Here is a 114462-nt window from a genome sequence, read left to right as displayed (position 1 = left end):
GGCGATCATACCCCTAGACATGACGGGGAGTCCGTGCGTCTACGATTACATCTACAGCGATGCTTTCGTAACCGGCATTATCGGGCCGCTGGGCTCTGGTAAGAGCTTTGGTTCCTGCGCCAAGGTAATGCGGCACGCCAGCGAGCAGCGAAAGTCCGATAACGGTTACAGGCGGTCGCGCGTCGGCGTCATCCGGAACACCTACGGCGAACTAAAATCAACCACGATCAAGACGTGGAACGAGTGCTTCAAGGGGAAAAAGCTACCGCCCGTTAAGATCGGTGCAGCTCCCATTCAGCAGCACATAATCATTCATCCGACCGACCACGCACCCGGCCTTGACTTAGAGGTTTTGTTTCTGGCGCTGGATAAAGAGGATGATATTGGCAAGCTCAAATCTCTTGATCTGTCTTTCGCTTGGTTGAACGAAGCCTCGGAGTTGCCAAGAGGCATCATTGATATGGTGACGGGCCGTGTCGGGCGGTTCCCCGGCAAAGATGAGGGCTGGGCCACCTGGGCGGGAGTGTTCTGGGATACGAATGCCGCCGACGAAAGGGCCTGGACAGAAGAGGCCGACGAAGGCGCGGCGCCGGAAATTAGGGTGACGCTGCCCGACGGTTCGGAGTTCGTGGCGGACTGGCAGGTTATCCGTCAACCGCCCGCCATGTTGGAAGTTGGCACCGATTTCCAGATCACTGAACCCGGCCACCACCGCATGGGTGAGCAGTTACAGCAGAATGAGTGCATTCAGGCCGCCGGACGCTATTGGGCACCGAACGACAAGCCGGACGTGCATGGCGAGGGAGCGGCGGAGAACCTGAACAACCTCCGGCCAGGGTACTATCACCAGCAGGTTTCAAAGAAGCTCCTACCCTGGCTGCGACGCTATGCCCAGGCGAAGCGGATCTACCTTGTGCCCGGTAAGCCGTGGGTCCCCGAGTTCAGCCAAACAACGATGGTCCGCCCGCTGTCGTATGATCCAAACCTTGACCTGCTGGTGGGCATTGATGCGGGCGGCGGTACGCTGAACCCAGCGGCGGTATGGGCGCAAGTCGGGATGTTGGGTGACTGGCGGATCTTGAAAGAGCTCGTTATTGCCGATATCGGCCTTGATGCTTTTTGCGATGCTGTCCTTCGGGAGCATGCCAAGGATTTTCAAAACGCACCAATCCGGGCGGTTTACGTCGATCCTGCTGCCCGTCAAAGAGATCAGATTTACAAGGTCGTTGTCGGCGATCACATGCGGTCCAAGGGCCTTCCTGTCCAGTATGCCCCGTCCAATGACCCGGACGTGCGCCGCAACGCTCTAGCCTCTCCTATGGGGCGTCTGGTGCCTCTTCCCAATGGCGAGTCGATCCCTGGATTTCTGGTGGACCCGTCTTGTAAGTGGCTGATTGGGGGGCTGGCGGGCCGGTGGTGCCGCCGAAAGCTGAAGACTTCGGGAGAGAACTACGCGGATAGGCCGGAAAAAAATGAATGGAGCCATCCGGGCGATGCCTGCAGCTACGTGACGTCGGGAGGCGGAGAATACCGGACCTTGAAACACGGCGCTGCCCCAGGTCAGAACCCCAACTCCATGACGGCCCGCGCTCGCCGTGGTGAGAGCCTTCAAATCCAATTCGATCATTCCGGGCTGTTTGATTGATGGTGGATACCTTAGAGGCACCCCGCCGCCCTGGCCGGCTTCCCAGCCGCCGTTGGTGGGTTTTCTTCCGGCCCAGCGATCAGCACCGCCGCTGGTGGTACAGGCTCATTCCGTCCTATCGCGGCGTCTTTGAGCACTGCTTTGCCGGCTGTGAGATTACAGACAACTGCATCCTGTTTATGGACCCGAAGAATACCGGGATGGTCAGGGAATCCATGATAGGGCGGCCCGCGAAATACATTCGTGTGGCTAAGCGCGCCGGCTGGAAGATCCTGTTTATAGAGCTGGATGAGAGTCATTATCTAACAAATCAGTTTAAGTCTCGCGGCTTAGTCCTTACTTGTGCTAGTATAATTGCGTATGAACTTGGCCTCTCATCATGGGCGGTAACGCCTCGGGGCCTTTATGACGTTCTAACGAAGCGCTACGGCGCAAGAGAGGTTTAAGGCGATGGGCAGTAGCGGTGGCGGCGGAGGCCAATCAGAGGAACAAAAACGCCTCGCTGAGTTGCAGGCTCAGGCATTAGAGGACGAGATCAGGCAGCGCGAGCAGCTAGAGGAAGCGAACGAGGCTAATAGGCGGGTTCGTGCCCTTGGTGGCTTTGCCGGCCAGTTGCAGTTTCTTGGGCCACAGGAGCGACAGAGAGGCCGGGAACAGAATGCCAGCGGCAGCCGCCGCGCGCCCTCGGGATCAAGGCCGGCTGCCAAGGCGGCGCCCAGGCCGACCAGTACCAGTAGCGGCGGCGGGCGTAGTGGCAGGGGCGGCGACAGAGGTGGTCGATCTGGCGGTAAGTCTCGAAGCGGTGGCGACCGGGGCGGCAGAGGGCAGTTCGATGGGCCCGGATTTGGCGGCCCTGGTGATCGCGGTTTTGGTGGGGGAGACAACCCAGATGCAGGTCCATAAGGACAGCGGGCGAGGTGCCAAGATGGAATTTAAGCCTTCAACCATCACGCGGTATGGTGGTAGACTCCGTTTTACTGGAGAGAGCTATGATCAAACCGTTTCACTTTCTGGTGCTGCTGGCTTGCCTTGGCCTCGGTGCCTGCGCCATGACCACAAGCGAGCCCTGGGACACTGCCGAGGGCGAGTTCGGCAACTGCGGCGACAATCCGGACTGCGGCAGCTAAGCAGCCGTGTAATCTGCTTGGCGGGCTTGGCCCATGCCTGAGCTGTCCGCCGAAAAGCTTATCAAACGACATGACCGGGCCTGGGGCGACCTTGCTCAGTGGCGCGGTCAATACCGCGATGCGTACCGCTATACACAGGCGGCGCGAGACACTGTAGACAACCCCACACCCGGACAGCCGCGCGCGAGCCACGTCTTTGATTCGCAGGCTGGGAAATCACTCAGCCGGTCCACAAATCGGCTGCAGGATCTTCTATTTCCAAGCGGAAAGAATTTTTTCGAGCTGCGCCCCGGTCCCGCTTTTGACAGCGTTCCAGAAGAAGAGAAGGAACAGGTAGCCGAGACCCTGCAGGACATCACCAAGAAGTTTCACGCGGCGATATGGGCGAGTAACTTCGAGACGGCGATCAACGAGGCCCTTGCCGATCTCATGGTGGGCACGGCGGCGCTACTTTTTAATGAGGGTGACGACGATCAGCCCTTTCACTTTAGCGCATGGCCACAATTCGCGCTGGGCTTTGGCGAGGGTCCAAACGGCACGATTGGCGATGTATCGCGCGAAGTATCGATGTTGCCGAGCATTGCGCAAAAGGAATGGCCGGACGCGGAGATTTCTGATGAGCAGACCAAAGAGGCGACCGACGGCAAGGAGCAAAAACGCGCGTACATCGAAATCACTTACCCGGACGATGATTCGTTTTCGGTTCTTCCCGGCGGCGACATAGGCCGGCCCACAAAGTGGTTTTATGCCGTTATCGACAAGAAAGACAAACGGCAAATACTGAAAGCGCAGCGGGCATTCGAAACGGCAAGCCCCTGGATCGTAACGCGCTACAAAAAGGCGACCAATGAGATTCGCGGGCGCGGTCCCGTCTTCGACGCCCTGCCTGATATTCGGACTCTGAACAAGGTTGTTGAGCTTGTCCTGATGAACGCCAGCATAGCAACTTCCGGCGTTTGGACGGGTATTGACGACAACGTTTTTAACACGAATATGAGCCTGTTTCAGCCAGGATCAGTGATTACGGTTGGCTCTAACTCCACTGAAAACCCAACGCTTCGACCCCTAGAATTTCCCGGTAGCTTTGATGTTTCTCAACTGCTGCTGAGCGACTATCGATCTCAGATCCGGCAAGCGCTTTTTGACGAAGACCTGCCGGACGTTAACGACGGCGTTCGGTCTGCGACCGAGATTATTGAACGGCGGCAGCGGCAAATTAAAGACTTCGGCCCGGCAGCCGGGCGCATCCAAAAGGAGTTGTTGGAGCCGCTTGTCTTGCGCGGGATTCATATCCTTCGGCGCAAAGGTCTGGTCAACATTCCGAAGGCGCTGCGGATTGATGGGCAGTTCATCAATATCCAGATCGTGTCGCCGCTGGCGCAGCTACAGAACTTGGATGATATCCAAAAAGTTTTGCAGGCGATTGAATTATCTCAGGCCGCTGTCGGCCCGGAGCTTACCCAACTCAATTTCAAGGTGGAAGAGGTTCCGAAGTTCATAGCCGAGCAAATGGGCGTCCCGCAGGATCTCGTGCGCAATAAAGACGAGAAGCAAAAGGGATTAGACACGGTAATGCGAATGATGGCGCAGCAGGCGCAGCCGACAGCAGAGGAAGGGGGTTAGCATGTCCGAGAATTTGGGCATACCGCATTTTTTGGGAGGTGATGAAGATCCGTGGCGGCGGTTCTCCCCGGAGGGTGAGGAAGATGTTAAGCGGCAAAATCAGGAGCAGCTTGAAGCGCGGCAGCAAGTGATCCTTTTGGTTGCGCGCGTCTTCGATACCCCGGAGGGCCGAGAGTTGCGCGAGATCATGGCCGACATGATGAGAAGTAACGCGCGGGTTAAGCCGGGGATGCGTTTGGACGCGATTACAGCCGTGCTGCTGTGGAATGACGCGCAGCGCTCCATGCTTGAATGGATCGATAGGCAGGTAGAAAAGGCGAGGGAGTTTTGATCATGAGTACCAGAATGTTTTTTGACAAAGATGCGGTTTCGGGTGCCGGTGCGTCGGAGGCTGAAGCCGAGGCAACATCTGACGATGGTGGAGCCAAGACGGCCAGCCTACTCGACCATGCAACGCCAGCGGAGAAAGACACAAGCGAAAGCGCGGCCTTGGACAAGGCACCCGCTGCGGAGGCGGAGGCGTCCCAGGTGCCGGGACTGAGGCTTGAAGAGCGCCCCGAATACCTGCCGGAGCAATTCCACGATCCGAAAACTGGTGAGCTTCGCCTCGATGGCTTGGTGAAGTCGTGGAAGGATCAGCAGGAAGAGATCAGGGCACTCAGGACCGAAGACAACACCAAGAAGGCGTCGGCGGTCGAAAACCCGGAGGACTATAGGCTAGAACTTCCGGACGATCTAAAGCCGACTGCGGACAGGATCTTTCTGTCTGATGAAGAGGGCAGCGAAGATCCGATTGTGAGCGCATTCCGAGATTTCGCCCATGAGCGCAGGATGAGCAATCAGGATTTCAACGACACAATCGCATGGTACGTCGAGCAATCGGGCGCTGCCCTACCGGACCCGATTGATCAAAAGGAAGAGTTGCGAAAGCTTGGCCCCAAGGCGCAGTCGATGATTGACGCCACGGCCAACTTTGGTGACGCCTTGGTTGCTAATGGCCTGTTCGATAAGGAGATGGAAAACGAGTATAGGCTAACCTGCACATCGGCGGCAGGAATCAGAATGATCAATGCAATGCGTGACCATTATGGCGAGCACTCAATTCCAACCCAGTTGCAGGCCGCCGCCGCCGCCCGTCCGGAGGCTGCTGAGCTTGATGAAAAGGTTGCGGAGATCATGCGGGACAAGAAGGCCGGCAAGATTACCGAAGCCCAGGCACAGCGGCGTTTTGAGGCGGTCCAAGTGGAGTTTGAGGCGGTTCATGGCAAAGAGCCGGCGGGCTCGTCGGTGCCTCGTCCCGTCTGACGACTTGTTTAATTTATAACATTAAGTAAAATCGATATGGCCTTGCTTTGAAACGAAAAGTGTCCTATATTCGAAGTAACCGGACTAACCGCCCAGCGGACCCGGTTTAGGCGCCACAGCGCCCCGCTGGCCCCGGATGAAGGGCAAGGCGGCGGACCCGGATAGCCGGCCTAACCGTCCACCGATTGATTTCACTCAACGGAGGACGGTTTCATGTCCAAGAGTCTAAATGCAGCCGCTATTGCCAGTTTTGACGCGGTTGTCAAACAAGCCTACCAGGATTCCGGCGTCTTGCGTCCGCATGTGCGGACCAAAGCCGGCATTACGGGTAGGAGCCATCGCTTTACGGTGATTGGCCAGGGTGTCGCTACCCCCCGCATTCCGCAAACTGACGTTGTGCCGATGAACGTCATTTATTCCAAGCCTGAGGCGGTTTTGGAAGACTGGAACGCGGCGGAATATACCGACGTTTTCGACGCTGCCAAGGTCAACTTTGATGAGCAATCGTTGCTCGCCACCACGATCTCGCAAGCAATCTCTCGGCGCGAAGATCAGCTCATCATCGATGCGCTGACCGCTTCGGGTTCCACCTTGCAGGTTCCGACCAACGAGGGCGGTGCCGGAACAAACCTCAACACTGCGAAATTCTTGCGAGCAAAACAGCTTCTCGATGCCGGCGGCGTTAACCCGGATATGCGGAAGATGGTTGTCCACAGCAACAACATTTTTGGGTTGCTGGGCGATCAACAGGCGACCAGTTCGGATTTCAACACAATCCGCGCCCTGGTGAACGGGGAAATCGACACATGGCTTTCGTTCAAGGTCTGCATGGTTTCGGACCGGCCCAACGAGGGCGGAATGCCGATTACCGGTGCGGTGCGTACCGGCTTTGCCTTCCACGGCGGGCCGATGGGTGCCGTTGGTCTTGCCATCGGCGTCGATCAGCGGACAGAGGTGAATTACGTCCCTGAGAAAACCGCTTGGCTCGCCAACGGTTTGTTTTCGGCAGGGTCGATTGCCATCGATCCGGTTGGCATTGTCGAAGTTCTGATGACGGAGGCTTGATCATGGCATTCGTACTAAAGCAGCTCGCTCCGGCGGGTAACAACTCTCGCTCCCGCAAGGGCGCCGGAGCGGAAGAAGCATCGGTTGCCATGTGGACTTACTTCCACGCGACGGATGCGCTCGCGGCGGTTAAGGCCGCCGGCTATTTCAATGCGGCGCGGGGCCTTCTTGGTCCGGGTGACTTCATCTTTTTTTCGCAGAACGGCGCCGCCTGCCAAATCATCACGGTCAGTGCGGTGCCGTCGGACGGTACCAACGTGACCATTCAAACGGCGGACATCAATTCCGCTTAAGAGTGGCGGCTATCGACTCCCTTGCCGCCTTGGGAGGGCTGGGGCCTGCCTTCGCTCTCGGGCGATGCCCAGCCCTCCACTTAGGAGCATAGGATAATGGCTGCGTCCGACATTGACGTTTGTTCTCAGGCATTGGGGCGGTTGGGTATACCGCCCATTTCATCTTTTGATGACAATCGCGTAGCGGCCACCTGCGAGAGCTTCTATGGCGACGTAATCAATACCCTTTTCTCTCGTTATCCCTGGCAGTTTGCGCGCCGCTACAAGCTCCTTGACCGGTTAACGGCTGCCCCCCCTGCCCGCTGGCGCTATCAGCATCAGTTGCCCCCAGAAATGGCACGGCCACAGCTTTACGGCGTCTTCCGCAGCAATAGGGAAAACGCGCCACCGCTCAAGGCCTTCGAGGTGGTTGGCAAGGTCTTGCTGAGTAATGATCCCGTCCTATGGGCGTCCTATGGCACGCGACCCGTTGAATCGGATTGGCCGGCCCCCTTTTACACGCTGGCGATTTATGCGCTTGCTGCGGCGCTTGCAGTGCCGGTGACCGAGGATGCTGGAAAGGCCGAATACTGGCAGAGTCAGGCGTTCGGCCCGCCAAGTGCAGCCGGCCTTGGTGGCTTTTTTCGCGTCGCCCGCATGGCCGATGCGCGCGAGGACGTGCCCCCACAAATGCAAGATTACTCTTTGATTGAGGCGCGCCTTGGCAGCGGCGGGTGGCGCTGACCTGTCATGCTTAAAGTAGACCTTCCCCAAACTTCTTATGTGAGCGGTGAACTTGATCCGCAATTGACGGCGCGCACGGATGTAACCGCCTACTATACGGGTGTCGAGCGGGCGCGAAACGTTCTGTTAATTCCTCAGGGTGGATTTACCCGTCGCCCCGGTCTCAAGTTCTGTGCGGAAGCGCCGCCGGTAATCGAGAAACTTGATCTGACGGGCAAGACCCTGACGGCACCAAACGGCGGCACTGCAGCGAATGCGGTTGATGATAATGAGGCCACGACAGTCCTCACCACAACGAACATCGGCACGCTTGATCCTTACATCATTTTTCATCTTGATCTTGGTACAGCGGAGCCAGTGTGGTTTGCCGATGTTCGGAATTTTTCCGTAAGTGGAACCGGGTTTTTAAACCTGACTGACGAACTCCGTATTCAGTATAGCGACGACAATGCGGCGTGGTCGGATTTCGGAGAGCCCTTTGACAACTTTACGAGAGAAGATAACCGCTGGAACTATCGGCGCGGTAACGAGCTTGGGAGGGTTACGCACCGCTACTGGCGGGTAGTACGGATTGGCGCGACCAATGGCGGTACATCGAAATTCGAACTTGGAGAATTCCGGCTTTGGAAGGCGGTGGAACCTGAATTTGTGTCAGCAACGCGGATCGTTGATTTCGAGTTTAAGGCGCTGGAAACCTACTCGCTCCTTGCCACAGATCAAAACCTCAGGGTTTTTCTGGATGGTGTTTATCAGGATGATATTGCCATCCCTCACACGGCGGCGCAGATCCAGCAAATGACCTGGGCGCAAGAAAGCGATACGCTACTTCTATTCCATGAGGATGTGCAGACACATCGGATCGAGCGCCAGGGCACCAGCCGCGAATGGATCGACAGGCCGCTTACCTTTACGTCAATACCGACACGCGATTTTAAGGATCTGGTGTCTGCTGGCGGGGGTGCGGAGCCGGTTTGGAGTGCGACGCGCGGTTGGCCCCGGACTGGCTCTTTCTTCAAGGGGCGTCTTTACGTCGGCGGGACGCGCGACCTGTCGTCAACCTACTGGGCGTCGGGCGCGAAGGGCGATGTTTACGCCTTTGTGCGCCCCGCCTCCGAGCCGCAAGCAGATGATGCTTTCGAGCTTACGATAGGCGAGACGGCGGCAAGCATCTATTACATGCTGCCTTCTGATTTCCTATTCATCATGACCGCCGCCGGCCCCTTTGTTCAAGAGCCGCGCGAAGACCCGCCCACAGGCGACAACGCAACGCCCCAGCGCCTTCGTGGCAACAAACGTGCGCGCGGCCCTGGGTTTCGCGCCTTCGGGTTGGACAAGGCGATTGTCTTCCTTGATGACTCTGGGGAACAAGTGAACGAGATCGTGGAAGAGGTTTTTCGCGGTTCCTTCGAAGTCAACAACCTAGCTTTTTTCGCCCCTCATTTGATTCGCGATCCTCAGGAAATGACGTTTCGCCGGGCGCTGTCGGCCAATCGCGGCGATCTTATTCTGTTGGTCAACAGTGATGGCTCTATGGCTGTGCTGCAAACGCTGCGCGACCGCGAGTTTACCGGCTGGACAAGCTGGCACGCTGGCAAGGGAGCGGCAGACGCGCTACAGGGGCGTTTTGTGGCGGTCGGCGTGCAGGTTGGTGGTATCGATGGGCGTTACTATGCGGTTGTTGAGCGGACCATTGACGGGCGAGTTAGGCGTTTCTTTGAAGAGTTTCGGGAGGACTACCTTCTTGATGCGTCGGTATTGATCGAGGCGATCAACGAAAGCTTTGTGTTGTCTTCTGATGGGCAGGCAACCGTTGTCTACAGTTTTGAATCTCCCGGCGATGCGGCGGACATTTGCGTTAGGCGAAACAAGATCCTGCTGGACCAGGGCGTTGATTACAGCGTCGATCTGGGAACAAAGACGATCACGTTCTTGACGCCTGCCGACAACAACGAGAACGACATAGTGCGCGTGGCTATTCGTATCAATGAAGTAGATGCGCCGCACTTGGAAGGCGAAACCCTCAGGGTTCGCGTTGACGGCGCCGTGGGTGCTGATGTGACGGTGACTGGTGGCAAGGCGTCCATCGCGGAGTTTTCGGACGAACAAGTAGAGGTCGGGCTTGCTTGGCCCGATGTGAAGGAGATCGAAGTAAACGAGTTAGTCACCCGGCAATTTCTTACCGAGGAAGAGGCAAGGTTTTCGGTTTTCTCGATTTCAGACGGACGGGGTGCGGGCGACGGCCTGTTGGTGCGTGACATGCCGGCGGACATTCCACCCGATCCATCCGGGCCAAGTTTGCGGGGGAAAAAGAAGCGCGTTCATACGGCGGTGATTTCCGTAACCAACACGCAAGGCCTCTATTTTGGCGCCAACGATGAGCCGCCGGAGCCGGTGGACTTTGCGGAATTCGGTGATTTCCTGTTAGACCGCCGCCCTCCGCTTCGCACTACGGAAATCAGAATTGATAATCTGCAGGGCTGGACGCTAAGCGGTCAGACCGAGATCACCCAGCGCGACCCTTTGCCCCTTACGGTGGTTGCGATGGTTCGTGAAATAGTGGTTGCAACGAGGTAGCTATGGGAGCGGCATTCGCAGCAGCGCCTATCCTGACGGCGCTGGCCATTGGGTCAACGGTTGTCTCTGCCGGAACGGCGATTTTCTCTGGGATTCAGCAGAGCAAGGCGCTTAAGGAGCAGCGCAAGGCTGAGAGCCTGAGGGAAAAGCAGAGCGCTATTGCCGGCTTGCAGCAGGGCAACGAGATTTTGCGCGATCAGTTGGCCGCAACAGCGCAGGTCAATGTTTCTGCCGGCGCCTCTGGCATCGATCCGTTTAGCGGTACGCCGGAAAACACGGTGCAGGCGATCAGGGATGTGGCGGAGCGACAGTTGCGCACCAGCCGGCTTAATACACAGTTCGATCTTGCGGCCTCTGCGTCCAGGCGCAAGCAGCTCAGTATTCAGGCTTCGACGGCGCGGACGCGCGGGTTCTTGGGAGCGGGCAGCAGCCTGCTTGATCTTTCAACAAGCCTGACGAAATTGGGCGGTACGGAGGCGCCGGCCAGTGGTTGAACGTTTGCCAGCTAGCGCATTACAGCGCCGAGGTGTTACTGCCAGGGGTGGTAATATCGATGCTTCTTCCGGGGCGCTGGCCTCTGCACAGCAGATCGGGACTTTAGGGACGGCTTTTTTCCAGAATGCGGCAAACAATCTCCTGAACGAGGTTAGCCGGCAGGTTGTCGAGAAGCAGACCGCGAAGGGCCGGAAGATCGGGCTAGAGGCGACCACAACCCTTTCGAATGGTCAGGAGGTGCCGCTAGCGATCCTCAGTGACGAAACCAGTATAGCGGCGCGTTCGCGGAATGCCGGCGTACTGGAAAGCTATACCAATCGCCTTAACACTACCCTGCTGCGGAACATGGAAGAGCTGGCGCGCAATAACAGCGCGGACCCGGTTGGGTATGAAGAACAGGCGCGGGACCTGTATGGCGAGATCCGAAAGACGCTACCCAATCCCGAAATTCAAACACTATTTGACAACAAATTCGAAGCGATCCTACAGCCGGAGATTACACGGCAGCATGTCGGCGCCGTTAAGCAGGAGCGCGCGGATACTCGCTTGACGGCACTCGAATCAGTGCAGGAGATCTCCCTCTCGGCTGAAAGAGAGGCGCAGGACGCGATGAGCTTCAACGCGGACCTTGCGGCGCAGTCGGTGACAAACATTGCGCAACGGCGTGGCGAATTGTTGGCGGCCCTGAATCAGACTGACGCTAATGGCGATTTCATCTTTAGCCCGGATCAGCAACAGGCCGAATTGCGGGCGTTCGATTTCACAGTTCAAAAATCAGCGGTGCTGGGTGGTTTTCGTCGTGCCACGGATAAGGAGTCTTTCATAGACCGTTGGGCAACGGCGGAGAGGGAAAATCGCAGTTCTGACGCTTTGACTGCTACACAAGACAAGACACAGGCGGGGCGCCGCATTTACAAAACCTCTGACGGCCAGAGCGTTTCTGAATTGAGTATAACCGTCACACACCCTGAGATTAACGCAGGCAAGCCGACAAATATTCCGACTGTTTATGACGGAAAGATTGTGACCGAGCAGCAGGCGGTTGCCATTGTTGCAAATGCCGGTGGTGTCGATCCAGACACAGGCCGCGAACTGGACGGCTTCGACACGATAGACGAGGCCGAAGAAGCGGCCCGCGCTCGCTCGCAATCTCTGCGTCCAGTGGGTGATGACGGCGACGCGCCGAACGCTGATTTCAAATCAGGCGTGGCGCCCATGCTTGCGCTGCAGGATGTTGACCGTATTGAAGCCACCATGCGATCAGAGCTTCGCCTTATTCGTGCGGAAAACGCAGAGGTACGGGCGCAGCTTCGGACGGAAGCGAGCGACGCGGCAACGATCCTTTCCAGGGGTGAACAGCCCGCCGGGCTTGCGGGGCTCCGGTCCAATATGGAAGCCGCTGGAATGTTTAAGGAGTTGGCCCGGCTTGATTTGAGCGAACGGCTAAGCGAGGAAGTCGTGGAGTTCTCCCGGCTGCCGCTGTCCGATCAACAGGGTTCTATCGCTACGCTTGATCAGTTGGACATTGTTGGGATTTTCGAATCCGAGAAGAAGGCCCAGTTTCGGAAAGTCCATGCAGCTCAAGTCGCCGCTGTAAGGCAGGGTCAGGGCCTTGGTGTGGCGGTAGAGGCAGGGGTGATTGCGCCCTTGGAAAGCATCGACTACAGCGATCCGGAAACGCTTAAGGGCCGTGCTGTGAAAGCGGGCTTGGCGAGCGCACACGTCGGCATAAGGCTTTCCCCCCTCACCCCGCAAGAGGCTGGCGGCTTGCGGCAGGCGCTTGATGAGGCGACGCCCGGTGAAGTCGCCGGTATCCTCGATTCACTTCATCGCGGACTTGGGGAAGAACAAGCCGGATATCTTGCCGGCCAAATTGCGCCGAATAATCCGGAGTTGTCGGCGGCCATCACGTTAGCGCCCGATAGTCCTTTGGTTGCGCGTGACATTGTTTTAGGTGGCCGGCTACTGGCGGAAAACCCCGATGTTAAGCCGGGTCAGACTGACAGAATAAACGGCGTTAAAGAGGTCTTCGGCAACATGTTTACGCCGGAGACTGCTGGGGCATTGGACGGCTTTGTGGATGCCGGCATGGCGCTTTATGCATCTCGACGTGTGGCAACCGGTGATCTCACATTTGATTCGGATACCTTCGAACAAGCCCTTAGGGAAGCTGCCGGAAATCCAGTGAAGATCAACAAACGGATGATCCTGCCACCCCGCCCCGGCATGACGGAAGATGAAGTTGAAGACCTGGTGCTTTCGACCACGGATGAAGACCTGGCGCTTTATGGCAATGGCCTGCCGATCTTCAGCGACGGCACGCCCTTCTCGGTGGCGCTATTCGACCGCTTCGGCAAGGACGCTCAGCTTGTGACCAGTGGCCCTGGTCGCTATCTGATTTTCTTTCCGGGCCTGGGCTATATCCAGTCGGATCGGGGCGGCGCCTATGAGATTGACCTTAGAGCAAAGGTTGATGAGTGATGTTTGATCAGCGATCCATTCTAGAGGGCGCAAGCCTGCAGCCGGCGCCGGGCCTTCCCGCCAGCGCCTCGGAGCGATTCCTCATCGACCTGGGGGTTTTCCAAGAGCAGCAGCAGTTCAACAGCGATCTGGCGGCGGTGGATCGTGCTTATTCGGCTTATGTCGATGAGCTGGAACAGGCGACAGGCGAGCGCCTTCCCTCCCCGACGGATCGTTATGGGCTCAAGGGCAATAAGCCCTTTGTCTCGATGCGCCGGGCAGAGGCCCTATTCGAAGAAGATGTTCGGTCACTGGGCGAGCGTTTCGAAGGTGTCACGGTCAAGACGCGCGGCGATATCTTGGCGGAGATCGGCCAGGATCGCGCCACGCAGCGCGAACAGCAAGCCGACATTACGCGGCGAACAGTGGATTTTCACGTAAGCGCTGCCGGGTTCGGGGGCACGGCAGCCGGGGCCGTCTCAGATCCGGTTGTCTTTGGCAGCCTCTTCCTGGGCGCCCCCTTCTCTGCCGGCATTCTGCGCACAGCATTGATTGAGGCCGGCATAGGCTTCGCCACTGAAATCCCTATTCAGGCGCAAGTACAGTTCGGGCGCCGCAAGTTTGGGGAAGAGGCAAGCGCCAGCGAGGCCCTGCAGGCAGTTATGGCAGCCGGTGCCGGCGGCTTCCTTCTGGGTGGGCTGGTCAAGGGGGCGGCAAAGGGTGTGAGCGCCACCCGCGCTTTACTGGCCCGATCTAAAGAACTGCCCGCTTCTGCCAGAACCTCGGAGTTCAGATCGGCGGAAAGCTACCTGGAACGGGTGGCGGAGGTCGAAGAGGCCAATCCCTTCCCAGAGACACCCCAGGGTAAGGCGGCCCATGCGGAGCGGCTGACGACTGCGGAGCTGGCCCTCAGAGAGGGGCGCGTGGCCGATCTGCCCCCCGCTGGGGAGCGTGTCCAAGATTCCCCGGTTACAGACGTGCCGGGTGACGATCCCCTGTCTCAGACCCTCGCCCAAGCCAAACAAGTGGCCAGGGACCGATTACAGGTCGATGAGCAGCAACGGGCTGTGGCGGAGGCCCTGGCGCCCCTGCTGGACGATGACGACGCCCTGGCGGCCCTGTATCGAGACCTGAAGGCCAAGCCGGAGCGTGCGGAGTCCCTGCTGGGGTTTTTGAAGCGATCTGGCGGGCTGCAAGACGAAGGCGGCGAGCTGGCTTCGCTCGGCGTGACAGTGCGCACGCTGCCCGGCCTTCTGAGGCGTGAGGGGCAAACCCTGGATGATGCGGCCCTGGCGGCGCAACAGGCGGGATTCTTTCCTGAGCGCGACCTGGAAGCCGGCGACCGCGTGACGGTGCGGGACTTTCTGGACGCGGTGGCGGAGGAAGTGAGCGGAAACCGAATTGTCCGGCTCGATGATCAGGCTCGGCAGTTGGACGAAGACGCGATGCGGGAAATCCGCGATGGGCTTTCGTCGGCTGGGCTAGACGTTGACCGACTGGGTGAAGCTGAGTTTCGCGGACGGCTGCAAGATACCGTCCGGGCCATCGTCGAGCGGGACCGGGGCGCGGAGGCGGCCAGGATGGGCCGGGCCGGTGCTGATGCCGCCGACATTGAAGAACGTTTGGCCCTGATGAACGAGGAAGACGCCTTTGACGAAGCCGATGTTCGCCTGCGCTATGAAGGCCGGGAGGAAGAATTGATCGCCGTTGAAACCGATGACGGCGTACAGCGCATGACGGTCAAGCAGATGCTCGATGAAATCGCACAGGACGAGGAAGACCTTGCCGCCTTGAAACTCTGCACCATGGGGGCTGGCCGTGGCTGATCTTCGCAAATGTATCGATGCCGCCAAGCTGGACCGCGCCCTATCGCAGGAAGCGGCGGAGGAATATCGACGGCGCCTTGATGAAATCCTGGGTGAAGATGCAAACGTTGACGGGCCGGACTGGCACGAAAAACAGCAGCGCGCGGCGGTACGGCTTCAGAAGGAGATAGAGCGCACGCTCCATCGCAAGCGCCGGATGCGGATTAAACAAGCGGCGACGACCGATGCGCTGCGGTCCCGGCTGGCAGCAGCCCCAGCCAAACAGCGAGACAAGGCGGCGGTGGCGGTTCTTGATTTCGATCCGACGGGGCGCCATACGGGCAGCAACGTGGCGATGCGGCATATGCAGGCCAGGGGCACGGCCTGGGGCCTGATGTCGGATTTCATCGACCGCTTTCGCTCCAAGCATGGCGGCCTGACCCGTAACACGTCAGGGATGCGCGATGTGGTGAAAGGCCTCTTCGGGGAGGCGACCACCCCGGAGGCTCGGGCGCTGGCCGAGGGTATTCAGGAGGCGCGGGGGTTTCTGACAAACCGGGCCAATGTAGCCGGCGCCGATATCCGACAGCGCAAGGCTTGGGGCTGGGTGCAGAAACACGATGCCGAAACGATCAAGCGGGCCGGCGTCGATCAGTGGGTGGAGTTCATCATTCCGCGCCTGGACCGGTCTAAGATGTACAACCCAGCCGGCCTGCCGATGTCGGACCGCGAATTTGTCATGGCGGTCCGGGGCAGTTTCGACACACTTACTAGTGACGATCTGGCGGGGATGGCGGAGATCCCGCCCGAAGCCGCTAAGTGGGGCTCCCCCGTCAACCGGCGCATCCACCACCGCGAACTCGTTTTTCGTGATGCCGATGCATGGCTGCAGTATCAGGAGAAATTTGGCGATCCTGACTTATTCGGGAGCATCGTGGGTGAGATTGACAGGCTGGCGCGTGATGTGGCGCAGATGGAGATTCTAGGCCCCTACCCCAAAGCCGCGCTCGAAATGATGCAAAGCCAGTTGCCGAAGCGCAGCAAGTTTCTGGATAACACCTTTGCCCAGGTGACGGGCCAGGCCAACAGTCCGGACTCGCGATGGTTCGCCAGCTTCAGCTCAACCAATCGGAGCCTTATCACGGCTGCCCGGCTGGGCTCGGCGATCTTCGTTTCGCTGGCAGACTTTGCCACCAACACCCTGACCGCCCGCATGAATGGCGTACCAACAACGCGACTGACGGCGGAGCTGCTGCGACAGCTCAATCCGGCCAATGGCGCGCACCGCAGGATGGCCGCGCGCATGGGCTATATCGCTGAAACTTGGGCGGGCTCCCAGGTGGGCGCTATGCGGCTGATTGGTGAAGTGACAGGGTTGCCGCCCGTTGCGCGGATCACAGATAGCGTCTTACGGCTCTCAGGGCTGAACGCCTGGACGGACGGCGGGCGGTCGGCTTTCAAGATGGAGCTGGTGGGGCACATGACCGAAGAGGCCACCAAGCCCTTCGATCAGGTTGAGCCTCTTCTTAGGGGCTCGATGCAGCGCCACGGCGTCACCGCTGAAATGTGGGATATGTACCGGCAAACGTCGATTTGGACAGACCCGGAAACCGGTGCCACGTTCATCCGGCCAGAGGATGTATGGCTGGAAATCCAGTCCATGCCCGAAGGGCTGCTCAAGGTGGGCGAGCGACGGGCTCGATTTGAGGCGGCGCAGCGGATCGGTGAAATGATCCAGACCGAAGGGCACTTTGCCGTTGTGAGCCCTACCGCTCGGAGTCGGGCCATTGCGACCGGCGGAACCACGCCTGGAACGTTCTGGGGTGAAATGGTTCGTAACGTTACGCTGTTCAAAAGCTTCGCCGTCTCGTTCAACTATTTGCATGTTAGCCGGATGCTTGCGCAACGCGGGCTGCGCGGGAAGGCCGAATATATGGCCTGGATCGCCATAGGCTCGACCGTGGCCGGCGCCATTGCCGAGCAAGCCTCCCAGGTTGCCCGAGGTAAAGACCCGCGCGACATGACCGAGGCGCGATTCTGGGTAGGTGCGGTTGCCCGTGGCGGTGGCCTGGGGCCGGTGGGCGATATCCTCTATGCCGGCGTCGGCGGCAAAAACCGCTTCGGTGACTCTATCGCCTCTTCGATTCTCGGGCCGGTGATGGGCGAGTTAGAAGCTTTTGCAAACCTTACTGGCGGCAATATCACAGAGCTAATCAACGATGGTGAAGCGAAGAACGTCGGCGCCGATCTGGTGAGGTTTGCTGAAGGTCTGACGCCAGGAAACAGCCTTTGGTACTCGCGGACGGCCTTCGACCGGATCATGAAAGATGAGCTTGTCGCCTGGATTGACGGCGAAGACGCAGAGCGGCGTTTCCGGCGTATTGAGCGATCTGCAAAGAGAGACTTCGATCAACGTTTCTGGTGGCGCCCTGGAACCCCCGTACCCTCTCGGGCGCCTGATGCGTCGGAAGCTTTTGGAAACTGAGGCAATCAATATGACTGACATCCCTATCCTATCAACGCTGCCGTCCGTGACGATCACGGCGACTGCCAACCAAACAAACTTCGGGTATCCTTTTGTGGTCCTGTCGTCCGATCAATTGAAGGTCAGTAGGCTTCCCGCAGGCCAAGCCAGTGCGGTTGATCTGGTGGAAACTACCGATTACACGGTAACCGGTGTAGGCAACGAAAACGGTGGCAGCATCGACCTTACACCAGGGAGTTTTCCAACCGGCGCAACAGAAGGCGACCGCCTTACACTATTTCGCCAGATTCCAATTGAACGACTGACGGACTTCCGGTTCCGTGGCCGATTTGATGCGCGGGTGGCCAATAAGGAATTTGACACGATCTATTTGGTTGCTCAGGAGTTGTCCCGCGATCTCGGCAGAACGATTGGTTTGCAGCCAGCCGACGCGCTGGACAGCATTAACTTACCGTTGGACACGGAACGCGCCGGGCGCTTCCTGGCTTTTGACGCTGGCGGCTTGGCAATAGCGGCGGCGGGCACGTCCGCTGATCTCACGCCGGTTTCGGCTTTCATCAACGATGAATTGTTCGATGATGTCGACGCGGCCACGGCGCGCGCCACCCTTGGCGCCCTGGCCGTTCTCTCGGGAATGACGGCAAACCGGTTGTTGCGCGTGAACCCCAGCGACACGTCACAGCCGCAGCAAGTGCCGGGAATCATCATCGAAGATGACGCCAATGACGCGGATATCGGCATTGCTTCCGGGCACGGTAACAAGGTCGAGGAAGTCGCTGCCACGACCTACACGATTATCGGCGCCGACGCCGGCAAGACAAAGGTTTTCACGGCTGCCACTGCTGTCACGATTACGCTGCCGGAAAACGCCACTGAGGATATTGCGCGGGGCTTCGGGTGTCTCTGCGTACAGGCCGGGGCTGGCGATTTGACTTTCCAGGCCCAGGGTGCGGAAACCATCTTGTCGCTGGATAGCTCCCTAACGAGCCTGGGCCAGGGCGCCGCGATTGGAGTGCAGCGCGTTGAAATCGCGTCCGGGCCGGAATGGCTGGCGACGGGCGGGTTACTGTAATGGCATTCAGTTATCCTTACCCGAAGTTGGCGATTCAAAAGCGGCACGATCTTTTGGAGCTTCCCGGCGTAACCGTGGTGGCAAACTATCGGGCTGACAACGTGACCGATGATGGGGGAGGCAATGCCAGTGCATGGCCGGACAGGACCGGCAACGGATATGATCTGTCTCAGGCCACTCCGGCGAACCGGGCAGCGATTATTGCTGACGGCGGGGCGGACTTCAAAAGCAGGCCTATTCTGAGATTTGATGGCGTGAATGACAGTGTGTTCCGCGCGACAACCCCTGTTCTAACTCAGCCATTTACGCAGATCGTGATTGCGAAGGCGACCTTGTTGAGCGGCGGAAACAAGATTGTCTTTACGGGTCGCAGTGCCCTGAATGCAGATATCTTCTGGAATTCATCAGAGGTGCTGGCATTTAATGCTGGCGGCAACTTAACGGGAACGACTGGCAATGATGTCTCTGTGGTTGTCGAGGCGTTCTACAACGGCGCTTCTTGTGTTCTCCGAGGCAATGGTTCTATTGAAGCATCAGGAGCGCTCGGCGCTGAAGGCATGAACGGCGTTACGGTCGGGACCTGGTACAACGGTACGGCTGTGTGGGGCGGAGACTTGGCCGAGGCGGCCATAGTCGACGGTGAGCTGACCGCCAAGGCCCGGACTTACCTAGCGCATTACGCAAGGCAACGATACGGGATAGCGTGATGAAGATCGGCAAGCTGGACTTTTGCGGAACGTTTTCATTCGGCAACCTGATAACGCTGGGAACCATCATCGTTGCCCTGGCGGTGGGCTGGACGCGCCTTGATGCCATGACGGAACAGAACAGCCAGCAGATTGCGGAGATCGATCAGCGCACGGTAAGGGAGCGTCACCAGATCACTACAATCCAGCGTGACGTTGCAGTGATCGAAGAGAAGGTGCGCCAACTGGAATACTCAACCCAGGCCAATGGCGCCAAGCTGGATCAGATCCTTATGGAGATCAGGGCGCCAAGCGGGCGCGACTGATTCAATCGGATTTGGCCGCGTCCCTCTTCAGCCAGTCGTTCACGATCTCTTCGGTTTCCTTCGTCCAGCTACGGCGGATGCGCAAGACGCCTCCGCAATGCGGACAGGACTCGACATCGCGATTGGAGCCTTTCCCTTCCAAAGCAAGTCCAATGGCTGCAAGTTCCCGTCGGCTCGGCGGCTTGTCCTGCGCCAGAAGTTCCTCGAAAAGCGACTCGGGTATCTCCGCCATCGCCTGCCAGCGATACACGGCCATCCGAGACACGCCCAAGAGCTTCGCCAGACGCCGCTCTGAGTAGGGTTCCAACCCATCCTGGACGTTCCTGATGTAGTCGTCAGCGGTTTCCGCTACCTGCCAATTGGGGCGGTTACTGTGGGGGTGGCTCCCCGGGGAGCCGGGCTTGTCGCTCATGGTCCTTCCTTTCAAGTGCCCCGCCGCCAGTGTACCAGCGGCGGGGCCTATGAGCTACGCGGTCGGCTGCTGCCTCCGGGGCTGCAGGGCCAGTATCGAGTCCTGAGCTTCGGACAGCTCGGCATAAGCACGGTTTAGAGCGTCCTGCAGCATTCCCAGGATGGCGCAGAGTTCATGCTCTTCCTCGTACTCTCCCAGCACGCTACCCAGGACGCCTACGCCCTGCTGCACCCGCACGATTGGCTTATTCAGGGCCTCGCTGCACTCCCACACCGGACAGGGCTCACGTGACGCCGCTGGCTCTTCGATATAGACGCCGCCGGGCACCCTAACTTTCTTCGGCTTCGCCTGTCTTTGTGCCTCGTACAAATGATCATAGACCGCGTCTATGGTGTTATCGACTATGGCCAACATGCCGTGGGTTTCCGGATGGGCACCCGAGTTGATGAAGTCCGCAAGCATGTCGCTGATGTTGGTCAGAGACAGTAGGGCGTCATCCATGTTTTTGATCGCAGTCATGATGCACCCCCTTCCGTCTCGGTCCGCCGGGCTTCATCCCTGCGTTCGTCCACCAACGCTTCGAGCTTCTTAAGTTCATCCTCCAATTTCTGGACTTGATCGTAAACGAGGCAGTACATCGTCTTGCTGTGTTCCTCGTCGCCTTCGCGCATATCGAGCGTTCCGCCAATCCGTGACCAGAGCTGCATCAGCCTACCGAGGTCACTAATGTCATAGCCGATCTGTTCGATATCCCCGGCATCTAGAGTCTTGATCATGACACACCCCCAAGCCGCTCGATGTCTTTGAGCAGGGCCAGGACTCCGGGATACTCCGGCATTTCTACGAGATCGTAGTTGATCCGCATGGCGTAGGCTTTAGCTGCCGCGTCTGCGGTCGTCACTGTCGGTTCATCGATGACCAGTATGAATGCCGCGTAGTGATTTTCCCAAGTTGCCTCTAAACGGGCATGGTCGGCTTCACAGTCCGTCTTACTGTCAATTGCGGCATACACGACTTTTTCGCAGTTCTGAAAGGCTGCCCATTTTTGCTGCCAATCGGTGAACAACTCCGCTAAGCGCGGTGACATTCCTTCCCCGGTATAGGCGATGACTGGCACGCTGGCCGAAACCGACACAGCAGCAGCCCCGGCAGCAAAGCCAAGGGCATAACGGCGGGTGATATCGGTTTTCATGACGCACCCCCGAACAACCTGCGCAGGTCAGAAACCAGCGGCTTAACTTCTTCGTTGGTATTGAGAGAAACGGCCCATTGGTCAGTGGTCCATTCGAGCGCATCCAACTTCAACAACACGTCGGCCCCATTTTCTGCGGGCCAGCGCATCAACGCGCCTGCAAGCTCGTTGGCTGTGCCGAGAAGGCCATCCTTCGCCTTATCTTCTTCCACGTTTTCAGGTGTGCATTCGGCAGCCTCGTAGCCATCAGCCGCCGCGCGCCAGTCCTTGAAGGCGTTTGCGATGGTCTGCGACGGCTCGGAGGCGTCACTGGTGGGCGTCCGCCCTTCCCTCGTTGCCTCCCATGCCCGGCTAAGCTTTTGCACGCCGCCGTCAACCAGTGTCCCTATGAAGGCGTCCACATGCTGCGAATACCCCGGCGACCCGCAACGCGCCCATACATCCGTGAGGTTTTCTAGGTAGTAGACGGCATCGGTGACAGCATCAACCTGCCCCAATGTCAGTTTTCGAAAGGTCATGTCATGCTCCTAGAGTTCGGCTTTTCAGGCCGGTCCCCGGTGCCGCCGGGTGTCGGGGGCTGAAAACACGCTCTAGGACGTGCCGGCTTCTTTCCCTCGCGGGTGTTGTATCCGCCGACCCCCGACATAATTCGGGCATAACAAACCCGCCAGTCGGGGCGGGTTCCGCCTAGAGACATGGTGTTTTCAGCACCGTTGGAAAGAGTACATTTGGTATAGTTAAAAGGCAATTAATGATTAGATGAACTGGGGAGAAGGCCGTGAACAAAGACCACTACGTTGGCGGCGCCGGCATTGCGATAGGCTTTATGCTGGGCTGGTGGGTGTGCAAGTGGGCCTATGGGATCGAGCCTATCTTCGGGGGCAACTGGTAACTCCAAACCCCTTGCGGACAAATCGGACAAGCCGTACAGTGGCGAAATTCAGGTTGGATGTCTGCGCTCGCAGCCCGTTGATGGTTCTCGTCGGCGGGTTTTCTGCTTTCCTGGCCTTGACATCCCAGAATAGTTTTGGTCTGATTCTGTTAATGAAGCGTTCTGCGCCCGCATCCGCCCCGGCCCCCGGAGGTGGTTTTTCATTTGACAGGCCGGGGACTAATTTGTATCCAGATCGTTAGGTGTTCCGGGCTGTGCCTGGGGTGCTGGTACCCGGTGGTGAAGGAAAATCGTTTCACCCGAATGGGGGACTATGAGAATTTTGCAGCCTGCCCCGGTGATCGGTGGCAGGTTTTTTCGTGCCGAAGAAAGATTTGCAGTTTTTGCAGGATTTCGGCATATTTCATGAAACGAAGGGCGTTTTCGCCCTGCCCCAGCAACCCGCCCCACCCTCCGGTGCCGGCGGGCTTTTTTGTGCCCGGATTTCGGGCTTCCCATCAACTTTGGTGACGATTCGCCCCGACCTTGCATTAGCGGCAGGGTTGCGGGATAATGACTTTCGCCCCCTTCTTCAAGGGGCGGCGCTGTGTAAGCCAGAAAGGGCACAGTAAGGGAGAAGTGAAGAGAGTCCTAGTGACCCCAAGAGAACGGGGTTGATTGGCTTTTAACGCGGAACCCTACTGATTTGAGCGCCACATCTGAATCGCACCACCTAAAGACCGACAACCGGTCCACCCCCACCGCAAAAGCGGTGCTGGGGCCGTTTGTGTTGCGAGGAACGATGGAGACTCCTATTATGATGGTCCTTAGGTCTGAACCAGGGCAGTCGAACTGCCCATGGACCAAGGCTTCAGCGGAAACGGCGCGCCCTCAGGGAGACAAGAGGATTGGGCGCGCATCGGGGCTTAAGGCCTCCGTTTTTCGGCGGCAGGGGAAATTGGGGCTTCGGCCCTTCAATAAAGCGTTGGTTGCCCGTGCGGTTAGGCACGGGTTGGCAAAGGCATTTGTTGAAGGGTTTTTGATGGCCACCAGTAGAAACGCGCACCAAGACAACGAGTTGATCGTCACGGCCCACGCCCTAGAGCGTTGGGAATGGTGATGTAAATGGCTCGCTTCGTCCCAGACTGGCCGGCACTGATGAACAAGCGCACGGTCGCTTCGTATCTGGACCTCGCCCGGGAAGACGGCAACCTCAAGCGCGAATTCAAAGAATGGCGCGATATGCCGGGCTTCCCCAAGCCGGACCCGGACACCGGCCTTTTCTACCGACCAGCAATAGACGCCTTCCTTGCCGTCCATTTCGGCTATGCTGACCCCCTTCAAGCCGATAAACAGGCGCTCGATAAGGAGTTTGCGGGGTCGTGACCAAAGACGAGCTGAGGCGGAAGAAGCCGCCCTACGTGATCGAAAAGAAGAGCGGCTTCTATTGGCAGCCGCGCGGCTCCATGGCCACGATGTCGATACCCTGTGAGTTGGGCACCGACCGCGTACAAGCCTACCTGAGGGGCTGGGAGCTGTATTACGGGGCCATGGAGAGCAAGGACCAGCCGTCGGCGGCCGTGAATCCCTATTCCGTCTCCTGGGCTGCTGGGTACTGGCGCAAGAGCGATGAATTCAATTTCAAGGCCAGCGGGGAGCCAAAGAGCCCCAAGACGCTGCAGTATCAGGAGGACTGGCTCAAGGTCATTGAGGCCCGGATCGGCCAGCGCGATCTCCGGGCGCTGGAAAAGAAGCACGTCAAGGGCTGGAAGCAGGAGTTGCAGAAGCAGGGCCACCCGGCCAAGACCGCAGCGATCATGAAGGTGCTGCGCATGTTCTACAATTTCTGCATCGGTGAAGGTTGGTACAAACAGGTCAACCCGGCATCAAAGATCAAGATCCATGTCCCCAAGAAGTCGGGGTATGTGCCCTGGACGTGGCCGCGCGTGAAGGAGTTTTACAAGGCCGCTTGCGACGCCGGCCGGCCGAACCTGGGCCTCGCAGTCGCGATGATCTACGACAGTGGGCAAAACCCGGTGGATGTCCTGAGAACAGAGCGGGACCGCTCAAGAGATAATCAGGTGGTCGCCCTGTATCACTCCGATGTGCCGATTTATCGCAGTGGCCGGCTGGACCTAAGCCGCAGCAAAACCGCCGTCGGTGCCGACATTCCGCTGCAGGCCTGGGTAACGAGGAAGATCGACAAGCTTCCTCACGATACGGCCACTCTGATCGTCAGCGAAGAAACCGGGAAACCCTACACCCTGAACAACTTCCGCAAGTGGGTTCGCCTCATTTGCCGCCGGGCGGGGCTGCCGGATGAATTGAAAGCCGGCAATCTGCGCCACGAAGCCGGGCAGGAAGCCGAGGACGGCGGAGCGTCGCCGGAGGAGATCCAAGGGCTCTTGGCCCACTCGGAGCCGGGTACTCAGCGATTCTATGTGAAGCGGACCAGGGCCGACGAAGCCCAGAAGGCCCGCGCTCGAACCCGGAGAAAACGGAGAACAAAATAGGTCGGGATTCTGAAAGAGGCCTGACTAGCGATTCTGAAAACCCACGATGGAGTTATGCTAAGTGTTTGAAAGTAATGGTGAGCCCGGCAGGGATCGAACCTGCGACAACCTGATTAAAAGTCAGGTGCTCTACCAACTGAGCTACGGGCCCCCGTGAAGGGAATCGGCCAAACCCGGACTCCGGCAAGGCCCTTGAGCCTCTGAAATCCCCGGCGCGGCGCGCACCTTAGTGCCGCCTTTCGGCCCGGTCAACCAATGTCGAACCGGAAAAGAGCGGCCGTATCCCGGTGGCCACTCTTTAGGCGACTACTCTTTGAAGGTCTGCAGCCGCCGCGCCGCAGCCTCCCCGTCCTCATGCTCCAGGTCGAAACGGTCGCGCAGGCGCGCCGCCACATCAGCCCCGACAAAGCTGGAGATATCGCCGCCAAGCCGGCCGATTTCCTTGACGAAGCGAGAGGAGATGAACTGCTGGCGCTCAGAAGCCGTCAGAAAGACGGTCTCGATCTCGGCATCCAAACGGGCGTTCATGCTGGCCATCTGGAATTCGTACTCGAAATCCGAGACCGCCCGCAGACCGCGGATCAGCACGTTGGCACCGACATCATGGCAGAAATGGATCAGCAGGTTGTCAAAGCTGCTGACCTGGACCTCGGCGTCGTGGCGGTCCATCTGGGCAACTTCGTCGCGCACCATTTCGACCCGCTCGTCGATGGTGAACAGCGGCCCCTTACCGGCATTGCGGGCCACGGCGATGACCAGACGGTCGACCACCTTGCAGGCGCGTCCGATGATGTCTTTATGACCATTGGTAATGGGATCGAAGGTGCCGGGGTAAACACCGACCAGCGGGTTTTTCATGATCCTTCGATCTCCAGCAGCCTATGAAACCTCGGGTCCGTCCTCACCGGCATCTTCCGGCCCGGCACTTTCCGTTACGCCATCTTCTGGTGCGCCGCCTTCCGGTGCAGCCTCATCATCATCCGTTTCTTCTTCAGCCAAGTGGGCCACGGAGACAATACGCTCACTCTCATCGATGCGAAACAGCATCACGCCGCGGGTGGTCCGCCCGGCAATACGAATGTCTGCAACCGGGCTGCGGATCAGCTTTCCACCGTCGGTCACCAGCATGATCTGATCGCTGGGCGCGACCGGAAAGGCCGCGATAACGCCCGATTCCCGGCCGCTATGGCGCGTCAGGTCCATGTTCCCGATACCGCGCCCGCCCCGACCCGTCAGGCGGTATTCATAGGCCGAGGTGCGCTTGCCGTAGCCGTCGTCGGCGACCGAGAGAATGAACTGCTCGCTCTCGGCCAGCTCGCCGAGCCGAGCCTGGGACAACTCGATGCCGCCCTCGCTGGAAGCCTCGCTGTCGCCATTCTCGCCGCGCCGGCGCGCCGCAGCGTAGCGCCTGTAGGCATCGCGCTCCTCGGTGCTTTCCGCTTCGCCGGAACGCAGGATGGTCATCGAGATAACCTTATCGCCCTTGCCCAGCTTGATGCCGCGCACACCCGTCGAGGTGCGGCCCGCAAAAACCCGCAGATCCGAAACACTGAAGCGGATACAACGGCCGCCGGCAGTCGCCAGAAGGATATCGTCGTCCTGGGCGCAAGGGCGCACGGCCACCAACTCGCTGTCGCCGCCCTCAAGCTTCATGGCGATCTTGCCGTTGGCCATGACCCGCACGAAATCGGAAAGCTTGTTGCGCCGGACACTGCCGTCGGAGGTGGCGAAGACGACGTACATCTGATCCCAGGTCGTCTCGTCCTCGGGCATCGGCATGAAGGTGGAGATCACCTCGCCCTCGGCCAGCGGCAGCAGATTGATCAGCGCCTTGCCACGGGCCTGCGGCGTGCCGACCGGCAGGCGATAGACCTTCAGCTTGTAGACCATGCCGCGTGAGGAAAAGAACAGCACCGGCGTATGGGTGTTGCAGACGAAGACCTGGCTGACGAAATCCTCGTCGCGCGTCGCCATGCCGGAACGGCCCTTGCCGCCGCGCCGCTGGGCGCGATAGGTCGACAGCGGCACCCGCTTGATGTAGCCGCCGTGGCTGACCGTCACCACCATGTCTTCGCGCTGGATGAGATCCTCATCCTCCTGGTCGAAGCCATGATCCGAGATCTCGGTGCGCCGCGGCGTCGCAAAGCGCGTCTTCATATCACTCAGCTCTTCGCGCAGGATCGACATCAACCTGTCGCGCGAAGAGAGGATCTCAAGGTAATCCTTTATTTCCCCTGCGATTTCTTCCAGCTCGGCGGCGATCTTTTCGCGCTCCAGGCCGGTCAGCCGCTGCAGCCGCAACTCAAGGATCGCCCGGGCCTGGGCCTCCGAAAGGCTGTAGGTGCCGTCTTCTTCGACCACCCGGCCCGGCTCGTCGATCAGGGCGATCAAGGGAGCGACGTCCAGGGCCGGCCAACGCCTGCCCATCAGGCCTTCGCGGGCGGCGACGGGGTCGGGGGCGGCGCGGATCAAGGCGATCACCGGATCGATATTGGCCACCGCAATGGCCAGACCGACCAAGAGGTGCGCCCGGTCCCGGGCCTTGCCGAGGCGGAAGGCCGTGCGCCGGGTCACCACCTCCTGGCGGAAATCGATGAAGGCGGCGATGATGGCTCTGAGGTCGAGCACCTCCGGCCGTCCGCCGTTCAGCGCCAGGATGTTGCAGCCGAACGAGCCCTGTAGCTGGGAATGGCGGAACAGCTGGTTCAGAACCACGTCCGCTTCGGCATCGCGGCGCAGCTCGATGACCACGCGCAGGCCCTGGCGGTCGCTTTCGTCGCGCAGGTCGGCAATGCCCTCGATGGTCTTGGCACGGACCAGGTCGGCAATCCGCTCCAGCATCCGGGCCTTGTTCACCTGATAGGGCACTTCGGTGACGACGATCGCCATGCGATCCTTGCGGATCTCCTCGACCTCCGTCTTGGCCCTGACGCGCAGGCTGCCGCGCCCGGTGTGATAGGCGTCGCGGATGCCGGAACGGCCGAGGATGATGCCGCCGGTCGGAAAATCGGGACCGGGAATGTGCTGCATCAGCCCATCGATGCTGATGTCCGGCTGGTCGATATAAGCCAGGCAGCCGTCGATCACCTCGCCCAGGTTGTGGGGCGGGATGTTGGTGGCCATGCCCACAGCGATACCGCCGGCGCCGTTGACCAGCAGATTGGGAAAGCGCGCCGGCAGAACCACCGGCTCCTTGGTCGACTCGTCGTAGTTGTCCTGGAAATCGACGGTATCCTCGTCGATATCGTCCAGCAGCGAGTCGCTGGCCGCCCGGGTCAGCCGCGCCTCGGTGTAACGCATGGCCGCCGGCGGATCGCCGTCCATCGAGCCGAAATTGCCCTGCCCGTCGATCAACTGCAGGCGCATGGAGAAATACTGCGCCATCCGCACCATGGTGTCGTAGATCGCAGAGTCGCCGTGCGGGTGATACTGACCCATGACGTCACCGACCACGCGGGCCGACTTACGGTAGGGCCGGTTCCAATCGTAGCCGGCTTCCTTCATGGCATAGAGAATGCGCCGGTGGACCGGTTTCAGCCCGTCGCGCACATCCGGCAGGGCGCGGGCCACAATGACGCTCATGGCGTAGTCGAGGTAGGAGCGTTTCATCTCCTCCTCAATAGTGACCGGCGTGATGTCGTGATCGGAAGTCGGCGGTGACGGGTCTGACAAGTGGTACGGCCTTAGAAAGAAACCTGGAGAGCCCGGGCCCAGCGCCCGAACTTGAATAAGAACGGCCCGCCGGGGCCGGCGGAACCTGGAAAAATCGGACGATACGGCAGAATTTTACCCGGATTCAAAGCGCCCTCTCTTCAACAAGATAAGCGCCCAAGAATCCTCCGCGAATCGTTCGATTTACTATAGCAATCCCACCCACGGACGACAACTCCCGCGCGCGCGAAAGCGTCCAGAATAAGTCTTTTATTTCAATGCGTTAGAAAACCGGCTTCGGCCTACCTTTCGATGCACTCCGTCACCGTCAAACAGGCTTCGAAAGGCCCAACTTAAGGCTGCAGTCAGCGCTCCGCGCTAACGTCATCTCGGTTGAGAGAATAGAACAGCCCTTCTACCCCTTGGCTTGTCCCACTGGCCTGCTCAGACAACCGGCGGGATAGAAGGGCTGCAAAAGGCTTCGCAAGGCCTGGAACAGGGCAGGCCTAGAACGGAATTTCGTCGTCCAGGTCGCCGGCCGGGCCAGAACCACCCGATCCGCCGGAGCCGCCACCGGAGGAGCCGCCGCCGAAGTCGCCACCGCCACTGCCGCTGTAGCCGCCCTGGTCGCCGCCGCCGAAGCCACCGCCACCACCGCCATCCTGGCGGCCGTCCAGCATGGTCAGCTCGCCACGGAAGCGCTGCAGTACCACCTCGGTGGAATAGCGGTCCTGGCCGTCCTTGTCGGTCCACTTGCGGGTCTGAAGCTGGCCTTCGATATAGATCTTGGAGCCCTTGCGCAGGTACTTCTCCGCGACTTCCGAGAGCTTCTCGTTGAAGATCACCACCCGGTGCCACTCCGTGCGCTCCCGGCGTTCCCCCGAATTGCGGTCGCGCCAGGTTTCCGAGGTTGCCAGCGACAGGTTCGCAATGCGGGTGCCGTCCTGGGTGCTGCGAATTTCAGGGTCGCGCCCCAGGTTGCCGACCAAAATGACTTTGTTGACGCTCCCCGCCATACTGACTTTCTCCAAATTCCAAGGTTGTTCTACTCAAGAGGGACCGGACTTTACCGCGCCTGGCAGGTCGATGTCAGCAATCCCTTATCCACAAGGCCGAAACGGCTATCTTGGGGTCGATTTTCCACCGGCCATCCGCCATATTGATCCTTGTCGGCCGTTATCGGCGGGCAATATCCAAACAAGAACCCCAAATCCAAACAAGAACCCCAACTTGGAAGGGCGCACCGATTTGATGCCAAACGGTCCGCAAGGTCCTGTGATCGCGATTCGCGGTGCTCGCGAGCACAATCTGAAGAACATCGACGTCACCCTGCCCCGCAACAAGCTGGTGGTGATCACCGGGCTTTCCGGCTCGGGCAAGTCCTCCCTCGCCTTCGACACGATCTATGCCGAGGGCCAGCGGCGCTATGTCGAATCCCTCTCCGCCTATGCGCGCCAGTTCCTGGAACTGATGCAGAAACCGGACGTGGATTCCATCGAAGGCCTGTCGCCGGCGATCTCCATCGAGCAGAAGACGACCTCGAAGAATCCGCGTTCAACCGTCGGCACGGTGACCGAGATCTACGATTACCTGCGTCTGCTCTATGCGCGGGTCGGGGTCCCCTACTCGCCGGCCACCGGCCTGCCCATCGAAAGCCAGACCGTCAGCCAGATGGTCGACCGGGTCATGGAGATGAAGGAGGGCACGCGCCTCTACCTGCTGGCCCCCATCGTGCGCGGCCGCAAGGGCGAGTACCGCAAGGAACTGGCCGACCTTCAGAAGCGCGGCTTCCAGCGCGTGAAAATCGACGGCGCGTTGCATGAGATCGACGAGGCCCCGGCGCTGGACAAGAAGCGCAAGCATGACATCGAAGTGGTGGTTGACCGCCTGATCGTGCGCGAAGGCATCGAATCGCGCCTGGCCGACAGTTTCGAGACCGCACTGAATCTGGCCGACGGCCTGGCCTTCGCCGAGGATGCAAAGTCCGGCAAACGCACCACCTTCTCCGCCCGCTTCGCCTGCCCGGTCTCCGGCTTCACCATCGACGAGATCGAACCGCGGCTGTTTTCCTTCAACAACCCCTTCGGCGCCTGTCCTTCCTGCGACGGCCTGGGCGTGACCTTGTTCTTCGATCCCCAACTGGCGGTACCCGACGACAAGCTGCCGCTCAGCGGCGGCGCCATCGCGCCCTGGTCGCGCTCCTCGACGCCCTCACCCTACTATCAGCAGACCCTCGACAGCATTGCCCGGCACTACAAGGTCTCGACCCGCACGCCCTGGAAGGAACTGAAGAAGTCGGTGCGCGACGTCGTCCTCTATGGCTCCGGCAAGACGCCGATCACCATGACCTATGAGGACGGGCTGAGGAGCTACAAGACCACCAAGCCCTTCGAGGGCGTGATCCCGAACATGGAGCGGCGCTGGCGTGAAACCGACAGCGACTGGGTGCGCGACGATCTCGGCAAATACCAGAGCAACCAGCCCTGCGAGGCCTGCAGCGGCTTCCGCCTGAAGCCGGAAGCGCTGGCCGTGAGGATCGACGACCATCATATCAGCCAGGTGGCAGAGTTCTCGGTCGCCAAGGCTGCCGACTGGTTCTCCAAACTGTCGAAGAAACTGCGGCCCAAGCAGCGCGAGATCGCCGCGCGCATCCTGAAGGAAATCAACGAGCGGCTGCGCTTCCTGGTCGACGTGGGCCTCGACTATCTGACACTCAGCCGCGGCTCGGCCAGCCTCTCCGGCGGCGAGAGCCAGCGTATCCGCCTCGCCTCGCAGATCGGCTCGGGCCTCACCGGCGTCCTCTATGTGCTGGATGAGCCCTCCATCGGCCTGCATCAGCGCGACAACGCCCGCCTGCTGGAAACCCTGCGGCGGCTGCGCGACCTGGGCAACAGCGTCATCGTGGTGGAACACGACGAAGACGCCATCCGCTCTGCCGACTTCCTGGTCGACATGGGCCCGCGCGCCGGGGTCAACGGCGGCCATGTCGTGGCGATCGGCAAGCCGGCGGACGTGATGCGCAATCAGGAAAGCCTGACGGGACAGTACCTCACCGGTTTCCGCCAGATCGCCATACCGGCCATCCGGCGCGAGGGGCATCCCGGTCAGGCGATCAAGATCCTGAAGGCCGAGGAGAACAATCTCCGCTCGGTCACGGCGGAGATCCCGTTGGGCACCTTCACCTGCGTCACCGGCGTGTCGGGCAGCGGCAAGTCCACCCTGATCATCGAAACGCTCTACAAGGCCCTGGCGCGGCGGCTGCACAAGGCGCGCGCCAATCCCGGCAAGCACGACGGGATCGAAGGGCTGGAATACCTCGACAAGATCATCGACATCGACCAGTCACCCATCGGCCGCACGCCGCGGTCCAACCCGGCGACCTACATCGGCGCCTTTACGCCGATCCGCGAGTGGTTTGCCGGTCTGCCGGAATCCAACGCGCGGGGCTACAAACCGGGCCGCTTCTCCTTCAACGTAAAGGGCGGACGCTGCGAGGCCTGCCAGGGCGACGGCGTCATCAAGATCGAGATGCACTTCCTGCCGGACGTCTATGTCCAGTGCGATGTCTGCAAGGGCAAGCGCTACAACCGGGAGACCCTGGAGATCGCCTTCAAGGGCAAGTCCATCGCCGAGATCCTGGACCTGACCGTCGACGAGGGCGTCGATTTCTTCAAGGCCGTCCCCTCGATCCGCACCAAGCTGGAAACGCTGCAGAAGGTCGGGTTGGGCTACATCCATATCGGCCAGCCGGCCACCACTCTTTCCGGCGGCGAAGCGCAGCGGGTGAAGCTCTCCAAGGAGCTGTCACGCCGCGCCACCGGCCGCACGCTCTATATCCTGGACGAACCGACCACCGGCCTGCACTTCGAGGATGTCAGGAAACTGCTGGAGGTGCTGCAGGCCCTGGTCGACCAGGGCAACACGGTGGTGGTCATCGAACACAATCTGGAGGTCATCAAGACCGCCGACTGGATTCTCGACCTCGGCCCCGACGGCGGTGACCGTGGCGGGCAGATCGTCGCCGCCGGTGTGCCCGAAGATGTCGCCCGGGTCGCCAAGAGCCACACCGGCCATTATCTGGCGCCCTACTTCAAAGCCGTCAGCAAACCCAGGAAAAAGCGGGCATGAGCGCAGGCATGGTCACCTGCCGAAGGGCGACCACAGCCGACCATGCAGCGGTCGCCGAGCTGTTCTACCGCTGCGACCTGCACTACTGGGGCGACAAGGCCCCGACCGCCGAAGATATGGCGGCGCATGTCCGCGAGCATGTGTTGGCCGAGACAGCCAAGGTAGAAATCCTGCTGGCGGAGATGGACGGCAAGACCGTCGGTTTCGCCAGCTTCGCGGTACTCTACCCGGCCCCCGACCTGGGCGGCGCGCTCTTCCTGAAGGACCTCTTCACCCTGGAAGCGGCGCGCGGCAAGGGCATCGGCCTCACCCTGATGCGCGAACTGGCAAGGATCGCCGTGGCGCGCGGCTGCGTACGCTTCGACTGGACCGCCGAGGACCATAACCCAAGGGCCACGGATTTCTATGACCGCATCGGCGCCCGGCGGGTGACAGAGAAGGTCTACTACCGCTTCGACGGTACGGCGCTGCGGGACTTTGCCGGCGAAGACTGACACCCTCCCTGGCGCTTGCCAGTTGGTGTCAGGCCTTCCACACTCCCCGCCATGACCATCACGGATGCTACGCAGGATGTGACAGCGGCCCCCGAGTTGCGGCGCCAGGCGCGCAGCCGGGCACAGCCGGTCATCGACTGGCTGACGGACATGGGCCTGCGCCGCAGCCGGATCACCACGCTGCACGACGGCTTTCTGCGCCAACTCACCAACATCGGCATTCCGGTCGACCGCTCCACCCTGCATCTGCCCCAGCTCCACCCCCAACTTCGCGCCGTCACCGTGCTGTGGGAGGCGGAGGCCGGCGGCGCCATGGAAATCCCCCGGGCCCATGGGATCGAACAGACCGACTTTTTCCTGGCCAGCCCGGTGCATCTGGTCCACCAGGGCGGACCGCTGATCCGCCGCCGCCTGGAACGGGCGGACTGCCCGCTCGATTTTCCGATCGTGAAGGACCTGAAAGAAGGCGGCTACAGCGACTACACCGCACGGCCGATGCCGTTCAGCAACAAGCAGATCAACACCGTCACCTTGGCCAGCAAACAAGACGGCGGTTTCAGCGACCTCGACATCGCGACGGTCGATGCCTGCCTGCCCGCCTTCTCCACCGTTCTGGAGTTGCGCAACGTCTACCGCACCGCGCGCAACCTGCTGCAGACCTATATCGGCCCGCGCAGCAGCGACCGGGTACTCAGCGGCACGGTTCAGCGTGGTGAGGTGGAGCGCATCAATGCCGTACTCTGGACCTGCGATCTCCGGGATTTCACCAGCCTCTCCGATACGCTGCCCATGGAAGAGGTCATCCTGCTGCTGGACGACTACTTCGAGATCATGGCGCAACCCATCGCCGCCAACGGCGGAGAGATCCTGAAGTTCATCGGCGACGCCATCCTGGCGATCTTTCCAATTGAGGAACAGCAGGAAGGCGATGCCTGCCGCGCCTGCGAGGCCGCCATGCAGGCCGCCCAAAGCGCCCTTAACGCGGCCATGGCGGTGCAGCCGCAGCGCCGCGCCGAAAGCAAGCCTGAATTCCGCTGCGGCGTCGCCCTGCATGTCGGCGACGTGATGTACGGCAATGTGGGCGCCGTCGACCGCCTCGACTTCACCGTGATCGGCCCGGCGGTGAACCTGGTCTGCCGGATCGAAGACCTGAACCGCGGCCTGGAGATGCCGCTGGTCTACTCCGCCGACTTCGCCCGCCTCTGGGCCGGGGAAAGCCGCAGCCTGGGCTTCCACGACCTGAAAGGTGTGCGTGAAGCAAAGGAGGTCTTTACCCTGGACACCTCCCGGCTTGCCGGGACCGGCCGCTAGGGCTATTTGCTGCTGTAACCCACGACACCCCTAGACTAGGGTCAGAAAATGACAGACGCCCAAATGAAACCCATCCACGTCATCGGCGGCGGGCTGGCCGGCAGCGAGGCCGCCTGGCAGATTACCCGCGCCGGCGTGCCGGTGGTCCTGCATGAGATGCGCCCGGTGCGCGAAACCGATGCCCACCTGACCGACGGCCTGGCGGAGCTGGTCTGCTCCAACTCCTTCCGCAGCGACGATGCGGAAAACAACGCCGTCGGCCTGCTGCATGAGGAAATGCGGCGTCTCGGTTCCCTCATCATGGCCTCCGGCGACGCCACCAAGCTGCCCGCCGGCGGGGCGCTGGCCGTCGACCGGGTGGCCTTTTCCGACCAGGTAACCGCCCGGCTTGAGGCCGAACCGCTGGTTACCGTGGAGCGCGGCGAGGTCGAAGGCCTGCCGCCGGAGGATTGGGACTCGGTCATCGTCGCCACCGGCCCCCTCACCTCGCCGGCCCTGGCGGAGGCTGTCGGCAAATTGAGCGGCGAGGCTTATCTCGCGTTTTTCGATGCCATCGCGCCGATCATCCACAAAGAATCCATCGACTTCTCCAAGGCCTGGTTCCAGTCGCGCTACGACAAACCGGGGCCCGGCGGCGGCACCGCGGACTACATCAACTGCCCGCTGGACGAGACCCAGTATCAGGCCTTCATCGCCGCGCTGATCGAGGGCGGGAAGACCGACTTCAAGGACTGGGAGAAATCGACGCCCTATTTTGAAGGCTGCCTGCCCATCGAGGTGATGGCCGAGCGCGGCCCGGAGACCCTGCGCTTCGGCCCGATGAAGCCGGTCGGCCTGCATAATCCGCACCGCGACGAGCGCCCCCATGCCGTCGTGCAGCTGCGCCAGGACAACAGCCTGGGCACGCTCTACAACATCGTCGGCTTCCAGACCAAGCTGAAGTACGGCGAGCAGGCCCGCATCTTCCGCAGCATACCGGGCCTGGAGAATGCCGACTTCGCGCGCCTCGGCGGCCTGCACCGCAACACCTTCATCAACTCGCCCCAGTTGCTCGACGGCAAGCTGCGTCTCAAGGCGATGCCCCGGCTGCGCTTCGCCGGCCAGATCACCGGCGTCGAGGGCTATGTGGAATCAGCCGCCATCGGGCTGATGGCCGGGCGTTTCGCCGCTGCCGAACGCTTGGGGCAAGACTTCACCCCACCGCCCGCGACGACGGCCCACGGCGCCCTTCTGGCCCACATCACCGGCGGCGCCGACGCCGCGACCTTCCAGCCGATGAACGTGAACTTCGGTCTCTTCCCGCCGCTGACCCCGCCGGAGGGCAAGCGCAAGGTAAGAAAAAAAGAACGCAAACCCGCCATGTCGGCCCGCGCCCTGGCTGACCTCGCGGCTTGGCTGGAGACCCCCGCCGAGGCGGCCGAATAGCGCCTCAGTAGCGCCCGCGCCAGGCCCACCAGGCAAGACGCCAGATCTGGCCCGGCGCTTCTTGTTGCAGGTCCGGGTGGAAGGGGTCGTGCCCGACCTTGGCCAGCCGCTTCAGATGGTGATCCGCCAAGGGCGCCAGCAGCAGAGCCGGTATCGCTTTGCGCGGGACCGAACCGGCTGCGACGCGCGCTTTCTCCAGATGGGCCGTGGCGGCTTGTGCAATTGCCCGCGACACCTCCGCCAAGGCATCGGAACTTTGCAGTTCGAAAATAGGCCCGGCATGGAGATCCGCCGCGTGGCAAAGATCCACCGGCAGATAGAGACGTTTCTGGCGGGCATGGAATGGCACTGCCCGCAACAGTCCGACGAGCGCCCAGGCGATACCGACCTGCTCAGCCGCCTCTTCGGCCCCGGCACTTTCCACCGCCAAGACCTTTAGGGCGAGTTGCTGAAGAACGCCCGAAGTCCCCCTTGCATAGTGCTCCAGCGCCGCAAGGTCCGCCGGCGGCTCCTCTTCCAGATCGAATTCGCGCGCCGTAACCAGGGCCTCCAAGTCCTCCTGCCGCAAGCCTGCCGCCGCCACGGCCCGTGCCAGGGGTTCGACCACCTCGTGCGACCGGGGCGTCCCGGCATAGATGCCCTCCAGGCTCTCGCGCCACCACTGCAGGCGGATGTGACCGAGCATGACCTCGCTGACCACCTCGGCGGTCTTGGCGATCTCATAGTTGAAGGCGTAGAGGGCGAAGAGGTGCTCGCGCGCCCGCGCCGGCGCAAAGAGGCAGGTCTGATAGCGGTCGCGGTCGTGCTGGCGCAGGCTCTCCACGTAACCCGGCAAGGCCGTCATGGCCGCGCCCTCCCGCCGTTTTCGGCAGCTTTGGCGCCCCCTTGGCAAGACTCGAAGCAGGCTCTACTATTTTTCACAGCGAATCCAAGTGGCTACTGGGAGCCTGTTGTAGTCATTTCAAGTAAAGAGAAGCGCTCGTCTCTGCCGGCCGGTAGATCCGACGCAGGAAATATAGGAGGGGAATCAATGGCTGGCATACTGACGTCTCTAAGGAACACGGTGATCTCCGGCTTTGTCTTGGCGGTCATACTGGCGCTGATTTACGCCAGCATGCAGGGCTACGACGGATATAGCTTCGGGGCATTCTTCTTCCGCTGGCTGCACGTTATCAGCGGTGTCATGTGGATCGGCCTGCTGTGGTATTTCAACTTCGTCCAGATCCCCAATATGCCGAAGATTCCTGACGAACAGAAGCCGGCGATCGGCAAGGTCATCGCACCGGCCGCGCTCTGGTGGTTCCGCTGGGGTGCCATGGCGACCATTGTCACCGGTATCATTCTGGCCGCACTCAACGGCTATCTGATCGAAGCCTTCACCCTGGGACTGACCGACGGCGTGCCCAAGCACACCATGATCGGGATCGGCATGTGGCTGGGCGTCATCATGTTCATCAACGTCTGGTTCGTCATCTGGCCGAATCAGAAGCGCGCCCTGGGCATGGTGGAAGCCGATGCCGACAGCAAGGCCAAGTCGGCCCGCACGGCCATGCTGTTCTCGCGCACCAACACCCTGCTGTCGATCCCCATGCTCTTTGCCATGGTGTCGGCCCAGAACCTCTTCTAACCCGAGGGGCAGTTCCAAAGCCCAGGACCGGGGCCCTTTGGGTCCCGGTCCTTTGCTTTCCGGGCCTTTCCTGGCAGGCTTTCCTTGCGGCGATAACAGCCGCGGCCGCATTTTTGCGAACCATTCGCATTGCATTTTCTCTCTGCGTGCCTATCTTGCCTCTGAGCCAATGAGAGCGAAGCTTAGGAACAACAAGACCCATGTCTGCTCACGATATCGCAGAGGATCCCCCCGGCACGGCTGACGGCCTGACCCGGGGCCGCATCGTCATCACCGAACAGCCGGCCATCGATGTGCTCCGCACCAGACGTTCGGTGGTCGCCAACATGATCGGTGCGCCCGGGCCGGACCAGGACCAGTTGGAACTGATCCTATCTGCCGGGATCCGTGTGCCGGACCACGGCAAGATCGGGCCCTGGCGTCTCCAGGTACTCGGCAAGACCGCCCAGGCGATGCTTGGCGAGATCCTGGTATCCGAATTCCTGGCGAAGTTTCCGGATGCCAACGAGAAGCAGGTCGCCTTTGAGCGTAACCGGCCGCAGCGCGCGCCCAGCCTGATCGTGGTGAGCAGCCGGCTGAACCGCCAACACAAGGTGCCGGAGGTGGAGCAGCTGCTTTCCTGCGGCGCGGTCTGCACCAATCTGTTGAACGCCAGTGCCTGCCTGGGTTTTGCCGCGCAATGGCTGACGGAGTGGCCGGCCTACAACGAGACCGTGAAAGCCGCCCTCGGCGTGCCCGCAGACCAGCACATCGTCGGCTTGATCTACATCGGCACGGCCGCGGAGGCGCCGGGTGAACGGGGCCGCCCCGATCTTGAGGCCGTGGTCGACTACCCCGATGTTCTGCCGGTCGTCGATGCCGGGCAGACCTGACGCGGGGCCGCCCCGAATGCGGCAGCGAGATTTCCCGAAACTGTAACCCGGTCTTGTTAGCGTGGCCGTCAACGCCCGGAAGCGTCTACGCGCGCGCGTGACCGGTCCGCTTGGCGGACCGGTGGAGCGATTATCCGTGGCGGCGGGACATATCCCCTGGAAATTCGGCGGTTGCTTCCTAATTCACGACATAGAGATCCGTTCGTAAGCGGAAGAGATCAATCAAACACGAACAAGAGAGAGACCGTATGGCCTTCGAGCTTCCTGCCCTGCCCTTTGCCCCAGACGCCCTAGAGCCGCACTACTCAGCCAACACCCTCAGCTTTCATCACGGCAAGCATCATCAGGCCTATGTGACCAAGCTGAACGAGCTGATCGCCGGCAGCGCCGATGAGGAAAAAACCCTCGAAGAGATCATCGCCTCCAGCACCGGCGGCCTGTTCAATCAGGCGGCCCAGGTGTGGAACCATACGTTCTTCTGGAACTCCATGACACCCGGCGGCGGCGGTTCGCCGAGCGGCGCTTTGGCTGATGCGATCAGTGCGGCCTTCGGCAGCCTCGAAGCCTTCAATGAGCAGTTCAAGGCCGCCGGCGTCGGCCAGTTCGGCAGCGGCTGGGTCTGGTTGGTAAAAGACGACGGCGCGCTGAAGATCGTCACCACGGCCAATGCCGAAACCCCGCTGACCAACGGCCAGGTGCCGGTCCTGACCTGCGATGTCTGGGAGCACGCCTACTATCTGGACTACCAGAACCGGCGCCCCGACTTCATCCAGTCGTTCCTCGACAACCTGGTGAACTGGGACTTCGCCGCCGCCAACTACGAAGAAGTCAGCAGCGCCGCGGCCGAGTAATCCGCAGCGACGGCCTGCCATGTTAAAGGGGGCCCTTCGGTCCCCTTTTTCTTTCCGGGAAGACCGGGACAGCCCGGCGCCGACTCAATGCCCGCCATGTTCGAGCTCGCGCATGATGTAGTCGCGCAAGCGGATCGCCGCAGCGCCGATCTGAGGAGCCTCGATCAGGGCCATCTCCGTATCTTCGAGATCCGGCAGGTTTGAGGTTTCGCTGCCCAGAATGGTCAGATCGGCGGGCGCCATTTCCTTCGGCAGCACCGTGACGCCGAGCCCTGCCCGAACAGCCGCATGCGCACCGGCAAGGGAACCGCAGGTATAGGCGATGCGCCAGCGGCGCGCACAGCCGTCGAGCGCCGCCGTCATGCGCTTGCGGTAGACGCAGGGCGACGGCGAGACCACCAGCGGCAGTGGCGCGTCGCCAAGGGCGATCTGCTTATCGGCGGCAATCCAGACCAGCGGCTCGCGCCAGACCCCAATCCCCTCGCTCACGGCGGCCGGCTCGCGCTTGACCAGCGCAATATCCAGGCCGCCGGCACGAAAGCGCTCCAGCACCTCAAGCGTCAGCTCGCAGGTGACCTCCAGCGCGACCTGCGGATGGCTGCGGGCAAAACGCGCCAGTACGTTGGGTAGATGGCTGGTCGCAAAATCCTCCGGCGCGCCGAGACGCACGAGCCCGGAAAGCGCCGGCTCGCGCACCCGTGCCGCCAGTTCGTCATTGAGGCTGAGGATACGTCTTGCATAGTCGAGGATGAGTTCCCCTTCGCTGGTCAGCGACAAATGGCGCGGGCTGCGGTCCAAAAGCCGGACGCCGAGATGGTCCTCCAGCCGTTTGATTTGAAGCGAGATGGCGGACTGTCCGCGCAGCAGCCGCTCCGCGGCGCGCGAGAAGCTGCCGCATTCCACCACGGTCACGAAGGCCCGCAGCAATTCTGGGTCTGTGGTTGGACTGATGTTCATCCGATGCTTCTACCATTGAGTTATGCAATGATAGAAGCAGTAAAAATCAATTTCAACAATCCGCAATCGATCCCCACTCTGAGAAGGGAACAACCGACCCGAAGGATGGAAGATGAGTACTTTGCTGAAGCAAAACGATGTGGCCGAACTTGAGAAAACAACCGGTCACAAAGGCGCGGTACCCGTGACCGTCGCCTTTGGTGACGGAATCGGCCCTGAAATCATGAAAGCCAGCCTCAAGGTGCTGATCGCCGCCGGCGCCAAGGTCGCGATCGAGCCGATTGAGATCGGTGAGAGCGCCTACCTCGCCGGCAACACGGCCGGCATAGAGCCGTCGGCCTGGAGCAGCCTGCGGCAGACCAAGGTTTTCTATAAAGCGCCGATCACCACACCGCAGGGCGGCGGGTTCAAAAGCCTGAACGTGACCGTGCGCAAATCCCTCGGCCTCTTCGCCAACGTTCGGCCCTGCACCGCCTACGCGCCCTTCGTGGCCACGAAACATCCGGGCATGAACGTCGTCGTCGTTCGTGAGAACGAAGAGGACCTCTACGCCGGGATCGAGCACCGCCAGACGGACGACGTCTATCAATGCCTGAAGCTGATCTCACGGCCCGGCTGCGAGAAGATTGCGCGCTATGCTTTCGAATACGCCAAAGCCCAGGGCCGCCGGAAAGTCACCTGCTTCACCAAAGACAACATCATGAAGCTGACCGACGGGCTGTTCCACAAGGTCTTCGATGAGGTCGCGGCGGACTATCCGGAGATTGAGAACGAGCATTGGATCGTCGATATCGGGGCCGCGAAGCTGGCCGACACGCCGGAGGCCTTCGACGTGGTGGTGATGCCCAACCTCTACGGCGACGTGCTGAGCGACGTCGCGGCACAGATCGCCGGCTCCGTCGGCCTCGCTCCCTCGGCCAATATCGGCGAACACTGCGCCATGTTCGAAGCGATACACGGATCGGCGCCGCGCCGCGCCGGCCAGGATTTGGCAAATCCCTCCGGCCTGCTGCTCGCCGGCGTCATGATGATGGCCCATATCGGCCAGCCCGAAGTTGCCGAGCTTGTGCACAACGCCTGGCTCAAGACCATCGAAGACGGCATCCATACTTACGACATCTTCAAAGAAGGCATATCGAAACAGAAGGTTGGAACCAAGGCCTTCGCCGAGGCCGTCATCGACCGTATCGGGCAGAAGCCCGACACGCTTCAGTCGGTGTCGTACAGCGGTGACGCAAAACCCTTCGCCGTGCCCCGGGCGACACCGCGGCTGCCGGCGAAGAAAGAGCTGGTCGGCATCGATGTGTTTGTTGATTCGACCACAGCGGTTGACGCGCTGGCGGAGAAGATGCGCAAGGCAGAAAACCCCTTGTTCGAGTTGGCGATGATCACCAACCGCGGCGTGAAGGTCTGGCCGGACGGCCTGCCCGAAACCTTCTGCACCAATCACTGGCGCTGCCGCTATCTGGCGAAACCGGGCAAACAGATGAACAAGGCCACAATCGTGGAACTGATGAGCAATCTGACCAAGGGCGGCGTGGATTTCATCAAGACCGAACAGCTCTTCACCTTCGACGGCGCGGCCGGCTATTCACTCGGACAGGGGCAGTAGAAAACTGGGTGGCGTCTGGGGAGGCGTGGGCGGGTCTTCTGTGCCATCACGGGGGGCCCGCCCTTCGCTTGCGCGGGTCAGGCAAAGCGGCCGAATGCTTACTCGACCGCGATCAGGGCCGCGGCGACCCGCCGGTCTTCGGCCGCCAGAACATTGTAGGTGCGGCAGGCAGCGCCGGTGTCCATCGGCTCCAGCGCCAGGCCGCGGGCCCGCGCCGCATCCCGCAGATCCGGGTCGATGAAAGCCATCGCCGTACCGCAGCCGATCAGCAGCACCTCGATATCCGGCTCATGCGAAAACACCGCGTCAAGGTGGCCTAACGAGATATCGGCGATCCCGTCGATGGGCCAGGCTGCAGTGCGCTCCGGCAGCACCAGGGTCGGGCCGCTGAAAGCCAAGCCGGAAACCTTGAAGCCGCCGGCGCCGTAACTTTCAATAATCTGACGGCCCTGGGGGATCAGTGGCGTTACATCCATGGGCGTAGCCTTTGGATTGGTGAAGGCAGCTTACTTAAGAGGCCTTGGCCGGCGTGCCTTTGGCTTCGGCGTCGTCTTCCTCACCGCCGCGGCGCAACTTCATGAAGGTCAGAACCGGGACCGCCAGGCCGACCGACGAATAGGTGCCGATCACCACGCCCCAGATCAATCCGGCGGTGAAACCACGGATCACCTCGCCGCCAAAGAAGAACAGCGCGCCCAGGGCCAAGAGGGTCGTCACGGAGGTCAGCACCGTGCGCGACAGGGTCAGGTTGATCGAACGGTTCAACACCTGGCCCAGGGGCAGCTTCTTGTACTTGCGCAGGGTCTCGCGCACCCGGTCGAAAATCACCACGGTGTCGTTGATCGAATAACCGGCAATGGTGAGCACCGCCGCCAGGGTCGCCAGGTTGAACTCGATCTGGGTCAGCGCATAGAAACCAATCGTCGCGACCACGTCGTGTGCCAGCGCAATCAGCGCGGCCAGGCTGAAGTGCCATTCGAAGCGGAACCAGATGTAGAGGCCGATGCCCAGCAACGCCAGGACAGTGGCCAGCATGCCGGCCTGTTTCAACTCGCCGCCGACCTTGGGGCCGACAAACTCCTGGCGCCGGATCTCGACACCCTCGCCGAAGGCTTCGCGGACCAGTTGGATCGCCTTGATCTGCTCGTCTTCCGCGCCCTCCTGACGCTCGATATTAATCAAAACATCGGTTGGCTCGCCGAATTCCTGCAGGGTTACCTCGCCCAACCCCAGGCCGGATACCCGCTCACGCAGCGCCTTCAGATCGGCGGGGCCCTCGGTGCGGAGCTCCATCAGGATACCCCCGCGGAAATCGACCCCGAAGTTCAGACCCTGGGTGAAAAAGAGCCCGATCGAACCCAGCATCAAGAAGGCCGAGAAGGCCAGAAACAGGCCGCGCCGGCCGATGAAATTGATGCCGTATTCCAGCGGAAGGCTTCGGATAAGTGCCATCGAACGTTGCCTTCCTAGATCGCCAGAGCCTGGGGCTTGCGCTGGCGCAGCCACAGGACGACCAGGCCACGGGTCAACATGATCGCCGAGAACATCGAGGTAATAAGGCCGAGTGCCAGGGTCACCGCGAAACCCTTAATGGGCCCGGAGCCGAAATGGAACAGCAGCGATGCCGCAATCAAGGTCGTCAGGTTGGAGTCCATGATCGTAGAGAAAGCCCGACGGTAACCGGCATCGACCGCCGTTACCGGCCCGCGCCCGTTACGCATCTCTTCGCGTATGCGTTCGAAGATCAGCACGTTGGCATCCACCGCCATACCGATGGTCAGGACAATGCCCGCAATGCCCGGCAGCGTCAGGGTTGCCTGGAGGACCGACAGGGCCGCCAGCAGGAGAATGAGGTTCACCAGCAGGGCAACGCTGGCCATCATTCCGAAGAGGCCATAGATGACGGCCATGAAGACCACGACGAAAGTCAGCCCCAGCACCGCCGCGATCTCGCCGGCAAGAATTGAGTCGGCGCCCAGTCCGGGGCCGACGGTGCGTTCTTCCAGATAGCTCAAGGGTGCCGGCAGAGCGCCCGCCCGCAACAGCAAGGCCAGATCCTGCGCTTCCTGCACCGTGAAGGTTCCGGAGATGACGCCCCGTCCCCCCAGGATCGGCTCGCGGATCACCGGTGCCGAGATCACCTTTTCGTCGAGCACGATGGCGAAAAGCCGATTGACGTTGTCAGTGGTCGCGTCGCCGAAGCGCTTGGCGCCCAGGGTGTCGAAACTGAAACTGACCACCGGCAGGCCATCCTGGAAGGTTGCCTGCGCATCCACCAGGCGGTCGCCGCTGACCATCACACGCTTGCTGACCGGATAGGACTCAGGCTCGCCGGGCCCCGGGTTGTCCGCCGGCAACAGTTTGACAGACGGCGGCAGGCGCCCGCCGGTCGCAAAGTTCTCGTGAACGAACCGAAAGCTCAAAACGGCGGTCTGGCCGATCAGCGCCTTGATCCGCTCGGGGTCGTCGACCCCCGGAAGCTGGATCAGGATACGGTCTTCGCCGTGACGCTGGATCGTCGGTTCCTTGGTACCCGTCTCGTCGATGCGGCGGCGGATCACCTCGATCGCCTGATTGACGATGGCGGTGGACCGCTCGCGAATGTCCTGCTCCGAGTAGGTGACGCGGAAGACCGCGCCGTCGTTGACATCGATTTCCAGATTGGGACCGACGATCTCGCGAATGGCCTGGCGCGCCCGGCCGGAATCATCGGGATTTTGGAGGGTGAATCCCGCCGCCTGTCCGAAACGTCCCCATTCGGATCCGGCAATGCCGCGCTGCGTCAGGGCGCTGCGCAGTTCGCCGCTGAGGTTTTCGCGAGACTCCTCGAATGCCGTCGGCAGGTCGACCTCGATCAGCAGGTAAGACCCGCCGCGCAGGTCCAGGCCCAGATTCACCTGCTGGTGCGGTACCCAGCCCGGCAGGTCTTCGGCCTGCTTGCTGCCCAGCAGGTTGGGCGAAGCATAGGTAAAGCCAAGCACCACGATCAGAATGACCAGGATGACTTGCCAGCGCGGAAAATGGACCATGGCGGTTGTCGCTCTCTAAAGACGCTCGCGTGCGGTCAGGATTTGTCGTTCGGCTTTCTGGAGCCGCCCAAGAGGCCGCCCAAGAGACCGCCCAAGCCTTTCGGTCCGCCACCGCCGTCGTTGGCAGGCGCCGGCGCAGAACCTTTACCCGGCGCCGCTTCGGTCCGGCTCATGACGTCCTGGATGGTGGAGCGCATCGCCCGCACACGCACGCCTTCGGCCAGTTCCAGTTGCACTTCGGTATCGCTCAGCACCTTGGTGACCGTGCCGATCAGCCCGCCGCCGGTGACCACCTTGTCGCCACGGCGCAGGGACTGCACCATATCACGGTGCATCTTCACCTTCTTTTGCTGCGGACGGATCAGCAGGAAATAAAAGACGACGAAGATAAGAATGATGGGCAGGAAGGATGTGAAGAGATCGGCACCCCCACCTGAAGCCTGCGCGTAGGCCGGCGAAATCAGCATAATTTAGACCTTTTCGGAGCAGTCAGAACGCCGGACTATAACCGTCAGCGCGCGAATTGCAACGTTACCTGGAAGCGTTTTCGACGGGCCACGCCAGGATTGACCCGACAGAGCACAGGCTTTAGGTTTTACGCTAAAATTCAACCTCTTGGCCGCTGTTCTTTGGAGCATTGATGAACAATCCCGACAGTGCAAACCTCACCCCGCTTCTCCAGCGCATCGCTGAGGCTTTGGAACGAATCGCCCCCAGCCCTTCTTTTGAGCTCGACCTGGGGTCTGCAGACGGCTTCATCTGGCACCCGGAAAACGGTCGGCTGGAGCCGGTGTTGCACATAAATCGGGTCGACCTGGCCCTTCTGCAAGGGATAGAGCGCCAGGCGGAGACATTGTTTGAGAATACCCGGCGCTTCGCCGAGGGCCTGCCCGCCAACAACGCGCTGCTCTGGGGGTCCCGGGGCATGGGAAAAAGCTCCCTTGTGAAGGCCGTCCACGCCCGGGTAAACGCCGCACGGCCGGAGGAGCAGCGCCTTGTTCTGGTGGAGATTCACCGCGAAGATATCCCCAGCCTGCCCCGCCTGCTGCAGCTGCTGCGCCTGACGGAGCGCCCCTGCGTCCTGTTCTGCGACGACCTCAGCTTCGACGGCGAGGATGCCAGCTACAAGTCCCTGAAGGCGGTTCTGGAAGGCGGCATCGAAGGCCGTCCGGGCAACGTGATCTTCTACGCCACCTCCAACCGCCGCCACCTGATGCCCCGGGACATGATCGAGAATGAGCGCTCCACGGCAATCCATGCCTCAGAGGCGGTGGAGGAAAAGGTCAGCCTCTCCGACCGCTTCGGCCTCTGGCTCGGCTTCCATAACTGCGACCAGGATACCTATTTCGCGATGATCGAGGGCTATGCCGAGCGCTACGGGCTGGCAATCCCGAAAGAACAGCTCCGCGCCGAGGCCAAGGAATGGGGTGTCACCCGCGGCGGCCGCTCCGGCCGGGTCGCCTGGCAGTACATCCAGGATCTCGCGGGCCGCCTGGGCAAGCGCCTGGAGGATTGATCCGGCGGGCCGCCCTTCGAGACGGCGCGAACGCGCCTCCTCAGGGTGAGGTCTTTATCGTCCTCATGCTGAGAAGGATCGAAGATCCGTCTCGAAGCATGCGTGGGGGCTCAGGGCTGCGGCGCTTCGGTGCGCTCGTTCATCCCGTAGTCGCGCACGACCGAGGCAATACGCAGCCGGTAGTCCTGGAAGATTTCATACCGTCCCCTGCCCTGCGCGGCTTGGTGGTCCTCCTGCTCGCGCCAGCGGATCAGGGCTTCCTCGTCGCGCCAGAAAGACAGCGACAGGATCTTGCCCTCGTCGGTCAGGCTGGCGAAACGCTCAACGGAAATGAATCCGTCGATCTGCTCCAGTTCGCTGCGCAGCGACGCCGCAACATCCAGATAGTCGCCCTTGCGGCCTTCCTTGGGCCGGACCTCAAAGATTACGACGTACACGGTCTCTCTCCTGACGTTGTCTTGCTTGGCCAAGAGCATTGCCGCAAAAGACGTATGAAGGCCAGAGCGGGCAGTTTGGCGCCGGTCGAAATATGGTTGCTTAGTTGGTCGCGGCGGCCGGCTTGGCGGCTGTGGCCGGGCGCGGCCCCATCATGGTCTCCGGATTCACCGCGCGGGTGCCGCGGCGCACCTCAAAATGCAGCTGCGGCCGGTCGACCGAGCCGCTGGAGCCGACGCGGGCGATGGTCTGGCCACGCTTCACCACGTCACCCTGCACGACCAGCAGCCGTTCGTTGTGGGCGTAGGCGGTGATCCAACCGTCGGCGTGCTTGATCAAAAGCAGTTTGCCAAATCCCTTCAGCTCCTCGCCCGCGTAGGCGATGACCCCGTTCTCTGCGGCCCTTACCGGCGTGCCGCGCGGCGCGGCGATGTTGATGCCGTCGTTGTGCTCGCCGCTTTTCTTGCCGCCGTAAGAGGACAGCACCGGTCCCTGCACGGGCCAGAGAAAGGTCGACTTGGTCCTCGGCGGCGGCTTGCCGATGGGCCCCGGCCTAGCGACCACCGGCTCGGCAACCGTTGCCCCGGGGGCTGTCGGTCTGGCGGCCGGCGGTTTGGGCACAGCGGCTGTTTGAGGTGCAGAGGCTGTCGGCGCCGTTTTGCCGGCGGCGCCCTTTGTCACCGGCCGCGCCTGTGGTGCCGTCGCTACGGCTGTGGCACCGGCTGAGCCGCCCGATTGCGGCAAGATGAGTTTCTGGCCGAGCGGGATGGTATAGGGCGCCTCTATGCCGTTCAGGCGAACCAGCTCGCTGCGATCGACGTCATAGCGGCGCGCGATATTGAAGATGGTGTCGCCGGGCGCCACTTCGTGGATCTGCGCCTGAGGAACGGTCAGGGTCTGGCCGAGCGTCAGCTGGTAAGGCGGCTGAAGGCCGTTGGCATCGATCACCGCCCGGATCGGCAATCCGAACCGCCGGGCGATGCCGTAGAGACTGTCCCCCTTGGCCACCACATAGCGGCCGTCGGCCGGAATTGCAGCAACTTGCGATGCCGGCTGAAGCTGAGCCTGCCGGGGTGCCGCCTGTTGTATCTGGGCCTGCTGTATGCTGGCTTGCTGCACCGGCTGCGGCTCGCCAAGCGGCGCCAAAGACTCGACCGTCACGTTGTCGCCGGACGGCCTGAAGTCTGAAACCGGCGCGGCCGCCGTCTCGACAACGTCACCCCAAGCGGCGAAATTTTCCGGCGGCGGCGGCTTGCGCTGGGGCAGTTGCGGGGGGTCCCTCGGCGTCTGGTAGTTGGCGTCGCGGTAGACCGGCGTCGCCAGACAACCGGACAGCAATACTGCCAGGGACCCGAGAACTAGAAGCGAACGCGGCTTCATGCCAGCCTCCCGCCCCGTTGGGCAAAATAGGCTTCGTCATCCGGCACCCCTTCGACCAGGGGCACGAAGCGGACATCGGCCAGATGCTCCTCAACGATGCCGCCCGCCTCACGTCTCAGGCGCAGTAACGCCTGATCATGCGATGTGCGGCCCACCGGCAAGACCATCTGCCCGCCCTCGGCCAGTTGATCGACCAGTACGGCGGGGACGTCGGCGGCAGCTGCCGTCACCATGATACGATCGAAGGGCGCCTGCTCCGGCCAGCCCTTCCAGCCGTCGCCATGGCGCGTGGTGATGTTGTGCAGCCGCAGTTCGGTAAACCGAAGTTCGGCAGAGGCCCGCAGCTCCTTGAAACGCTCCACGGTGTAGACCCGCCGGCAGAGCTTCGAGAGCACCGCCGCCTGGTAGCCGGAGCCGGTGCCGACCTCAAGCACCTTCGTACGCCGGCTGGCCTGCAGCGCCTGGGTCATCTGGGCCACGACCTGGGGCCGGCTGAGGGTCTGGCCCTGTCCGATGGGGATCGCCAGGTTCTCATAGGCCTGGTGGCGGAAGCTATCGGGCGTAAAAGCCTCACGCGGAATGCGTTCGATCGCAGAGAGCACGGCGGTATCGGCAATGCCGGCCCGGCGCAGCTCCATGATCAAACGTATCTTCCGCGAGGCCACCATCAGTCGAAGAGCCCCTTCATTTTCTTCATGGTCGCCCGATGGGTCAGGTCCAGGTGCAGCGGCGTTACCGAGATGCCGCCGCGGGCGGTCACCGCCAGGTCGCTGTCCTTCTCCGAAGACGTGTCGAGCTGGTAGCCGCCGATCCAGAGAAAGCGCCGACCGGAGGGATCAAAACCCTCGGTCACCGCGGAGCCTTCGTCGCGGCGGCCCTGCCGGCAGATCTCGATGCCGGTCACCGCCTCCGGCGCGACAGCGGGGAAATTCACGTTGACCAGCAGATCCTTTGGCCAGACCATCGGCGCCAGGCGGCGCACGATGTCCGGCAGGAAAGCCTCCGGCACCTTCCAGCGGGTCTGCCCCTCCGCCGGGCGCTGCTGGGAAAAGGCGATGGCCGGTATCCCCAGCAAGGCGGCCTCCATCGTGGCGGCGACGGTGCCCGAATAAGTGACGTCCTCGGCCAGGTTGCCGCCATCGTTGATACCCGAGAGCACCAGGTCCGGCAGCCTGTCGGCCAGGATACGATGATGCGCCACCAGCACACAGTCGGTCGGGGTGCCGTCGACCGAGAAGCGCTTGGCGCCCAGGCGCCGCTCCCGCAGGGGCCGGCGCAGCGTCAGGGAATGACTGGTCGCCGACTGCTCGCTCTCCGGCGCCACCACCCAGACATCGTCGCTCAGCGTCTTGGCAAGCTTCTCCAGAACCTTCAGGCCCGGCGCATGGATGCCGTCGTCATTGGTAACGAGAATGCGGGCCTTCTTAAGGTTCAGGGGGCCTTTAGCCATGATCGCCGATAATCTCCAGCCCGCCCATGTAGGGGCGCAGCACCTCGGGCACGACAATGGTGCCGTTGCCTTGTTGATAGTTCTCCATCACCGCGATGAGGCAACGCCCCACCGCCACGCCGGAGCCGTTCAGGCTGTGCACGAAGCGCGTCCCCTTCTCGCCCGTGGGACGATAACGCGCCTTCATGCGGCGCGCCTGGAAGTCGCCGCAGTTGGAGCAGCTGGAGATTTCGCGATAAGCCTTCTGACCGGGCAGCCAGACTTCCACATCATAGGTCTTGGCCGCGCCAAACCCGATATCGCCGGCCGACAGCACCATCACCCGATAGGGCAGCCCCAGGCGCTTCAGCACCTCCTCGGCGCAGCCGACCATCCGCTCCAGTTCCTGAAGCGATTCTTCCGGCTTGGCGATCGAGACCATCTCGACCTTTTCAAACTGGTGCTGGCGCAGCATGCCCCGGGTATCGCGGCCGGCCGAGCCGGCCTCCGATCGAAAACAGGGCGTCAGAGCCGTCACCCGCAGCGGCAGCGCTTCCGCCTCCAGAATTTCCCCGGCCACCAGATTGGTCAGCGGCACCTCCGCCGTCGGGATCAGCCAGTGGTCGCTGGTGGTGCGGAACTGGTCCTCCTCGAACTTCGGCAACTGTCCGGTGCCATAGAGCACGTGGTCGCGCACCAGCAACGGCGGGGCGACTTCCTCATAGCCATGCTCTGTCGTGTGCAGGTCGATCATGAACTGCGCCAGTGCGCGGTGCAGACGCGCGATCTGGCCGCGCATGACGACGAAGCGGGAGCCTGAAAGCTTGGCCGCGGCTTCGAAGTCGAGAAAGCCGAGCGCCTCACCCAGCTCGTAGTGTTCCTTCGGCTCGAAGGCAAACTCGGTCGGCGCCAGATGCTCGCGCAGGCAGACATTGGCTGTCTCGTCCGGCCCGTCGGGTATTTCGGCCAGGGGCGGGTTGGGAATACCGCTCAACAGCTCGGTCAGCTCCGCGCCGAACCTGCGCTCGGTTTCCTCGGCGTCAGCCATTTTCTGCTTAAGGCCGGAGACCTCTTCCATCAGCCCGGCCGCGTCTTCGCCCTTGCGCTTGGCCTCACCGATCGCCTTGGAGGACTCGTTGCGCCGGGTCTGGATGGCCTGCAGTTCGGCCTGTATTTCGCGATGCCTGGCGTCGAGGGCGAGAACCGCGTCGGCCAGGGGTTCGAGGCCACGGCGTTTCAGCGCGGCATCGAAGGCCTGGGGCTCTTCGCGAATCCATTTGATGTCCAACATGGTCGGTCTTACGAATCGGGTCTGTTGCTGAGCGAATCGAAGGACTTATACGGTCCCCCCGCGGGGCCTGTCCACGACGGACTGGCCCGATTCGCCCAACAAATGACATCCTGCCGCCGCCCCGGCTTGAGGGCGAAAAGCAGCCTTCGGGCCGAAGCCCTTCGCCCGATTCGATTATTTCGCCAAAGCTGAAGTGATCTGTGAAGACGGCCCGTTCCGGCCTTTATTCACCGCAAGGCCGCCGCCGAGCGCTGCTAGGTCTTAGCCGGGGTCGTGCCGTCCTCTTCCCCGCCATCCTCGTCAGCGTCGTCATCCAGGTCGTCGTACTCGTCTTTCGGACGCCTCTTCTCGACGATCTTGGCCATGTAGATCGAGATCTCATAGAGGATGATGATAGGGATCGCCAGGCTGAGCTGACTGATCGGATCGGGCGGCGTGAAGATAGCCGCAAAGATGAAAACACCGACGATGGCGTACTTGCGCTTGGCCGCCATGCCCTTGGAGGTGGCCAGGCCGACCCGCGCCAGCAGGGTCATGATCACCGGCAACTGAAAGCAGAGCCCGAAGGCGAAGATCAGCTTCATCATCAGCGAGAAGTACTCGGACACCCGCTGTTCCAACTCGATCGGCAGGTTGCCGTTGCCGCCGGTCGTCTCGAAAGCGATGAAGAACTCCACCACCAAGGGAAAGATGATGAAGTAGACCAGCGAGCCACCGACGAAGAAGAGCACCGGCGTTGCGGCCAGGAAAGGCGCGAAGGCCGACTTCTCGTGCTTGTAGAGGCCCGGCGCCACGAACAGCCAGAGCTGTACCAGGAAAATCGGACAGCAGATGAAGGCTGCCGCAAAGAAGGCCACCTTTACATAGGTGAAGAAGACCTCGGTCAGGTTGGTGAAGATGAGCCGCGGCGGGCGGCTGTCCTCGCGCCCGTCCAGCAGCACATCGGCCAGCGGCTGCGCCAGAAAATCGAAGACGTACTCGGCAAAGAAAAAGCAGACCAGAAACATCAGCAGGAGAGAGCCAACGCTCCACAGCATGCGCTGGCGCAGCTCGATCAGATGATCGAGCAAAGGCATCTTCTTGTCTTCTGTGGCTCCCGTCACCGTGGTCATGCCGACTGCTTGCTGCCTTCTTTAGTGTCCGGTTTAGTGTCCGGCGTCGGCTTCGGCGAGGTATCGGCGGACAGCGAGCTGTCAGCGGCGCCGGCGGTCGGCCCCAGGGAATGCGGCGGGGCGATGTTGGCCGCGGGCTTCGTCATCAATGCCGCTGCCTTCTCGGTATTGCTGTCTTCCACAGTGTCTTCCGGGGCAGCGTCTGCGACCGAACCCGAAGGCTCTTCCTTGCGGGCTTCGCTTTCAATCTGCCGAACCTCCTCGGCAAGATCGCCGGTCGGGTCGATGGCATTGCCGATGGTCTGTTCGAGGTTGCCACGCCGGGTCGCCTCCAGCATCTTCTTGGCGTCGTCGAGTTCGGCTTCGCGGACCATGTCGTCGATCCCGGACTGGAACTCACGCGTCAGGGATCGCGCCTTGCGCACCCATTGCGAGACGGTCTTCAAGGTTCCGGGAAGATCTTTCGGTCCGATGACGACGAGGGCGATCAACGCGATCACCATCATCTCGGTCCAGCCGATATCAAACATGGCCGCCCGTCGTTTTAGGGAAAAGGCTTAAACGCCGTGAGGGAGACCCTCAGCCGTTTGCCGCCTTGTCCTTTTCCTCGGATGAAGCCATGGCGGGCGAGTCCTGATCGAGAACCTTGGAATCGTCGCCTTCCGCAGCCTTATCCTTGTTTTTTTGATCTTCCTTCAAGCCCTTCTTGAAGGCGTTGATGCCCTGTCCCATGTCGCGCATCAGCTTGGGGATCTTCCCGCCGCCGCCGAAAAGAACAAGTACAACGACCAGCACGATGAGCCAGTGCCAGATACTAAAGGTTCCCATTCCGGGATCTCCTAAATTTTGTCATGAGGCCTCTTGAGGCGGACTATGGCAAAAAGGCCGCGGCGCCGCAACGATCCTGGACAACAGGGTTAATCGGTCTCTCGCAGGAAAACAAAGGCCTGGGAGCGGTCCAGTTCGACACGCAATCGCTGGTTTTCCATGGGCAAAAAGCGCCCGGGAACCCGCGCGTGAAAGTGTGTCTCCTGTTCAGGTACGTCAAGAGAACGCAGATGGATGAGGCTGGTCCGGCCCATCAGGCGCGATGCCATCACCTCCACCGCCCCCCCATTCACCGGAATACTGCCGTTCGCGGATTGCTCCGGGGGGCTCAGATGCAGTGCTTCCGGGCGGATCAGAACGGCCACCGCCGCCCCGTCGGCGAAGCCCTTGGCATCGACAGGGCCAAAGGGTGTGGATACCTGTTCGGTGACAACAACGCCCTCCAACTGATTGATTTCACCGAAAAAAGAGGCCACAAAAGCATCCACAGGCTGGTAGTAAAGCGCCGCCGGCGTGCCTTCCTGAACAATACGCCCGGCGCGCATCAGGGCGATGCGATCGGCCATAAACATGGCTTCCTCGGGGTCATGGGTCACCATCAGGGTCGTGGTGCCACTTTCTTTCAGAACGTGCAGAGTCTCATCTCTCACCTTCTGGCGCAGCCGGGCATCGAGATTGGAAAAGGGCTCGTCCAGCAGCATCACCTGCGGCTGCGGCGCCAGGGCACGCGCCAGCGCGACACGCTGCTGCTGCCCGCCGGAGAGCATATGCGGATAGGCGGCGGCCGATTCCGCCATGCCGACACGGCCCAGCGCCTCCTGAACGCGCGCCTGTTTCTCGGACCCGGAAAGCCCCCGCAGGCCAAAGGCCACGTTGCCGGCCACCGTTAAATGAGGAAACAGCGCGTAATCCTGGAAAACCAGCCCCACCGAGCGGTCCTCCGGGGGAATTTCCCGCCCCGCGCCAGCCACCGGTTCATTGGCGATGATCACCCGGCCCTGCTGAAGGGCTTCCAGACCCGCCGCCACCCGCAGCGCCGTGGTCTTGCCACAACCGGAGGGACCCAGGAGACAGACAACCTCGCCCTTGGATAGGGAAAGACTCAGGTCGTCAACCGCCAGTACGCCGCCAAAACTGTGACTGACATGATCCAGAACAAGGGCTTGCATATCGTTTCCGGCCATACCTTTTTCGGCTGGAGATCAGGGCATCCAAACTGCCCTCTGCCTTAAAGGCTGCCAAGCGGTTCTGCAAGCTGCGATGGTGCCCCGGAACGGCTTCAGCCGTGGCCGCGCTGCGGCTCCTCGTCATCGGCCTCATGGGCTTCGACGTGATCCTCATCGACGTCTTGGGCCTCGACATCGTCAGCGTCAGCATCTTCGATGTCGTCATCGTCGAGGTCGTCCTCTTCGACATCGTCAGGCTCGGCGTCGTCGGCTTCCGCGACGGCGTCTTCGATGTCTTGGGCGTCGATATCGTCATCGTGGCGCTCATCGGTTTCAGGATCGTCGGCTTCACGATCATCGGCTTCGAAGTTGTCGCCTTCCGCCTCTGCCGGCTCTTCCTCAGCCACCGCAGATTGATCTTCCGCCCCGGCTTCGACTTCCTCCAGCTGAGGTGTCGCCGAGAGATCAACTTCATGGGGCAGCAGATTCTCACCGAAAGCCGGATCCAGGGTTTCATCCACCAGATCGCCGCGTGCCGCCTCGCCGCCATCGTCCTCTTCGGACTCGTCTTCGTCGATTTCTTCCTGCGCGACTTCGCCGACCCCGGGCAACAGGCCACGATCACCCAAAGCCGTGACAGCCGGGCGACTGTCCAGCAGGCCGGCGGCCTTCAGTTCTTCGACCCCCGGCAGGGCATCGAGCGACTCCAACCCGAAGTGGTCGAGGAAGGCTTCATTGGTGCCCCAGGTTACCGGCCGCCCCGGGGTCTTGCGCCGCCCCTTCGGCCGGATCCAGCCGATCTCCAGCAAGGCATCCAAGGTCCCCTTGGAGAGGGCCACGCCGCGGATCTCTTCGATTTCCCCCCGGGTAATCGGCTGGTGGTAGGCGATGACCGCCAGGGTTTCCAGGGCCACGCGGGAAAGCTTGCGGACAACCTTGTTCTCAAGCTCCATGCGGGGCGCCAGATCGCTGGCCGTGCGAAAAGCCCAACGCTCGCCACGCTTGACCAGATTCACGCCGCGGTTCGCGTAGAGATTTTCAAGATCTGTGAGGATCGGCTCCAGCGCGGTGTCTTCCGGCAGGAAGCGGGCAAGCTGTGCCGGCGCCAGGGGTTCCGCGGAGGCGAAAAGCAGGGCCTCAATCAGGCGCAGGTTGTCGAAATCGGCGGTCATGAATGCTCCTGTTGCTCTTCGGCAGCGTTGCGCAAATAGATCGGGCCGAAGGTACCGTCCTGGCGGATCCGTAGTTTGCCGGTCTTACACAGTTCCAGGCTGGCGGCAAAAGTTGCTGCCAAGGCCGAACGCCCGAGTAAGGGGTCGCCATGCAGATCCGGCGGCAGGAAGGACGAAAGCGAACGCCAACCCGGTATCGTGGTGCCGAAAAGTGTGGACAGGCGGGACATGGCGTCATCGACGGAATAGAGCTCGGTTGCCCTGATCTCCAGGTTGGTAACCGTCGCCCGCGTCTTGTTGTGGCCGTAAGCCTTCAGAAGATCAAAGAGCGTCGCTTCGTACTGCGTCGTTGTTTTGGTCCGCAGGCGCTCCGGCGTGCCGCGCCGGAAGATATCATGATCGAGTTGCGGCAGGGCTCGCAGCTTCTCACCGGCATCGCGCATGGCCTGAAGCCGCTGCATCTGGAACTTCAGGGCGGCAGCCATTTCGGCGCCGCTCGGCTCCTCGTCGCCGCCGGTTTCCGGCAGCAGCAGACGCGACTTCAGATAGGCGAGCCAGGCCGCCATGACCAGATAGTCCGCCGCCAGTTCGAGCCGCAAGGCCCGCGCCTCGCGAACGAACTCCAGATACTGCTCGGCAAGATCGAGGATACGGATCTGGGTCAGGTCGACTTTCTGGGCCCGCGCCAGTTCCAGGAGAATATCGATCGGCCCGGCATAGCCATCCAGATCCAGCAACAGCCGGTCACGGGTGACGCTTCTGGCGCCCTCCACACCTTCTTCGAAGGGGATTACATCGCTCACAGTCTTAGTGCCTCCGTCATTCCGGCAAGGCTGGAGAAAAACGGCAACATCCAGTTTACCGGCGTGCGTATCAGCCAGTCGAACACATTGATGCTGAGTCCCAATTCACGGCCAAGGTAAGGCAGCAGGAAAAACGCCGCCAAGAGGATGAAAATCCCGTAGCGCTCCAGGCGGGCAAGCGGCACCGCAAGAGAGATCGGCAAGAGGCCGACGGCAATACGGCCGCCGTCCAGCGGCGGCAGCGGCAGCAGATTCAGCACCGCCAGCACCAGGTTGACGATGATCGAGATCTTGAGCGTCTGGGCCAGCCACATCGCCGGCGCATCGGGCAGCAGCCAGACGATATTGAAAAGAACCGCCGAGATCGTCGCCAGTATCAGGTTCGCGGTGGGCCCGGCCGCCGCCACATAGACCATGTCCCGGCGCGGCCGGCGCAGCCGGTGTGTGGCCACCGGCACCGGCTTGGCATAACCAAACAGAAAAGGCGCCTTGAATACGATCAGCAGCAAGGGCAACAGAATCGTACCGATCGGATGAATGTGCTTCAGGGGATTGATGCTCACCCGGCCAAGCTTGTAGGCCGTGTCGTCGCCATAGGACCAGGCAATGAACCCGTGGGCCGCTTCGTGCAGAGTGATCGCCAGCAAGACCGGCAGCACCCAGATCGAGGCCGTGTAAGCCAGAGCGGAGAGATCGAAATCCATCAACGGCGCCTAAGTAACGTTCACAAGCAGGTCGAGCCGGCGCTGCAGCAGGGTGCTGTCCAGCGCCTCCGGTTCGCCCAGGCGGGAACGACCGCAGGTGAAGCGCCGCAGCGCCGCCGGTGACATGGCCGGCGCCACTTCTGCGACCTGCTCCATCTCTTCAGGCTTGCCGTTACAGTGCAGTGCAATATCGCAGCCTGCTGCAAGAGCGGCGCCGGCGCGCTCCGCCAGCGTCCCATGAAGCGCTTCCATCGACAGGTCGTCAGAAAGCAGAAGCCCTTGGAAACCGATACTGCCACGGATCACCTCGGCGATCACCTTTGATGACGTCGTCGCGGGCTGCTCGGGATCCAAGGCAGAGAACACGACATGGGCGGTCATCCCCCAAGGGGCATCGGCGAGGCTCTCGAAGGGCAGAAAATCGGTGGCCGACAGTTCCGGGACGGCGGTGCCCACGACGGGCAGCTCCTTATGGCTGTCGACCCTGGCGCGGCCATGGCCCGGCATGTGCTTGACCACCGGCATCACCCCCTGGGCCAACATGGTTTCACAAACGATCCGGCCAAGGCCGGCGACCAGCTGCGGGTCGCCCCCGAAAGACCGGTTACCGATCGCATCGCTGGCCCAGGGAAACTGAAGGTCCAGCAAAGGAACGCAATCGACGTCGATGCCGAGGTCGCGCAGTTCCAGCGCCAAAAGCTGGGTATTGATGCGCAGCGCCTCGCTCGCCCGCTCCCAGTCATGGCTGGCCATGCGCCCGAAAAGGCCCGCCGGCGGCGCGTCACGCCAATGGGGCGGCTTCAGGCGCGTTACCCGGCCGCCCTCCTGATCGATCAGGACCGGCGCATCCGCGCGCCCGACAGCGGCCCGAAACGAAGCGACCAGGTCGCGAACCTGCTCCGGCGTCTCGCAGTTTCGTGCAAAGAGAATAAACCCCAGCGGATCGGCCGCTTTGAAAAAGGCTTCCTCTTCGGCTGACAATGCCAGGCCGGCACAGCCGAAGATGGCCGCTTTGGGGCTCACCGATTCAGACATGATCGCCCCGTCGACCGCCCTGTCCAGCGCTGACGGGCCCTTCGCAGTTTCGCTTAGCGCTGTTTGACAAGGCAGTCCTGGTTCCTGCTCTTCAGCTGGCCGCAAACCTTGGCCGCCGCGTCACGGCTGGCGAAGGGGCCGGTCTGAACCCGATAAAAGGTACTGCCCTGAACCTCGGCGGTGTCGAGTGAGAGCGCGAGATTGCCCAGCAATCCGGGGTGATCCGCCTGAAGCCGCGCCCATTCCTTCGACGCCGCGGCCTCCGATTTGACGGAAGACAGCTGCAGCACGATGTCGCCGGCCTTCGCCGCTCCGGCCGGCGCCGTCGGATTGCCGTTCGCGGTTTCCAGCGGCTCTTCGGATAGCAGCTTGGCGATCGCGTCCTCTGCCGGCGGCGCCTGAACTGGCCGATCCCTTGGCTTGAGCTGCGGCAGAGCAATGCCGGTCTCGGTTTCCGCCTGGGCAGGCTCAGCTTGATCAGCCGATGCCGCAGGATCGCCGGCCACAGGCAATTCCGGGATTTGGGGAATTTCGGGGAGAGCAGCGGCGACGCCTGTCTCGCCGTCCTGATTGGTGGCCGTCTGCGGCGCCGTAGCCGGCGGTATAGCGCTGCCCGGCTGTTCCGCCGCCATCTCGGGCGCGGATGCCTCGGGCAAGGGTTCGGGCGGTTGCGGCGTCTCCGGCGGCGGCAGCAAGCTCTCCACACGTGGTCCGTCGCTGGCGGGCTGGCCGTCGTTCAGGAACGATTTATCCTGATGGGGCACATCAAGGCCGCCGGATTGCTCAGGGCGCGACTTCTCCGGGCCCGCATCGGCCTGGACCAGCGGCAGCTGATCGCCGGCCATCTGCCCGGTACCCCAGGAATAGGCATACCAGACGATCGCCCCGAAACAGACCAGGGCGGCCACTGCGATGACCGCCGGAACGAGCCGCCTGCGTCCTTCCAAATCAGACTCCAATTCTGCCGTGTCTTCGCCGAAAGCCGCGCCGCTGCGGTCTCGATCCTGCGCGTAGATGATGCGCCGCATTCCTTCATCGCTGAAGGCCGGCGCCCCGGCCGCAGCCGGAGAATCCGCCGACCGGTCGGACCCCGGGGGGTCCCGATCAACGCCATCCCGGCCTGCATTCACCGCCATTCAGCGCAACTCCTCAACGGGCTCGACCCCAAACACCTCAAGCCCCGATGCGATCACGAAGACAACCGCCTGAAGCAAAGCCAAGCGCGCCCTGGTAACCTGCGGTTCATCGGGAAGCAGGAAGCGCAGAAGCGCAGTACTCTGCCCGCGGTTCCACTGCGCATGAAGCGCGGCGGCCACATCGTAGAGATAAAAGGCCACGCGATGCGGTTCATGTGCCTCTGCCGCCGCTTCCAGCAGCCTGGGCCACTCAGCCAACTGTTTAATCAGGCCCAGTTCACCCGAGTCGGTCAAGAGATTGAGGTCGGCAGCCGCCAAAGACACAGGATCTAGATCGATCCCCGGAATCTCCTGGGCGGCAAGGCGCAGAACCGAACGGCAGCGCGCCTGGGCCATCTGTACGTAGAAAACCGGGTTTTCCAGCGATTTCTCAACCACTTTCTCAAGATCGAAATCGAGAGTCGCGTCATTCTTGCGGGTCAGCATGATGAAGCGGACGACATCTTTTCCGACCTCGTCGATGACTTCGCGCAGCGTAACGAAGGTGCCGGCGCGTTTTGACATCTTCACGACTTGGCCGCCGCGCTTCAGGGTGACCAGTTGGCAGAGCTTGATATCGAGATCGCCCTTCCCGTCCGTCAGCGCCTTCACGCCCGCCTTCATGCGCTTTACATAGCCGCCGTGGTCGGCGCCGAAGACGTCGATCATGATGGGAAAGCCGCGCCGGAACTTGTCCAGGTGATAGGCCATATCACCGGCGAAGTAGGTCCAGCTGCCATCCGACTTCTTGAGCGCCCGGTCGATGTCGTCGCCAAACTGCGTCGCCTTGAAGAGCAACTGAGGGCGCGGTTCCCAATCCTCGGGCGGCGGCTTGCCTTTCGGCGGCTCCAGAACCCCGGTGTAGAGCAGCCCGCGCTCTTCCAGGGTCGTCAGCACCGCGTCGACGCCGCCGGCCCGGACCAGCGCGTTTTCTGAGGAAAAGACGTCCTGAATGACCCCGAGGGCCGCCAGGTCGCGGCGGATCAGGTCCATCATGGACTCGATCGCGAATTCCCGCAGCACGGGCAGCCAGTCATCTTCCGACGCCGCCAGCCAGCGGTCGCCGTCGCGGGCCGCCAGGGCTTTTCCGGTTTCGATCAGATAGTCGCCGGGATAGAGGCCTTCCGGAATCACCCCGATGTCCTCGCCCAAGGCCTCGCGGTAGCGCAGGTAGGCCGAGCGGGCGAGCACGTCGACCTGACCGCCGGCATCGTTGATGTAGTATTCGCGCGTCACCTTGTAGCCGACCTTGGCCAGCAGGGAGGCCAGGGCATCGCCCACCACGGCGCCGCGCGCATGGCCGACGGTTAAAGGGCCGGTCGGATTGGTGGAAACGTACTCGACATTCACCGGCTGTCCCTGGCCGAGGTCGCTTTCGCCATAGGCGGCGCCGGCGTTCAGTATCTCCCGCAGCCGGCCGTACCAGAAGTCTGCCTCGAGGCGCAGGTTGATGAAGCCCGGACCGGCGACGGAGGCTTCCGTCACGTTCTCCAGGCCCGCCAGCTTGCCGACCAGGGCCTCGGCCAGGTCACGCGGCTTCATGCCGGCCGGCTTGGCCAACACCATGGCTGCATTGGTCGCAAGGTCGCCATGCTCAGGATCGCGTGGCGGCTCGACCGTCACCCTTGTGTAGTCGAGATCGCGCGGTAGCCGGTCCTCGGCGCAGAGGCTGTCAAGCTCGCCCACGACGATCTGGCGGAAGTCTTTGAAAAGGTTCATTCGTTTCTAGCTCGAAAATCGAAGTTCTTGGCATGCTCGTCGAGCGCATAGCGGTCGGTCATGCCGGCGATGTAGTCGGCCACCAGCCGCGCCCTTTCCGCCCCCTTGCTGCTCTCGGCGGCGGCCCGCCACTCATTGGGCAGGCAATCGGGACGTTCGACATACTGCTCGAACAAGGCCCGCACCACCCGCTTGGCCTTGGCGGTCATGCGGTTGACCTTGTAGTGGCGATACATGCGTTGGAACAAGAAGGCGCGCAGCGCGCGGTCGTTCTGACGCATCTCCTCCGAAAAGGCAACCAACGGGCGGTCGAGCTGGCGCACGGCCTGGGCCGAGTCCGGCTTGTCGGCCGCTATGCGGCGGCGCGTTTCCTGCAGCAGATCGGTCACCATCAGGTCGATCATCCGCCGGATCGTCTCATGAATCAGCCGGGTCTCTTCAAGATCGGGATAGCGCTCCGACACCGCCGTCAGCATCGGGCCGACCAGCGGCAGTTCGCGCAGTTCCTCCAGCGGAAACAGCCCGGCGCGCAAGCCGTCGTCGATATCATGGTTGTTGTAGGCGATGTCGTCCGACAGCGCGGCGACCTGGGCCTCCGGCCCGGCGAAGGTGGCGACCTCGAGATCGCGGACATCCCGGCAGTAGGCCGCAACGGTTTCCGGCACCTTATCGTCACGCGAAGCCGGTCCGACCAGGGGGCCGTTGTGCTTGACGATACCTTCCAGGGTCTCCCAGGTCAGGTTCAGGCCGTCAAACTCGGCGTAGCGGCGTTCCAGCAGCGTCAGAATGCGGAAGGTCTGCTCGTTGTGGTCGAAGCCGCCGTAGGGCTCCATCGCCAGGTTCAGGGCGTCCTCACCGGCATGACCGAAGCAGGTATGACCCAGGTCATGGGCAAGGGCCATGGCCTCCGCCAGATCTTCGTTCAGGCCCAGGGTACGGCTGATGGAGCGGGCGATCTGGGCGACCTCGATCGAATGGGTCAAACGGGTCCGGAAGTGGTCACCTTCATGATAAACAAAGACTTGCGTCTTATACTTCAACCTCCGAAAGGCCGCGGCATGGACAATCCGGTCCCGATCCCGCTGAAAGCAGGAACGGGTCGGGCTTTCCGGTTCGGCAAAATCGCGCCCCCGGCTCCCGGCCGGCCTGGAGGCGATCTGGGCAGAAGGAATCGGCGCGGTCATGGCGCGAACCTAAGGCCTTGCCATGCCTGAGGCAATGGCGGTTTTCCGCCACTTTTAGGCGGCAGCCACACTGGGACGCCGACATGGTTTGACAAGACGGCGGGAGTCCCTACATCTTTGGTTGGGAGGGGGCATTCCGGCCCTTCCGGTTAACAGGCCTTTTTTGGGCCAAAAAGGATCGAAATGGGTTCGATGCCCACAGGTGATATTGCCCCGGCGCAGGCCCTGGTTTTGACGGCGAATGCCGCCAAGCGGGTTGCCTGGCTGATCGAGCAGGAGGGCGACAAAGACCTGATGTTGCGGGTTTCGGTCTCCGGCGGCGGCTGTTCCGGTTTTCAGTACGGCTTCTCCTTCGACAAAGCCGTCAATGACGACGACCGCACTTTTGAGCGTGACGGCGTTGTGGCTGTCATCGACGAGACCTCGCTGGAGCTGCTCGCCGGCGCCGAAGTGGATTTTGTCGAGGATCTCGGCGGATCGTCCTTTCAGATCCGCAATCCCAATGCCACCTCTTCCTGCGGCTGCGGCTCGTCCTTTGCGATCTAGGCCCGGGCAAGGGCCGGGGCGCTCGCCCGGAATTCAGCCATGACCACCATCGCAAGCTGGAATGTCAATTCCATCAAAGCACGGCTACCAAATGTGCTGGCTTGGCTGGAAAGTGCCAGCCCCGACGTCGCTCTGTTTCAGGAGCTGAAAACCGTGGACGAGAACTTTCCGCGGCTGGAAATAGAAGCGCTCGGCTACCACTGCGCGGTCCACGGCCAGAAGAGCTATAACGGCGTGGCGGTGCTTTCGAAGGCGCCCCTGGAAGACGTCATGGCCGGCCTGCCCGGCGACGCCGCCGACGAACAGGCCCGCTATCTGGAGGTTACAACCTTCGGCCTGCGCATCGCCTCCATCTATCTGCCCAACGGCAATCCGATAAACACCGACAAGTTCACCTACAAGCTCGCCTGGATGGACCGCCTGCAGGCCCATGCCCATCAGCTTCTTGAAAGCGAGGAGCCCGTGGTTCTCGGCGGCGACTACAACGTCATCCCGCAGGATGAGGACGTGTACGACGTCAGGGCTTTCGCCGGCGACGCCCTCACCCAGCCGGAGAGCCGTCAGCGCTTCCGCGCCTTGCTGAACCAAGGCTACACCGAAGCCTTTCGGGCGTTGCACGACGAGCCGCATCTCTACAGCTTCTGGGATTACCAGGGCGGCGCCTGGCAGAACGATCACGGCCTGCGCATCGACCACTTCCTGTTGTCGCCGCAAGCCGCCGACCGGCTGGAGAGTTGCGAGATCGACCGCGGCCCGCGCGGCCAGACCAAAGCCTCGGACCACACGCCCGTCATCTGCCGCCTCAGCGACGCCGCCTGAACGGCCCTGCGGGAGGCGACGAGACTTTGCCCTTCATCCCCCTGCACGACAACACGCCGCGCTACCTGATTGCCCAGCCCTGGACGGCCTGGGCCCTGGTTCTGGTCACCTCAATCTGCTTCCTGGGTCAGGTTCTCGCGGGCGACGACGGGTTTCTAAGCCTAGTCTACGGCCTGGGGGTCATCCCGGCCACCTTGACCGGCCAAGCCCAGCTTGCCGACGACCTATTCCTGATCGACCCGCTGGCCACCTTCCTGACCTACCAGTTCCTGCATGGCGACTTCATGCATCTCTTCGGCAACATGCTCTATCTCTGGGTCTTCGGCGACAACGTGGAAGACGCCATGGGCCACCTCCGCTTCCTGGTTTTCTATCTCGCCTGCGGGGCCGTGGCGGGGCTTGCACAGATACTCGTCGATCCTGGCTCAACGTCGCCGCTGATCGGGGCCAGCGGCGCCATCTCCGGGGTTCTGGGGGCTTATCTCATCCTGCACCCCCGGGCCAAGGTCCTGGTGCCGGTGGTCTTCATCCCGCTCTACCTGCCGGCCTGGCTGTTGCTGCTGTTCTGGTTCGGCTTTCAGTTCTTCGCCCTGGCCGGCGGGCAGGGCGACAGCAATGTCGGGTGGTGGGCCCATATCGGCGGCTTTATCGCCGGGACCGTTCTGATCCCGCTGTTCCGCTACAAGGCCGTGCCGCTGTTCGGCCTGGGCGATCCGCCGGGCGGCGTCACACTGCGGCGCGGGGTCGGCTGGCAGGCGGGCGAAAGCGGTGGCCGCGACAAAGGCGGCCCCTGGGGCTGAGCTCTTGGGGCTAAGACGCGTTAAGTGCCTTAGGCGGAAGCTTTGATGGCCGGCAGGAGCTCGCCCAGGACCAGCCCGACCTGTGCCGGCTCTTCCTTGAACTGAAGCCCAAGCAGCCGGCCGCTTTTCCAGACAATGGTTGCCTGCAGTCCTTCGAAACGGTCGCCCTGCAGCGTGACCGCGCCGCTCAGCCCGCATTCTTCGCTCACGGCAACCTTCGCGCCGCCGAGGGACATGTTCAATATGGTGCAGTTCAGCTTGTTGCCACCGGCGGAAAGAGTGCCGGGCCAGAGAACCGAGCGCCGCAGGAAACGCCGCCTTCCTTCCTCATCGCCGAAACGATCCAGGATATCCTGAAAAACCGCGTCCTGGCTTTCCGCATCGCCGCAGAGTGCCAGGTCGGCACAGTCGCTATCGATCCGTTCCAGGCGGCAGGCCAGCTGGCCAAATCCACGAACCGCGAGAAACAGATCCCCTGTCTCCGGGACTGCCCCCAGCAGGCGCACCCGCGCCTTGCTGCGCGACAACATCAGGACCTCGCAGTCCACAATACTGTCCGTCGTGTGGATCTTTGCCGGCTGCATCAGGGCAACCTGCTGTTCCACCAACCGAATATCTGCCATGGCACCACTCGCCGGGGTTGCTGCAGCGGGCGCGGTCTGAATGCGCGCCTCGCCAACTCAATCAAGCACCACTATGACGCCCTGGGGGTTAACAACTGGCGAAGACTCCACCTCAATGGAATTTCTAGATATAATTGCCTGATCAATGACTTGGTCGACGGATTTGCGGTCTTACGGTTGAAAAACCTCGCCCAGAGGCATGATCCGGAGCCCTGGGCGCAACCGTTGGAAAGGTAACTCCCGGTTGTCGAGAACCACGGGCCCCGGAGAGGCAACCACCAGAATCTCCTCGGCAATCGGCTGGAAATCGGCCCGGAAGTGAACCGAGGACTTCAGGGCGAGAATTTTCTGCTGCGCGGGTTCGACGCCGAGGTGCCGCAGCATCGCCTGATCGGCGAGCTGGATCTTGCTGGAGGCTATCGCCACCTTGACCCCGTCCAGTTCCAACAGGGCGGTTCGGCCAAGCTGCATATGGGCGCCTTTGTAAAACGGGCCAGTGCCTGTCACCCGCCCGTCGCCCAGGCGCAGCACCTTGAAGTCGGCCTGCAGGGGCGCATCGCCGGGAACGCCGGAATGGCCGCCGAGGGTGAGCGAAACCGTCGCCCCCTCACCCGCCGCATGGGCCGCCTCCGCCGCTGCCGGGTCATAGAGATTGGCAACGACCGCTCCTTCGGCCCGCTGCGCCAGAAGCGCCCGCAGCAAACCGGTGGTATCGGAATTGGCGCCGCCGCCGGCATTGTCCTGGGCGTCGGCCAGCACCACCGGCTTGTTGGCCCCGGCGGCAAGCCGCATGGCTTCGCGCACTGCCTCGTCGGCGGGCAGAGCCACAAGGGCAAAGGCCTCTTCACGGCCCAGCGCCGCGTCATAGAGCGCCTCGGCGGCGGCATCGGCTGCCGCCTGCGTATCGCCGTAGGCCACAAGCGACGCGCCGGCATCCGGAAAGTCTGCCGGGCAGAAGCCGCAGGCAAAAGAAATTGCGCTCACCCCCGGCGCCTTGGCAAGACGCCGGACCTCGGCATAAACCGCCTGCGCGGGACCGTGCAGCGTGCAGCCGCTGGTCAGCGGGATCATGAAGGGCAGTTGGCGGAAGGCCTTGTGGCGCCCGCCCCCGCCGTCGATCAAGGCATCGAGCTGCGCCGCCGAGCGCTTGCCGGTCGCCGCCATGTCGACATGCGGATAGGTGCGGTAAATCTCCAGGCAGTCGGCATGCTCGACCATCTCCGCCGTCACATTGGCATGAAGATCGAGACTGACGACGATCGGCAGACCGAGGCCGACGGCCGCGCGGATACGCCTGAGCATCTCGCCCTCGCCGTCGTCGACATGCTCGGCCACCATCGCGCCGTGCAGATCGAGATAGAGGCCATCGAGGTCTTCAAGCTTCTCCAGGTCTTCGACGATCTGTCCGACGACGCGCTCGTAAGCGTCCTCGGTCACATGGGCCGAGGGGGTCGCCTGGGTCCAGGCGAGCGGCACCAGCGTGTGGCCTTGCGCCTGCGCCGCCTCGACAAAACCGGCGATGCCGATATTGATGCCGGCCACCGCCTCGAACAGTCCCTCGCCCCGCGTCAAGCCCGGCCAGGCGCCGGGCCGCAGGAAATCGTCATAGGTCGCCTTGGAGGGGGCGAAGGTATTGGTCTCGTGCTGAAACCCGCCGACCGCGATGCGCGCCATGGTGCCCCGCGACCGTCAGATGTCGGCGTAGACGTGTTTCTCCGCCTGGGCGCCGGGGTGGGTCACCGCCCCCTTGTAAGCCGGGCCGACGGTGGCTGCATAGCGCCAGATCGCCCCGGACTGATAATCGTGTTCGCGCGGCTGCCACTTGGCCTTACGGGCCTCCAGGTCCTCGTCGGAAAGGGCCACATCGAGGGTGCCGGCCTCGGCATCGATGGTGATCATGTCGCCGTTTTCCAGCAGGCCGATGGGGCCTCCGACAGCCGCTTCCGGGCCCACATGGCCGATACAGAACCCGCGTGTCGCGCCTGAGAAACGCCCGTCGGTGATCAGCGCCACCTTGTCGCCCATGCCCTGGCCGTAGAGCGCCGCCGTGGTCGACAGCATCTCCCGCATGCCGGGGCCGCCCTTGGGGCCCTCGTAACGGATGACCAGCACTTCGCCTTCTTCGTATTCGCGGTTCTCGACCGCCTTGAAGCAGTCTTCTTCGCATTCGAAAACCCGCGCCGGGCCGGTGAACTTCTGGTTCGTCATGCCGGCCACCTTCACGATGGCCCCTTCCGGCGCCAGGTTGCCGCGCAGGCCGACCACACCGCCGGTCGGCGTGATGGGATTGCTGCAGGACCGCACGATGTCCTGGTCTTCGGGCAGGGTGACGCCTTCCAGGGTCTCCGCCAGGGTCTTGCCGGTGACGGTCGGGCAGTCGCCATGCAGGAATCCACCGTCGAGCAGCGCCCGCATGATCACCTGCACGCCACCGATCTCGTAGAGATCCTTGGCCACATAGCGGCCACCGGGCTTCAGGTCGGCGATATAGGGCGTCGAGCGGAAAATCTCGGCCACTTCCTGCAGGTCAAAGTCGATCCCCGCCTCATGGGCGATGGCCGGCAGGTGCAGCCCGGCATTGGTCGAGCCGCCGGAACAGGCCACCACCCGCGCCGCGTTCTCCAGCGACTGGCGGGTAACGAGGTCGCGCGGGCGGATACCCTGGGCCAGGGCATGCATCACCGCCTGGCCCGAGGCCTCGGCATAGGCGTCGCGGGATTCATAGGGCGCCGGAGCACCGGCTGAGCCCGGCACGGCGAGGCCCAGGGCCTCGGAGACACAGGCCATGGTGTTGGCGGTGAACTGGCCGCCACAGGACCCGGCCGAGGGGCAGGCCACGCATTCAATCTGGTGCAGTTCCTCATCCGACATGTTGCCGGCCGAGTGCGCGCCCACCGCCTCGAAGACGTCCTGCACCGTGATGTCCTTGCCTTTGTGGCGGCCCGGCAGGATCGACCCGCCGTACATGAAGACCGAGGGCACATTCAAGCGCACCATGGCCATCATCATGCCGGGCAGCGACTTGTCGCAGCCGGCCAGGCCAACGAGGGCGTCGTAGCAATGGCCGCGCATGGTCAACTCGACGGAATCGGCAATCAGATCGCGGCTCACCAGTGACGACTTCATGCCCTGGTGGCCCATCGCGATGCCGTCGGTGACGGTGATGGTGCAGAATTCGCGGGGGGTGCCGGCGGCGGCTTTGACCCCGAGCTTTACCGCCTGGGCCTGGCGCGACAGAGAGATGTTGCAGGGCGCCGCTTCGTTCCAGCAGGTCGCCACCCCGACGAAAGGCTGGGCGATCTCTTCATCGGTCATGCCCATGGCGTAGTAGTAGGAGCGATGGGGTGCGCTCTCCGGCCCGACCGAGACATAACGGCTGGGCAGTTTCGACTTGTCGAAATTCGGATTGGGCTTGGAATCGAGCGGCATGACCTTAGGGCTCCCTCACTGATCGCGTTCTGTGTTTGTCTATTTTGGCAGAGGATAGCGGGCGGTCTGCCCCGTCACCACCGCGAATTATGCATGCGGCCATGCGCGAAGGGGCCGGCGACCGCCGACCCCTCCGGAAACGAAAACAGGCGATGCCCGCTAGCGGAATTTGGCCAGCAGCTTCCAGGCCACCGGCAGGCTGGCCGCAACCAGCGCCATCTTCAGCAGATCGCCGGGAATGAAGGGGATCAGGCCCCAGGCCAAAATCGGCTTGTCCCAACCGAACAGCACGCCGAGCCAGAACAGTCCCGGCAAATACATGAGGACGCTGGCGATCAGCATGGCAAGGCCGGCCGTGAAGACGTTGCGGTCCCAACCGCGCTCGGCCAAGCCGCCGCAGGCCGCCGCCGCCAGAACGTAACCCAGCAGGTAGCCGCCGGTCGGGCCAGCCATGTAGAGCAGGCCAATACCCTTTTCCGGCGTTCCGGCGAAGACCGGCAGACCCATGGCCCCTTGGGCCAGATAGAGCAGCACGGTGACGGCGCCGAGCCGCCAGCCGTAGGCCATGCCGATGGCCAGGACGCCGAAGGTCGTCATGGTCAGGGGCACGGGATAGAACGGCACCTGGATCTTGGCGCAGGCCCAAAGCAGCAGGGAACCGACAACTGCGAGCAAGCTGGACCGCAGAAGTCCGTTCATCTCGCCCAACTTCCCATGGCTCGGCCAAAGCGCCGATACCAGTGTTCCCTGTTTCAATTGCAAAGCCGTCATCTGTGCCGCTCCCTTTCGTTCCTCGTGTAACTCTCATGCCCTGTTACTGACTGCTATACCCTCTGCAACCGCTGCCCGCCAAGCCTCTCTTACGCTCTCCGGCGATAGAGGCTGTCGAGCAGCAGGTCTTTGCGCGGCCCCTTCACACACCAGACGACGCGCCAGGCATTCGCCCCCAGCGCCCTGAATTCACCGCCGTAGTCGTCTTCACCACAACGATGCTTACAGGTCCATATTCCGTCGGCCAGGTTCAGGTCGTGGAAGAATCGCCCATCGGTAAAGTGCACCGTCGCCCGCCCCGGCACCGGAAAATCATAGCGGTAGGCCTGATGGGTCGCGCCCCGATGGGCGCCGAGGGTCAGCATGCCCTCCTCGTTGTAGTCCAGTCCCTGGTCCCGCGCGACAAAGCGACCCTCGCCCAGAAGCTCCCCGGTCTCGTTCCGGAGGCGGTCTTCCACTTGCCGGGAAAGCTCCCAAATTCCATCAAAAAAACTCTTCAGGTCATTGACTATGAATAATTTTTTTGATCTTTCCATCTCACCTAGACACCGCCAAGGCGTTCCAGAGCCGTCTGCAGCTTGTCCATGGTCTGCTGGCTGTCGGCAAGGCGTTCGCGCTGCTCCGCCACCACTTCCGCCGGCGCTTTGGCCAGGAACTGGTCGTTGGAGAGCTTCTTGTCGAGCTTGCCGATCTCGCCCTTCAGCTTATCCATCTCCTTCTTCAGGCGGGCCTGTTCCTGACCGATGTCGATAACATCCGCCAGCGGCAGCACCAGGGTCGCCTCCTCCAGCACATCCTGAACCGACCCGTCCGGCACCGGCTGATCGAAGGCGATCGTCTCCACCCGCGCCAGGGTCTGAATAAGCGCCTGATGGTCGCCGACCCGGGCCTTGGAGATATCCGAGGCCTCGTTGACGATAAGCGCGATGCGCGCGCCCGGCGGCACGTTCATTTCCGAACGGACCGCGCGGATCTGACCGATCATGCGCACCACCCAGTTCAGCGCGGCATCCGCCTCCGCATCCACCAGAGCTTCCGGGAAACCGGGCCAGGCCGCGGTGGTCATCAGCTCTTTCTCGCCGTTACCCGTCTGCAGCCAAAGCTCCTCTGTCAGGAAAGGCATGATGGGATGGGCCAGGAAGAGCGCCTTGTGCAGCACCCAGAGCGCGGTCGCGCGGGTCTCCGCCTTCGCCGCCTCGTCGTCGCCCTGGAACAACGGTTTGGCGAATTCCAGATACCAGTCGCAGTAGGTGTGCCAGACGAACTGATAGATCGCCTGCGCCGCCTCATTGAAACGGTAGCTCTCAATCGCCTGGCGCACTTTCGGCTCGACCTGCGCCGCCTGGCTGACGATCCAGCGATTGACGCGTTGCCGGTTGTCAGCCGGATCGAAATCCGCACCATAGGCGCAGTCGTTCATCTCGCAGAAGCGCGCCGCGTTCCAGATCTTGGTGCAGAAGTTGCGGTAACCCTCAATCCGGCTCTCCGCCAGCTTGATGTCCCGGCCCTGAGCGGCCAGGGCGGTCAGCGTGAAGCGCACGGCATCGGCGCCGAACTTGTCGATCAGTTCCAGCGGGTCGACGACATTGCCCTTGGACTTCGACATCTTCTGGCCCTTTTCGTCGCGGACCAGGGCGTGAATGTAGACGGTGTGGAAAGGCACCTCCCCGTCCATGAACTCCAGCCCGCTCATCATCATCCGGGCCACCCAGAAGAAGATGATGTCGAAGCTGGTGACCAGCACGTCGCCGGGATAATAGCGCTTCAGGGCCTTGGTATTCTCCGGCCAGCCGAGGGTCGAAAAAGGCCAGAGCGCCGAGGAAAACCAGGTATCCAGAACATCGGTGTCGCGGGTGAGGTCCACCGGCTTGCCATAGTGGGCCTCCGCCGCCTTGGCCGCCTCGCCTTCGTCATGAGCGACGAAAACCTCTCCATCCGGCCCATACCAGGCCGGGATCTGATGACCCCACCAGAGCTGGCGCGAGATGCACCAGGGCTGAATGTTGCGCATCCACTCGTAGTAGGTCCGCTCCCACTGCTTGGGCACGAAGACCGTGCGGCCGCTTTCCACCGCCTCGATCGCCGGCTTGGCGAGCGTTGCCGCGTCGACATACCACTGGTCGGTCAGGTAAGGCTCAATCGGCACGCCGGAGCGGTCGCCGTGCGGCACCGTATGGCGGTGATCGTCGATCTTCTCCAGAAGGCCCTCGGCCTCCATGTCGGCGACGATGCGCCTGCGCGCCTCGAAGCGCTCAAGACCGCGATAAGCCTCCGGCACGGAATCGCTCAGATGCGCATCACGGTCGAAGACATTGATCATCTCAAGGCCGTGGCGCTTGCCCACCTCGAAGTCGTTGAAGTCGTGCGCCGGCGTGATCTTCACCGCACCGGAACCCTGCTCCGGATCGGCATAGTCGTCGGCCACGATGACGATGCGTCGGCCGACCAGCGGCAGGATCGCATGTTTGCCGACCAGATCCCTGTAGCGCTCGTCCTCCGGATGGACCGCCACGGCGGTATCGCCCAGCATGGTCTCCGGCCGGGTCGTCGCCACGGTGATGAAGCGGCCTTCCTCGCCCTCGATCGGATACTTGAAGTGCCAGAGATGACCGTTGATTTCCTTCTGCTCCACCTCCAGGTCGGAAATCGCGGTGTGGAAGCGCGGGTCCCAGTTGACCAGCCGCTTGTCGCGGTAGATCAATTTCTTCCGATAGAGGGTTACGAAGACCTTCAGCACCGCCTCGGATAGGCCTTCATCCATGGTGAAGCGTTCACGCGACCAGTCGCAGGAGGCACCCAGGCGCCGCAGCTGCTTCAGGATGATGCCGCCGGATTCCTCGCGCCACTCCCAGACCCGCTTGATGAACTCCTCACGGCCGATCTGCTGAGAATTGCCGGGTGCCAGGGGCATGCCCCGGTCGAGTTCGATCCCTTTGGCGCCAAGCTGGCGTTCCACCACCATCTGGGTGGCAATGCCGGCATGATCGGTCCCCGGCTGCCAGAGCACATCGCGCCCCTGCATCCGCTGATAGCGCACCAGAATGTCCTGGATGGTGTTGTTCAGCGCGTGGCCGATGTGCAGGCTGCCCGTTACATTGGGCGGCGGAATCATGATGGTGAAAGGCTTCTTGGTCTCGTCGAACTGCGCGGCGAAGGCTTTGGCCTCCTCCCACCGCGCATATTGACGATCCTCGACCTCCTGCGGCCGATATGTCTTATCCAGCATTGCTGGCCATCCTCTTGATGTGTCGCAAGGCGCGCTCAACAGCACGCCGCGATGAAATGTCGGGATGTGGATATCAGATGGTAAGGCTAAGCGCCATACAGCAGGCACCATCCGGTGGGCAGCCTATGCGGCGGCCCGGGCCTACTGATCCTCGGCGCGTCGTACCATCTTCTTGATCTCCTCACGAACGATCCGTTCTACCAGATCGGGGAGATTATCGTCCAGCCAGCCTTTCAGCTCGGGCACCAATGACTGGCGAACCAGTTCCTCAAGGGTCCTGCCGCCGCCGATGGCAATGCCGTCCGGCTGCTGGTTGGCCATGGCCGCCTTGGTGACCGCGGCAAGAGACGCCGTTGCCGCCGCCGCCGTGACAGCGGAGACAATCTCGCTGTCCTGGCCGGCGGGGGCCAATTCGGTTCCCGGCTCCTCAGCCGCCGCAGCGACCTCGGATTCCGGTTCGGCTTCGGGCTCAGGTTCGGCTTCCGCCTCGGGTTCAGGCTCAGGTTCTGCTTCTGGCTCAGCCGCAGCTTCGGGCTCAGGCTGAGGCTCCGGCTCGGCTGCCGCTTCAGGTTCCGGCTCAGCCGTGGCTTCGGGCTCTGGCTCGGGTTCCGGCTCCGCTACCGCTTCAGGCTCCGGCTCGGCCTCAGGTTCCGGTTCGGCTGCCGCTTCGGCTTCTGGCTCCGGCTCAGCCGCCGCTTCAGGCTCTGAAGCTTCCTGCTCCAGATCGACAACACTGCCGTCTTCTTTGACCATTTTGGTGAGATCGAGAATGTTGTCGGCACCCTGGGGCGGAGGCCCCGCCGCCGGCGCCGGTTCGGGCGCCGATTCGGCTTCCGCCGCTGCCGGCGCAGCTTCCGCCTGTGGCTCGGGTGCGGGCTCCGGGTCAGCCGCAGGCTCAGGCGCCGGAGCCGGGGCGTCCGGTTTCGCCGCCGCTTGGCTGTCGGTGGCGGGCTCAGCCTCGGCTTTATCTTTGGCTGCCGTCTCTTCGTCCGGCTCGTCCTCAGATATAATTCGCCGGATGGAGGCGAGAATTTCCTCCATTGTCGGTTCGTTTTGTTCTTCCGGCATGCTTATGTCACCAAGCCCCCTAAGGCCCAGAAAGTCTTATTAACAGAACGATCTTGTAACACTGCATAGGGGGAAAGCGGAAATTTTCTGTTAACCAAAAGACGGATTATTCGGTAACGCCCTCAGCAGCACCGGGGGCCGTGAGGCCGAACCAAGTGTCCCTGACCTCGCGATAGTCTGTCTCAGGGTCGTAGATTTCCGCCGTCAGGCCAAGATCAGCCGCCGTCAGCCGTCCAACTGCCGTCAGAACCTGATAACTGGCCACAACCTCATCGCGCTGGGCACCGACCAGATTGACCTGGGCATCCAAAAGCTCCTGCTCGGCGTCCAGAACATCCAGAACCGTACGTGCGCCCACGGCATTTTCCTGGCGTACGCCTTCCAGGGCGATCTCGTTGGCCCGCACGGACTGCTGAAAAGCCTCGATCTGGGCGCGGGCCGTTTCCAGGCTTTCCCAGGCCGAAATCGCATCTTCACGCGCCTGACGCAGCGCTTCGCGAACCTGCAAGCGGCGCTGACTGGCCACCTGCTTGGATTCCCGCACCCGGCTGGATACCGAGCCCTGCTGATAGAGCGGGACCCGCACCAAAGCCAGCACCTCGGCGCTGCGGCTTTCGCTGGCCCGGGTAGAGCCTTCGTGCTGGTAGCTGAGCTGACCCTGAAGGTTCACCTCCGGCAGAAGCTCGCCCTCTACCTCACGGACGTTGCGCAGAGCGGCCAGTTCGGTGAATTGAGAGGCCAGAACGGCCGGGTTGGCGACTTCCGCGTCGGAAATGACCGATTCCTGATCGGCCGGCAGGCTTCCGGGCCGAGTCGGTTGGTCCAGGATCTGCGGCAAAACACCGACAACGTTCTCGAAAGTCGCCCGGCTGGATGTCAGATTGCCCTGCGACTGGATCCGATCGGCGGTTGCCGTGGAAAGCCGGCTTTCCGACTGGGCCACGTCGGTGCGGGTCACCTCACCCACCTCGAAGCGATCCTGCGTTGCCTCCAGCTGGCGTGCCAGAACCTGCTCATTGTTCAGGTTCAGTTCCAGCACCGACTGATCGCGCCAGACATCGGCAAAGGCCGAGACGGCATCGAACAACACGGACTGCTCCGTGTCGGCCAGATTAGCGCGCTGAGCGAGGACTTCGTTCTCGGCCCGGTCGGTTCCGGCAACGGTACGCCCGCCGCGATAGAGCGGCTGGGTAAGTGTCAGATCACCGGTCACCGGACTGCGGCCCACACCATCCCTTTCGGTCGGCTGCTCGAAACTGTCGGTCGCCTGTCCCGCACTGCCCTGGGCTTCCAGAAAGGGACGCCAATTCGACAGCGCCTGGGGTACCCGTTCATTGATCGACCGGAGTTCGGCGCGTGCCGCGCTCAGGGTCGGATTGGACTGGTACGCCTGGACCAGCGCTTCGTCCAAGGTCTGTGCCTGGGCGACATTCAGCGGGAACGCCAGGCCCGCCAGCATGGCCGCGGCCACAGCAAGGCCAACGGTCGGGTTGGGAGTCATGCGGCGCTTTCCTGCCTGAAGCTCACTACGCCAGGCAACGGTCACTGATCTCATGCGAGATTCTCTCCCTGCTTTTTTCGCGGGGCGCGGCATCGAAGCGCCCATCAAGATTGCATCGAAGACACCAAATTCCGAAGGCCACCCTGCGCCCCCCAGACAGTCAGCTCACGCCCTTTATCGCGGGCGGAACGCTTCACCAACGGCTCGGCCGCCGGACAGGCGGCACGGACAAGCTAAAAGACGAAACCTGCTTCTCGCTCGAAACCCGGCAAGAGCGGTACCGCCGCATCGAACAAAACACGCGCCGAATAGACCTCGCCGGACCGCTGAACCAGGGTTGCCCGACCAATCCCCGATTCATCGACGACAACCGCCGCCAGGCGGCCACCCTCGGCCAACTGTCCCTTGAGCGCCGCCGGCACCTCGCTCACCGCCCCCTGAAGCAGGATTACGTTGTAGGGCGCCTGCTTGGCATAACCGTTTTCCAACGGCCCTTCGACGATCACTGCGTTGTCCATATCCAGGGCGTTGAGCGTGTGGTTGGCCTGATCGACCATGGCGCGGTCGTGATCCAGACCGACAACCGTCTCGGCCAAACCGGCCAGCACCGCTGTCGAGTAACCGGTCGCACAACCGATATCCAGCACCATATCACCGGGCCCGGGCGCGACGGCCTGCAGCAGGCGGGCCAGCACCATGGGCTCCATAAGATAACGACCCGGAGAAACTTCCAGATCCTCGTCGACATAAGCGATACCGCGCATGGCATCGCCCACGAACCGCTCGCGCGGCATCGCCTCAAAGGCTTCTATGACACGCGTATCCGTCACCTTGTTGGTGCGGATCTGGCTTTCAACCATATTCAGGCGGGCAGCTGCAAAATCAACCATGTCACCTTCTATGCGCCTGGCTATGCCCCTGGCTTTACCGGGGCTATGCCTTGGTTCTATCCATGCCGGAGTTCTACGCTCAAGCCATGGACCCGACGTCCACCCTATGAGATGGGTTTATAGGCGCGAAGGTCAAAGAAAACAACGGATCAGAAAGCCGCGCCAGCTTAGAAACCCGACCCGGCCGGCGCGCGCAAAAGACTGCCGCACCGGCGGTGGCTGCCAGCTTGACCAAGCCCGGGGCCGGCAGTATAGCTTCTGCCCGCTTGCCATGGCCCGGTGGGAGAGTGGTTATCCAGAGGATTGCAAATCCTTGCACGCCGGTTCGATTCCGGCCCGGGCCTCCAAGCGTCTCGCGCCTTCCCAAACCCCAACGCCAGCCGGCCTCAGGTCAGGGCGCCCGGCTTACTGCCGAAAAGCCCCTTACCTTGTCTGGAATCAGCCGAGGGGCGTCCGGCCGATTCCCGGTCCGCGCTACTGCGCCATGGCGAGCAAGAGGCTGTACCAGCCATAGCCGACAGCACTGAAGAAGAATGCGAAGGTGCCAAAAGCCGCCAGGCCCGTCGCCAGGCGTTCCCAAAGTGACGGCTCGATCTCGTTCATATCGAAACTGGCCATGCCCTGCTCCTCCTTTTGAAGTCTTCAACCGCCGGGCCTGCCGATCTGCCCCGCCGTAGGAATGGGGAGACTATCCGGCTTGTGCTGTCACAGCAAGAACAAAACACGAACATCTGGTTTTCATTAACAGATGGCTAAGGATATCCGTACACTATATCGCTCTGCCAAGGGGCCCGGTTCCCGGCGGACAGCGCTTTTCGCGGTTGGTACAGCAAGGGGAGAGCAAGCGATCAGAAGCGATATCCTCACCTGCCTGCCCGACCGGCTTCACCCGGTCAGTCAGATGTTTCTGGAGCGCTGGCTGTCCGGTGATATGACCACGGCGGACTTCCTGCGCTGGTTCCATATGCCGAATTCGTCTTATCTGTCCGTCGCCGAGTGCGTCCTGGCGGTGGTCGCCGGGGCCTAAGGAAAGCACCAAAGAAATGCTGCAAAATCTTTGCAGCCGCGTCAGTGTTTTGATATAACCGCGCTTCGCCGACGCAGGGAGACCTGCTAGACGAGCAAATCCTGATCCGCGGTAGCTCAGTTGGTAGAGCAGGTGGCTGTTAACCACCTTGTCGCAGGTTCGAGTCCTGCCCGCGGAGCCAATAAGACGAAAAAGGGACGCAGTTTCATAGCTGCGTCCCTTTTTCCATGTTGATGAGGGCCGTACGGCCCAGGGTCCCTCCGTGAGCCACAGGACCCATCCGTAAGCACTGCATATTGTGGTATAGAGAACGGCCTTTTCGATTCGCCGCATGAGGGTCCCCGAAGCAGCCAGAATTGAGCGCCGCAAGCCATGTCGACCTTGCCCAGGTGGCGTGAAGCCGCCGACAGAGCAAAAAACTACCTAGCCAGCGCCGAGGCGGCCCAACTGCTTGAAACCTGGACCGCGGCGGGCAGCACAACCCAACCGCCGCGGCGCGACGAGATGAGGCCGGAAAACTTTCCCGCCCTCCTCCCCGACCTCTGGCTGATGGACTTCGAGCCGGAGAGCAAGCAGCTACGCTACCGCCTGGAAGGCGAACATATCCGCGCGCGCTACGACCAGTCGCTGGTCGGCCGGGACCTTGTGGATACCATCGCGCCGGAAGCGCTGGAACGGGTCCGGCGTTATTTCCTCGCCTGTGTGGAACAGCCCGCCATCTGCTTGGTCATCGGCCGCCTTTATCATGAATGGAACCAACCGGGCTACGGCGAACGCATGCTGTTGCCGCTCTTTTCAGAGGCCGGCAGCCCCTCGGGGCTGATCGGGATCACAATCTGCAAGGAAACCTTTGCGGACCGGAAGCTCGCCGAGGAGCGGGCCAAGCGGCTCACCTGCATCCTGCCCCTGGACGGCGAAGAACCCTACGAACAGAATTGGCCGGGGTAGAAATGGGCCCAGCAGAAACAGCCCGGGCATCAGAGCGCAGCGATGCGATCGAGCAGCTGCGCCACATCCGTCTCATCCTGATAGATCCCGAACCCAAAGCGCAGGCGCGATCCACGATGATCGGTGATCACCTCGGCCGCCATCAGACGCGCCTGCAACGCCGCTGCCTGCTCTGCCGCCAGATCGAAGGTGAGAAACTGTCCGCAGGAAACATCGCGCGGGTCGAGCAACAGGCTGCCAAGCGGCAACACAGCTGGTGACAGACGCTCCAACCCTTCGATAAACCGACACTGCAGCGCCAGCGCGTGGGCATGAATCTCGCCGGCCCCAAGGCCGAGATCGTCCAGCAGCGAAAGAACCGCCCGCAGACGATAGATCCCGACGGGATCGAAGGTGGCGCCGAGAAAACGCCGGCCGTCAGCAGCATAGGCCACACCCTCCCCGGCCATCTGTTCCAAAGCCCCGAAAGCCGCATACCATCCGGTATTGCGCGGACGCGGGCCGTATCCGTCGGGCGCGTGGAGGAAGCACACACCCTCTCCCGCCATGGCATATTTGTAGCCGCCGGAGAGGTAGAAAATACGACCCTCGACAGGCCCGAGATCGGTCGGGCGCGCCAGGAAACCGTGATAGCCGTCGACAACGATAAAGGTCTCGTCATCCGGCAGGGACCGCACCAGATCCTCGAGGGCGGCAATCGCAAAACCTGAATTGAAGAACACCTGACTGACGAAGATCAGGTCGTAGGTGCCTTTTTCGGCCGCCGCCGCAAAGCGCGAAGCAAAGTCGGTAAAAGGTTCGACCGGCACCCGTGTGACGTCGGCCAATCCTTCTTCCTCCAGCCGCGCCACCTGCCGGGTAAAGCTGTAAAACTCGCTGTCGCTGCAAAGTATCCGCGGCGCTCGATCAACCGGCAGGCATGACAGCAGGCGACAGAGCAACTCGTGGGTATTGGGGGCAAAGGCGATTGTATCCGGCGATGACAGCCCCAGCACCCGGGCGATGGCCTGTTGGGTCTGCGGCATCACTTCGCCGAAAACCCGTTCCCACTTGCGATCCGCCAGCCGCGCCGCGTCCTCCCAGCAGGCGGCCTGGGCGTCGAAGGTGACGTCAGGCCAGAGATGGTGACTGTGCGCCGCAAAGTGGAGCCGCCCGGGCGCCGCCTGCAGGGATCGGCTGAAGTGGGCTTTGTGATTTGTCACCGGCGGTCAGTCCTTCGGCGCCGCGTAGCCATAGCCCATGGCACGGCGTAGCTCGTCGGGCAGCGGCGGCAGCGCCGAACGCGGTATCAGGAATGTCGAGAGGGCGAAAAGATCGCCGAACACGCGGTAGCGTTTTGCCGCCTCGCTCAGATAGTCGTGCCCGGAGGAACCGCCGGTTCCAAGCTTCCTGCCGATCATGCGCTGCGCCATCAGGGCATGGCGGTAACGCCAGGCGGTCATGGTCTCGTCGATATCCATGAGCAGGCTCAACAGCCGGAAGGGAAGCTGCAGAACAGGTTCGTCGCGATAAAGGGTAACGAAGAGGGCCGCCTGCAGGGCGCCCAGGGAAAACCGCCAGGCCCCCTGCTCCACAAGGGCGGCATGGCGCGCCTCGTCGTAGATCGCCTCAAAGCGCTCCTGTGCCGCCTCCAGCCCCGCCAGTCCGGCTTCGCGCTCCATCGCCCCGATCGTGGGGTTGTCGCGCAGGATCGCCGCGTCGCGCGCCAGCATATCGGTGACGGCGGCGCGGTAACTTTCCTGAAAGCGGTAGCCGCCGATCTCGACGAAGGGGGTACGGCCCAGCCAGACCTCGATCCGGTCGCTCAGGCTCGGCACAGCTTCAGCCGCCTGGACCCGCGCCCGGTCGGTTTCGTTCAGGCGGCTGTCATAGGGCTTGTCGTCCGGCGTAACCCGGTCGCCGCGCCGCAGACCGAGCCCGATTTCGATAAGGCGGAACTGCAGCGACTGGAAGCCGGAGGACGGAAACAACAGGTCCCGGAATTCCAGAAAGTCCTGCGGCGTCATCGTCTCCAGCACATCAAGCTGGCCGATGACCAGCTTCAGGATGCGCTCGATCCGCTGCAGGGCCGCAACGGCACGGCCGATATCGCGGTCGTCGACATTGGCGTTGGCAAAGATACCGTCGACCAGGGCCAGTTCGTGCAGGATCTGCTTGAACCACAGCTCGTAGGCCTGGTGAACGATGATGAAAAGGAGCTCGTCATGCGCCGGCCGGCCAAGCCGCTCGCTCTCCGGCGCCTGGGCCGAAAGCAGCCGGTCGAGCTGAAGATAATCGGCGTAGTAGATCGGCTTCTTCTCTTCGCTCACGGAGCCATCCCTTCAGATGATGCGGCAGCGGATACAGCGAAACGCGATTCGCCTCCTGGATCAAGTGGCCCTGATGAAACCGCGCTGCTCAGGCGGTACAGAAAACCACCTGGTTGATCGGCGGCAGATGCCCGGACAGCAATGACCAACTCTCGCCGCCGTCGCGCCCGAGCCAAAGCGCACCGGTGGTCGATCCCATCGCCAGGCGCTCTCCCCTGTCGTCAACGCTGAAAGCATGCCGATAAACGAGATCGAAGGCCGTCGTCTCCGGTAAACCACGAGTCAGGGTCTCAAAAGAGTCGCCGCCGTCGCGGGTGCGGGTCACCACGAAACACCCATCAACAGGCACGCGGCACTCGTCCTTCACCGCAGGAACGAACCAGGCGGTCTTCGGATCGGCCGGGTGCGCAGCCACCGCGAAACCGAAACCCGACGGACGAACGTTATCGATGGAAACGAAAGTCCGCCCGCCGTCGTCGGAACGGAAAATGCCGCAATGATGCTGACACCATAGTGTTTCCGGCGCTGCGGCGCAGAAAGCCAAGCGATGCGGGTCCTGGATGCTCGGATCGTCTCTGCGATCCGGCGGCATGTAGTCCGCCGCCAGACCCTTGCCGCCGATCTGCCAGGTCGCCCCATCATCTTCGCTGAGCCAGACCCCGCCGCAGGAAATACCGACCGTCAACCGCCGGCTGTCGCGCGGGTCAACGACAATGGAATGAATGCCCGGTTCATCATAGCCGCCGCCGAACCAGTCGCTGCGTGAGGGCTGGTTCCACAGCGCCTCCACCAGCTGCCAGGTCTCGCCGCGATCGTCGGAGCGGAAGAGCGCGCCGGGCAGCGTGCCGGCCCAAAGGCGGCCCGCCTGATCATCACCCCCGGGTTCAAGCGTCCATATGAAAGTGACGCTGGGGGCATCCGCCCCATTCCCGGGTGCGGCCTGTGCAAAGGCCGGCAGAGGCAGCTCCTTCCAGGTCGCACCAAAGTCCTCGGAGCGGTGCAGCTTGGAGCCGAAATGACCAAGGTTGAGGGCGGCATAGAGGGTGCCGTCGCGGCGGTCGTGAAGGACCGCGCTCACCGGGTCGCCCAGAAAACCAAGGCAGCGCGGCGCGCCTTCAGCGCCAGCGCTGTCCACAGCAAAGAGACCCTTGCGGGTCGCCACAAGCAGATCCTCTGTCATCGCAGCTCCTCTCTATCCCCCGGAAAGCGCCTGAAAGACAAACACTTCATCATCGTTCGCAATGGGATCGCTGAGCCCGGCGCGGTCCGCGATCATGACATTATTGACGAAGACATTCACATGGCGCCGCAGCCGGCCCTGGTCATCGACGATATAAGACCGCAGTTGAGGGCGCTGGTCGAAAACGGCGGCAAGAACCTCCCCGACCCGATTGCCGCCAACCTCCAGGGTCGGGCAGTCAAGATGACGCTGCAGGTTCGCCGTGAAAGTAACGCGCGGCATGACTGGGCTCCCAAACCGGAAGCCTGCCCTGCCTGAAGATAAATTTCAATCTTAGTGCAAAACCAAGACGCGCATCAGCCCTGCCCTTCGGCGATGCGCAGCAGGTACTCGCCGTAATCGTTTTTGCGCAGGGGCTCGGCCAGTTTCATCAGGGCTTCGGCGGTGATGAAGCCCTTGCGGAAGGCGATTTCCTCGACGCAGGCGATCTTCAGGCCCTGGCGGTGCTCGATGGTCTGCACAAACTGTGCGGCATCGATCAGGCTGTCGTGGGTTCCGGTGTCCAGCCAGGCATAGCCGCGCCCCAGACGCTCGACCTGTAAACGCCCGGCATCGAGGTAGCGGCGATTGAGGTCGGTAATCTCCAACTCGCCGCGCGGCGACGGCGCCAGCTCGGCGGCGATGTCGGCGACCTGATCGTCATAGAAATAGAGGCCGGTGACCGCGAAACGCGACTTCGGTTCCGCCGGCTTTTCTTCCAGGCTGACGGCCTGGCCCGCTGCATCGAATTCGACGACGCCGTAGCGCTCGGGATCGGAAACCTGATAGCCGAAAACGGTTGCGCCCTCGCGCAGTGTAGAGGCCCGCATCAGGATCTCCTGCAGGCCCTGTCCGTAAAAGATGTTGTCGCCCAGGATCAGGCAACAAGTGTCGGCGCCGATGAAGTCCCGCCCAATCAGGAAGGCCTGGGCCAGGCCCTCCGGCTTCGGCTGTACGGCGTAGCTGAGGGAGATGCCCCACTGGCCACCGTCGCCCAGCAGGTTATGAAAGAGCGGCGCGTCGTGCGGCGTGGTGATGATCAGAATGTCGGTGATTCCCGCCATCATCAGAACGGAAAGCGGATAGTAGATCATCGGCTTGTCGTAGACAGGCAGAAGCTGCTTGCTGACCGCCAGGGTGACCGGGTGAAGCCGCGTGCCCGCACCGCCGGCAAGGATAAGACCTTTCATCGTATTTCCTCTTCCTGGCCTTCTTCTAGGCCCGTCCGGCCGATGAGACACGTTCGCCGCCCTGCAACTCGCGCAGCACATCGCGCAACCCCTGGCGCCAGTCGATGGCCGACTGATGAAAGCGCGCCTGGAAGCCCAGGCAGTCGAGGGTCGAGTCAGGCGGCCGGCGGGCCGCCGTCGGATAATCCTCGGTGGCTATTGGCTTCAACAGCGGTCCGACCTCTCCGGTCAAAGCCTTCTGCTCGGCAAAGATGGCTCTGGCGAAGTCGTACCATGTGGTCCGTTCACTGCCGCAGCAGTGATAGGTTCCCCAGGGCGCCTCGGCCAACCTTGCCCCAACCGCAAGAACAGCGCTGGCAAGGCTCAGCGCCGGGGTCGGACAGCCGAACTGATCGGCGACCACGGAAAGCTCCCTGCGTTCGCGGCCCAGGCGCAACATGGTCTTCACGAAGTTCGACCCCTGCGCCCCAAACACCCAGGAGGTCCGCAAAATCACGTGCCTGTCGCAGGCCTGCCGGACCGATACTTCGCCGGCCGCCTTGCTGCGGCCATAGACACCCAGCGGCGTGACCGGATCGGTTTCGACATAGGGCGCGCCCTTGGTGCCGTCGAACACATAGTCGGTGGAAAGATGAACCAGGGCCGCCCCGGCATCGCGGCAGGCCTCGGCGATGAAGCCGGGCCCGTCACGGTTCACAGCCAGGGCCTGCCCCTCCTCTTCCATCTCCGCGCGGTCCACGGCGGTATAGGCCGCGGCATTGACGACCAGCGAGAAGCCGCGGTCGACGACACTGCGCACCGCAAGGCGATGGGTGATGTCGACAGCCTCGCGCGTCACCGACGTCAGGGGCAGGCCGCGCGCCTTGGCAAGCCGCTCGATCTCACGGCCAAGCTGGCCGCCGCCGCCGAGCAGCAGAATCTTATCTTGTCGCTTGTCTTCCGGCACTTATCCCGCCTTCTTGGGCTTGCTCAGCCCCAGGCGCTCGCCCTGATAGCGGCGGTCCAGGATGCCCTGCCACCAGGCCTCGTTATCGAGATACCAGTCCACCGTCTTGCGCAGCCCGCTGGCAAAGCTTTCCTGCGGGCGCCAGTCGAGTTCGCCGCGCAACTTCGAAGAGTCGACCGCATAGCGCAGGTCATGCCCCGGCCGGTCGGTGACAAAGGAAATCAGATCGCGCCGGGAGCCGCCCTCGCCGCCCGGACGCAATTCATCCAGAAGATCGCAGATCATGCCGACCACATCGATGTTCCGTTCCTCGCTGTCGCCCCCGACGTTATAGGTCTCGCCCACCCGGCCCTGCGTCAACACGGTCACCAGCGCGCGGGCGTGGTCTTCGACATGCAGCCAGTCGCGTATGTTCTCGCCCTTCCCATAGACCGGGAGGGCTTTGCCCTTCAGCGCATTGATGATCATCAGGGGGATCAGTTTCTCGGGAAACTGATAAGGCCCGTAGTTGTTGGAGCAGTTGCTGGTCACCGCGGGCAGGCCGTAGGTCTTGTTCCAGGCACGGACCAGATGATCGGAAGAGGCCTTGCTGGCGGAATAGGGAGAGTTCGGCTGATAGGGCGTTTCCTCGGTAAACTGCCCCACCGCACCCAGCGCACCGAAAACCTCGTCCGTCGAGATGTGATGAAAACGAAACCGTGCCTGATCCTCGCCTTCCAGCTCCCGCCAAAAGGCCGTCGCGGTTTCCAGAAGACGATAGGTCCCGACGACATTGGTCTGAATGAAGTCCCCGGCGTCGTCGATCGAACGATCGACATGAGATTCCGCCGCCAGATGCATCACCGCCGTCGGGCGATGAGCGGCAAAAACCGCCTGCAGCGCAGAGGCGTCGCAGATATCGACCTGCTCGAAGGCATAGCCACCGGCGTCGGCCCAGTCTTCGAGTGCCTCCGGCGTTGCCGCATAGGTCAGCTTGTCGACGTTCACGACCTCGGCCGTCCCGTCCGATAGAAGCTGGCGAATAACCGCGGAGCCGATAAAGCCGGCGCCGCCGGTAACCAGGATTTTCATTCAGCGCTCTCCGAAACGGGCCGCAAAAACCGGCAGGGCGGCCCGCAAAAACTCCAATGAAACTCTCAAGAAGGTCGTCTAAACCATTCACTCATATTCGAAAACCCTTGATAATTCCCTTAGCGGCGGAAATCCTCGATCGCGCTCGGAAAGGATTGCCTCGTCATCGCCGACAGGCCAGGAAATCTCGAGATCGGGATCGTTCCAAAGTACCCCCTGCTCTGCCTGTGGCGCGTAGTAGTCCGTCACCTTGTAGAGAACCTCAGTAGCGGGCTCCAGGGTGCAGAAGCCGTGTGCAAAGCCGGCCGGTATGAAAACCTGGTTCCAGTCCGCCGCTGAGACCGTCGCAGAGACATGTTTTCCATAACTGGGCGAGCCCCAGCGCAGGTCGACCGCAACATCGAAGACAGCCCCGCGGATCACACGCAACAGCTTGGCCTGGGCGTGCGGCGCGACCTGGAAGTGCAGGCCGCGAACGGTTCCGGTTTCGGCGGAGAGGGACTGGTTGTCCTGGACGAAATCAAGATCGATCCCGGCTTCGCGCAGGGCACGCTTGTTGTAGGTTTCGGAGAAGAATCCGCGATGATCGCCATGCTTGACCGGCCGAAGGATGCGCACCTCCGGTATTTCCAAAGCCACCTGCTCCACCAGTCAAAACCCTTCGCGTCAGCACCCAAACCTTACGGATCGTCCCGGATCATACGACCGGCCATCCGATTCTGCAGCCCGATCATACTGTATTTGCTGATGTATCGGTTCTTTGGAATTACGCCCCGGAACAACCCGGCGTTCGCCGAGACCTAGAGCAGATCCCCGACCGGCCGCTTGGTCATGGACATGACCTCTATTCCCTGTTGCAGCAGATAGCTTTCCGCCGCCGCCCGGGCCGTCGCATGGGTGTCTTCGAAACCCTCGGCGTAGAACTCGCCTTCCAGCTCCCAGGTGACCCGCCAGCGATAGCCGCTCCGGCCCATCGGCCGGCCCAAGGGTCCCGGGTTGCCGGGCCAGGGCTCGACCACGAGGTTATAGTTCTTGAGACCGTGCATCCGACCAGTCCCGCCCCTAGTTTGGCGCCCCTTGTTTGGCGCAGGCCGCTGCAATCAGCCACCCGGACAATCACTATAGTCGATCCGTCGTGATCCGTTGATCGAAAAAGTTTAGATCAAGGATCGCTAAAGCCGCTGCCGATGCAACCTAAGGGCATTGCCGATGACCGAGACGGAGGAAAGGCTCATGGCCGCGGCCGCGATCATGGGGCTCAATAGCCAGCCGGTCAGGGGATAGAACAGACCGGCAGCCAGGGGCACGCCCAGTCCGTTGTAGAGAAAAGCAAAGACAAGGTTCTGGCGGATGTTGCCGAGGGTCGCACGGCTCAGCTTGCGCGCCACCAGCAAGCGGCCGAGATCGCCCTTCAGCAGAGTGATGCCCGCCGCCTCGATAGCCACGTCCGCCCCGCCGCCCATGGCGATGCCGACATCGGCCTGGGCCAGCGCCGGGCCGTCGTTCACACCGTCGCCCGCCATGGCAACCACCCGCCCCTGCTCCTGCAGCGCCTTCACAAGATCGGCTTTGTCTCCCGGCAGGGTTCCGGCGAAAACCTGGTCGATGCCAAGTTCGTCGGCCACGGCCCCGGCCACCGGCGCCGTGTCACCCGTCACCAGCACAATGCCAAGGCCATCGCGGCGCAGACCGGCGATCGCCGCCGCCGTCGTTTCTTTCAATGCATCCGCAATGGCGACAATCCCGAGCAACTGCCCGCCCTGCGATACCCAGACAACGCTCTGGCCCTTGGTCTCAAAGATACTGGCTTCCGCCTTGAGCGCGGCAACATCGATGCCCTGTTCCGAAAACCAGCTCGCCGCGCCGACCCGCAGGCTTGCCGTCCCGAAAGCAGCTTCCACTCCCTTACCCGGAACGGCGCGGAAATCCGTGATCGGCAACAGCGTCAGACCCTTGTCCTCCGCCGCGGCGGCAACGGCACGCGCCAGAGGGTGTTCGCTATAGTGTTCCAGGCTGGCGGCGATCTGCAGCAGGCGGTTTTCCGTGCCTGGCTCCACGCTTCTGATCGCGACCACCGACGGGCGGCCTTCGGTGAGGGTGCCGGTTTTATCGAGCAGCAGGGTGTCGGCCTGCGCCAAACGTTCCAAAGCCGCTGCGTCCTTCACCAGCACGCCCAGACCGGCACCGCGCCCGACCGCCACCATGATCGACATCGGCGTGGCGAGACCGAGCGCGCAGGGACAGGCGATGATGAGCACCGAGACGGCGGCGACAATGGCGTAGGCGAATGCCGGCGGTGGACCCAGCGTGAGCCAGAGCAAGAAGCTTACAACCGCCACCAGCACCACCAGGGGCACCAGATAGGCCGCGACCTTATCCGCCTGACGCTGTGCCGGCGCGCGGCTGCGCTGCGCCTCCCCGACCAACTTCACGATCTGCGCCAGGATCGTATCCCGCCCGACCCGCTCGACCCTGAAAACAAGGCTGCCACTGGTGTTCAAAGTGCCGCCGGTAACCGAATCGCCGGGTCGTTTGGTTTGCGGCCGGGCTTCACCGGTCAGCATCGATTCATCGACCGCGCTTTCGCCCTCGACCACGATGCCGTCGCTCGCCAGTTTCTCGCCCGGCCGCACCATAACCAGATCGCCGGGCTGCAGGGCGTCAACGGGCAGGTCCTTATGGCCGCCGTCACCGTCCAGAACGCGGGCGGTTTTGGGCGCCAGATCCAACAGGGCGCGTAAAGCACCGCCGGTGCGCTCACGCGCCCGCAGCTCCAGAACCTGACCCAGCAGCACCAGCGTGATGATAACGGCAGCCGCCTCGTAGTAGACCGCGACCTGACCGTCTGTATTCTGAAAACTCTGGGGAAACAGGCCTGGTGCGACGGTTGCGACAAGACTGAACAGGAAGGCCGCCGACGTCCCCAGGGCAATGAGGGTGAACATGTTCAGATTGCGGGTTCTGACCGAGGCCCAACCGCGCTCGAAAAACGGCCAGCCGGCCCAGAGAACCACCGGTGCCGAAAGTGCCAGCTGCACCCAGTTCGTCCAGGCCGGCGGCAAAATCGCCCAGCCGAAGAGATGCTCCCCCATGACCAGAACCACCAAGGGCAAACTCAAAACCGCCGCGCCCCAGAAGCGCCGGGTCATGTCCTCCAGCTCCGGGTTCGGGCCGGCCTCCTGGCTGATCTCCTTGGGCTCCAGCGCCATGCCGCAGATCGGGCAGGTGCCCGGGCCTTCCTGTTCGATTTCCAGATGCATGGGACAGATGTAAATCGCATCCGCCGCGGCGCTGCTGGCCGCTACCTTGCCCGAGAGAATGGCCTCAGGCGCGCGGCGGAACTTCTCCTGGCATCGCGCGCAGCAGAAAAAATAGGTCTTCTCCGCATGGTCATGGCGGTGAGCGGCGTTGTCGGGGTCCACCGCCATGCCGCAAACCGGATCCAGGACCCGACCCGCCATCTCGCCGCTCTCCTGTGCCGCCGTCGCACCGTGGTCGCCGCAGCCGGGATTTGCGCTTGCTTCCATTTGATGAGGCCATCTCAATGAGTTATCGACCCCTCTGATGTGGTGCTTCCAGTGACTGGAAGGTCAAGCGGTGATTGCAGATCGATCGCCACGCCGAGGCGCCGAATACAGACAAGACTTCCCAAGCCGTGCCTTGCGGGCTAAATCAGAGGCAACCACTCGATCAAACTGGTCTGCTGACAATTCCACCTGCCGATGTGGCGGCGTGGATTGCAGACAGTTATCAGCGCTTTTCTAAGTCTCAAGGAGCCCCGCAAGGTCATGCGCAATCTGGAACTTCCCGGCCGCTCGGTCGCCCGCTCGATGAACGGCATGGCAGCCACCTCGCACAGCCTGGCAACGCTGACCGCGATCAACACCCTTCAGGACGGCGGCAATGCCATGGACGCAGCGGTGGCAGCCTGTGCCGTTCAGGGTGTCGTGGAACCGGAATCGACGGGCATCGGCGGCGATTGTTTCGTGCTCTGTGCGCCGCGCGGTTCATCCGACATCGTCGCCTTCAACGGCTCGGGCCGGGCGCCGAACGCAGCGACGGCGCAGTGGTATGCGGACCGGGGCATCGAGAAGCTGGAACGCTTTACACCTCATTCGGTCACGGTTCCCGGTTCCATTGATGCCTGGACCCAGTTGCTGCGCGATCACGGTACCCGCAGCCTGGGCGACATGCTGCAGCCCGCGATCCGCTTTGCGCGGGACGGCTACGCCATTACCGAGCGGGTTGCGGCGGATTGGGAAGGCGAGATCGAAGCACTGACCCACGATCCGGTCACCAGCGGCATCTTCCTGCCGAACGGCAAACCACCGGCGCTCGGCAGCGTCCATAGCCAGCCCCTTCTGGCCGCCAGTCTGGAGATGATCGCCGAGCAGGGCCGCGACGCCTTCTATAAAGGGGCGATCGCCGAAGACCTGGTCGCCCATCTGCGCGAACTGGGCGGCCTGCACAGTCTGGAAGACTTCGCCGCCGCCGCCGGTGAGTACGTCGACCCGATCAAGTCCGGCTACAAGGGCTACGACATCTACCAATGCCCGCCCAACGGCCAGGGCGTCATCGCGCTGCTGTTGCTCAATATCCTCTCCGGTTACGACCTGGCCTCGATGGACGCGATGGGCGCCGAGCGCCTGCACATCGAAATCGAAGCGATGCGCCTGGCCTACGGCGCACGCGACGCCCAACTGGCCGACCCGGCGCAGGCGGAGGTTCCGGTCGAGAAACTGCTCTCCGCCGACTATGCCGCAGAGCTGCGCGCGACGATCAAGCTGGACCGCAGCGCGGTGCCGCCCGCCCCGGCCCCGATCGCCGCCCATGCCGACACGGTCTACCTGAGCGTGGTGGACAAGGACCGCAACGCGGTCAGTTTCATCAATTCGACATTCAATTCCTTCGGCAGCGGCATTACCGGGCCGAAGAGCGGTGTCGTTCTGCAGAACCGCGGCGGGGCCTTCTCGGTCGACCCGGAGCACCCCAACTGCATCGCCCCGGGCAAGCGCCCGATGCACACGATCATCCCGGGCATGGTCGCCAAGGGCGACCGCGCGGTGATGCCTTTCGGCGTGATGGGCGGCCACTACCAGGCCGCCGGCCACGCCCGCTTCCTCACCAACCTGCTGGACTACGGACTGGATATCCAGCAGTCCATGGACATGCCGCGGATCTTCGCCCTGCCCGGCGAAGGCGAGAGCGAAGTGGAAGCGGAAAGCGGCGTGCCGCGCGAAGTACTGTCGAAGCTCGAAGACATGGGCCACCGCTTCTGTGAACCCTCCAAGCCGATCGGCGGCAGCCAGGCGATCCATATCGACTGGGAAAACGGCACCCTGGCCGGCGGCTCCGACCCGCGCAAGGACGGCTGCGCGCTGGGTTATTGAGTGCCGGGTTGTTGAGTGACGAGGCAACAGGAAAGTTAGGGAGCAGATCTTGGTTTCTTTGGATCCCGCCCTGCGCGAGGCCTACGCGCAGATCACGACGGCGACGATTACCACCGTCCTGCTGAAAAAGGGGCTGCGCAACGTCTGGCTCCGCGGCGCCAAGCCCTTTGCCGGTGAGACCACCCGCCGGGTCGGCCTTGCCTTTACCCTGCGCTTCGTTCCGGCGCGCGAGGACCTGGCGACGCCAGCCTCCTGGTCGTCACCCAGATCCACCCGCGCCGCCATCGAAGACATGCCCGAGGGCGTTATCACCGTGGTCGATGCCATGGGCGTCAATGATGCCGGGATCTTCGGCGACATCCTCTGCGCGCGCATGCACAAGCGCGGTGTCGAGGCCCTGATCACCGACGGGGTACTGCGCGACCTGGAGGGTGTCGAGGCCAGCGGCCTGCCCATCTGGTGCAACGGCGTGGCGGCACCGGCGTCGGTTGCCGGCCTCACCTTCGTCGGCTGGCAGGAACCGATCGGCTGCGGCGGCGTCGCCGTCTTCCCGGATGACCTGATCGTCGCCGACAAGGACGGCGCCGTGGTGGTGCCAAAGGACCTGATCGAAGAGGTCGCCGGCCTGGGCCTGGAACAGGAACGACTGGAAGGCTGGATCATGCGGGAGGTGCAGAACGGCGCGAAACTGCCCGGCCTCTACCCGCCCAACGAAGAAACCCGCGCCCGCTACGAAGCGGAAACCAAGGGCTAAACCGGTATCCGGCAGATCGCGCTTGCCAGAAAAACCATACTTTCCTAGCCTTTAACCATGCGCCCTCTTGAGCGATTCTTTCCACCCTACAAGCTGCGCCCGGGCAGGCCCGGCGACGCGGACGGCCTTTTGCGCGTCCACCAGCGGGCCATTCTGATCCTGGGCCGCAGAGTTTACAGCGACGCCCAGGTGGAAAGCTGGGCCTGCGGCAACACACCGGACCGCTACATTGAGGCCATGAATGAAGACGGCGAAGCCTTCGAGGTCGCCGTCGCCCGCAAAACGGGGGTCGTCGCCTTCTGCTCGCGCAAGGACAATGAGGTCAGGGGCCTTTATGTCGATCCGGACTGGACACGCCACGGCCTTGGCCGCCTGCTGCTGCGGCGCGCGGAGGCAGCCATTACCGCGGCCGGGCATGGGCGCGTTTCCATCGGGGCCAGCCTGACGGGGCTGCCGTTCTACGAAGCCGAGGGCTACCGGGTGATCCGGCACCGCCATTGGAAAACCCGCGGCGGCCTCTTCATCCCGGCGGCGGAGATGGAAAAAGCGGTCCTTCACAATCCGGGCCGCAAGCAGGCACGGTGAACGCCGACAATCAGGCCTGCGTTCCAATCCGGGCGCTCAGGTAACCCAGGAGTCGCCGGATCTTTCACGCCACCCCCGCGACCGGTAGAGCCAGAGGGTCGATCACCGCGATCTTCTTTATCAATGGCATTCTGATCGGCTGCTGGGCCTCCAGCATTCCCCAGATCAAGGAGCGCCTGGCCCTGGATGAGGGAACACTCGGTCTGGCGCTGCTATTCTTTGCCTTCGGTTCCATCGTCGCGATGCTGTTCGGCGGTCCCAGGATCGACAGTTTCGGCAGTCGCCTTGTCCTGCTCTTCAGCACCCTGGGCTTCAGCATGAGCCTGCCGCTGGTGCTGCTGGCCGGATCGCTGCCCCAGTTGCTCGCCATCGTCGTGGTTATCGGCTTTGCAAACGGGCTGATGGATGTATCCATGAACGCGCAGGGCATCACGGTAGAGCGTCAACGCGGCCGGCCGATCATGTCGTCGCTGCACGCCTTCTTCAGCATCGGGGGGATGGCTGGCGCCGCTGCGGCGGCCCTGACCTACGGGCTCGGCGGCGAGTTGTCGCACTACTTGATCGGGATCTGCTGTGTTGTGATCCCTCCCGCGATCTTTGCCCTGCAGGGTTTGTTCGCGGATGCACAGCCGGCAGCAGCAATAAGGCGGCGAATCCTGGCATTGCCGCCCAGGCCCCTCTGGCTTATCGCCGCTTTCACCTTTGTAGCCTTCGTCTGCGAAGGCGCGATGTTCGACTGGTCGGCGGTCTACCTGCGCGACGCTCTGGGCAGGGATGCTGCGACGGCGGCGATGGGCTTTGGAGTCTTTTCGGCGGCGATGGCGGCCGGACGCCTGCTGGGGGATCGCATGGTGGCCCGCAGCAGTCGCGTCGTCATCCTGAGAGGCAGCGCCATTCTGGCCTGCTGCGGCTATGCCCTGGCGCTCAGCGGGGAAAGCACTACCCTCACCTTCCTGGGTTATGCCTTGATCGGCCTGGGGGTCGCCAACATCGTGCCGGTCCTCTTTTCGCTGGCCGGCAGTCAGGAAGGGATCGGCCCTGGCAGCGGCATCGCCGCGGTGGCCACGGTTGGCTATAGCGGGTCGTTGCTGGGGCCTGCCTGGGTCGGGTTCCTGGCCGACCTTTCGAGCCTGCGCCTGTCGCTGGCGGTGACAGCCGTCTTCCTGCTGCTGCTCGTCATTTTCTGCGGACGCTTGCGGCACCGTTAAAGACGGCCCGACTAGAGATTGCGCTCCGGGTAACAAAGACAGTCTTCCAGCCCGGTCAGGAAGCCCTGGGCAACCGTGGTCTCCGGGTCCATATCGCGCAGGATCTTGCGCAGTACCGTGCTGCCTTCGGGGAAACTGCGCATCTGGGCGATGGTTTCCCGGGCCAGACGCTCGCCGAGCGGCCAGTCGTCCTGATAGACGCCGCTGTCCGCCGGCACATCCCAGTAGCGCCAGGTTTCGCTGTCGTCCAGGCTGACGGTGGGGAATTTCAACCATTCCTGCTGCCACCAGTCGGCCGCCTTCGCCGCCTCGGCAACCGCCGTATCGCCCTCCTGACGGTAATCTTCGAGGTCCAGTACCTTCTTTGATGCAGCCATCATTTGTTTCCTCCCTTTCCCGGGCCGGTACGGCCTCTGTTAGACCGAAAAGTATTTCGCCTGCGGATGATGCAGAACGATCGCCGAGGTCGATTGTTCCGGGTGCAGTTGGTGCTCGTCGGACATGACGATGCCGATCTCCTCGGCCTTCAGAAGGCCCAGCAGCTGTTCCTGATCCGCCAGGTTCGGACAGGCCGGATAACCGAAGGAGTAGCGCGACCCCCGGTAACCCTGGCTCAGCATGGCCTCCAGATCCCGCGCATCCTCGTGCCCGAAGCCGAGTTCAGCGCGGATACGCTTGTGCAGGTATTCAGCCAGAGCTTCAGCCATTTCCACACCGAGCCCGTGCAGATAGAGATAATCCTGATAGCGGTCGTCGCGGAACCAGTCCCGTGCCACGTCCGAGGCGTTCTGACCGACCGTGACAACCTGCAGGCCCATGACATCGCGTTCACCGCTGGCGACATCGCGCAGGAAATCGGCAATACAGAGCCCGCCGGCACGGGCCTGGCGCGGCAGGGTAAAGCGCGCCACCTCCCGGTCCTGGTCTTCCGGGTCGAAGAGGATCACGTCGTTGCCTTCGGCATTGGCCGGCCAGTAGCCGTAAACCGCCTGCGGCACCAGAATGTCCTGCTGCTTGGAAACATCCAGCATGCGCTTCAGGGTCGGGCGCAGTTCCTTGCGCGCCCAGATCATGTAGTCCTCCAGCGAGCGGCCGTTTTTCCGATAGCCCCACTGGAACTGATACAGCATGCGATCGTTCAGGAACGGCACCAGTGCATCCAGCGGCACCCGGGCCAGGACCCGCGCGCCCCAAAACGGCGGCTCCGGAACCTCGACCCCTTCGGCCAGTTCCTCACGGCGCAGACGGGTTTCCTCGAAATCGACCGGGCGTTGATCGGCCCGGGTCGCTTCTCCCAACACCCGCTTGCTGTTACCCGGGCGCGCCTGCCCCTTGCTCCGGCGCTCATCGACATGGGCGGCGAAGTTACCGTTCACCACCTTATCCATCAGCGACAGGCCGTCGAAGGCATCGCGGGCATAGGCGACCTGGCCGCTGGCATAGGCCGCCGCGCAATCCTGCTCGACGTAGTTGCGGGTCAGCGCGGCACCGCCCAGCATCACCGGCACGGCGACGTTGTCGCGGGTCATGCGCTCCAGGTTCTCGCGCATCACCACCGTCGACTTCACCAGCAGGCCGGACATGCCGACCGCATCGGCGCCATGTTCGATCACCGCCGCCAGGATATTGTCGATCGGCTGCTTGATCCCGAGATTGACGACCTTATAGCCGTTGTTGGTGAGAATGATGTCGACCAGGTTCTTGCCGATATCGTGGACATCGCCCTTCACCGTGGCCAGGACGATGATGCCCTTCTCCTGGCCCTCGATCTTCTCCATGTGGGGTTCGAGAAAGCGCACCGCCGCTTTCATCGTTTCCGCTGACTGCAGCACGAAGGGCAGCTGCATCTTGCCGGCGCCGAAGAGTTCGCCGACCACCTTCATACCGGCCAACAGATGGGTGTTGATGATGTCGAGCGGCGGGTGCTTGGCCATCGCTTCGTTCAGGTCATCTTCCAGGCCCTGACGGTCGCCGTCGACGATGCGGTCGCTGAGGCGGGTTTCGACGTCCTCGGCCCGCGCCTTCTTCACACTGGCCGCGGCGGTGCGGCCCTCAAAGAGGCTCATGAACACATGCAGCGGATCGTAGCCGTCCCGACGGCGATCAAAGATCAGGTCCTCCGCCACCCGCACCTCTTCCTCGGGGATCTTATGCAGCGGCACGATCTTGCTGACGTGCACGATTGCCGAGGTCAGGCCGCGCTTGATGGCATGATCGAGGTATACAGAGTTCAACACATGGCGCGCCGCCGCATTCAACCCGAAGGAGATATTCGAGAGCCCAAGCAGAATCTGACAGTCCGGCAGCTCACGCGCGATACCCTCTATGGCCTCCAGGGTCCAGAGACCGAGCTTTCGATCATCCTCGTTACCGGTGCAGATCGTGAAGGTCAGCGGATCGATGATCAGGTCGCTGGCCGGCAGGCCATGCTGGACACAGGCGAAGTCGTGCAGGCGCTTGGCAACGGCAAGCTTGTGATCGGCCTGTTTGGCCATGCCGCTTTCCTCGATGGTCAGCGCGATGACCGCGGCGCCGAAGCGGCGGGCCATTTTCACACGCTGTTCCGCCGGCTCCTCGCCGTCCTCAAAGTTGATGGAATTGAGGATCGGCTTGCCGCCGTAAAGCTTCATCGCCGTCTCAAGGACCGGCAACTCGGTGGAATCAAAGACCAGGGGCGCCGAAACCGAGCCGCGCATGCGGCTCACGACCTCGGTCATCTCCGCCACCTCATCGCGGCCGACAAAGGCGGTGCAGACGTCGATGGCGTGGGAGCCTTCCTGGGCCTGCTCGACGCCCATGGCGACACAACCGTCCCAGTCGCCGGTCTCCTGCAGTTCGCGGAACCGCTTGCTGCCGTTGGCATTGCAGCGCTCGCCGATGGAAAGATAGGCGTTCTCCTGACGCATCGGCATCTGGCTGTAGAGCGAAGCAACGGAGGGCACCCAGAAACTCTGGCGCTGCTTGGGTGCCGGGCGGACACCAAGCTTGGCGCTGTCGCCGGCCCGTCTGCTGAGCATGGCATCAAGCGCCGCAATGTGCTCTGTCGTCGTGCCGCAGCAACCGCCGATGATGTTGAGACCATCTTCATCGAGGAAGCGGTCCAGCCACGCGGCCAGGTCTTGCGGTTGAAGGGGATAGCGGGTCTGCCCATCGACCAGTTCCGGCAGGCCGGCGTTGGGCTGCACCGAGATGAAACCCGGCCAGTTCTCCGCCAGCCACTCCAGATGGGGTGCCATTTCCTGCGGGCCGGTCGCGCAGTTAAGGCCAATGACCGGAACATCGAGCGCGGAGAGCACGGTTGCCGCCGCCGCCACGTCGGCGCCGACCAGCAGGGTACCGGTGGTTTCCACGGTGACCTGCACCATGATCGGCAGATCGCTGCCGACCGCCGCCCGCGCCAGCTTGGCGCCGTTTACCGCCGCCTTTACCTGCAGGGTGTCCTGGCAAGTCTCAATCAGGATGGCATCGGCGCCACCGGCGATCAGCCCGTCGCATTGGGTCTTAAAAGCATCTTCGAGGGAGTCGTAGTCGATATGGCCCAGCGTGGGCAGCCTGGTACCGGGCCCGACGGAGCCGACAACGAAACGCTCACGACCGTCCCCGGAAAAGAGTTCAGCTGCTTCCCGGGCGATCTCCGCGGCACGGCGATTGATCTCCTCGGCGCGATCGGTCAGGCCGAACTCGCCCAGCGTGATGGGCGATCCCCCGAAGGTATTGGTCTCCACCATGTCCGCGCCGGCCTCGAAATAGCCGCGGTGGATCTCCCGCACCATGTCCGGGCGGGACAGATTGAGCACCTCGGTGCAGTTTTCCTGGCCCCAGTAGTCGTGCTCAATGGACAGATCCATTGCCTGCACGCGGCTGCCCATGGCGCCGTCGCAGAGCAATACCTGTTCTGAAAGCCGGTCAAGCAACTTGCTCATTGCGCGGCACCTGCCACAAGCAGTTGTCGGCGTTCCGGTTCTGCCTGCATCGCGGCATCGCAGAGCAGCAAACGGCAGACCGCTGATGTCAGATCGGCACGGTTCAGGGTATAGAAGTGAAACTCCTCAACCCCGCGCGCCGCCAGATAGCGGCAAAGGTCCGCCGCGACCGACGCGGCGACAGGGTCGCGGACATCGGCCTGGTCCTCCAGGCCCTCGAAGAGACCGGGAAGCCATGACGGAATCGAAGCCTTGCAGCTTGCCGCAATTTCACAGGTACGTTTGAAGTTCACGATGGGCAGTATCCCGGGGATAATAGGTGCGGTAATGCCGGCGGCGCGGGCACGATCGAGGAAGCGCAGGAAGTCGTCGGGGTCGAAGAAGAACTGCGTGATGGCGCGGGTCGCCCCGGCATCGAGCTTTCGCTTCAGGTTATCCAGGTCAGCCTCGGCGCTCTTCGCCTCGGGATGCACTTCGGGATAGGCGGCCACCGAAATCTCGAAATCGGCCACCCGGCGCAGTCCGGCAACCAGATCGGCCGCGAAGGCATAGCCGTCGGCCTGCGGTTTGAAGTTCGGCTGATCTTTCGGGGCATCCCCCCGCAAGGCGACGATACGGCGAACACCGGCAGCCCAATAGTGCTCGGCAAGGGCATCGATCTGCGCCCTGCTGGCCCCAACGCAGGTCAGGTGCGCGGCAGGCTTGAGATCGGTCTCATTGAGAATGCGTTCCACCGCGTGGATGGTTCGATCCTGCGTCGTGCCGCCGGCGCCATAGGTTACGGAGACGAAATCCGGGTCGAAGCTCCCAAGCGCCCGCAAGGTCCGCCAGAAGCGCTCTTCGGCAAGCGGCGAAGCGGGTGGGAAATACTCAAAAGAAAAGCGCGGGCGCGTCGCCGGGCCGTGCTTGCGCCTAACCTGAGAATGCAGCGTGTGGTCTATCGCTTCAGCCATAATTTCTCTCTCTGATTTAGCGCTATGCTGCGGTCGAGCGGACGGGGGCGTCTTGCCGACGCGCCGACCAGATCGAAATGGTCAGCGGATTGCCGGCCAGGTGCCGGCTCTCCGCAGGCTCCAGTCCGGCATCTTTCAGCCAGGTCGCTATGCTGTTCTCTTCAAACCCCAACCAGCGGTGCTCGTGCTCGTCGCGCAGCACGTCCTGCGCGTGGGCTTGAAAATCGACGATGAACAGCCTGCCGCCCGGCCGCAAAACCCGCGCAGCCTCTTCAATCGCCTGGGCCGGGCGCTCCGCATAATGCAGGACCTGATGGACCGTGACCGCATCGAAGCTGCCGGTCGCCGCCGGCAGGTTGTACATGTCGCCCTTGCGAACCACACAGTTGCGTAATCTTGCCCGCTCCAGCTTTGAGCGGGCGATCATGAGCATGTCCGGCGAGAGATCGATGCCGACCGCGCGCTCCACCTGCCCGGCCAGGATCTCGAGAATTCTGCCGGTGCCCGTGCCGACATCGAGCAGGTCCGACACCTTCTCGCGTGAGATCAGTTGGCGCAGCAGGGATTCGACCTCGTCGTCCTGTACATAAAGCGCCCGGACTTCATCCCAGCGCGCAGCCATCCGGTGGAAGTAATCCTCGGCCCGCCGCGCCCGCTCCGCCATCACTGATTCCAGCCGGCCCAGATCCCGTCCGACCGTCGGGTCTTCGCCTGGAATCGAATCAACCAGTGTCTGCGCGAGCCCGGCGGTCGGCCCCTGCTGCGCAAGACGGTAGTAGACCCAGCTGCCTTCGCGGTTGCGATCCAGCAGTCCGGCCTCGGTGAGCAGTCTCAGATGCCGCGAAACCCTTGGCTGGCTCTGACCGAGGATCTGCACCAGGTCGGACACCGTCAGGTCGCCGTGGGCACAGAGCACCAGAAGCCTCAGCCTGGTTGGCTCGGCGGCGGCCTTCATGGCGGCTAAGAGGTTGTCCATCTGGCTCCTCCGGTGGACAGGCGTTCAACAGGCGAGATGCCATCATAAAGATATAAAGATATCGTTATGTCAAGGCTAAGTACTTGATGATCCCACCAAACCGTCACCCGCAGAAGGGGTACCGCGCCTGTCCCGGGCCTTTCCCCCCTCTGCACTGCCGCGTGTCCAGCGGCAGGGAATTATGATTCGCTTAAGTGGAAACCCTATATATTTAACCATGGTCCAGGTAACCGAACCGCAGTGGCGACCGAAGATCGGCCTTGCTCTTGGCAGTGGGGTCGCGCGCGGCTGGGCGCATCTGGGCGTGCTGCGTGCCCTCAATCGCTACGGTATCGAACCGGACGTTATCGTCGGCACCTCCATAGGCGCGGTCGTCGGAGGCATCCATCTGGCCGGCAAGGCCGAAGCCCTGGAAGCCTGGGCAAGATCCCTCACAAAAGTGAGGATGATCTCCTACATCGATTTTCGTATGCGTAACGGCGGCATGCTCGGCGGCCGCCATCTTATCGATGCCATGCGCCATGAACTGGGTGACATGAAGATCGAAGACCTCACCACGCCCTTCGTGGCGGTGGCGACCGACCTTGTGACCGGGCATGAGGTCTGGCTGCGCAACGGCGACATGGTCGATGCCATGCGCACGTCGTTTTCGCTGCCCGGCATCTTCGAACCCATGCAGCACGATCAACGCTGGCTGGTCGACGGCGCACTCGTGAACCCGGTGCCCGTTTCAGTCTGCCGCGCCCTCGGCGCGCAGATGGTCATCGCGGTAAATCTTAACGCCGACATCATCGGCAAGGAACGGCGTGCAGGCTCCGCCGTCCCGACCGTCGCCGGCTTTGACCTTCTGAGCGAGATTCAGGGAAGCGAGGAAGCCCCGATCAAATCGCGTATCGGCGCGCTGGCGAGTCGAATCTTTCGGCGCGAACCGAGTCAACCGAGCATGTTTGGGGTGATGATTTCGGCTTTGGGCATCGTCCAGGACCGAATCTCGCGCTCCCGACTCGCCGGCGAGCCCCCCGACGTTCACATCACGCCGCGCCTCGGCAACGTCGGATTGTTCGAGTTCGACCGCGCCGACGAGATCATTGCCGAAGGCGAAGACGCGGTCGAACGCGTCCTTCCGGATCTTCATGATGCGATCTCAATCTTCGGCCGAGAGCCACAGGAAAGCGGAAGCTGAGGCCCGTCCGCTTTGACCCGAATCCATCGTCATAGAGGACCACGCTTCACTGTGGGACGAGGCCGCTGAACGGCGTCTGCGGTGACTTCCTTCGTGTCGCGCTTCGGCCATAAAAAAAAGAAAACGGCGACCGCTTCTGGAGCGATCGCCGTTGTCATCATAACTCTTACCGGGTTGGGTAGCGAGACGGCAAAGCACCGTCTCAGCGCGAGGTGTAAGGTTATGATCTAGCTGATTTTTTTCTCACAACTTTTTTTCTCGCCGCAGGCTTCTTCTTCGCCGCGGGCTTCCGTTTCGCTACTTTTTTCTTAGCGACTTTTTTCTTAGCAACTTTCTTTTTCGCGACCTTCCTTTTAGCCGCGGGCTTCCTTTTGGCAGCGGTCTTTTTCGCTACCTTTTTCTTCGCGACTTTCTTCTTAGCCGCGGGCTTCCTTTTGGCAGCCGTCTTCTTGGCTACCTTCTTCTTCGCAGTGGTCTTGCGCGCTGTCGTCTTGCGCGCTGTTTTCTTAGCAGTCGCCTTCTTGGCGGCCGCACGTTTCGCCGGCGCTTTCTTCTTCGCAGGCTTCTTCTTCGCAGTCTTGGTAGTTGCCAATTGTCTAATCCCCTAACGTCAAAACGAATCCGGTGATGCCACCCCGCGCGGCGAATTGTGCCTCTTTGATCAATCAGTGACAAGAAAAGAGAAGCAGTATTAAAGCAATGGCACGCAAAAACTTTAACGCTACCCGATGAAGTCATCGTGCCTGCCGCACCACGACACTTGTCAAGCCGCTTCGCAGTGTTGCTATAGCGACCTTCATCGGCATCGAATACAGGTTAGCAGAGACTCTATCCATCAATCAGTATTGTGCTCGCCTACCACGCTTCGCAGAGCTGTTTGGCTTCAGGCGAACAAGAAGCCGTGACGGCTTTTTCGAAGCGGTGAATCGATCGCCGAGCCGGATGTTAAGGACCATTCGGGAAAACAGTCAGCGCGCTGCATATGGCTATCCAACACAAAGGCGACACAGCATCGGCGCGCCCTTCGTCCCTATAGTCCGTGGCCATGTTCGCGGCCCCACAATGCCTGAGCGTCCTGTTGGCGCTAGCGTCAGGCGCCAGCCTGATCACCACATCGGCCCACGCCTCGCAAGACTCTCTTCCAGACGATCTACGGCAAACCATCTCGACAGCAGCCGAGGGGCAACAGATCAATGACTTCAGCGCTGCGTTGCGAAGCGCCATCGCCGCTGCCCCCGATCAAAAGCAAACGATCCTGCGCCACGCCATGACACTACGCCCGGATTGGGCCGCCGAACTCATGCTCACCGCGCTCTTTGATCCAGCCCTGGAAAGCCGGAACGAGCGCGCTCCTTCGGCCGGCCTGGTGGTGCCATCACAGGCGCCGGTTGAGCCCCTTACGGGCCGGCAAACGGCCGAGACACCGCCCGGACCGGAGGACGAGGCAGAGAAAAGCCCCTGGTCCGGAAACATCGACGTGGGTGGGGTGGCGCGCAGCGGAAACACCGAGAATGCGGGGGTTTCAGCCGGCGCCGAGGTGGTTTATGAAGCCGCCCCCTGGAAACATCTTGCCAGCGCCTCCTTCGACTATCTCAGGACCCGCAGCGAGACCGAAGCACAGGCTTTCGAAGCGGAATACCAACTGCACTACGATCTCACGGAGCGCACCTTCGTCTATGGCCTGGCACATTATGACGACGACCGCTTCAGCGGCTTCGACTACGAGTTCACCTCTTCAACCGGCCTGGGAATCAGGCTGATCGACGACGAGGCGTTCGAGTGGACGCTGGCGGCCGGACCGAGCCTGAGGGTCTTCCAGAAGAGCGACAGAGGCAGCACGGAAACAGCCCCCGGTGTGCGAATCAGCAACGACCTCGCCTGGAATATCTCCGAGACGGCGACCCTGGCGAACGACACCGAGATCCGTCTTGATCGCGAGCGCAGCGAAATAGAGAACGAAACCAGCCTGACCCTGCAGATCATCGACAGCCTGGCCGGCAAGTTCTCTTTTATCGCGAACTACCGCAGCCCCGTACCGGACGATACCGAAGAGCTGGATACGACAACCAAGGCCTCGCTGATCTACGGCTTCTAAAGGCCGCCGACGAAAATCCGGAGCCTTATCGCGGAATAATCTCCGTTCATAGGGGTCAAGAAAGAGAGGTGCTTCACCGATCTGGATTCGCTGTCGTAGGAGGACTTGTGATCTCGCCTCGTTCGTACTCATTCGTTTCGCGCAACACCGGCATTCTGCTCAAAACCGGCTTCGCCGCGATGCTGATGGTTTGGCTTATGTCGTTGCCGAGCTTTGCCCAGCAAGAACCAACCAGCCCGTCGCCCGCATCCGGCAACGCCGCAGGGCCCAATACTGCGGGATCCGTCGACCTGGAAACTGCCCGCGAGATACAGGGCATGAGCCTCTGGGACCGCAAGAACGAGCTGCTGGGCGAGGTCGACGATGTCGTTCTGGACAAGGCCACGTCGAAGCTGCGCTTCGTCGTGATCGCCCAAGGCGGCTTTCTGGGTATCGGTCGCAAGGACGTCGCCATTAACTGGGGCGAGCTCGACTATGACCCGCGGGCGCGCCTGCTGCGCACCCGAAAGCTCACTGCCGACGACCTGGAAGCGAGAGAACCCTATGAAGGCGACAGCAACGGTATTTCAATCGACGATTGGCAGTAGACAAGTGATCAGACAAGAAATCGAACCGTCGCAAAATCGCCCTGCGATGCCACTTCCTTGACTCTTCCTTGCCGCCACAGCCGCCGTTTATACCCGGTCTATCGATGCAATCCGGCCACTAAGGCCAGAATTTCAAAATCATAGCGAAGTAACTTTGACCGACACCTATCAACCCTTGGAATATGACCAGGGGTTGCCCGGTCTATAGACGGTAGAGACCAACAACAAAAACCCGGGCAAGGGGAGAGGCGTGTGATCAAATTCGACCGCCAAGCTACTGTTGCCGCAACTTCCAGAGGCCGGACGGTCTGTTTTTCGGCTGCCTGGATTTGAGAGGAAGGCGTGTCAATACAAAAGGTTGATCGGCGAACTTTCCTTGCCGGTATAAGCGCGAGCACCCTGGGTGTGGCGCAACTGGGGCTTTCTTCCGCCCAGGCTTCGGCTGCCGGTCAATGGGACCGTGCCATGCCGGGCAGCCCCTTCAGTCTCACGCAACTCCGCGCAAAGGCAGCCCAACTGGCGTCGCAGCCGCATGAGCCGGTTGATTCCATACCCCTGCCCGAAAAACTGGGTGAACTCACGCCGGAGCAGTATCACGCGATCCGCTTCCGTCCGGAGGCCTCTATCTGGCGCGACGACCAGTTGCCCTTCCAGATGCAGTTTTTCCATCGTGGCTCGTACTTCCGTCAGGAGGTGAAGATCAGTGTCATCGATGGGCAGCAGGTTTCGGCAATCCCTTACTCTTCCACACTGTTCGACTATGCCAATACCGACATTGACGGAGCGCCGGAGGATCTGGGCTTTGCCGGCTTCCGGCTTCTTCACCCGTTAAATCGAAGCGATCACTTCGACGAAGCGGCAGTGTTCCTGGGCGCCAGTTACTTCCGTGTGCTCGGCGCCGGCCAACACTTCGGACTCTCGGCCCGTGGCCTGGCCATCGATACCGGCCTCTCAAAGAAGGAAGAGTTCCCCTACTTCAAAGAGTTCTGGATCCAAAAGCCGACACCCGATGCGCAGTCGATCGAGATCTTCGCCCTGTTGGACAGCATCAGCGTCACCGGCGCCTATCAGTTCACTCTGACACCCGGGGCGGAATCGAAGATGGAGGTTCGCGCCAGCGTTTTCACCCGCCAGGCGGTGGAGAAACTCGGCATCGCGCCGCTGACGTCGATGTTCCTCTATGGCGAAAACTCCACCCGTCCGATGGACGATCTCAGACCCGAGGTTCACGACTCCGACGGTCTCTTGATGGCCTCCAAGGGGGGCGAGTGGATTTGGCGGCCGCTGACCAACCGCAACGAGCTGCAGATCAGCTCCTTCCAGAACGAAAGCCCGCGTGGCTTCGGCCTGCTGCAGCGCGACCGCGATACAAGGCACTACCAGGATCTCGATCTCAACTACGAAAGGCGCCCCAGCGCCTGGATCGAACCTCAGGGCGATTGGGGGAGCGGTATCGTGCAGTTGATCGAAATTCCCAGCGATGCGGAGCGCTACGACAATATCGCCCTGCTCTGGGTGCCCGAGAAACCCGTTGAACCCGGCCAGGAATGGCCCTTTGCCTATCGCCTGCGGTTTGCCGAGGGATACCCGGACTTTCCGAATACCGGCCGCGCCCTGGCAACCCGGGAGGGTGCCGGATCCGAAACAGGACGGCGGCGCTTCGCACTGGAGTTCGCCGGCGGGCCCTTGACCCAGATTTCAGATGAGGGCGGCGTCGAGCTGGTGGTCAGCGCCTCCGCCGGCCGGATTCTCAATCCGCACAGCCGCAGGAACGAAGCAACCGGAACCTGGATCGCCCTCTTCGAACTCGACCCCGAGGACAGGGAGGCCGTCGAGCTGCGCGCCTTTATGAAAGACCAGGATCACGCCCTGACTGAGACATGGAGCTATCTTTGGAAACGCAGTTGATGCCGGCAAAACAGACTGATTCCTCGAGCGGCGGCGATGAGATGGCACGCGCGCGGCTTCTGACCGGGCTCGACCGTTACCTTCAGGCCGCTGGTGTAAACGGCGAGTCCGCGCGCCACCGCCTTGCCAGGGCAGTCCTCCACAGCTTACGGGATCAACTTCCGCAATCCGGCAAACCCGACTGGCAGGCGCTGATCGCTGCCGTCGATACGGTCCTTTCTGGCGAACACCAGATCGATGTGCAGCCCGATCTGCTTTGCAGGGGCCGGATCGCACAAGGTTATGGCACGGTACCGCAGCCCCTGAAGGCGCAACTGGACCGAACAGCCAACTGGGGAAGCCCCCTGCCGAGCCGCCGCCCCATGCCGGCCCAGGCGCTTTCGACCTGGCGCCCGCGGTTGGCTTGGCTTGGATCACCCAGTATCTGGCGCCCTGCGCAGGGCGTGATGATCAGCCTGTGTTGCCTGGCGGTCGTCTTTGTCCCTTAAAATGAACCTGACTTCCCGCCTGCCCCGAATACGCCGGGCAATACTGTTCAGCCTGGTAACGGCTTCCACGACGGGCGCCGTCCTGGTTCTGGGAACGATTCTGGCGGCCGAAGGCTTTTCAATTCTGGAGCTCGGTATCCTGGCCCTCTTCGGGCTGCTCTTTGCCTGGATCACCACCGCTTTCTGGACGTCCTGCGCGGGCTTTGTCCTACACCTCATCGGCCGCCACGGCCACAGGCTGTGCAGCGGCGACGGACCGATGAAAGCCGCAGCGCAAGCGGATCAGCCGGCTTCCAGAACGGCCCTGGTGATGCCGGTCTACAACGAAGATCCCGAGCGTGTGCTTGCCGGGCTTCAAGCAACCCTGCAGTCGCTGTTGCAATGCAGCGCCGAAGGCCGCTTTGATCTGTTCATCCTGAGCGACAGCACCGATCCGGAAGTCTGGCTGGCCGAGGAGCTGGCCTGGAGCCGCCTGAACCGCGAGTTTGCCGGAAAGCTCCCCGTCTACTATCGGCACCGACCGAAGAATCTTGCCCGAAAGAGCGGCAACATCGCCGATTTCTGCGAGTCATGGGGCTACCTCTACGACTATATGATCGTCCTCGACGCCGACAGCATCATGTCCGGCCAGTGCCTGGTTCAGCTGGTCCGGCGCATGGATGCGAATCCGCAGGTGGGGCTGATCCAGGTGCCGCCGGTTCCGGTCCTGCGCGAATCGCTCTTTGCCCGCAGCCAGCAGTTCGCCGCCAGTGTTTTCGGACCCATCTTTGCGACCGGACTCAGCTTCTGGTTCGAAGGCGGATCGAACTACTGGGGCCATAACGCCATTATCCGCCTGGCGCCGTTCATGGCGCATTGCGGCCTGCCCAACCTGCCCGGCCGTGAGCCCTTTGGCGGCGAGATCCTCAGTCACGATTTCGTCGAGGCGGCCTTGCTGAGGCGTGCCGGCTGGGAAGTCTGGCTGGCCGACGATCTTTCCGGCAGTTTCGAGGAGCCGCCCCCTACCCTGATCGACCATGCCAAGCGCGACCGCCGCTGGTGCCAGGGCAACCTCCAGCACCTCCGCATTGTCTTCGCAGAAGGCCTCAAGCCGCTGAGCCGGCTCCACCTCGGCATGGGGATCATGTCGTACCTGTCGTCGGTTTTCTGGTTCCTGCTGCTGCTGCTTTCAGGGCTGGAAGCGTGGCGGCAAGGACAGATCGAGCACAGTTACTTCATCGACGGGAACCTCTTTCCGAACTGGCCGGTTTCCTATGCCTTCGAAGCGACCACTTTGCTGGCGATCACCCTGTCGATCCTCTATCTGCCGAAACTTCTGGGGTACTTGGCCCTGTTCCTGGACCGCCGCCGCTTGCTCGCCCATGGCGGCGCGCTCAAGGCGGGCCTCAGCCTGCTGCTTGAAAGCCTGACGTCCATTCTGCTGGCGCCCATCCTGATGCTGTTCCAGATGAGTTTCGTGGTCTCGATCCTCGCCGGGCGTTCGGTGCGCTGGGCGGCCCAGCAGCGCGATGACGGCGAAACTTCCTGGGCGGAGGCCACCGCGGCCCATTTCGGCCACTGCGCCGTTGCTCTGGTCGCCGGCTGGCTGAGCTTCACCTACGTCCCCGAGTTCTTCTTCTGGCTCACGCCGGTGTTGCTTGGCCCGGCCCTCTCCATTCCCCTCTCGCGCTTCACGAGCCGCGTCGATGTCGGCCAGCGGCTGCTGCGCTGGGGCATCTTTCTGACGCCCTGCGAAACCGATCCGCCACGGGTGCTGCAGGACCTGACCAGGCGCCTCGCCAAGTCCGCGGCGGAAGACCACGGCGGAACCGCGAAAGGCGCACTTTTCGAGCGGGCAATCGCAGATCCTTTCGTCAATGCCCTGCATCTTACCCTGCTTAAAGGCGAAAGGCGCAGCCGAAGCGAAAGACTGCGCCTGGATGCGCTCATCGCCCGTCTCCAGGAACAGGGGCCCGCCAGCCTGAGCAAGGAGGAAAAGCGCGATCTCCTCTCAGACTCCAAGAGTATGACCAGCTTGCACGCGCTGGCCTGGCGCGCCATCGAAGAAGGCCCGGCCGTCCTGGGACCGGGTACCTTCACTCAGACCGCGTAGCGACTCTCGGCTTTCGCCCTGCCGACCGGGCGAATGCGCCAAGTAGACGAGTGCTTTAGTTCTTTCGGAATACGAAGGCGGCGAGGGCGCCGGCGGCAACGGCCAGAAGGATCGCCAGGAGCCCGTAGAAAGCCGAGTAGTTGTGCGCGAAATAGAACACATCGGCGCCCAGGCCTGCCTTGCTGACGATCAAGGGCGTGGTCTGTGCATGGGCAACGCGGCCCTCGCGCATCATGAAGACTTCGATGTCGTAGAACCCGGTTGGCACATTGGACGGAAAGAACAGACGGGTCCGGAACAGCTCTCCGCCAAGAAAACTGATCCCCTCACCCTCAGGCGCGAAGAGCCCCTGCCGCCGCTTGTTACGAATCAATCCGGCCTTGAAAGCCTTTAGATCCGCAGCCGATACAGAGCGGTCCTGCGGGCGCAGGCGCAGGAAATTAGCCCCCATGCTGTGCCGGGCCCGGACGGTATCGCTGGCAACCTCGTCCAGTTCAGCACTGCTTCGAACCGCGTAAAAACTCGGCACCGATTCAAAAACAACCCGCTGGTCGTTCACCCAGATCCCCGCATAGCGATCCCTGCGCCAAACCGTGGTATCCACCTCCGGCCCCCGCACCACCACCACGACGTCGCTATTGGATTCGACAGTACCGAAGAGCAGTACATCGGTTCCCGTGAACCCCGTGGTGATCTGGATCTGGTGTTCAGAGAGATCGGCGACCAAAGGATTCTGCGCCGACGTCGGCATCGCCAGGGCCATGATGCCCAGGGACAGCAAAATGGGGCCGAGTCTCATCTCAATGCCCTCCGACGCTGTCTGCGATGATGAAGAGATCGCCGGGCGTCGCCACCAGATCAAAGAGCAGCTTGCCGCAAACCCCCAGGACCAACAGAGCAAGCAGCACGCGCAATTGCTCGCCGCGCAGCCGGGTGCCGACCCGGGTGCCGATCTGCGCGCCGATCACACCACCGGTCAGCAGTATCAGGGCCAGGAGCGCGTCAACGGTCTGATTCTGCGTCGCCTGAAGAAAGGTGACGGTGCCGGTGACGAAGATGATCTGGAACAGCGAGGTGCCCACAACCACCGAAGTCGGCATGCCCAGGAGATAGATCATGGCCGGCACCATGATGAAGCCGCCGCCGACACCCATGATCGCCGCCAGGACACCGACGATGAAGCCGATCAGAATCGGCAGCAAAGCCGAGATATAAAGCTTGGACTTGCGAAAGCGCATCTTGAAGGGAAGGCCGTGCATCCAATGGTGCTGATGCAGCTTGCGCCGGACGTCGGCCTGCCGGCGTCGGCGAAAGAGCGCGCGGCTGCTCTCCACGAACATCAATGATCCGACGACGCCCAGCAGTACGACGTAACAGAGGGAGATCACCAGATCCAACTGGCCCAGGCCGCGCAGGAAGGTGAAGAGCCAGACACCGAAGACCGAGCCCAGCGTACCGCCGAGCAGCAGAACGCCCCCCATACGGAAATCCACGTTGCCGCGGCGCCAATGCGCCAAGACACCGGAAACCGAAGCGGCCATGATCTGATTGGCTTCCGTCGCAACGGCGACGGCCGGGGCAACCCCGATGAAGATCAGCAGCGGCGTCATCAGGAAACCGCCGCCCACCCCGAAAAGACCTGAGAGAAAACCGACACCGCCGCCCATACCCAACAGCAGAAATACATTCACAGAGATTTCTGCGATGGGCAGGTAGATGTTCATCAGAAAATTCGGCTTTCCAGAGGCCCCTACCCCGGGGCCGATCCAAGATACTGCAGCTTATCGTCTGCCGATGGTGCATCGCAATGGAATCGTTCCAACAACGCACCGGAACCCCGAAACAACCCCCAGCTAGGCGCGGCTTTCTCCATAGTAAAGGGTTACCACGTGCTTTGCCTCGGCGAAGAACAGCCAACGCTCGACAACCAGCCCTGCGGCAAAGAGCGCAACGGCTATCAAGGTCGCGACAACCCCCGGAACCCCTGGCATCAGAAGCGCCAGGAGGATCAGGAGGGCGGGTGCGCAAAAGCCGGCAAGCAAGACAATCCGACGCAGCTTTTCCGCATGCCTGCGGGCGATGCGGAAGCCCATCTCCTGCATCAGATAGTTGCTCTCGCTGTGCGGCGCTTCCAAGAGCCGAACCTTTCCCAGATCCCCCAGACCGGTCGCCGACTCGGCGGTGCTGCCCCCCTCCTCCGACGCGAGAGAACGCCAGTAGAGCAGCTTGGCACCCAGGGTCAGACCGAAGAGGATCAGGATCGCCCAGGGAAAGACCCGGCCGAGGGGCACCTGCCAGAGCGACAGGAAAACCTGCAGCAGAAGCGCGCCGGAGAGCGCCGCCATCAAAAGGTAGATCGGCAGGGTCCAGGCTGAGTGCCAGGCCCTTATGGTCCTGAGCGACGCATAGATCATCGCCGTGCAGGCCACCGTGACCACGCAGCTCAGGCTGGCCAGCAGGCCGATCAATCCCGCCAGGCCATCGTTGCGCCCAAGCAGAACCCAGGCCAGGGCAAAAAGGCCGGCGGGCAGAAATGTGAATACCGCAGCCACCCCTTCGCGCGACAGCCAGGACGAACGCCACTGGCTAAGCGCACGCCAGGCGCGCTCCGGATGGCCCAGGTGGAAGGTCGAAGAGAGCAGGCCGAGAACGATCAGGCCAAAGCCGATCCCGAATCCCAGCAGCCCCATCCAAAGTTCCGCCGGCAGCAAGCCGAAGGCGCCGAACAGGCCGAACCAGGCGATCAGCCCATAGCCGGCGCCCGACGCGGTGGTGAAGAGAATGACCGATTTGGCTGGATGCACGCTTCGGCTCCCAATCAGCGGGTCAGCAGACGGTCGACCCAGCGCGCCAGAAGGCCCGCCGATCCATCGTCGAAGTTTGCCGCAATCAAAGGCGCCGCGCTTGTCGCCTCATCGGGTGATACCTTGGGGCGTGGCGGCAGATAGCGGTTCACCGGCTTGCAGTCCTGCTCCGGCATCAGCTCGAAGCCATCGCGCGCTGCCACCAGAAGCGAGACTTCCGATGTTGGATCGCCCAGATCGCCGAAATGCCGGGCACCGGCCGGACAGGTCGAGACACAGGCGGGAACCCGGCTGCGTTCCGGCAGGTTCTCGTTGTAGATCTTGTCGACACAGAGCGTGCATTTCTTCATCACCCCTGCGTCCTCGTCGTACTCGCGCGCGCCGTAGGGACAGGCCCAGGAACAGAGTTTGCAGCCGATGCAGGCCTCGGCATTCACCAGGACGATGCCGTCTTCCGCCCGCTTGTAGGAGGCGCCGGTGGGACAGACCGTGACACAGGGCGCTTCCTCGCAATGCAGGCAGGACTTCGGAAAATGAACCGTCCGGCTGTCTCCAGCCTCCTGCACTACCTCGAAAGTGTGGATGCGGTTGAACCACACGCCCGTCGGATCGGCCCCGTAGGGGTCCTTGTCCGTTAAAGGCGCGGAATGGCCGCTGGTGTTCCACTCCTTGCAGTTCACCGCGCAGGCATGACAGCCGACACAGATATCGAGGTCGATGACGAGGCCGAGCTTGGTGTCTCCGCTTTCTGTCGGTAACGAGGTCATACCCCACCCTCCGGCGTGACTTCGGTTTTCGGAACGCTTGGGGCCGGCGCCGCAGCTTCACGCTTCTGGTTGCCGCGCCCGTCCGCCACGCCGGGCACGGTCCGCGCGACTTCATGGCGGTTGCCGATCCACTCCTGCGCCGGCAGATGGTCATCGGAGCGCGGATTGTCCTGCCCCTTCAGGTCGGCGCCGTAGCGTAGGACCGCCGGCTGTTCACGCGGCGCCCCGGGCGGCCGCTTCACCGGGTCGAAGAGGGGCTCGGTGACACTGGCCTCCGCCGGATCACAGCGCTCCAGGCGGACCCGCAGGTCGTACCAGGCGGCTTGACCGGTCACCGGGTCGGAATTGGAATAGCGGGTACCCCCTTCGCGCGCCGGCAAAAGCTCGGAAATAATATGGTTCAGCAGAAAACCTTTATTGCTCTCGGGCGCGTCCTCATCCAAGGCCCAGGCGCCGCGGCGCTTGCCGATCGCATTCCAGGTCCAGACCGTCTCGGGGTTCACACCGTGCATCACGCGGACCTGGCCCTTCACCCTGCCGTGGTGACTGATCACCCAGACCCAGTCCTCGTCCTCGATGCCGTTCTTTTCCGCCGTCTCGGGATGCACGAAAAGCCTGTTGCGCGCCGTGATCTGCCGTAGCCAGGCGTTCTGCGACCCCCAGGAATGGTACATGTGCATGGGCCGCTGGGTGATGGCATGAAGGTCATAACCCTCGCCCTCAACGGCGGCTTCCTCAAAGGGCGCATACCAGATCGGCAGCGGATCGAAATAAGCTTCGATCCGTGCCCGCTGGGCCTCGGGCGGCTGGTTCTTGCCGTGGCCACGTGCCGCCAGGCGGAACTTCTGCAGGATCTCGCTATAGAGCTGCATGGTGATGGGCTCTTCCGTCGGAATCCATCCCATCTGCTTGGCGTAGGCCAGATAGTCCCGGTTTGAATGCTTGAAGTAGAGCTGCGAGGGCTCCAGCTTGTGGGTCCAGAAACAGCCGTTCTCAATGTAGCGCTGCAGCTGGTCCGGGTTGGCGCTGCCGGTCCCCTGTTGTTCGCCATCGGCACCGCGCCAGCCGGCCAGGGGGCCGATCCCGGGCGAACGCTCGTGATTGACGATGTAGTCCGGATACCCGCCGGGGTACTTGGCGCTGCCGTCTTCCTCGGTAAGGCCCGGCAGGCCCAGGCGCACACCCAGGTCGATCAGCACCTCCTGAAAAGGCCGGACATCGCGATCCGGCTTGCAGACCGGCTGGCGGATGGCATCGCCCGGGCCATGGGCCGAGCTGATCGGGCGGTCGAGCAGCGAGATACAGTCCCAGCGCTCAAGATAGGTGGTGTCCGGCAGGATCAGATCCGCATAGGGCACCATTTCGGAGTAGTAGGCATCGGAGTAGATGATCTTGGGGATCTTGTAGTCCCCGGTCTCCGGGTCCTTGTCGGTCAGATAGCTGAGCGTGCCCTGAACGTTCATGGAGGAATTCCACCCCATGTTCGCCATGTACATCATCAAGACATCGACAGGGTAAGGATCGCCCGCCCAGGCATTGTGGATCACCATGTGCATCAAGCCATGGGCGGCGAGCGGATAATCCCAGCTATAGGCTTTATCGAGGCGCAGCGGCTGCCCGGCATCGTCGACCAGCAGGTCATCGGGCCCCAGCGGAAAGCCCAGCGGCATGCCGGCGATCGGCGTGTTCGGCGACACCGACTTGCCGGCCGGCAGCGGGCTCGGCGGGATCAGCTTCGGGTAGGGCGCCTTGTAGCCGAAGCCCCCGGGACAATCGATCGAACCGAGCAGGACCTGCAGCAGGTGAATGGCCCGACAGGTGTGGAAACCGTTCGAATGCGCCGAAATTCCCCGCATGGCATGCATCGAGACCGGCCGTCCCACCATACGCTCATGGCGACGGCCCGCCCAATCGGTCCAGGGGATATCCAGCACGACCTCTTTCTCAAAAGCCGCTTCCGCCAACTCGGCGGCGATGCGTTTAATGGTATCGACCGGAAGCCCGATCTGCTCCGCAACGGCTTCAGGCGCATAGCTCGGATCGAGGTAGCGTTTGGCAAGAAGTTCGAACGACGGAACAGCCACACGGCCATCGGGCAGCGTGTAGCGGCCGACGACCGCGGCGTTGGCGGAGACATCGGCGGCCGGCACCGCGGCGCCCCGCCCGGCATCCCAGCACAGGGCCGCACCTTCACTGTTGCGGACGAAAAGGCCGTCATCTTCGGCGCCGGGATCGTCAATCACCAGCCAGGTGGCGTTGGTATAGCGGCCGAGAAACTCCCAATCGATCTTCTCCGCCTTCAACAACTCATGGATCAGCGCCATGACGAAGAGCCCGTCGGTGCCGGGTCTGAGGCCGATCCACTCGTCGGCAATCGCCGAATAGCCGGTCTTCACCGGGTTGACCGAAACGAACTTGGCCTGGCCCAGTGTCTTCAGCTTGCCGAGGCCAGCCTTGATGGGGTTGGAATCATGATCCTCAGCGACACCGAAGAGCATGAAATAGCGTGTGTGATCCCAATCCGGCTCGCCGAATTCCCAGAACGAGCCGCCGATGGTGTAGAGCCCGGCAGCAGCCATGTTGACCGAGCAGAACCCGCCGTGGGCGGCAAAATTGGGCGTGCCGAACTGAGCGGCCCACCACCCGGTCAAGGACTGGCTCTGGTCCCGGCCGGTGAAGAACGCCAGCTTTCGCGGATCGCTGGTCCTGATCGATCCAAGCCATTCGCTGGCCAGGCCCAGGGCCTCTTCCCACTCGATCTCCTTGAACTCGCCGGACCCGCGTTCGCCAACCCGCAGCAGCGGCTTGGACAGCCGCGCCGGCGAATTGTGCTGCATGATACCGGCTGAACCCTTGGCGCAGAGGATACCTTTGTTTACCGGATGGTCGGGATTGCCCTCGATATAGCGGACCTTGTCGTCCTTGAGGTAAACGTTGATGCCGCAACGGCAGGCGCACATGTAACAGGTCGTCTGTTTGACGTCGTCGGCGACCGCCGGTGAAGTATCGACGTGCTCCTCCGGGGTCTCAAATGGACTTTTGACCATCAGTTACTCTCTAGTCCCCCTGATTCCACCGATACAGGCGCAGGCACGCGCCGCCGCGAATAGGCCCCTTGATGGACGATCTCTGGCCCGGATACCGGTACCGAGTGCGCCGCTGGAACACGTTTTTTTTTAAGTTGGTGAGCGCTTTTAACGCAGAAACCCCCGGAAGATAATAGGATTCCCGGGAATTCGGCGTCTTGGCCCCATAGATTCTTCGTCCCTGGACAGGCAAGCCGCCGTCGCGGCTTACATCGTCTTTTCCTTATTAAATCCGTGAAACTGATCTCCACCGACTTGCGTAGTTAGGGACAAAGCAGCACAGCACCTGCACCGAGACGCGCCCAGATTACGCAAGAAAGGTAGAAACCATGGACGGAAACACCAAAGGCAGCAGCGATCGCCTGGCGATCAAAGCCCGCAACCTGCTCGTTGCCGCCGCCCTGGCCGCAGGCCTGGGGATTTCAGCGGCGCCGGCCATGGCCGCCGGCAATTGGGGCAGCAGCGAAAGCACCGAGGCCGCCGACAAAGATTATGTCCTTGCCGAGAAGCGGATCAAAGACGGCGACTATCAAGGCGCCATCGAATTGCTGACGAAAGTCGCCGAGCGCCAGCCCAAGAATGCCGATATCTTCAACTATCTCGGCTACACCAACCGCAAGCTCGGAAACTACGAGGTCGCCCTCGTACACTATCAGCGCGCGCTCGCCCTGGACCCCAGTCATCGCGGCGCACACGAGTATCTCGGCGAACTCTATCTGACCACCGGCGAGATCGAGAAAGCCGAAGCCCAGCTCGACAAACTCGATTCACTCTGCTTCTTCGGATGCGACGAACACCGCACACTGAAAGCAAAGGTCGCCGAGTACAAAAAACAGAAAGCCGCTCTGCCGGGGTCACCCAAGACCACGAACTGACCGCCACCGAACAAGCTGAGGCGAGGGTCCACCCCTCGCCTTCAGACGGGGTGGCTGCCGTTCGTGGACGAGCGGCGCCTGCGGCGGCAGCCACCCTAATTCATCACGGAAGCCAGCTTCCCAGATTGACCTCGTGCTTCGAGACGCTTCGCTCCTCAGCATGAGGTCAACCGATTCTGTAAGTTCCTCATCCTGAGGAGATCCGAAGGATCGTCTCGAAGGATGCTACAGGACAGTTTCGACGTGTTTACGACAGCCCGTCAGACCCAGCCGCCGTCGGCCACATAGCTCTGATTGGTGAAGGCGCCGGAATCCTCTGACGCGAAAAACAGCACGGCCTTGGCGATATCCTCGGGATAGAGCTTTCGCTTCAGGCACTGGCTCTTCATCAGATCGGCTTCCGCTTCCGGCGTCAGCCAGAGATCGATCTGGCGCTGGGTCATGATCCAGCCGGGCACCACGCAGTTGACCCGGATGTTCTTCGGCCCCAGATCCCGCGCCAAAGCGCGCGTAAGGCCCGCCACCGCCGATTTCGCCGTGGTATAGCAGGGCATTCCCCCCTGCCCGATCATCCAGGAAACCGAGCCGACGTTGACGATGGTTCCACCGCCGCCGGCCTCCATATCCGGGTAGATCGCCTGCGCGGCGAAGAACTGATGCTTCAAGTTAACGGCGAAGCGGTCGTCCCAGAACTCCGGCGTCACCTCGTCGATGTCGTGGCGCTGATCGTTCGCCGCGTTGTTGATCAGAACGGTGATCGGCCCAAAGATCGCGCGGACCTCTGCGATGGCGCTCCGCAAAGCGCCGATATCCCTGAGATCGCAGTT

The 114462-nt window shown here is 62.2% G+C and carries 105 protein-coding genes and 3 tRNA genes (2 of these 108 cut by a window edge); 46 read left to right on the top strand and 62 right to left on the bottom strand.

Annotated features, from left to right (window positions below; translation table 11 throughout):
- The 16 genes from HBA54_RS03205 to HBA54_RS03130 form a co-directional block, all read left to right on the top strand.
- Window positions 1–1645 carry the 3' portion of a terminase large subunit domain-containing protein gene (locus tag HBA54_RS03205; protein ID WP_167221303.1) on the top strand. Its footprint begins 2 nt before the window's first position, so 1645 of the gene's 1647 nt are visible here — the last part of the coding sequence; the start codon is cut by the window's left edge — 1 of its three bases falls inside, at window position 1; it ends in the stop codon at window positions 1643–1645.
- Between the two features lie 989 nt (window positions 1646–2634).
- A complete protein-coding gene (locus tag HBA54_RS03200) occupies window positions 2635–2772 on the top strand; it encodes a hypothetical protein (protein WP_167221301.1) in 138 nt (45 codons plus the stop codon).
- A gap of 33 nt (window positions 2773–2805) precedes the next feature.
- Window positions 2806–4395 carry a portal protein gene (locus HBA54_RS03195; protein ID WP_167221298.1) on the top strand — a complete coding sequence of 530 codons (1590 nt, stop codon included), beginning with the start codon at window positions 2806–2808 and terminating at the stop codon, window positions 4393–4395.
- A gap of 1 nt (window position 4396) precedes the next feature.
- Window positions 4397–4726 carry a hypothetical protein gene (locus tag HBA54_RS03190; protein WP_167221296.1) on the top strand — a complete coding sequence of 110 codons (330 nt, stop codon included), beginning with the start codon at window positions 4397–4399 and terminating at the stop codon, window positions 4724–4726.
- Window positions 4727–4728: 2 nt separating this feature from the next.
- The gene (locus tag HBA54_RS03185) at window positions 4729–5700 is read left to right on the top strand and encodes a capsid assembly protein (RefSeq protein ID WP_167221294.1); all 972 of its coding nucleotides are present in this window, start codon (window positions 4729–4731) and stop codon (window positions 5698–5700) included.
- Window positions 5701–5913: 213 nt separating this feature from the next.
- Complete coding sequence (locus HBA54_RS03180; protein WP_167221291.1) at window positions 5914–6765, top strand: phage capsid protein; 852 nt, start codon at window positions 5914–5916, stop codon at window positions 6763–6765.
- A gap of 2 nt (window positions 6766–6767) precedes the next feature.
- Window positions 6768–7058: a hypothetical protein gene (locus tag HBA54_RS03175; RefSeq protein ID WP_205944380.1), complete on the top strand. Its 291-nt coding sequence runs from the start codon at window positions 6768–6770 to the stop codon at window positions 7056–7058.
- Window positions 7059–7154: 96 nt separating this feature from the next.
- Window positions 7155–7781, top strand: a complete 627-nt coding sequence (locus tag HBA54_RS03170) for a phage connector family protein (RefSeq protein WP_167221287.1) — start codon at window positions 7155–7157, stop codon at window positions 7779–7781.
- A gap of 6 nt (window positions 7782–7787) precedes the next feature.
- Window positions 7788–10355: a phage tail protein gene (locus HBA54_RS03165; RefSeq protein WP_167221285.1), complete on the top strand. Its 2568-nt coding sequence runs from the start codon at window positions 7788–7790 to the stop codon at window positions 10353–10355.
- Window positions 10356–10357: 2 nt separating this feature from the next.
- Entirely contained in the window at window positions 10358–10849 is a 492-nt protein-coding gene (locus tag HBA54_RS03160) for a hypothetical protein (protein ID WP_167221283.1), read from the top strand.
- Window positions 10842–13331 (top strand): hypothetical protein, encoded by a 2490-nt coding sequence (locus HBA54_RS03155; RefSeq protein ID WP_167221281.1) that lies wholly within the window; start codon window positions 10842–10844, stop codon window positions 13329–13331. The genes HBA54_RS03160 and HBA54_RS03155 overlap by 8 nt, the downstream gene beginning before the upstream one ends.
- Entirely contained in the window at window positions 13331–15136 is a 1806-nt protein-coding gene (locus tag HBA54_RS03150; protein WP_167221279.1) for a hypothetical protein, read from the top strand. The genes HBA54_RS03155 and HBA54_RS03150 overlap by 1 nt, the downstream gene beginning before the upstream one ends.
- Window positions 15129–17600 (top strand): hypothetical protein, encoded by a 2472-nt coding sequence (locus HBA54_RS03145; RefSeq protein ID WP_167221277.1) that lies wholly within the window; start codon window positions 15129–15131, stop codon window positions 17598–17600. The genes HBA54_RS03150 and HBA54_RS03145 overlap by 8 nt, the downstream gene beginning before the upstream one ends.
- 10 nt (window positions 17601–17610) lie before the next feature.
- Entirely contained in the window at window positions 17611–18672 is a 1062-nt protein-coding gene (locus tag HBA54_RS03140) for a hypothetical protein (protein WP_167221275.1), read from the top strand.
- On the top strand, window positions 18672–19379 hold the full coding sequence (locus HBA54_RS03135; RefSeq protein ID WP_167221273.1) for a hypothetical protein: 708 nt from the start codon (window positions 18672–18674) through the stop codon (window positions 19377–19379). The genes HBA54_RS03140 and HBA54_RS03135 overlap by 1 nt, the downstream gene beginning before the upstream one ends.
- Window positions 19379–19684: a hypothetical protein gene (locus HBA54_RS03130; RefSeq protein ID WP_167221271.1), complete on the top strand. Its 306-nt coding sequence runs from the start codon at window positions 19379–19381 to the stop codon at window positions 19682–19684. Before HBA54_RS03135 ends, HBA54_RS03130 begins: the two co-directional genes overlap by 1 nt.
- Window position 19685: 1 nt before the next feature.
- Here the strand turns inward: HBA54_RS03130 and HBA54_RS03125 are convergent, their stop codons facing one another.
- The 5 genes from HBA54_RS03125 to HBA54_RS03105 are packed head-to-tail and all read right to left on the bottom strand — an operon-like array spanning window position 19686 to window position 21806.
- Entirely contained in the window at window positions 19686–20096 is a 411-nt protein-coding gene (locus tag HBA54_RS03125) for a hypothetical protein (protein ID WP_167221269.1), read from the bottom strand.
- A 54-nt stretch (window positions 20097–20150) separates the two neighbouring features.
- Complete coding sequence (locus tag HBA54_RS03120; RefSeq protein ID WP_167221267.1) at window positions 20151–20615, bottom strand: hypothetical protein; 465 nt, start codon at window positions 20613–20615, stop codon at window positions 20151–20153.
- Complete coding sequence (locus tag HBA54_RS03115) at window positions 20612–20872, bottom strand: hypothetical protein (RefSeq protein ID WP_167221265.1); 261 nt, start codon at window positions 20870–20872, stop codon at window positions 20612–20614. Before HBA54_RS03115 ends, HBA54_RS03120 begins: the two co-directional genes overlap by 4 nt.
- The gene (locus HBA54_RS03110) at window positions 20869–21288 is read right to left on the bottom strand and encodes a hypothetical protein (RefSeq protein WP_167221263.1); all 420 of its coding nucleotides are present in this window, start codon (window positions 21286–21288) and stop codon (window positions 20869–20871) included. The genes HBA54_RS03115 and HBA54_RS03110 overlap by 4 nt, the downstream gene beginning before the upstream one ends.
- Window positions 21285–21806, bottom strand: coding sequence for a hypothetical protein (locus tag HBA54_RS03105; RefSeq protein WP_167221261.1), 522 nt, complete (start codon window positions 21804–21806; stop codon window positions 21285–21287). Before HBA54_RS03105 ends, HBA54_RS03110 begins: the two co-directional genes overlap by 4 nt.
- 733 nt (window positions 21807–22539) lie before the next feature.
- On the opposite strand from HBA54_RS03105, the gene HBA54_RS03100 reads away from it, so the two are divergent.
- The 3 genes from HBA54_RS03100 (at window position 22540) to HBA54_RS03090 (ending at window position 24672) form a co-directional block, all read left to right on the top strand.
- Window positions 22540–22791, top strand: coding sequence for a hypothetical protein (locus HBA54_RS03100; RefSeq protein WP_167221259.1), 252 nt, complete (start codon window positions 22540–22542; stop codon window positions 22789–22791).
- 493 nt (window positions 22792–23284) lie between these two features.
- Window positions 23285–23545, top strand: a complete 261-nt coding sequence (locus HBA54_RS03095; protein WP_167221257.1) for a hypothetical protein — start codon at window positions 23285–23287, stop codon at window positions 23543–23545.
- A gap of 107 nt (window positions 23546–23652) precedes the next feature.
- Window positions 23653–24672 (top strand): tyrosine-type recombinase/integrase, encoded by a 1020-nt coding sequence (locus HBA54_RS03090; RefSeq protein WP_167221255.1) that lies wholly within the window; start codon window positions 23653–23655, stop codon window positions 24670–24672.
- 75 nt (window positions 24673–24747) lie between these two features.
- Here the strand turns inward: HBA54_RS03090 and HBA54_RS03085 are convergent.
- The 4 genes from HBA54_RS03085 to HBA54_RS03070 all read right to left on the bottom strand — a co-directional run bounded on the left by HBA54_RS03085 (window position 24748) and on the right by HBA54_RS03070 (window position 29339).
- A tRNA-Lys gene (locus HBA54_RS03085) sits at window positions 24748–24823 on the bottom strand.
- Window positions 24824–24978: 155 nt separating this feature from the next.
- Complete coding sequence (coaD, locus tag HBA54_RS03080) at window positions 24979–25530, bottom strand: pantetheine-phosphate adenylyltransferase (protein ID WP_167221253.1); 552 nt, start codon at window positions 25528–25530, stop codon at window positions 24979–24981.
- A gap of 21 nt (window positions 25531–25551) precedes the next feature.
- Window positions 25552–28344, bottom strand: a complete 2793-nt coding sequence (gene gyrA / locus HBA54_RS03075) for a DNA gyrase subunit A (RefSeq protein WP_167221251.1) — start codon at window positions 28342–28344, stop codon at window positions 25552–25554.
- A 485-nt stretch (window positions 28345–28829) separates the two neighbouring features.
- On the bottom strand, window positions 28830–29339 hold the full coding sequence (locus HBA54_RS03070; RefSeq protein ID WP_167221249.1) for a single-stranded DNA-binding protein: 510 nt from the start codon (window positions 29337–29339) through the stop codon (window positions 28830–28832).
- 259 nt (window positions 29340–29598) lie between these two features.
- Here HBA54_RS03070 and uvrA point away from each other — a divergent pair, with 259 nt between their 5' ends.
- The 4 genes from uvrA to trmFO are packed head-to-tail and all read left to right on the top strand — an operon-like array spanning window position 29599 to window position 35681.
- Window positions 29599–32451, top strand: coding sequence for an excinuclease ABC subunit UvrA (uvrA, locus tag HBA54_RS03065; RefSeq protein ID WP_322095965.1), 2853 nt, complete (start codon window positions 29599–29601; stop codon window positions 32449–32451).
- Entirely contained in the window at window positions 32448–32945 is a 498-nt protein-coding gene (locus tag HBA54_RS03060) for a GNAT family N-acetyltransferase (RefSeq protein WP_167221245.1), read from the top strand. Before uvrA ends, HBA54_RS03060 begins: the two co-directional genes overlap by 4 nt.
- Before the next feature lie 51 nt (window positions 32946–32996).
- The gene (locus HBA54_RS03055) at window positions 32997–34256 is read left to right on the top strand and encodes an adenylate/guanylate cyclase domain-containing protein (protein ID WP_167221243.1); all 1260 of its coding nucleotides are present in this window, start codon (window positions 32997–32999) and stop codon (window positions 34254–34256) included.
- Between the two features lie 48 nt (window positions 34257–34304).
- Window positions 34305–35681, top strand: a complete 1377-nt coding sequence (trmFO, locus tag HBA54_RS03050) for a methylenetetrahydrofolate--tRNA-(uracil(54)-C(5))-methyltransferase (FADH(2)-oxidizing) TrmFO (RefSeq protein ID WP_167221241.1) — start codon at window positions 34305–34307, stop codon at window positions 35679–35681.
- A gap of 4 nt (window positions 35682–35685) precedes the next feature.
- Here the strand turns inward: trmFO and HBA54_RS03045 are convergent, their stop codons facing one another.
- The gene (locus tag HBA54_RS03045; protein WP_167221239.1) at window positions 35686–36525 is read right to left on the bottom strand and encodes a phytoene/squalene synthase family protein; all 840 of its coding nucleotides are present in this window, start codon (window positions 36523–36525) and stop codon (window positions 35686–35688) included.
- 186 nt (window positions 36526–36711) lie between these two features.
- On the opposite strand from HBA54_RS03045, the gene HBA54_RS03040 reads away from it, so the two are divergent.
- From HBA54_RS03040 to HBA54_RS03030, 3 genes are all read left to right on the top strand, one after another.
- On the top strand, window positions 36712–37308 hold the full coding sequence (locus tag HBA54_RS03040) for a urate hydroxylase PuuD (protein ID WP_167221238.1): 597 nt from the start codon (window positions 36712–36714) through the stop codon (window positions 37306–37308).
- A gap of 200 nt (window positions 37309–37508) precedes the next feature.
- Entirely contained in the window at window positions 37509–38180 is a 672-nt protein-coding gene (locus tag HBA54_RS03035; RefSeq protein ID WP_167221236.1) for a nitroreductase family protein, read from the top strand.
- Window positions 38181–38428: 248 nt separating this feature from the next.
- Window positions 38429–39031 carry a superoxide dismutase gene (locus tag HBA54_RS03030; RefSeq protein ID WP_167221234.1) on the top strand — a complete coding sequence of 201 codons (603 nt, stop codon included), beginning with the start codon at window positions 38429–38431 and terminating at the stop codon, window positions 39029–39031.
- Between the two features lie 84 nt (window positions 39032–39115).
- Here HBA54_RS03030 and HBA54_RS03025 read toward each other — a convergent pair whose 3' ends face one another.
- Window positions 39116–39988: a LysR substrate-binding domain-containing protein gene (locus tag HBA54_RS03025; protein WP_167221232.1), complete on the bottom strand. Its 873-nt coding sequence runs from the start codon at window positions 39986–39988 to the stop codon at window positions 39116–39118.
- 112 nt (window positions 39989–40100) lie between these two features.
- Between HBA54_RS03025 and HBA54_RS03020 the strand changes: the two genes are divergently transcribed.
- Complete coding sequence (locus HBA54_RS03020) at window positions 40101–41600, top strand: NADP-dependent isocitrate dehydrogenase (protein ID WP_167221230.1); 1500 nt, start codon at window positions 40101–40103, stop codon at window positions 41598–41600.
- A 98-nt stretch (window positions 41601–41698) separates the two neighbouring features.
- On the opposite strand, the gene HBA54_RS03015 is transcribed toward HBA54_RS03020, so the two are convergent.
- From HBA54_RS03015 to yajC, 4 genes are read right to left on the bottom strand one after another with little or no spacing between them, the layout of a single operon-like run.
- Window positions 41699–42076, bottom strand: a complete 378-nt coding sequence (locus HBA54_RS03015; RefSeq protein WP_167221228.1) for an Mth938-like domain-containing protein — start codon at window positions 42074–42076, stop codon at window positions 41699–41701.
- Between the two features lie 34 nt (window positions 42077–42110).
- Window positions 42111–43052 (bottom strand): protein translocase subunit SecF, encoded by a 942-nt coding sequence (gene secF / locus HBA54_RS03010; RefSeq protein ID WP_167221226.1) that lies wholly within the window; start codon window positions 43050–43052, stop codon window positions 42111–42113.
- 14 nt (window positions 43053–43066) lie between these two features.
- A complete protein-coding gene (secD, locus tag HBA54_RS03005; protein WP_167221223.1) occupies window positions 43067–44629 on the bottom strand; it encodes a protein translocase subunit SecD in 1563 nt (520 codons plus the stop codon).
- 35 nt (window positions 44630–44664) lie between these two features.
- Window positions 44665–45096: a preprotein translocase subunit YajC gene (yajC, locus tag HBA54_RS03000; protein WP_167221221.1), complete on the bottom strand. Its 432-nt coding sequence runs from the start codon at window positions 45094–45096 to the stop codon at window positions 44665–44667.
- Between the two features lie 173 nt (window positions 45097–45269).
- On the opposite strand from yajC, the gene HBA54_RS02995 reads away from it, so the two are divergent.
- A complete protein-coding gene (locus tag HBA54_RS02995) occupies window positions 45270–46145 on the top strand; it encodes an ATP-binding protein (protein WP_167221219.1) in 876 nt (291 codons plus the stop codon).
- A 110-nt stretch (window positions 46146–46255) separates the two neighbouring features.
- On the opposite strand, the gene HBA54_RS02990 is transcribed toward HBA54_RS02995, so the two are convergent.
- The 16 genes from HBA54_RS02990 to HBA54_RS02915 all read right to left on the bottom strand — a co-directional run bounded on the left by HBA54_RS02990 (window position 46256) and on the right by HBA54_RS02915 (window position 61578).
- The gene (locus HBA54_RS02990; RefSeq protein WP_167221217.1) at window positions 46256–46582 is read right to left on the bottom strand and encodes an antibiotic biosynthesis monooxygenase family protein; all 327 of its coding nucleotides are present in this window, start codon (window positions 46580–46582) and stop codon (window positions 46256–46258) included.
- Between the two features lie 100 nt (window positions 46583–46682).
- The gene (locus HBA54_RS02985) at window positions 46683–47960 is read right to left on the bottom strand and encodes a LysM peptidoglycan-binding domain-containing M23 family metallopeptidase (protein ID WP_167221215.1); all 1278 of its coding nucleotides are present in this window, start codon (window positions 47958–47960) and stop codon (window positions 46683–46685) included.
- Window positions 47957–48631, bottom strand: a complete 675-nt coding sequence (locus HBA54_RS02980; protein WP_167221741.1) for a protein-L-isoaspartate(D-aspartate) O-methyltransferase — start codon at window positions 48629–48631, stop codon at window positions 47957–47959. Before HBA54_RS02980 ends, HBA54_RS02985 begins: the two co-directional genes overlap by 4 nt.
- Window positions 48628–49410, bottom strand: coding sequence for a 5'/3'-nucleotidase SurE (gene surE, locus HBA54_RS02975; RefSeq protein WP_167221213.1), 783 nt, complete (start codon window positions 49408–49410; stop codon window positions 48628–48630). The genes HBA54_RS02980 and surE overlap by 4 nt, the downstream gene beginning before the upstream one ends.
- Complete coding sequence (gene serS, locus HBA54_RS02970) at window positions 49403–50680, bottom strand: serine--tRNA ligase (protein WP_167221210.1); 1278 nt, start codon at window positions 50678–50680, stop codon at window positions 49403–49405. The genes surE and serS overlap by 8 nt, the downstream gene beginning before the upstream one ends.
- A gap of 254 nt (window positions 50681–50934) precedes the next feature.
- The gene (tatC, locus tag HBA54_RS02965) at window positions 50935–51756 is read right to left on the bottom strand and encodes a twin-arginine translocase subunit TatC (protein ID WP_240932478.1); all 822 of its coding nucleotides are present in this window, start codon (window positions 51754–51756) and stop codon (window positions 50935–50937) included.
- A gap of 32 nt (window positions 51757–51788) precedes the next feature.
- Complete coding sequence (gene tatB / locus HBA54_RS02960; RefSeq protein WP_167221207.1) at window positions 51789–52322, bottom strand: Sec-independent protein translocase protein TatB; 534 nt, start codon at window positions 52320–52322, stop codon at window positions 51789–51791.
- A 49-nt stretch (window positions 52323–52371) separates the two neighbouring features.
- Window positions 52372–52620 carry a twin-arginine translocase TatA/TatE family subunit gene (locus HBA54_RS02955; protein ID WP_167221205.1) on the bottom strand — a complete coding sequence of 83 codons (249 nt, stop codon included), beginning with the start codon at window positions 52618–52620 and terminating at the stop codon, window positions 52372–52374.
- Between the two features lie 89 nt (window positions 52621–52709).
- A complete protein-coding gene (locus HBA54_RS02950; protein WP_240932477.1) occupies window positions 52710–53789 on the bottom strand; it encodes an ABC transporter ATP-binding protein in 1080 nt (359 codons plus the stop codon).
- A 110-nt stretch (window positions 53790–53899) separates the two neighbouring features.
- Window positions 53900–54958, bottom strand: a complete 1059-nt coding sequence (gene scpB / locus HBA54_RS29995; RefSeq protein WP_167221201.1) for an SMC-Scp complex subunit ScpB — start codon at window positions 54956–54958, stop codon at window positions 53900–53902.
- Complete coding sequence (locus HBA54_RS02940) at window positions 54955–55761, bottom strand: segregation and condensation protein A (protein WP_167221199.1); 807 nt, start codon at window positions 55759–55761, stop codon at window positions 54955–54957. Before HBA54_RS02940 ends, scpB begins: the two co-directional genes overlap by 4 nt.
- Entirely contained in the window at window positions 55758–56465 is a 708-nt protein-coding gene (locus tag HBA54_RS02935) for a site-2 protease family protein (protein WP_167221197.1), read from the bottom strand. The genes HBA54_RS02940 and HBA54_RS02935 overlap by 4 nt, the downstream gene beginning before the upstream one ends.
- A 9-nt stretch (window positions 56466–56474) precedes the next feature.
- The gene (gene nagZ / locus HBA54_RS02930) at window positions 56475–57500 is read right to left on the bottom strand and encodes a beta-N-acetylhexosaminidase (protein ID WP_167221195.1); all 1026 of its coding nucleotides are present in this window, start codon (window positions 57498–57500) and stop codon (window positions 56475–56477) included.
- A 53-nt stretch (window positions 57501–57553) separates the two neighbouring features.
- On the bottom strand, window positions 57554–58636 hold the full coding sequence (locus HBA54_RS02925; protein ID WP_167221193.1) for an SPOR domain-containing protein: 1083 nt from the start codon (window positions 58634–58636) through the stop codon (window positions 57554–57556).
- Entirely contained in the window at window positions 58637–60394 is a 1758-nt protein-coding gene (gene argS, locus HBA54_RS02920) for an arginine--tRNA ligase (RefSeq protein ID WP_167221191.1), read from the bottom strand. It abuts the gene before it with no gap.
- Window positions 60391–61578: a deoxyguanosinetriphosphate triphosphohydrolase gene (locus HBA54_RS02915; RefSeq protein WP_167221188.1), complete on the bottom strand. Its 1188-nt coding sequence runs from the start codon at window positions 61576–61578 to the stop codon at window positions 60391–60393. Before HBA54_RS02915 ends, argS begins: the two co-directional genes overlap by 4 nt.
- A 192-nt stretch (window positions 61579–61770) precedes the next feature.
- Here HBA54_RS02915 and erpA point away from each other — a divergent pair, with 192 nt between their 5' ends.
- Genes erpA through HBA54_RS02900 form a run of 3 tightly spaced genes read left to right on the top strand, consistent with a single transcriptional unit; the run spans window position 61771 to window position 63743 of the window.
- Entirely contained in the window at window positions 61771–62124 is a 354-nt protein-coding gene (gene erpA, locus HBA54_RS02910; RefSeq protein WP_205944378.1) for an iron-sulfur cluster insertion protein ErpA, read from the top strand.
- A gap of 39 nt (window positions 62125–62163) precedes the next feature.
- Window positions 62164–62943, top strand: a complete 780-nt coding sequence (gene xth / locus HBA54_RS02905) for an exodeoxyribonuclease III (RefSeq protein WP_167221184.1) — start codon at window positions 62164–62166, stop codon at window positions 62941–62943.
- A gap of 26 nt (window positions 62944–62969) precedes the next feature.
- Window positions 62970–63743, top strand: coding sequence for a rhomboid family intramembrane serine protease (locus tag HBA54_RS02900; RefSeq protein WP_167221182.1), 774 nt, complete (start codon window positions 62970–62972; stop codon window positions 63741–63743).
- A gap of 29 nt (window positions 63744–63772) precedes the next feature.
- Here HBA54_RS02900 and HBA54_RS02895 read toward each other — a convergent pair whose 3' ends face one another.
- From HBA54_RS02895 to HBA54_RS02855, 9 genes are all read right to left on the bottom strand, one after another.
- Window positions 63773–64366 (bottom strand): PilZ domain-containing protein, encoded by a 594-nt coding sequence (locus HBA54_RS02895; protein ID WP_167221180.1) that lies wholly within the window; start codon window positions 64364–64366, stop codon window positions 63773–63775.
- 171 nt (window positions 64367–64537) lie between these two features.
- Complete coding sequence (locus tag HBA54_RS02890; protein ID WP_167221178.1) at window positions 64538–66040, bottom strand: M81 family metallopeptidase; 1503 nt, start codon at window positions 66038–66040, stop codon at window positions 64538–64540.
- Window positions 66041–66055: 15 nt separating this feature from the next.
- Entirely contained in the window at window positions 66056–67795 is a 1740-nt protein-coding gene (ilvD, locus tag HBA54_RS02885) for a dihydroxy-acid dehydratase (protein WP_167221176.1), read from the bottom strand.
- A gap of 159 nt (window positions 67796–67954) precedes the next feature.
- Window positions 67955–68566 (bottom strand): biotin transporter BioY, encoded by a 612-nt coding sequence (locus tag HBA54_RS02880; RefSeq protein WP_205944377.1) that lies wholly within the window; start codon window positions 68564–68566, stop codon window positions 67955–67957.
- Window positions 68567–68655: 89 nt separating this feature from the next.
- Window positions 68656–69102 carry a DUF6314 family protein gene (locus HBA54_RS02875; protein ID WP_240932476.1) on the bottom strand — a complete coding sequence of 149 codons (447 nt, stop codon included), beginning with the start codon at window positions 69100–69102 and terminating at the stop codon, window positions 68656–68658.
- 5 nt (window positions 69103–69107) lie between these two features.
- The gene (locus HBA54_RS02870) at window positions 69108–71792 is read right to left on the bottom strand and encodes a valine--tRNA ligase (protein ID WP_167221172.1); all 2685 of its coding nucleotides are present in this window, start codon (window positions 71790–71792) and stop codon (window positions 69108–69110) included.
- Between the two features lie 141 nt (window positions 71793–71933).
- Window positions 71934–72860 carry a DUF2497 domain-containing protein gene (locus tag HBA54_RS02865; RefSeq protein ID WP_167221170.1) on the bottom strand — a complete coding sequence of 309 codons (927 nt, stop codon included), beginning with the start codon at window positions 72858–72860 and terminating at the stop codon, window positions 71934–71936.
- A gap of 106 nt (window positions 72861–72966) precedes the next feature.
- A complete protein-coding gene (locus HBA54_RS02860; protein WP_240932475.1) occupies window positions 72967–74415 on the bottom strand; it encodes a TolC family outer membrane protein in 1449 nt (482 codons plus the stop codon).
- Window positions 74416–74594: 179 nt separating this feature from the next.
- On the bottom strand, window positions 74595–75251 hold the full coding sequence (locus HBA54_RS02855) for a protein-L-isoaspartate O-methyltransferase family protein (RefSeq protein ID WP_167221168.1): 657 nt from the start codon (window positions 75249–75251) through the stop codon (window positions 74595–74597).
- Window positions 75252–75524: 273 nt separating this feature from the next.
- On the opposite strand from HBA54_RS02855, the gene HBA54_RS02850 reads away from it, so the two are divergent.
- Window positions 75525–75598, top strand: a tRNA-Cys gene (locus HBA54_RS02850).
- A gap of 127 nt (window positions 75599–75725) precedes the next feature.
- Here HBA54_RS02850 and HBA54_RS02845 read toward each other — a convergent pair.
- Window positions 75726–75869: a hypothetical protein gene (locus HBA54_RS02845; protein WP_167221166.1), complete on the bottom strand. Its 144-nt coding sequence runs from the start codon at window positions 75867–75869 to the stop codon at window positions 75726–75728.
- Between the two features lie 130 nt (window positions 75870–75999).
- On the opposite strand from HBA54_RS02845, the gene HBA54_RS02840 reads away from it, so the two are divergent.
- The 3 genes from HBA54_RS02840 (at window position 76000) to HBA54_RS02830 (ending at window position 77226) form a co-directional block, all read left to right on the top strand.
- Entirely contained in the window at window positions 76000–76278 is a 279-nt protein-coding gene (locus HBA54_RS02840; RefSeq protein ID WP_167221164.1) for a hypothetical protein, read from the top strand.
- A 105-nt stretch (window positions 76279–76383) separates the two neighbouring features.
- Window positions 76384–76459, top strand: a tRNA-Asn gene (locus HBA54_RS02835).
- Window positions 76460–76650: 191 nt separating this feature from the next.
- Entirely contained in the window at window positions 76651–77226 is a 576-nt protein-coding gene (locus HBA54_RS02830; protein ID WP_167221162.1) for a PAS domain-containing protein, read from the top strand.
- A 29-nt stretch (window positions 77227–77255) separates the two neighbouring features.
- Here the strand turns inward: HBA54_RS02830 and HBA54_RS02825 are convergent, their stop codons facing one another.
- The 10 genes from HBA54_RS02825 to HBA54_RS02780 all read right to left on the bottom strand — a co-directional run bounded on the left by HBA54_RS02825 (window position 77256) and on the right by HBA54_RS02780 (window position 87488).
- Window positions 77256–78428, bottom strand: coding sequence for an aminotransferase class V-fold PLP-dependent enzyme (locus HBA54_RS02825; protein ID WP_167221160.1), 1173 nt, complete (start codon window positions 78426–78428; stop codon window positions 77256–77258).
- Window positions 78429–78434: 6 nt separating this feature from the next.
- A complete protein-coding gene (locus HBA54_RS02820) occupies window positions 78435–79535 on the bottom strand; it encodes a tryptophan 2,3-dioxygenase family protein (protein ID WP_167221158.1) in 1101 nt (366 codons plus the stop codon).
- Window positions 79536–79623: 88 nt separating this feature from the next.
- The gene (locus HBA54_RS02815; RefSeq protein ID WP_167221156.1) at window positions 79624–80715 is read right to left on the bottom strand and encodes a WD40/YVTN/BNR-like repeat-containing protein; all 1092 of its coding nucleotides are present in this window, start codon (window positions 80713–80715) and stop codon (window positions 79624–79626) included.
- 12 nt (window positions 80716–80727) lie between these two features.
- On the bottom strand, window positions 80728–80997 hold the full coding sequence (locus tag HBA54_RS02810) for a MoaD/ThiS family protein (protein WP_167221154.1): 270 nt from the start codon (window positions 80995–80997) through the stop codon (window positions 80728–80730).
- 74 nt (window positions 80998–81071) lie between these two features.
- Window positions 81072–81944 (bottom strand): glucose-1-phosphate thymidylyltransferase RfbA, encoded by an 873-nt coding sequence (gene rfbA / locus HBA54_RS02805; RefSeq protein ID WP_167221152.1) that lies wholly within the window; start codon window positions 81942–81944, stop codon window positions 81072–81074.
- A 25-nt stretch (window positions 81945–81969) separates the two neighbouring features.
- Window positions 81970–82890, bottom strand: a complete 921-nt coding sequence (gene rfbD, locus HBA54_RS02800) for a dTDP-4-dehydrorhamnose reductase (protein ID WP_167221150.1) — start codon at window positions 82888–82890, stop codon at window positions 81970–81972.
- The gene (gene rfbB / locus HBA54_RS02795) at window positions 82891–83961 is read right to left on the bottom strand and encodes a dTDP-glucose 4,6-dehydratase (protein ID WP_167221148.1); all 1071 of its coding nucleotides are present in this window, start codon (window positions 83959–83961) and stop codon (window positions 82891–82893) included.
- Window positions 83962–84048: 87 nt separating this feature from the next.
- Window positions 84049–84600 carry a dTDP-4-dehydrorhamnose 3,5-epimerase gene (rfbC, locus tag HBA54_RS02790; RefSeq protein ID WP_437126168.1) on the bottom strand — a complete coding sequence of 184 codons (552 nt, stop codon included), beginning with the start codon at window positions 84598–84600 and terminating at the stop codon, window positions 84049–84051.
- A 161-nt stretch (window positions 84601–84761) separates the two neighbouring features.
- Window positions 84762–85007 (bottom strand): hypothetical protein, encoded by a 246-nt coding sequence (locus HBA54_RS02785; RefSeq protein WP_167221145.1) that lies wholly within the window; start codon window positions 85005–85007, stop codon window positions 84762–84764.
- A 126-nt stretch (window positions 85008–85133) separates the two neighbouring features.
- Window positions 85134–87488: a heavy metal translocating P-type ATPase gene (locus HBA54_RS02780; protein ID WP_167221143.1), complete on the bottom strand. Its 2355-nt coding sequence runs from the start codon at window positions 87486–87488 to the stop codon at window positions 85134–85136.
- A gap of 261 nt (window positions 87489–87749) precedes the next feature.
- Between HBA54_RS02780 and ggt the strand changes: the two genes are divergently transcribed.
- The 4 genes from ggt to HBA54_RS02760 are packed head-to-tail and all read left to right on the top strand — an operon-like array spanning window position 87750 to window position 91898.
- Window positions 87750–89351 (top strand): gamma-glutamyltransferase, encoded by a 1602-nt coding sequence (gene ggt / locus HBA54_RS02775; RefSeq protein WP_167221141.1) that lies wholly within the window; start codon window positions 87750–87752, stop codon window positions 89349–89351.
- A gap of 49 nt (window positions 89352–89400) precedes the next feature.
- Window positions 89401–90105, top strand: coding sequence for a ribonuclease activity regulator RraA (locus tag HBA54_RS02770; protein WP_167221139.1), 705 nt, complete (start codon window positions 89401–89403; stop codon window positions 90103–90105).
- Between the two features lie 57 nt (window positions 90106–90162).
- Window positions 90163–90690, top strand: a complete 528-nt coding sequence (locus tag HBA54_RS02765; protein WP_167221137.1) for a GNAT family N-acetyltransferase — start codon at window positions 90163–90165, stop codon at window positions 90688–90690.
- Window positions 90691–90749: 59 nt separating this feature from the next.
- Window positions 90750–91898: an MFS transporter gene (locus tag HBA54_RS02760; protein WP_167221735.1), complete on the top strand. Its 1149-nt coding sequence runs from the start codon at window positions 90750–90752 to the stop codon at window positions 91896–91898.
- Window positions 91899–91909: 11 nt separating this feature from the next.
- On the opposite strand, the gene HBA54_RS02755 is transcribed toward HBA54_RS02760, so the two are convergent.
- The 4 genes from HBA54_RS02755 to HBA54_RS02740 are packed head-to-tail and all read right to left on the bottom strand — an operon-like array spanning window position 91910 to window position 97750.
- Window positions 91910–92278: a hypothetical protein gene (locus tag HBA54_RS02755; protein ID WP_167221135.1), complete on the bottom strand. Its 369-nt coding sequence runs from the start codon at window positions 92276–92278 to the stop codon at window positions 91910–91912.
- Window positions 92279–92314: 36 nt separating this feature from the next.
- A complete protein-coding gene (gene metH, locus HBA54_RS02750) occupies window positions 92315–95821 on the bottom strand; it encodes a methionine synthase (protein WP_167221133.1) in 3507 nt (1168 codons plus the stop codon).
- On the bottom strand, window positions 95818–96774 hold the full coding sequence (gene metF, locus HBA54_RS02745) for a methylenetetrahydrofolate reductase [NAD(P)H] (RefSeq protein ID WP_167221131.1): 957 nt from the start codon (window positions 96772–96774) through the stop codon (window positions 95818–95820). The genes metH and metF overlap by 4 nt, the downstream gene beginning before the upstream one ends.
- A gap of 22 nt (window positions 96775–96796) precedes the next feature.
- Window positions 96797–97750, bottom strand: a complete 954-nt coding sequence (locus tag HBA54_RS02740; RefSeq protein ID WP_167221129.1) for an ArsR/SmtB family transcription factor — start codon at window positions 97748–97750, stop codon at window positions 96797–96799.
- Between the two features lie 217 nt (window positions 97751–97967).
- Here HBA54_RS02740 and HBA54_RS02735 point away from each other — a divergent pair, with 217 nt between their 5' ends.
- Entirely contained in the window at window positions 97968–98933 is a 966-nt protein-coding gene (locus tag HBA54_RS02735; protein WP_167221127.1) for a patatin-like phospholipase family protein, read from the top strand.
- A gap of 220 nt (window positions 98934–99153) precedes the next feature.
- Here HBA54_RS02735 and HBA54_RS02730 read toward each other — a convergent pair whose 3' ends face one another.
- A complete protein-coding gene (locus HBA54_RS02730; RefSeq protein WP_205944375.1) occupies window positions 99154–99525 on the bottom strand; it encodes a hypothetical protein in 372 nt (123 codons plus the stop codon).
- Between the two features lie 486 nt (window positions 99526–100011).
- On the opposite strand from HBA54_RS02730, the gene HBA54_RS02725 reads away from it, so the two are divergent.
- The 5 genes from HBA54_RS02725 (at window position 100012) to mdoH (ending at window position 106103) form a co-directional block, all read left to right on the top strand.
- The gene (locus tag HBA54_RS02725; RefSeq protein WP_167221125.1) at window positions 100012–101028 is read left to right on the top strand and encodes a DUF481 domain-containing protein; all 1017 of its coding nucleotides are present in this window, start codon (window positions 100012–100014) and stop codon (window positions 101026–101028) included.
- Between the two features lie 107 nt (window positions 101029–101135).
- Window positions 101136–101615 carry a PRC-barrel domain-containing protein gene (locus HBA54_RS28940; protein WP_167221123.1) on the top strand — a complete coding sequence of 160 codons (480 nt, stop codon included), beginning with the start codon at window positions 101136–101138 and terminating at the stop codon, window positions 101613–101615.
- A 342-nt stretch (window positions 101616–101957) separates the two neighbouring features.
- A complete protein-coding gene (locus tag HBA54_RS02715; protein ID WP_205944374.1) occupies window positions 101958–103523 on the top strand; it encodes an OpgD/OpgG family glucan biosynthesis protein in 1566 nt (521 codons plus the stop codon).
- The gene (locus tag HBA54_RS02710; RefSeq protein WP_167221121.1) at window positions 103523–104011 is read left to right on the top strand and encodes a hypothetical protein; all 489 of its coding nucleotides are present in this window, start codon (window positions 103523–103525) and stop codon (window positions 104009–104011) included. The genes HBA54_RS02715 and HBA54_RS02710 overlap by 1 nt, the downstream gene beginning before the upstream one ends.
- A 1-nt stretch (window position 104012) precedes the next feature.
- The gene (mdoH, locus tag HBA54_RS02705) at window positions 104013–106103 is read left to right on the top strand and encodes a glucans biosynthesis glucosyltransferase MdoH (RefSeq protein ID WP_167221119.1); all 2091 of its coding nucleotides are present in this window, start codon (window positions 104013–104015) and stop codon (window positions 106101–106103) included.
- 55 nt (window positions 106104–106158) lie between these two features.
- Here mdoH and HBA54_RS02700 read toward each other — a convergent pair whose 3' ends face one another.
- The 5 genes from HBA54_RS02700 to HBA54_RS02680 form a co-directional block, all read right to left on the bottom strand.
- Window positions 106159–106902 (bottom strand): TIGR02186 family protein, encoded by a 744-nt coding sequence (locus tag HBA54_RS02700; RefSeq protein WP_167221117.1) that lies wholly within the window; start codon window positions 106900–106902, stop codon window positions 106159–106161.
- 1 nt (window position 106903) lies between these two features.
- Window positions 106904–107827: a sulfite exporter TauE/SafE family protein gene (locus HBA54_RS02695; protein ID WP_167221115.1), complete on the bottom strand. Its 924-nt coding sequence runs from the start codon at window positions 107825–107827 to the stop codon at window positions 106904–106906.
- Window positions 107828–107956: 129 nt separating this feature from the next.
- Window positions 107957–108907 carry a dimethyl sulfoxide reductase anchor subunit family protein gene (locus tag HBA54_RS02690; RefSeq protein ID WP_167221113.1) on the bottom strand — a complete coding sequence of 317 codons (951 nt, stop codon included), beginning with the start codon at window positions 108905–108907 and terminating at the stop codon, window positions 107957–107959.
- 14 nt (window positions 108908–108921) lie between these two features.
- Window positions 108922–109674, bottom strand: a complete 753-nt coding sequence (locus tag HBA54_RS02685; RefSeq protein WP_167221111.1) for a 4Fe-4S dicluster domain-containing protein — start codon at window positions 109672–109674, stop codon at window positions 108922–108924.
- Complete coding sequence (locus HBA54_RS02680) at window positions 109671–112721, bottom strand: molybdopterin oxidoreductase family protein (protein ID WP_167221109.1); 3051 nt, start codon at window positions 112719–112721, stop codon at window positions 109671–109673. The genes HBA54_RS02685 and HBA54_RS02680 overlap by 4 nt, the downstream gene beginning before the upstream one ends.
- A gap of 368 nt (window positions 112722–113089) precedes the next feature.
- Between HBA54_RS02680 and HBA54_RS02675 the strand changes: the two genes are divergently transcribed.
- Window positions 113090–113635 (top strand): tetratricopeptide repeat protein, encoded by a 546-nt coding sequence (locus tag HBA54_RS02675; RefSeq protein WP_167221107.1) that lies wholly within the window; start codon window positions 113090–113092, stop codon window positions 113633–113635.
- Between the two features lie 260 nt (window positions 113636–113895).
- On the opposite strand, the gene HBA54_RS02670 is transcribed toward HBA54_RS02675, so the two are convergent.
- Window positions 113896–114462: the 3' portion of an SDR family NAD(P)-dependent oxidoreductase gene (locus HBA54_RS02670; RefSeq protein ID WP_167221105.1), read on the bottom strand. Its footprint extends 201 nt past the window's final position; only the last 567 of its 768 coding nucleotides appear in the window; its start codon lies off the right edge, out of view — the gene reads right to left on this strand; its stop codon occupies window positions 113896–113898.

Origin of the sequence: Pelagibius litoralis (assembly GCF_011683915.1) — a bacterium.
GTDB lineage: Bacteria > Pseudomonadota > Alphaproteobacteria > Kiloniellales > Kiloniellaceae > Pelagibius > Pelagibius litoralis.
Note: the sequence above shows the minus strand (reverse complement) of the source record. Positions and strands in the feature narration are given on the sequence as shown.

Coding starts and splice junctions, on each gene's coding strand:
- HBA54_RS03200 (WP_167221301.1), top strand. CDS start 2,635: ATGATCAAACCGTTTCACTTTCTGGTGCTGCTGGCTTGCCTTGGCCTC.
- HBA54_RS03195 (WP_167221298.1), top strand. CDS start 2,806: ATGCCTGAGCTGTCCGCCGAAAAGCTTATCAAACGACATGACCGGGCC.
- HBA54_RS03190 (WP_167221296.1), top strand. CDS start 4,397: ATGTCCGAGAATTTGGGCATACCGCATTTTTTGGGAGGTGATGAAGAT.
- HBA54_RS03185 (WP_167221294.1), top strand. CDS start 4,729: ATGAGTACCAGAATGTTTTTTGACAAAGATGCGGTTTCGGGTGCCGGT.
- HBA54_RS03180 (WP_167221291.1), top strand. CDS start 5,914: ATGTCCAAGAGTCTAAATGCAGCCGCTATTGCCAGTTTTGACGCGGTT.
- HBA54_RS03175 (WP_205944380.1), top strand. CDS start 6,768: ATGGCATTCGTACTAAAGCAGCTCGCTCCGGCGGGTAACAACTCTCGC.
- HBA54_RS03170 (WP_167221287.1), top strand. CDS start 7,155: ATGGCTGCGTCCGACATTGACGTTTGTTCTCAGGCATTGGGGCGGTTG.
- HBA54_RS03165 (WP_167221285.1), top strand. CDS start 7,788: ATGCTTAAAGTAGACCTTCCCCAAACTTCTTATGTGAGCGGTGAACTT.
- HBA54_RS03160 (WP_167221283.1), top strand. CDS start 10,358: ATGGGAGCGGCATTCGCAGCAGCGCCTATCCTGACGGCGCTGGCCATT.
- HBA54_RS03150 (WP_167221279.1), top strand. CDS start 13,331: ATGTTTGATCAGCGATCCATTCTAGAGGGCGCAAGCCTGCAGCCGGCG.
- HBA54_RS03140 (WP_167221275.1), top strand. CDS start 17,611: ATGACTGACATCCCTATCCTATCAACGCTGCCGTCCGTGACGATCACG.
- HBA54_RS03135 (WP_167221273.1), top strand. CDS start 18,672: ATGGCATTCAGTTATCCTTACCCGAAGTTGGCGATTCAAAAGCGGCAC.
- HBA54_RS03130 (WP_167221271.1), top strand. CDS start 19,379: ATGAAGATCGGCAAGCTGGACTTTTGCGGAACGTTTTCATTCGGCAAC.
- HBA54_RS03125 (WP_167221269.1), bottom strand. CDS start 20,096: ATGAGCGACAAGCCCGGCTCCCCGGGGAGCCACCCCCACAGTAACCGC.
- HBA54_RS03120 (WP_167221267.1), bottom strand. CDS start 20,615: ATGACTGCGATCAAAAACATGGATGACGCCCTACTGTCTCTGACCAAC.
- HBA54_RS03115 (WP_167221265.1), bottom strand. CDS start 20,872: ATGATCAAGACTCTAGATGCCGGGGATATCGAACAGATCGGCTATGAC.
- HBA54_RS03110 (WP_167221263.1), bottom strand. CDS start 21,288: ATGAAAACCGATATCACCCGCCGTTATGCCCTTGGCTTTGCTGCCGGG.
- HBA54_RS03105 (WP_167221261.1), bottom strand. CDS start 21,806: ATGACCTTTCGAAAACTGACATTGGGGCAGGTTGATGCTGTCACCGAT.
- HBA54_RS03095 (WP_167221257.1), top strand. CDS start 23,285: ATGGCTCGCTTCGTCCCAGACTGGCCGGCACTGATGAACAAGCGCACG.
- coaD (WP_167221253.1), bottom strand. CDS start 25,530: ATGAAAAACCCGCTGGTCGGTGTTTACCCCGGCACCTTCGATCCCATT.
- HBA54_RS03070 (WP_167221249.1), bottom strand. CDS start 29,339: ATGGCGGGGAGCGTCAACAAAGTCATTTTGGTCGGCAACCTGGGGCGC.
- HBA54_RS03060 (WP_167221245.1), top strand. CDS start 32,448: ATGAGCGCAGGCATGGTCACCTGCCGAAGGGCGACCACAGCCGACCAT.
- HBA54_RS03055 (WP_167221243.1), top strand. CDS start 32,997: ATGACCATCACGGATGCTACGCAGGATGTGACAGCGGCCCCCGAGTTG.
- trmFO (WP_167221241.1), top strand. CDS start 34,305: ATGACAGACGCCCAAATGAAACCCATCCACGTCATCGGCGGCGGGCTG.
- HBA54_RS03045 (WP_167221239.1), bottom strand. CDS start 36,525: ATGACGGCCTTGCCGGGTTACGTGGAGAGCCTGCGCCAGCACGACCGC.
- HBA54_RS03040 (WP_167221238.1), top strand. CDS start 36,712: ATGGCTGGCATACTGACGTCTCTAAGGAACACGGTGATCTCCGGCTTT.
- HBA54_RS03035 (WP_167221236.1), top strand. CDS start 37,509: ATGTCTGCTCACGATATCGCAGAGGATCCCCCCGGCACGGCTGACGGC.
- HBA54_RS03030 (WP_167221234.1), top strand. CDS start 38,429: ATGGCCTTCGAGCTTCCTGCCCTGCCCTTTGCCCCAGACGCCCTAGAG.
- HBA54_RS03025 (WP_167221232.1), bottom strand. CDS start 39,988: ATGAACATCAGTCCAACCACAGACCCAGAATTGCTGCGGGCCTTCGTG.
- HBA54_RS03020 (WP_167221230.1), top strand. CDS start 40,101: ATGAGTACTTTGCTGAAGCAAAACGATGTGGCCGAACTTGAGAAAACA.
- HBA54_RS03015 (WP_167221228.1), bottom strand. CDS start 42,076: ATGGATGTAACGCCACTGATCCCCCAGGGCCGTCAGATTATTGAAAGT.
- secF (WP_167221226.1), bottom strand. CDS start 43,052: ATGGCACTTATCCGAAGCCTTCCGCTGGAATACGGCATCAATTTCATC.
- secD (WP_167221223.1), bottom strand. CDS start 44,629: ATGGTCCATTTTCCGCGCTGGCAAGTCATCCTGGTCATTCTGATCGTG.
- yajC (WP_167221221.1), bottom strand. CDS start 45,096: ATGCTGATTTCGCCGGCCTACGCGCAGGCTTCAGGTGGGGGTGCCGAT.
- HBA54_RS02995 (WP_167221219.1), top strand. CDS start 45,270: ATGAACAATCCCGACAGTGCAAACCTCACCCCGCTTCTCCAGCGCATC.
- HBA54_RS02985 (WP_167221215.1), bottom strand. CDS start 47,960: ATGAAGCCGCGTTCGCTTCTAGTTCTCGGGTCCCTGGCAGTATTGCTG.
- surE (WP_167221213.1), bottom strand. CDS start 49,410: ATGGCTAAAGGCCCCCTGAACCTTAAGAAGGCCCGCATTCTCGTTACC.
- serS (WP_167221210.1), bottom strand. CDS start 50,680: ATGTTGGACATCAAATGGATTCGCGAAGAGCCCCAGGCCTTCGATGCC.
- tatC (WP_240932478.1), bottom strand. CDS start 51,756: ATGCCTTTGCTCGATCATCTGATCGAGCTGCGCCAGCGCATGCTGTGG.
- tatB (WP_167221207.1), bottom strand. CDS start 52,322: ATGTTTGATATCGGCTGGACCGAGATGATGGTGATCGCGTTGATCGCC.
- HBA54_RS02955 (WP_167221205.1), bottom strand. CDS start 52,620: ATGGGAACCTTTAGTATCTGGCACTGGCTCATCGTGCTGGTCGTTGTA.
- HBA54_RS02950 (WP_240932477.1), bottom strand. CDS start 53,789: ATGCAAGCCCTTGTTCTGGATCATGTCAGTCACAGTTTTGGCGGCGTA.
- scpB (WP_167221201.1), bottom strand. CDS start 54,958: ATGACCGCCGATTTCGACAACCTGCGCCTGATTGAGGCCCTGCTTTTC.
- HBA54_RS02935 (WP_167221197.1), bottom strand. CDS start 56,465: ATGGATTTCGATCTCTCCGCTCTGGCTTACACGGCCTCGATCTGGGTG.
- nagZ (WP_167221195.1), bottom strand. CDS start 57,500: ATGTCTGAATCGGTGAGCCCCAAAGCGGCCATCTTCGGCTGTGCCGGC.
- HBA54_RS02925 (WP_167221193.1), bottom strand. CDS start 58,636: ATGGCGGTGAATGCAGGCCGGGATGGCGTTGATCGGGACCCCCCGGGG.
- argS (WP_167221191.1), bottom strand. CDS start 60,394: ATGAACCTTTTCAAAGACTTCCGCCAGATCGTCGTGGGCGAGCTTGAC.
- HBA54_RS02915 (WP_167221188.1), bottom strand. CDS start 61,578: ATGACCGCGCCGATTCCTTCTGCCCAGATCGCCTCCAGGCCGGCCGGG.
- erpA (WP_205944378.1), top strand. CDS start 61,771: ATGCCCACAGGTGATATTGCCCCGGCGCAGGCCCTGGTTTTGACGGCG.
- xth (WP_167221184.1), top strand. CDS start 62,164: ATGACCACCATCGCAAGCTGGAATGTCAATTCCATCAAAGCACGGCTA.
- HBA54_RS02895 (WP_167221180.1), bottom strand. CDS start 64,366: ATGGCAGATATTCGGTTGGTGGAACAGCAGGTTGCCCTGATGCAGCCG.
- HBA54_RS02890 (WP_167221178.1), bottom strand. CDS start 66,040: ATGGCGCGCATCGCGGTCGGCGGGTTTCAGCACGAGACCAATACCTTC.
- ilvD (WP_167221176.1), bottom strand. CDS start 67,795: ATGCCGCTCGATTCCAAGCCCAATCCGAATTTCGACAAGTCGAAACTG.
- HBA54_RS02880 (WP_205944377.1), bottom strand. CDS start 68,566: ATGACGGCTTTGCAATTGAAACAGGGAACACTGGTATCGGCGCTTTGG.
- HBA54_RS02875 (WP_240932476.1), bottom strand. CDS start 69,102: ATGGAAAGATCAAAAAAATTATTCATAGTCAATGACCTGAAGAGTTTT.
- HBA54_RS02870 (WP_167221172.1), bottom strand. CDS start 71,792: ATGCTGGATAAGACATATCGGCCGCAGGAGGTCGAGGATCGTCAATAT.
- HBA54_RS02865 (WP_167221170.1), bottom strand. CDS start 72,860: ATGCCGGAAGAACAAAACGAACCGACAATGGAGGAAATTCTCGCCTCC.
- HBA54_RS02860 (WP_240932475.1), bottom strand. CDS start 74,415: ATGAGATCAGTGACCGTTGCCTGGCGTAGTGAGCTTCAGGCAGGAAAG.
- HBA54_RS02855 (WP_167221168.1), bottom strand. CDS start 75,251: ATGGTTGATTTTGCAGCTGCCCGCCTGAATATGGTTGAAAGCCAGATC.
- HBA54_RS02845 (WP_167221166.1), bottom strand. CDS start 75,869: ATGGCCAGTTTCGATATGAACGAGATCGAGCCGTCACTTTGGGAACGC.
- HBA54_RS02840 (WP_167221164.1), top strand. CDS start 76,000: ATGGCTAAGGATATCCGTACACTATATCGCTCTGCCAAGGGGCCCGGT.
- HBA54_RS02830 (WP_167221162.1), top strand. CDS start 76,651: ATGTCGACCTTGCCCAGGTGGCGTGAAGCCGCCGACAGAGCAAAAAAC.
- HBA54_RS02815 (WP_167221156.1), bottom strand. CDS start 80,715: ATGACAGAGGATCTGCTTGTGGCGACCCGCAAGGGTCTCTTTGCTGTG.
- HBA54_RS02810 (WP_167221154.1), bottom strand. CDS start 80,997: ATGCCGCGCGTTACTTTCACGGCGAACCTGCAGCGTCATCTTGACTGC.
- rfbA (WP_167221152.1), bottom strand. CDS start 81,944: ATGAAAGGTCTTATCCTTGCCGGCGGTGCGGGCACGCGGCTTCACCCG.
- rfbB (WP_167221148.1), bottom strand. CDS start 83,961: ATGAAAATCCTGGTTACCGGCGGCGCCGGCTTTATCGGCTCCGCGGTT.
- HBA54_RS02785 (WP_167221145.1), bottom strand. CDS start 85,007: ATGCACGGTCTCAAGAACTATAACCTCGTGGTCGAGCCCTGGCCCGGC.
- HBA54_RS02780 (WP_167221143.1), bottom strand. CDS start 87,488: ATGGAAGCAAGCGCAAATCCCGGCTGCGGCGACCACGGTGCGACGGCG.
- ggt (WP_167221141.1), top strand. CDS start 87,750: ATGCGCAATCTGGAACTTCCCGGCCGCTCGGTCGCCCGCTCGATGAAC.
- HBA54_RS02765 (WP_167221137.1), top strand. CDS start 90,163: ATGCGCCCTCTTGAGCGATTCTTTCCACCCTACAAGCTGCGCCCGGGC.
- HBA54_RS02755 (WP_167221135.1), bottom strand. CDS start 92,278: ATGATGGCTGCATCAAAGAAGGTACTGGACCTCGAAGATTACCGTCAG.
- metH (WP_167221133.1), bottom strand. CDS start 95,821: ATGAGCAAGTTGCTTGACCGGCTTTCAGAACAGGTATTGCTCTGCGAC.
- metF (WP_167221131.1), bottom strand. CDS start 96,774: ATGGCTGAAGCGATAGACCACACGCTGCATTCTCAGGTTAGGCGCAAG.
- HBA54_RS02740 (WP_167221129.1), bottom strand. CDS start 97,750: ATGGACAACCTCTTAGCCGCCATGAAGGCCGCCGCCGAGCCAACCAGG.
- HBA54_RS02735 (WP_167221127.1), top strand. CDS start 97,968: ATGGTCCAGGTAACCGAACCGCAGTGGCGACCGAAGATCGGCCTTGCT.
- HBA54_RS02710 (WP_167221121.1), top strand. CDS start 103,523: ATGCCGGCAAAACAGACTGATTCCTCGAGCGGCGGCGATGAGATGGCA.
- mdoH (WP_167221119.1), top strand. CDS start 104,013: ATGAACCTGACTTCCCGCCTGCCCCGAATACGCCGGGCAATACTGTTC.
- HBA54_RS02700 (WP_167221117.1), bottom strand. CDS start 106,902: ATGAGACTCGGCCCCATTTTGCTGTCCCTGGGCATCATGGCCCTGGCG.
- HBA54_RS02695 (WP_167221115.1), bottom strand. CDS start 107,827: ATGAACATCTACCTGCCCATCGCAGAAATCTCTGTGAATGTATTTCTG.
- HBA54_RS02685 (WP_167221111.1), bottom strand. CDS start 109,674: ATGACCTCGTTACCGACAGAAAGCGGAGACACCAAGCTCGGCCTCGTC.
- HBA54_RS02680 (WP_167221109.1), bottom strand. CDS start 112,721: ATGGTCAAAAGTCCATTTGAGACCCCGGAGGAGCACGTCGATACTTCA.
- HBA54_RS02675 (WP_167221107.1), top strand. CDS start 113,090: ATGGACGGAAACACCAAAGGCAGCAGCGATCGCCTGGCGATCAAAGCC.